110 protein-coding genes and 3 pseudogenes (2 of these 113 cut by a window edge) are annotated in these 112047 nt (G+C 72.0%); 47 read left to right on the top strand and 66 right to left on the bottom strand.

Annotation, left to right across the window (positions count from 1 at the left end; all coding sequences use genetic code 11):
• The 4 genes from GR130_RS16340 to GR130_RS16325 all read right to left on the bottom strand — a co-directional run.
• Positions 1–703: the 5' portion of a permease prefix domain 1-containing protein gene (locus GR130_RS16340; RefSeq protein ID WP_159505422.1), read on the bottom strand. Its footprint begins 278 nt before the window's first position; the window shows 703 of its 981 coding nt (coding positions 1–703); it begins with the start codon at positions 701–703; its stop codon lies beyond the left edge, outside the window.
• Complete coding sequence (locus GR130_RS16335; RefSeq protein WP_236573058.1) at positions 700–1062, bottom strand: PadR family transcriptional regulator; 363 nt, start codon at positions 1060–1062, stop codon at positions 700–702. The genes GR130_RS16340 and GR130_RS16335 overlap by 4 nt, the downstream gene beginning before the upstream one ends.
• Positions 1063–1311: 249 nt before the next feature.
• Positions 1312–1503 carry a hypothetical protein gene (locus GR130_RS16330; RefSeq protein ID WP_159505420.1) on the bottom strand — a complete coding sequence of 64 codons (192 nt, stop codon included), beginning with the start codon at positions 1501–1503 and terminating at the stop codon, positions 1312–1314.
• Between the two features lie 451 nt (positions 1504–1954).
• On the bottom strand, positions 1955–2674 hold the full coding sequence (locus GR130_RS16325; RefSeq protein ID WP_159505419.1) for a YqeB family protein: 720 nt from the start codon (positions 2672–2674) through the stop codon (positions 1955–1957).
• Positions 2675–2789: 115 nt separating this feature from the next.
• Between GR130_RS16325 and GR130_RS16320 the strand changes: the two genes are divergently transcribed.
• Positions 2790–3416 carry a TetR/AcrR family transcriptional regulator gene (locus GR130_RS16320; RefSeq protein ID WP_159505418.1) on the top strand — a complete coding sequence of 209 codons (627 nt, stop codon included), beginning with the start codon at positions 2790–2792 and terminating at the stop codon, positions 3414–3416.
• Between the two features lie 35 nt (positions 3417–3451).
• Here GR130_RS16320 and GR130_RS16315 read toward each other — a convergent pair whose 3' ends face one another.
• A complete protein-coding gene (locus tag GR130_RS16315) occupies positions 3452–3922 on the bottom strand; it encodes a hypothetical protein (protein ID WP_159505417.1) in 471 nt (156 codons plus the stop codon).
• 391 nt (positions 3923–4313) lie between these two features.
• Here GR130_RS16315 and GR130_RS16310 point away from each other — a divergent pair, with 391 nt between their 5' ends.
• Positions 4314–4856: a HEAT repeat domain-containing protein gene (locus GR130_RS16310; RefSeq protein WP_159505416.1), complete on the top strand. Its 543-nt coding sequence runs from the start codon at positions 4314–4316 to the stop codon at positions 4854–4856.
• 160 nt (positions 4857–5016) lie between these two features.
• On the opposite strand, the gene GR130_RS16305 is transcribed toward GR130_RS16310, so the two are convergent.
• Together GR130_RS16305 and GR130_RS16300 are read right to left on the bottom strand one after the other, a co-directional pair.
• Positions 5017–5172, bottom strand: coding sequence for a DUF6131 family protein (locus GR130_RS16305; RefSeq protein WP_236573973.1), 156 nt, complete (start codon positions 5170–5172; stop codon positions 5017–5019).
• A gap of 311 nt (positions 5173–5483) precedes the next feature.
• Positions 5484–6266, bottom strand: a complete 783-nt coding sequence (locus GR130_RS16300) for a DsbA family protein (RefSeq protein ID WP_236573057.1) — start codon at positions 6264–6266, stop codon at positions 5484–5486.
• A gap of 1242 nt (positions 6267–7508) precedes the next feature.
• Here GR130_RS16300 and GR130_RS16290 point away from each other — a divergent pair.
• From GR130_RS16290 to GR130_RS16280, 3 genes are all read left to right on the top strand, one after another.
• Complete coding sequence (locus GR130_RS16290) at positions 7509–8582, top strand: YncE family protein (protein ID WP_159505413.1); 1074 nt, start codon at positions 7509–7511, stop codon at positions 8580–8582.
• A 427-nt stretch (positions 8583–9009) separates the two neighbouring features.
• Positions 9010–9375, top strand: a complete 366-nt coding sequence (locus GR130_RS16285) for a peptidase inhibitor family I36 protein (protein ID WP_159505412.1) — start codon at positions 9010–9012, stop codon at positions 9373–9375.
• Between the two features lie 338 nt (positions 9376–9713).
• Positions 9714–12704 (top strand): AfsR/SARP family transcriptional regulator, encoded by a 2991-nt coding sequence (locus GR130_RS16280; protein ID WP_159505411.1) that lies wholly within the window; start codon positions 9714–9716, stop codon positions 12702–12704.
• A gap of 174 nt (positions 12705–12878) precedes the next feature.
• Here GR130_RS16280 and GR130_RS16275 read toward each other — a convergent pair whose 3' ends face one another.
• From GR130_RS16275 to GR130_RS16260, 4 genes are all read right to left on the bottom strand, one after another.
• A complete protein-coding gene (locus tag GR130_RS16275) occupies positions 12879–13130 on the bottom strand; it encodes a hypothetical protein (protein ID WP_159505410.1) in 252 nt (83 codons plus the stop codon).
• On the bottom strand, positions 13127–13573 hold the full coding sequence (locus GR130_RS16270) for a hypothetical protein (protein ID WP_159505409.1): 447 nt from the start codon (positions 13571–13573) through the stop codon (positions 13127–13129). The genes GR130_RS16275 and GR130_RS16270 overlap by 4 nt, the downstream gene beginning before the upstream one ends.
• Before the next feature lie 240 nt (positions 13574–13813).
• Positions 13814–15310, bottom strand: coding sequence for a sensor histidine kinase (locus GR130_RS16265; protein WP_159505408.1), 1497 nt, complete (start codon positions 15308–15310; stop codon positions 13814–13816).
• The gene (locus GR130_RS16260) at positions 15307–16026 is read right to left on the bottom strand and encodes a response regulator transcription factor (RefSeq protein ID WP_159510016.1); all 720 of its coding nucleotides are present in this window, start codon (positions 16024–16026) and stop codon (positions 15307–15309) included. The genes GR130_RS16265 and GR130_RS16260 overlap by 4 nt, the downstream gene beginning before the upstream one ends.
• A gap of 594 nt (positions 16027–16620) precedes the next feature.
• Here GR130_RS16260 and GR130_RS16255 point away from each other — a divergent pair.
• From GR130_RS16255 to GR130_RS16245, 3 genes are read left to right on the top strand one after another with little or no spacing between them, the layout of a single operon-like run.
• Complete coding sequence (locus tag GR130_RS16255) at positions 16621–17328, top strand: CBS domain-containing protein (RefSeq protein ID WP_159505407.1); 708 nt, start codon at positions 16621–16623, stop codon at positions 17326–17328.
• Positions 17325–18194: a universal stress protein gene (locus GR130_RS16250; RefSeq protein ID WP_159505406.1), complete on the top strand. Its 870-nt coding sequence runs from the start codon at positions 17325–17327 to the stop codon at positions 18192–18194. The genes GR130_RS16255 and GR130_RS16250 overlap by 4 nt, the downstream gene beginning before the upstream one ends.
• 52 nt (positions 18195–18246) lie before the next feature.
• Positions 18247–18969, top strand: a complete 723-nt coding sequence (locus GR130_RS16245; protein WP_159505405.1) for a helix-turn-helix domain-containing protein — start codon at positions 18247–18249, stop codon at positions 18967–18969.
• Between the two features lie 89 nt (positions 18970–19058).
• On the opposite strand, the gene GR130_RS16240 is transcribed toward GR130_RS16245, so the two are convergent.
• On the bottom strand, positions 19059–19520 hold the full coding sequence (locus tag GR130_RS16240; protein WP_159505404.1) for a cyclic nucleotide-binding domain-containing protein: 462 nt from the start codon (positions 19518–19520) through the stop codon (positions 19059–19061).
• A gap of 478 nt (positions 19521–19998) precedes the next feature.
• Here GR130_RS16240 and GR130_RS16235 point away from each other — a divergent pair, with 478 nt between their 5' ends.
• The gene (locus GR130_RS16235; RefSeq protein WP_159505403.1) at positions 19999–20850 is read left to right on the top strand and encodes a universal stress protein; all 852 of its coding nucleotides are present in this window, start codon (positions 19999–20001) and stop codon (positions 20848–20850) included.
• Positions 20851–21035: 185 nt separating this feature from the next.
• Here the strand turns inward: GR130_RS16235 and GR130_RS16230 are convergent, their stop codons facing one another.
• The 5 genes from GR130_RS16230 to GR130_RS16210 all read right to left on the bottom strand — a co-directional run bounded on the left by GR130_RS16230 (position 21036) and on the right by GR130_RS16210 (position 27094).
• Positions 21036–21716 carry an HdeD family acid-resistance protein gene (locus tag GR130_RS16230; protein WP_159505402.1) on the bottom strand — a complete coding sequence of 227 codons (681 nt, stop codon included), beginning with the start codon at positions 21714–21716 and terminating at the stop codon, positions 21036–21038.
• 202 nt (positions 21717–21918) lie between these two features.
• Positions 21919–22566 (bottom strand): CBS domain-containing protein, encoded by a 648-nt coding sequence (locus tag GR130_RS16225; protein ID WP_159505401.1) that lies wholly within the window; start codon positions 22564–22566, stop codon positions 21919–21921.
• Between the two features lie 42 nt (positions 22567–22608).
• Entirely contained in the window at positions 22609–25308 is a 2700-nt protein-coding gene (locus GR130_RS16220; protein WP_159505400.1) for a bifunctional acetate--CoA ligase family protein/GNAT family N-acetyltransferase, read from the bottom strand.
• A 98-nt stretch (positions 25309–25406) separates the two neighbouring features.
• The gene (locus GR130_RS16215; protein WP_159505399.1) at positions 25407–26081 is read right to left on the bottom strand and encodes a CBS domain-containing protein; all 675 of its coding nucleotides are present in this window, start codon (positions 26079–26081) and stop codon (positions 25407–25409) included.
• A 320-nt stretch (positions 26082–26401) separates the two neighbouring features.
• Complete coding sequence (locus GR130_RS16210) at positions 26402–27094, bottom strand: CBS domain-containing protein (protein WP_159505398.1); 693 nt, start codon at positions 27092–27094, stop codon at positions 26402–26404.
• 221 nt (positions 27095–27315) lie between these two features.
• On the opposite strand from GR130_RS16210, the gene ppk2 reads away from it, so the two are divergent.
• Positions 27316–28143, top strand: coding sequence for a polyphosphate kinase 2 (gene ppk2, locus GR130_RS16205; RefSeq protein WP_159505397.1), 828 nt, complete (start codon positions 27316–27318; stop codon positions 28141–28143).
• Positions 28144–28251: 108 nt separating this feature from the next.
• On the top strand, positions 28252–28596 hold the full coding sequence (locus tag GR130_RS16200) for a VOC family protein (protein ID WP_159505396.1): 345 nt from the start codon (positions 28252–28254) through the stop codon (positions 28594–28596).
• A 136-nt stretch (positions 28597–28732) separates the two neighbouring features.
• Here the strand turns inward: GR130_RS16200 and GR130_RS16195 are convergent, their stop codons facing one another.
• Both GR130_RS16195 and GR130_RS16190 read right to left on the bottom strand, forming a co-directional pair.
• Positions 28733–30073, bottom strand: a complete 1341-nt coding sequence (locus GR130_RS16195; RefSeq protein ID WP_159505395.1) for a sensor histidine kinase — start codon at positions 30071–30073, stop codon at positions 28733–28735.
• The gene (locus GR130_RS16190) at positions 30070–30519 is read right to left on the bottom strand and encodes a hypothetical protein (RefSeq protein ID WP_236573056.1); all 450 of its coding nucleotides are present in this window, start codon (positions 30517–30519) and stop codon (positions 30070–30072) included. The genes GR130_RS16195 and GR130_RS16190 overlap by 4 nt, the downstream gene beginning before the upstream one ends.
• 517 nt (positions 30520–31036) lie before the next feature.
• On the opposite strand from GR130_RS16190, the gene GR130_RS16185 reads away from it, so the two are divergent.
• From GR130_RS16185 to GR130_RS16160, 6 genes are all read left to right on the top strand, one after another.
• Positions 31037–31480 (top strand): hypothetical protein, encoded by a 444-nt coding sequence (locus GR130_RS16185; RefSeq protein ID WP_159505394.1) that lies wholly within the window; start codon positions 31037–31039, stop codon positions 31478–31480.
• A 469-nt stretch (positions 31481–31949) separates the two neighbouring features.
• The gene (locus GR130_RS16180; protein WP_159505393.1) at positions 31950–32588 is read left to right on the top strand and encodes a hypothetical protein; all 639 of its coding nucleotides are present in this window, start codon (positions 31950–31952) and stop codon (positions 32586–32588) included.
• Between the two features lie 113 nt (positions 32589–32701).
• Entirely contained in the window at positions 32702–33439 is a 738-nt protein-coding gene (locus GR130_RS16175) for a YcnI family copper-binding membrane protein (protein ID WP_159505392.1), read from the top strand.
• Between the two features lie 641 nt (positions 33440–34080).
• Complete coding sequence (locus tag GR130_RS16170) at positions 34081–35268, top strand: PP2C family protein-serine/threonine phosphatase (RefSeq protein ID WP_443043763.1); 1188 nt, start codon at positions 34081–34083, stop codon at positions 35266–35268.
• 147 nt (positions 35269–35415) lie between these two features.
• On the top strand, positions 35416–36465 hold the full coding sequence (locus tag GR130_RS16165; protein ID WP_159505391.1) for an aldo/keto reductase: 1050 nt from the start codon (positions 35416–35418) through the stop codon (positions 36463–36465).
• Positions 36466–36643: 178 nt separating this feature from the next.
• Positions 36644–37015, top strand: a complete 372-nt coding sequence (locus tag GR130_RS16160; protein ID WP_159505390.1) for a hypothetical protein — start codon at positions 36644–36646, stop codon at positions 37013–37015.
• 104 nt (positions 37016–37119) lie between these two features.
• Here the strand turns inward: GR130_RS16160 and GR130_RS16155 are convergent, their stop codons facing one another.
• Entirely contained in the window at positions 37120–37983 is an 864-nt protein-coding gene (locus tag GR130_RS16155; RefSeq protein WP_159505389.1) for a dienelactone hydrolase family protein, read from the bottom strand.
• Positions 37984–38156: 173 nt separating this feature from the next.
• Positions 38157–39137 carry a helix-turn-helix domain-containing protein gene (locus tag GR130_RS16150; protein ID WP_159505388.1) on the bottom strand — a complete coding sequence of 327 codons (981 nt, stop codon included), beginning with the start codon at positions 39135–39137 and terminating at the stop codon, positions 38157–38159.
• A 97-nt stretch (positions 39138–39234) separates the two neighbouring features.
• On the opposite strand from GR130_RS16150, the gene GR130_RS16145 reads away from it, so the two are divergent.
• Positions 39235–40029 carry an NAD(P)H-dependent oxidoreductase gene (locus tag GR130_RS16145; protein WP_159505387.1) on the top strand — a complete coding sequence of 265 codons (795 nt, stop codon included), beginning with the start codon at positions 39235–39237 and terminating at the stop codon, positions 40027–40029.
• A 121-nt stretch (positions 40030–40150) separates the two neighbouring features.
• Here GR130_RS16145 and GR130_RS16140 read toward each other — a convergent pair whose 3' ends face one another.
• Together GR130_RS16140 and GR130_RS16135 are read right to left on the bottom strand one after the other, a co-directional pair.
• Complete coding sequence (locus tag GR130_RS16140) at positions 40151–40489, bottom strand: nuclear transport factor 2 family protein (protein ID WP_159505386.1); 339 nt, start codon at positions 40487–40489, stop codon at positions 40151–40153.
• 343 nt (positions 40490–40832) lie between these two features.
• Positions 40833–41477 carry a TetR/AcrR family transcriptional regulator gene (locus GR130_RS16135; RefSeq protein ID WP_159505385.1) on the bottom strand — a complete coding sequence of 215 codons (645 nt, stop codon included), beginning with the start codon at positions 41475–41477 and terminating at the stop codon, positions 40833–40835.
• A gap of 138 nt (positions 41478–41615) precedes the next feature.
• Between GR130_RS16135 and GR130_RS16130 the strand changes: the two genes are divergently transcribed.
• The gene (locus tag GR130_RS16130; protein WP_236573055.1) at positions 41616–42533 is read left to right on the top strand and encodes an alpha/beta fold hydrolase; all 918 of its coding nucleotides are present in this window, start codon (positions 41616–41618) and stop codon (positions 42531–42533) included.
• 126 nt (positions 42534–42659) lie between these two features.
• Here GR130_RS16130 and GR130_RS16125 read toward each other — a convergent pair whose 3' ends face one another.
• Positions 42660–42971: a hypothetical protein gene (locus tag GR130_RS16125; protein WP_236573054.1), complete on the bottom strand. Its 312-nt coding sequence runs from the start codon at positions 42969–42971 to the stop codon at positions 42660–42662.
• 234 nt (positions 42972–43205) lie between these two features.
• Between GR130_RS16125 and GR130_RS40505 the strand changes: the two are divergent.
• Positions 43206–43313, top strand: a pseudogene (locus GR130_RS40505) (NADH:flavin oxidoreductase/NADH oxidase); the annotation flags it as partial.
• 169 nt (positions 43314–43482) lie between these two features.
• Here GR130_RS40505 and GR130_RS16120 read toward each other — a convergent pair.
• Together GR130_RS16120 and GR130_RS16115 are read right to left on the bottom strand one after the other, a co-directional pair.
• Positions 43483–44463 (bottom strand): SDR family NAD(P)-dependent oxidoreductase, encoded by a 981-nt coding sequence (locus GR130_RS16120; protein WP_236573053.1) that lies wholly within the window; start codon positions 44461–44463, stop codon positions 43483–43485.
• Between the two features lie 193 nt (positions 44464–44656).
• The gene (locus tag GR130_RS16115) at positions 44657–45940 is read right to left on the bottom strand and encodes an aminotransferase class I/II-fold pyridoxal phosphate-dependent enzyme (RefSeq protein ID WP_159505383.1); all 1284 of its coding nucleotides are present in this window, start codon (positions 45938–45940) and stop codon (positions 44657–44659) included.
• 184 nt (positions 45941–46124) lie between these two features.
• Between GR130_RS16115 and GR130_RS16110 the strand changes: the two genes are divergently transcribed.
• The 3 genes from GR130_RS16110 to GR130_RS16100 all read left to right on the top strand — a co-directional run bounded on the left by GR130_RS16110 (position 46125) and on the right by GR130_RS16100 (position 48791).
• A complete protein-coding gene (locus GR130_RS16110) occupies positions 46125–47033 on the top strand; it encodes an alpha/beta fold hydrolase (RefSeq protein WP_159505382.1) in 909 nt (302 codons plus the stop codon).
• A gap of 127 nt (positions 47034–47160) precedes the next feature.
• A complete protein-coding gene (locus GR130_RS16105; protein WP_159505381.1) occupies positions 47161–47628 on the top strand; it encodes a DUF4334 domain-containing protein in 468 nt (155 codons plus the stop codon).
• A gap of 65 nt (positions 47629–47693) precedes the next feature.
• Positions 47694–48791, top strand: a complete 1098-nt coding sequence (locus GR130_RS16100; RefSeq protein ID WP_159505380.1) for an NAD(P)-dependent alcohol dehydrogenase — start codon at positions 47694–47696, stop codon at positions 48789–48791.
• 22 nt (positions 48792–48813) lie between these two features.
• On the opposite strand, the gene GR130_RS16095 is transcribed toward GR130_RS16100, so the two are convergent.
• From GR130_RS16095 to GR130_RS16085, 3 genes are all read right to left on the bottom strand, one after another.
• Positions 48814–49512, bottom strand: coding sequence for a hypothetical protein (locus tag GR130_RS16095; protein WP_201304897.1), 699 nt, complete (start codon positions 49510–49512; stop codon positions 48814–48816).
• Positions 49513–49647: 135 nt separating this feature from the next.
• The gene (locus GR130_RS16090) at positions 49648–50019 is read right to left on the bottom strand and encodes a hypothetical protein (RefSeq protein ID WP_159505379.1); all 372 of its coding nucleotides are present in this window, start codon (positions 50017–50019) and stop codon (positions 49648–49650) included.
• A 25-nt stretch (positions 50020–50044) separates the two neighbouring features.
• Positions 50045–51502 carry a zinc ribbon domain-containing protein gene (locus GR130_RS16085; RefSeq protein ID WP_236573052.1) on the bottom strand — a complete coding sequence of 486 codons (1458 nt, stop codon included), beginning with the start codon at positions 51500–51502 and terminating at the stop codon, positions 50045–50047.
• Positions 51503–52087: 585 nt separating this feature from the next.
• Between GR130_RS16085 and GR130_RS16080 the strand changes: the two genes are divergently transcribed.
• On the top strand, positions 52088–52528 hold the full coding sequence (locus GR130_RS16080; RefSeq protein WP_159505378.1) for a tautomerase family protein: 441 nt from the start codon (positions 52088–52090) through the stop codon (positions 52526–52528).
• Positions 52529–53015: 487 nt separating this feature from the next.
• On the opposite strand, the gene GR130_RS40500 is transcribed toward GR130_RS16080, so the two are convergent.
• Positions 53016–53270, bottom strand: coding sequence for a hypothetical protein (locus tag GR130_RS40500; protein ID WP_236573051.1), 255 nt, complete (start codon positions 53268–53270; stop codon positions 53016–53018).
• 105 nt (positions 53271–53375) lie between these two features.
• Between GR130_RS40500 and GR130_RS16070 the strand changes: the two genes are divergently transcribed.
• Positions 53376–53750 carry a DoxX family protein gene (locus tag GR130_RS16070; protein ID WP_159505377.1) on the top strand — a complete coding sequence of 125 codons (375 nt, stop codon included), beginning with the start codon at positions 53376–53378 and terminating at the stop codon, positions 53748–53750.
• Between the two features lie 261 nt (positions 53751–54011).
• On the opposite strand, the gene GR130_RS16065 is transcribed toward GR130_RS16070, so the two are convergent.
• On the bottom strand, positions 54012–55448 hold the full coding sequence (locus tag GR130_RS16065) for an FAD-dependent monooxygenase (RefSeq protein ID WP_159505376.1): 1437 nt from the start codon (positions 55446–55448) through the stop codon (positions 54012–54014).
• A 115-nt stretch (positions 55449–55563) separates the two neighbouring features.
• Here GR130_RS16065 and GR130_RS16060 point away from each other — a divergent pair, with 115 nt between their 5' ends.
• From GR130_RS16060 to lanM, 3 genes are all read left to right on the top strand, one after another.
• Complete coding sequence (locus GR130_RS16060) at positions 55564–56529, top strand: Lrp/AsnC family transcriptional regulator (protein ID WP_159505375.1); 966 nt, start codon at positions 55564–55566, stop codon at positions 56527–56529.
• 383 nt (positions 56530–56912) lie between these two features.
• Entirely contained in the window at positions 56913–57041 is a 129-nt protein-coding gene (locus tag GR130_RS41340) for a hypothetical protein (RefSeq protein ID WP_268254004.1), read from the top strand.
• Between the two features lie 251 nt (positions 57042–57292).
• The gene (lanM, locus tag GR130_RS16055) at positions 57293–60034 is read left to right on the top strand and encodes a type 2 lanthipeptide synthetase LanM (RefSeq protein ID WP_159505374.1); all 2742 of its coding nucleotides are present in this window, start codon (positions 57293–57295) and stop codon (positions 60032–60034) included.
• 312 nt (positions 60035–60346) lie between these two features.
• On the opposite strand, the gene GR130_RS16050 is transcribed toward lanM, so the two are convergent.
• Complete coding sequence (locus GR130_RS16050) at positions 60347–60649, bottom strand: DUF1330 domain-containing protein (protein WP_159505373.1); 303 nt, start codon at positions 60647–60649, stop codon at positions 60347–60349.
• Between the two features lie 389 nt (positions 60650–61038).
• Between GR130_RS16050 and GR130_RS16045 the strand changes: the two genes are divergently transcribed.
• Positions 61039–61893 carry a LysR family transcriptional regulator gene (locus GR130_RS16045; RefSeq protein WP_159505372.1) on the top strand — a complete coding sequence of 285 codons (855 nt, stop codon included), beginning with the start codon at positions 61039–61041 and terminating at the stop codon, positions 61891–61893.
• A gap of 274 nt (positions 61894–62167) precedes the next feature.
• Positions 62168–63277, top strand: a complete 1110-nt coding sequence (locus tag GR130_RS16040; RefSeq protein WP_159505371.1) for an MFS transporter — start codon at positions 62168–62170, stop codon at positions 63275–63277.
• 97 nt (positions 63278–63374) lie between these two features.
• On the opposite strand, the gene GR130_RS16035 is transcribed toward GR130_RS16040, so the two are convergent.
• Positions 63375–63701: a histone-like nucleoid-structuring protein Lsr2 gene (locus tag GR130_RS16035; protein WP_159505370.1), complete on the bottom strand. Its 327-nt coding sequence runs from the start codon at positions 63699–63701 to the stop codon at positions 63375–63377.
• 564 nt (positions 63702–64265) lie between these two features.
• Here GR130_RS16035 and GR130_RS16030 point away from each other — a divergent pair.
• The 3 genes from GR130_RS16030 to GR130_RS16020 all read left to right on the top strand — a co-directional run bounded on the left by GR130_RS16030 (position 64266) and on the right by GR130_RS16020 (position 70045).
• Entirely contained in the window at positions 64266–65960 is a 1695-nt protein-coding gene (locus GR130_RS16030) for a mycolysin (RefSeq protein WP_236573050.1), read from the top strand.
• 528 nt (positions 65961–66488) lie between these two features.
• The gene (gene abc-f / locus GR130_RS16025) at positions 66489–68174 is read left to right on the top strand and encodes a ribosomal protection-like ABC-F family protein (RefSeq protein WP_159505368.1); all 1686 of its coding nucleotides are present in this window, start codon (positions 66489–66491) and stop codon (positions 68172–68174) included.
• 608 nt (positions 68175–68782) lie between these two features.
• Positions 68783–70045, top strand: a complete 1263-nt coding sequence (locus GR130_RS16020) for a pyroglutamyl-peptidase I family protein (protein ID WP_159505367.1) — start codon at positions 68783–68785, stop codon at positions 70043–70045.
• On the opposite strand, the pseudogene GR130_RS40495 reads toward GR130_RS16020, so the two are convergent.
• From GR130_RS40495 to GR130_RS16010, 3 genes and pseudogenes are all read right to left on the bottom strand, one after another.
• Positions 70001–70201: pseudogene (locus GR130_RS40495) on the bottom strand (hypothetical protein); the annotation flags it as partial. The gene GR130_RS16020 and the pseudogene GR130_RS40495 overlap by 45 nt on opposite strands.
• 288 nt (positions 70202–70489) lie before the next feature.
• Complete coding sequence (locus GR130_RS16015; RefSeq protein WP_236573049.1) at positions 70490–71977, bottom strand: HAMP domain-containing sensor histidine kinase; 1488 nt, start codon at positions 71975–71977, stop codon at positions 70490–70492.
• Positions 71970–72647 carry a response regulator transcription factor gene (locus GR130_RS16010; RefSeq protein ID WP_159505366.1) on the bottom strand — a complete coding sequence of 226 codons (678 nt, stop codon included), beginning with the start codon at positions 72645–72647 and terminating at the stop codon, positions 71970–71972. The genes GR130_RS16015 and GR130_RS16010 overlap by 8 nt, the downstream gene beginning before the upstream one ends.
• Before the next feature lie 136 nt (positions 72648–72783).
• Between GR130_RS16010 and GR130_RS16005 the strand changes: the two genes are divergently transcribed.
• The 6 genes and pseudogenes from GR130_RS16005 (at position 72784) to GR130_RS15985 (ending at position 76175) form a co-directional block, all read left to right on the top strand.
• Positions 72784–73317, top strand: coding sequence for a hypothetical protein (locus GR130_RS16005; RefSeq protein ID WP_159505365.1), 534 nt, complete (start codon positions 72784–72786; stop codon positions 73315–73317).
• Between the two features lie 24 nt (positions 73318–73341).
• Positions 73342–73545, top strand: coding sequence for a hypothetical protein (locus GR130_RS16000; RefSeq protein WP_159505364.1), 204 nt, complete (start codon positions 73342–73344; stop codon positions 73543–73545).
• 23 nt (positions 73546–73568) lie between these two features.
• On the top strand, positions 73569–73991 hold the full coding sequence (locus tag GR130_RS41570) for a hypothetical protein (RefSeq protein ID WP_328707594.1): 423 nt from the start codon (positions 73569–73571) through the stop codon (positions 73989–73991).
• A 295-nt stretch (positions 73992–74286) separates the two neighbouring features.
• Complete coding sequence (locus GR130_RS15995) at positions 74287–75132, top strand: LLM class flavin-dependent oxidoreductase (protein ID WP_159505363.1); 846 nt, start codon at positions 74287–74289, stop codon at positions 75130–75132.
• A gap of 73 nt (positions 75133–75205) precedes the next feature.
• A pseudogene (locus GR130_RS15990) lies at positions 75206–75433 on the top strand (transposase); the annotation flags it as partial.
• 103 nt (positions 75434–75536) lie between these two features.
• Complete coding sequence (locus GR130_RS15985; RefSeq protein WP_159505362.1) at positions 75537–76175, top strand: carbonic anhydrase; 639 nt, start codon at positions 75537–75539, stop codon at positions 76173–76175.
• Between the two features lie 25 nt (positions 76176–76200).
• On the opposite strand, the gene GR130_RS15980 is transcribed toward GR130_RS15985, so the two are convergent.
• The 5 genes from GR130_RS15980 to GR130_RS15960 all read right to left on the bottom strand — a co-directional run bounded on the left by GR130_RS15980 (position 76201) and on the right by GR130_RS15960 (position 78993).
• Positions 76201–76437, bottom strand: coding sequence for a DUF2180 family protein (locus tag GR130_RS15980; protein WP_159505361.1), 237 nt, complete (start codon positions 76435–76437; stop codon positions 76201–76203).
• 75 nt (positions 76438–76512) lie between these two features.
• The gene (locus tag GR130_RS15975; RefSeq protein ID WP_159505360.1) at positions 76513–76869 is read right to left on the bottom strand and encodes a DUF3040 domain-containing protein; all 357 of its coding nucleotides are present in this window, start codon (positions 76867–76869) and stop codon (positions 76513–76515) included.
• Between the two features lie 46 nt (positions 76870–76915).
• Entirely contained in the window at positions 76916–77374 is a 459-nt protein-coding gene (locus tag GR130_RS15970; RefSeq protein ID WP_159505359.1) for an SPW repeat protein, read from the bottom strand.
• An 88-nt stretch (positions 77375–77462) separates the two neighbouring features.
• The gene (locus tag GR130_RS15965; protein WP_159505358.1) at positions 77463–78008 is read right to left on the bottom strand and encodes a DoxX family protein; all 546 of its coding nucleotides are present in this window, start codon (positions 78006–78008) and stop codon (positions 77463–77465) included.
• Between the two features lie 229 nt (positions 78009–78237).
• The gene (locus GR130_RS15960) at positions 78238–78993 is read right to left on the bottom strand and encodes a helix-turn-helix transcriptional regulator (protein ID WP_159505357.1); all 756 of its coding nucleotides are present in this window, start codon (positions 78991–78993) and stop codon (positions 78238–78240) included.
• A 308-nt stretch (positions 78994–79301) separates the two neighbouring features.
• Here GR130_RS15960 and GR130_RS39800 point away from each other — a divergent pair, with 308 nt between their 5' ends.
• Complete coding sequence (locus GR130_RS39800; protein ID WP_201304896.1) at positions 79302–79580, top strand: hypothetical protein; 279 nt, start codon at positions 79302–79304, stop codon at positions 79578–79580.
• Positions 79581–79684: 104 nt separating this feature from the next.
• Here the strand turns inward: GR130_RS39800 and GR130_RS15950 are convergent, their stop codons facing one another.
• From GR130_RS15950 to GR130_RS15940, 3 genes are all read right to left on the bottom strand, one after another.
• Positions 79685–80911 (bottom strand): acyltransferase family protein, encoded by a 1227-nt coding sequence (locus GR130_RS15950; RefSeq protein WP_159505355.1) that lies wholly within the window; start codon positions 80909–80911, stop codon positions 79685–79687.
• Positions 80912–80939: 28 nt separating this feature from the next.
• Entirely contained in the window at positions 80940–81614 is a 675-nt protein-coding gene (locus GR130_RS15945; RefSeq protein ID WP_159505354.1) for a TetR/AcrR family transcriptional regulator, read from the bottom strand.
• A gap of 158 nt (positions 81615–81772) precedes the next feature.
• Entirely contained in the window at positions 81773–82264 is a 492-nt protein-coding gene (locus tag GR130_RS15940; protein ID WP_236573048.1) for a hypothetical protein, read from the bottom strand.
• Between the two features lie 167 nt (positions 82265–82431).
• Between GR130_RS15940 and GR130_RS15935 the strand changes: the two genes are divergently transcribed.
• Positions 82432–83181, top strand: a complete 750-nt coding sequence (locus GR130_RS15935) for a DUF4118 domain-containing protein (protein ID WP_328707556.1) — start codon at positions 82432–82434, stop codon at positions 83179–83181.
• 90 nt (positions 83182–83271) lie between these two features.
• On the opposite strand, the gene GR130_RS15930 is transcribed toward GR130_RS15935, so the two are convergent.
• The 3 genes from GR130_RS15930 to GR130_RS15920 all read right to left on the bottom strand — a co-directional run bounded on the left by GR130_RS15930 (position 83272) and on the right by GR130_RS15920 (position 88047).
• The gene (locus GR130_RS15930) at positions 83272–85158 is read right to left on the bottom strand and encodes an NRAMP family divalent metal transporter (RefSeq protein ID WP_236573047.1); all 1887 of its coding nucleotides are present in this window, start codon (positions 85156–85158) and stop codon (positions 83272–83274) included.
• Complete coding sequence (locus GR130_RS15925; RefSeq protein ID WP_236573046.1) at positions 85155–86438, bottom strand: magnesium transporter MgtE N-terminal domain-containing protein; 1284 nt, start codon at positions 86436–86438, stop codon at positions 85155–85157. Before GR130_RS15925 ends, GR130_RS15930 begins: the two co-directional genes overlap by 4 nt.
• Positions 86439–86703: 265 nt before the next feature.
• Positions 86704–88047, bottom strand: coding sequence for an erythromycin esterase family protein (locus GR130_RS15920; RefSeq protein WP_159505351.1), 1344 nt, complete (start codon positions 88045–88047; stop codon positions 86704–86706).
• A 251-nt stretch (positions 88048–88298) separates the two neighbouring features.
• Between GR130_RS15920 and GR130_RS15915 the strand changes: the two genes are divergently transcribed.
• Both GR130_RS15915 and GR130_RS15910 read left to right on the top strand, forming a co-directional pair.
• The gene (locus GR130_RS15915) at positions 88299–88460 is read left to right on the top strand and encodes a hypothetical protein (protein ID WP_159505350.1); all 162 of its coding nucleotides are present in this window, start codon (positions 88299–88301) and stop codon (positions 88458–88460) included.
• Positions 88461–88793: 333 nt separating this feature from the next.
• The gene (locus tag GR130_RS15910; RefSeq protein ID WP_159510008.1) at positions 88794–91070 is read left to right on the top strand and encodes a HelD family protein; all 2277 of its coding nucleotides are present in this window, start codon (positions 88794–88796) and stop codon (positions 91068–91070) included.
• 102 nt (positions 91071–91172) lie between these two features.
• Here the strand turns inward: GR130_RS15910 and GR130_RS15905 are convergent, their stop codons facing one another.
• The 5 genes from GR130_RS15905 to GR130_RS15885 all read right to left on the bottom strand — a co-directional run bounded on the left by GR130_RS15905 (position 91173) and on the right by GR130_RS15885 (position 94238).
• Positions 91173–92150 carry an ALF repeat-containing protein gene (locus GR130_RS15905; RefSeq protein ID WP_159505349.1) on the bottom strand — a complete coding sequence of 326 codons (978 nt, stop codon included), beginning with the start codon at positions 92148–92150 and terminating at the stop codon, positions 91173–91175.
• A 174-nt stretch (positions 92151–92324) separates the two neighbouring features.
• Positions 92325–92633, bottom strand: a complete 309-nt coding sequence (locus GR130_RS15900; protein WP_159505348.1) for an SHOCT domain-containing protein — start codon at positions 92631–92633, stop codon at positions 92325–92327.
• A 233-nt stretch (positions 92634–92866) separates the two neighbouring features.
• Positions 92867–93349: an Hsp20/alpha crystallin family protein gene (locus tag GR130_RS15895; RefSeq protein WP_159505347.1), complete on the bottom strand. Its 483-nt coding sequence runs from the start codon at positions 93347–93349 to the stop codon at positions 92867–92869.
• A gap of 97 nt (positions 93350–93446) precedes the next feature.
• Complete coding sequence (locus tag GR130_RS15890) at positions 93447–93635, bottom strand: hypothetical protein (protein WP_159505346.1); 189 nt, start codon at positions 93633–93635, stop codon at positions 93447–93449.
• Between the two features lie 129 nt (positions 93636–93764).
• Positions 93765–94238 carry an Hsp20/alpha crystallin family protein gene (locus tag GR130_RS15885; protein ID WP_159505345.1) on the bottom strand — a complete coding sequence of 158 codons (474 nt, stop codon included), beginning with the start codon at positions 94236–94238 and terminating at the stop codon, positions 93765–93767.
• A 457-nt stretch (positions 94239–94695) separates the two neighbouring features.
• Between GR130_RS15885 and GR130_RS15880 the strand changes: the two genes are divergently transcribed.
• Both GR130_RS15880 and GR130_RS15875 read left to right on the top strand, forming a co-directional pair.
• Positions 94696–96045, top strand: a complete 1350-nt coding sequence (locus tag GR130_RS15880; protein WP_159505344.1) for a hypothetical protein — start codon at positions 94696–94698, stop codon at positions 96043–96045.
• A 79-nt stretch (positions 96046–96124) separates the two neighbouring features.
• Positions 96125–96544: an SHOCT domain-containing protein gene (locus GR130_RS15875; protein WP_159505343.1), complete on the top strand. Its 420-nt coding sequence runs from the start codon at positions 96125–96127 to the stop codon at positions 96542–96544.
• Between the two features lie 51 nt (positions 96545–96595).
• On the opposite strand, the gene GR130_RS15870 is transcribed toward GR130_RS15875, so the two are convergent.
• Both GR130_RS15870 and GR130_RS15865 read right to left on the bottom strand, forming a co-directional pair.
• The gene (locus GR130_RS15870; RefSeq protein ID WP_159505342.1) at positions 96596–97096 is read right to left on the bottom strand and encodes a pyridoxamine 5'-phosphate oxidase family protein; all 501 of its coding nucleotides are present in this window, start codon (positions 97094–97096) and stop codon (positions 96596–96598) included.
• On the bottom strand, positions 97093–98433 hold the full coding sequence (locus GR130_RS15865) for a globin domain-containing protein (RefSeq protein ID WP_159505341.1): 1341 nt from the start codon (positions 98431–98433) through the stop codon (positions 97093–97095). Before GR130_RS15865 ends, GR130_RS15870 begins: the two co-directional genes overlap by 4 nt.
• 291 nt (positions 98434–98724) lie before the next feature.
• On the opposite strand from GR130_RS15865, the gene GR130_RS15860 reads away from it, so the two are divergent.
• Positions 98725–99432, top strand: a complete 708-nt coding sequence (locus GR130_RS15860) for a response regulator (RefSeq protein ID WP_159505340.1) — start codon at positions 98725–98727, stop codon at positions 99430–99432.
• Positions 99433–99450: 18 nt separating this feature from the next.
• On the opposite strand, the gene GR130_RS15855 is transcribed toward GR130_RS15860, so the two are convergent.
• On the bottom strand, positions 99451–101058 hold the full coding sequence (locus GR130_RS15855) for a GAF domain-containing sensor histidine kinase (RefSeq protein WP_159510007.1): 1608 nt from the start codon (positions 101056–101058) through the stop codon (positions 99451–99453).
• 296 nt (positions 101059–101354) lie between these two features.
• Here GR130_RS15855 and GR130_RS15850 point away from each other — a divergent pair, with 296 nt between their 5' ends.
• A complete protein-coding gene (locus GR130_RS15850; RefSeq protein ID WP_159505339.1) occupies positions 101355–101678 on the top strand; it encodes a putative quinol monooxygenase in 324 nt (107 codons plus the stop codon).
• Positions 101679–101725: 47 nt separating this feature from the next.
• Here the strand turns inward: GR130_RS15850 and GR130_RS15845 are convergent, their stop codons facing one another.
• The 11 genes from GR130_RS15845 to GR130_RS15795 form a co-directional block, all read right to left on the bottom strand.
• A complete protein-coding gene (locus GR130_RS15845) occupies positions 101726–102295 on the bottom strand; it encodes a hypothetical protein (RefSeq protein ID WP_236573045.1) in 570 nt (189 codons plus the stop codon).
• A 151-nt stretch (positions 102296–102446) separates the two neighbouring features.
• Positions 102447–103067: an L-threonylcarbamoyladenylate synthase gene (locus tag GR130_RS15840; RefSeq protein ID WP_159505338.1), complete on the bottom strand. Its 621-nt coding sequence runs from the start codon at positions 103065–103067 to the stop codon at positions 102447–102449.
• Positions 103068–103245: 178 nt separating this feature from the next.
• Positions 103246–104091 carry an NAD(P)H-binding protein gene (locus GR130_RS15835; RefSeq protein ID WP_159505337.1) on the bottom strand — a complete coding sequence of 282 codons (846 nt, stop codon included), beginning with the start codon at positions 104089–104091 and terminating at the stop codon, positions 103246–103248.
• Positions 104092–104521: 430 nt separating this feature from the next.
• Entirely contained in the window at positions 104522–105232 is a 711-nt protein-coding gene (locus GR130_RS15830) for an SDR family NAD(P)-dependent oxidoreductase (protein WP_159505336.1), read from the bottom strand.
• Between the two features lie 138 nt (positions 105233–105370).
• Positions 105371–106624 (bottom strand): SUKH-4 family immunity protein, encoded by a 1254-nt coding sequence (locus GR130_RS15825; protein WP_159505335.1) that lies wholly within the window; start codon positions 106622–106624, stop codon positions 105371–105373.
• 366 nt (positions 106625–106990) lie between these two features.
• Complete coding sequence (locus tag GR130_RS15820; RefSeq protein WP_159505334.1) at positions 106991–108334, bottom strand: beta-ketoacyl-[acyl-carrier-protein] synthase family protein; 1344 nt, start codon at positions 108332–108334, stop codon at positions 106991–106993.
• The gene (locus tag GR130_RS15815) at positions 108331–108585 is read right to left on the bottom strand and encodes an acyl carrier protein (RefSeq protein WP_159505333.1); all 255 of its coding nucleotides are present in this window, start codon (positions 108583–108585) and stop codon (positions 108331–108333) included. Before GR130_RS15815 ends, GR130_RS15820 begins: the two co-directional genes overlap by 4 nt.
• Positions 108558–109685, bottom strand: a complete 1128-nt coding sequence (locus tag GR130_RS15810) for a beta-ketoacyl-ACP synthase III (protein ID WP_159505332.1) — start codon at positions 109683–109685, stop codon at positions 108558–108560. The genes GR130_RS15815 and GR130_RS15810 overlap by 28 nt, the downstream gene beginning before the upstream one ends.
• Positions 109686–109688: 3 nt before the next feature.
• Positions 109689–110531, bottom strand: a complete 843-nt coding sequence (locus tag GR130_RS15805) for an SDR family NAD(P)-dependent oxidoreductase (RefSeq protein ID WP_159505331.1) — start codon at positions 110529–110531, stop codon at positions 109689–109691.
• The gene (locus GR130_RS15800) at positions 110518–111591 is read right to left on the bottom strand and encodes a 3-oxoacyl-ACP synthase III family protein (RefSeq protein ID WP_443043762.1); all 1074 of its coding nucleotides are present in this window, start codon (positions 111589–111591) and stop codon (positions 110518–110520) included. Before GR130_RS15800 ends, GR130_RS15805 begins: the two co-directional genes overlap by 14 nt.
• 2 nt (positions 111592–111593) lie before the next feature.
• Positions 111594–112047: the final stretch of an acyl-CoA dehydrogenase family protein gene (locus GR130_RS15795; protein ID WP_159505330.1), read on the bottom strand. Its footprint extends 1418 nt past the window's final position; 454 of the gene's 1872 nt are visible here — the last part of the coding sequence; its start codon lies off the right edge, out of view; its stop codon occupies positions 111594–111596.

Here is a 112047-nt window from a genome sequence, read left to right as displayed (position 1 = left end):
TCGCGACGGTGAGGGCGAGCACGGTGAGGAAGTAGGGGATCCAGAAGTGCCAGAGGGCCGGATTGACGATCGGCACATGCGCGCCGCCGGCGGAGGTGACCGGTGAGACCACCCGTTGGGCGAACAGTGCCGCCATCAGGGCGGCTCCCTTGACGATCGTGCCCACCAGGTCGCGGGTGGTGGCCGGGCGCGGCTCGTCGGCGGCGGGCAGCCGGTCCGGGGTCCAGGGGCCCGCGGTGCGGTCCGCCTCCGGACGGGCGCGGCGCACGCGGTCGGCGATCACGAACGGGATGGTCACGCAGACGGCGAGGTACATCGCCGCGTTCACGGTGCCGCCCAACGGGCGGAGCAGCGCGGCCCACGCGTTCTCCCCGTGGGCCCGGTGGACGAGGGCGAGCACGACGTAGACCGTCGGCAGCACGCTCCAGGCTGCGCTCCGCAGCGCGTGGCGGTAGCCGGGGTAGGTGTCGGGGCCTATGAGCCCGACACCGTGGTGGGCGTAGCGGCCGGCCAGCAGCCGGGGATCACCGAGCGCGGTGAGCGCGGCGCGCTCCGCCTCGTCCGGCCCCTCGCCCTGCTGGACACGGGCGTCGATGTCGTCGGCGATGACGGCGCGCAGTTCGCGTTCGATCTCGCGCCGCTGCCTGTCGGGCACCCGCCGTACGGTGGCGGCGACGTACCGGTCGGTCAAGGTGGCGGTCACAGGCTCTGTCCTTCCGAAGTGGCGGCCGAGGCGGGGTCCAAGCCGGTCAGCGCCGTGTCGATCGCCCGCCACTCGCGCAGCAGTGCCTGGGCGAGGCGGGCGCCGTCGCGGCTGGTCCGGTACACCTTGCGTGGGCGTGCCTGGGTGGTGTCCCACTCGCTGGTCAGCAGCCCTTGGCTCTCCAGCCGGCGCAGCAGCGGGTAGAGCGTGTTGCCGGCGACCGGCATGCCTGCGCTTTCCAGCTCGTTCAGCAAGCCGTAGCCGTATCCGGGCGTCCGCAGCGCGAGCAGGCTCGCCAGTACCACCGAGCCGCGGCGCAGCTCCTGCCGGTGGGCGTCAAGGAGTTCAGCATCGTCCACACGTGACACCATAGTGTGTGTCACACACTATTGGCCAGTGACATCACTGTACGAGGGGCGGGGTACGGCGGGCGGGCCACGGCTCCGACGGCGCTCGGTCGCAGACGCCGACCGGTCGGGCGGGCCTGGCGAGCCGAGTAGCCGGGGCGCGCCCCGGCTCGCTGTTTCCCCCCCCCGGGACGGGACTTCGCCGACGAGACGGGCGGCCGGCTGCTGCCGGCCGCCCGCTCGTTGCCCGTCGTCCCGGGGTCAGGCAGCCCGCGGCGACATCGCGTGAGGCATCTCGCGGGGAAAGGGGTGGAACTCCAGCCCGAGTCCGTCGTCGACGGCCTTGCTGGTGCGGGCGATCTCCTTGGCGTCATTGCGCATCCGCGCCAGGCGCCGGGCGCTCTCCTCCGGGCTCCGCCCCTCGACACGCATCTCGCACCGCGTGCGGTCCATGTCACCGATCAAATCCTGGTAGCACATGCGGACTTCACGTGCCTCCTCCCGCCGCCGCGCGGTATCCCGACGGACGTGGCAGGCCACTGTCTCGGGACTCGTGCAGGGGCCCGTGCCGGGCGGTGCCCGCGGAAGGGGCGACGATCACGGACCGGCCGCAGGTGGGGGTGGGGCAGTGCCATCCAGGGCAGCGGCCACCGCGGGCGTCATGGTCGGTGCGGTCGTGAGCGGAGTTGCCACGGTGGACGCGCCCAGGGCGGCGCGCCGGGACAGCCGGGCCGCGAGGGAAGGTGGGGAAGGCAGGGAAGGTGAGGACATGGCGCCAGTCTTGGGACGCGCGGCCCCCATCGGGCGCACTGCACGCGAAGTTCACACCGACGGGGCGGGTTTCCACGGAACCCCCGGATCAGGGTTGACGTGGCGTGCGACGTCAACTTCCCCGCCGGCGTGCTCAGTCCGCGGCCGGACCCGCACCCCGGATCGTCCGCCAGTACTGGCGTCGCCTCACGTCCTTCACGACGACGCCGAGACGGGCCAGCTCGTCACGGAGTTCGCGGACGTCGTCGCCCGAAGGGCCCTTCTTCTTCAGCACTTCCTGACGGGCCGTGAGAAGGGCGTTGGCGCCCTCCGGAAGTCCGGGAGCCGCCGGGACCCAGCGGCGGAAGTCGTCCCGGTGCGGATCGGCGTCCACCCACACATAGCCGTACTCGGTGAAGGCGTCGGCGAGTCGGCGGACGTCCATATCGCATTCCTGCCGGGCGAGTTCGCCGCCGTCGTGGCCCAGCAGGACGAGTTCCCCGCCGTCCCGGAAGGACGTGGCGACGGCGTCGCGTGAGAACTCCCGCTCCCGGCCCTTCCGGGTGAGCGTGACCCGGTCGGCCGTCAGCCGGATCACCAACTCCTCGTGCTGGGCGACGAGTCCCAGCACCAGCCCGGCCACCGTACCCACGACGGGCAGCCAGGGCTCGGGGATCGACGTCAGCAGCCGGGCCGGCCCCTGCATCGGCGCCCAGGGCAGGGTCACCAGCCAGCCGGCCAGGACGCCGACGAGCCAGCCGGCGCCCGCCCCCACCACGGCGAGGACGAGGTAGCTGCAGACCGTGCTCCACATCGCCCGGCCGAGCACCGTGGGCCCGTCCGCCGCCGGGTCCCGCTGGTCCCTCTTACCCATGCCCATGTCCGGGTGCCCCCTCGTCCTACCGTCCCCCGCAATATTAGACCGGGCACTCGGTCTACTATTCGCGACCGACAGCGGAGAGACCGCAACCGACCAGAAGGAGGCCACGATGCGGACGGTCGACCCGGCCAAACACCGGGCCCGACGCCGACACATCGTCGACGTCGCGGCCGAACTCTTCGCCGCCAAAGGCTTCGAGCGCACCACCACGGCAGAGATCTGCAGGACCGCCGGCATGAGCGCGGGCAACCTCTTCCACTACTTCCCCAACAAACGGGCCATCTTCCACGCCGTCTTCGAGGACGAGGAGCACGACGGCGCCACCAAGGCCGAGCGGCTCGCCGCCGCCCTCGCCGCCGACGACCCGTGGACCGCCCTCCTCGACACCGTGGACCTGCTCGCGGCCCCCGCCCTGGAGCCGCTCACCCCTGCCCTCGTCGTGGAGGCCATGGTCCAGGCTTGCCGCGACCCGGAACTCGCGGCGCTGCTGAGCCGAGACGACGAAGAGGAGCGGGCGGCCATCGCCACGCTGCTGCGGAAGACCGCCGCGGCAGGACGGACCGACCCGTCCCTCGACCCGGACGACACCGCGGCGTGGGTGCTGGCGCTCATCGCCGCCCTCCACACCAGCGCCGCCACCGATCCGTCCTTCAGCCCGGCCGCCCAACTGCCCATGCTGCGCCTGATGCTGCGCCGCTTCCTGCGGCCCGGGGCCGGCGCGGATCCGGAGCGCTGAGCAGCCGCGCCGCCACACGGAACCACGCGTGCCCGTCAGTGCCGGCGGACCTTGACGCCGCCGATCAGGGAGTACGCGCGCACCTTCACCACCGGCCCCTCGGAATCACCGGCGACGCCGGGGTGCCGGCCTCCGATGAGCGAGAAGCCCCCGACCTCGACCGCGGTGCCCTCCGGGACCTTGAGGTCGACGCCGCCGAACACGGAGAACGCGTCGACCTCGGCGGACGCGCCGTCGGGGTAGGTGAGGTCGGCGCCGCCGACCAGGGACGCCTTGATCAAACGGGTCCGCGCTGCCGGGAGTTCGGCGTCGGAGTGGTCGAGCTTGGCCCCGCCGACCGCGGCGACATGCACGGTACGCTCCCGCGCGGCAAAGGCACCCTGCTGCTTGAGCCCGCCGAGCAGGGACAGGCTCCACTTCGTACGGGGACGGGGCGAGGGCGCCGCGGTGGTCCGGAGGGAGGTCGTGCCGTTGGCGTCCTGCACGGTCTTCGCGCTGTTGTTCATGTCCCCGACTCTACGAAGCCGACTGAGACAGCGTCAGTGACGATGTCCACCGGTCCCGCATGACAGATGTCATGAGCAGCCGAAACGTCCCGCGCCTCACCCGCCCTCGCCCACCCTCGCCCGTCTGTTCCACCACCGGGCGAGGTCCGCGGTGAGCGCGTGGTGCTCGGTGCTCGGGACGCCGACCACCGCGACGTAGGAGCCCGGGGTCGGAACGGGCAGGAAGCCGAGCGGGGCTCCCGCCCCAACACCGCCGCGCCGTAAGGGAGTCGGCGGGCTCGGCGGGTCACCACGGCCGCGGACGGCACCCGCCGGCGAACGGCACCCGGACCGGTACGGGCCCCGCGAAAATCCGTTGCCGAACGCCACTGCCCGGCGCGAGTCTGAGGCCATGCTGGGATTCGTCAGTACCGACAACGAAGCCCTCGTCTCGTGCTTGGGCGACCCGCACCGCGCAGCGGCGGCCTACCGTGGGCTGCTGCGGCGCGGTGCGGGCGCCCTGGACGCCGTACGCGCCGGCCTGCACGACGAGGATCCAGCCGTCCGCGAGGGCTGCTGCCGTCTTCTCGACCACCTGGTCGACACCGATTCCATGGACCAACTCATCGCCATGGCCGATGATCCCGACCCCCGGGTCAGGATCGCCGCGTTCCACGCACTGGCCTGCGACCGCTGCAAGGGCGACACCTGCGCCCCGGGCGCGGACCGGGTCCTCGCCCCTGCACTACGGCACCTCTCCGCCGACCCCGATGCGCATGTCCGGGCGATGGCAGTCGAGTTGGCCGGCAAGTTCGCCCATACCGACACCGATGCCCTCGCCGCCTTGCGGACGTCCCACGCGCAGGACCCGAGTCCCGCCGTCCGCAAGAAGGCGGGCTGGTACCTCCCCGGCGGGACCATCTACGAGCGGACCGTCCCCCGCGCGCTCGGGTAGCGAGCACGGGCACCGTGGGCCGGGAGGGGCGGGTGGGTGTCCGTCTGCCGGCACCCTCCCAGTGGGCCGGCCGGGCGCGGAGTGCGATGTGCTGCCGCCCGGCCGCCACGACGCCCCCGGCCTGTCCCGGACTTCCTCTCACCGCAGGGTGTGCGCTGCACTACCAGTAGTGACGGCGACCGCCGACGGCGCGCCCCGCAGCCCCCAGAAGCCACAGAACCGCCCCGACGACCAGCAACACCACGCCGATGGTCCAGAGCACGGCGATTCCCGTGACGAAGCCGATGACGAGGAGAAGAACACCAAGAATGATCATGGATTTCACCTGCCGACTACAGGCTGACCTCTGACCGGTCATTTCCGTCCGTGAAGACATGCCGCCGAACGGACGGCTTCTCCAGAATTATCTCACGATGCGGCGGGCCCGGGGCGGCGCGCGCAACGGCCCGCCACGGAATCCAGACGATCGGGCCGGTCCCCCGTACCCCACCCTCGGCCCGCCCGCCGACTTCCGGAGAGCAGCGGCCACCGCGTACGTCATCCCGCGTCACGGCGACCCCTGCTCGACGAACGGCCCAGCGTCCGGCCGTTCGGCTATGCGGCTAGCGGCTAGCGGCTATGCGTTACTCAACCCTGCGGAGTGGCAGGGACGGAGGCCATGACCTTCTGCACCTCTTTGTTCACCAGGCTGGTCAGCTTGCTCGGCGTCAGGGCGGCGGCGCCACCCGGAATCGTGCGGTCGTTGATCTGCACGACGGGAAGCTCGCCCAAGCCCGCGGCCGCGTAGTCGGCCTGCGACTCCTTCACCCACCCCATGCGCTCGGTTCGATCGACACACAGCGAGAAGTCGTCGTGGTTGATCTTTCCGGCCTTCTTGGCCAGCGCGATGAGCAGTTTGCGGTTCTTGAGTGCGTCGTTCGTCGGGGCCGGCTGGTTCTTCCAGATCTGGTCCATGTACGCGGTGAGCCGCCCCTGGTCCTGGGCGCAGGCCGCGGCGGCCGCGGCTTCGGACGCCCCGCTGCCGCCGTACCGCTTGTCGCTCTGCGTGACCAGACGGTAGTTGATCTGGACCTGCCCGGATGCCAGCAGCTGGTCGAGCGTGGGAGCGAAGCGCTGGGCGAAGTCCCGCGAGTGCGGATTGCGCGGGTCTTCGAAGATGGTGAGCGTGACGGGAATGGTGGGCTTCACCGGAAGCGCCAGCTTCGTCGTGCCCGCTCCGGACGCCACGGCGCTCGTCGGGGCTTCCACGGTGGTCGGCCTGGACGCGCGCACGCTGTGCCCCAGGAGGGCCGCGGCTCCGTACACGACGGCGATGCCACCCGCTATCACCACATAGTTACGCCACTTGCCCTGGCTGCTGCGCGACGCCTGTTCAGGAGACTCTTCCTTGCGCGCCTTGTCCTTCGCCAACGCAGCCATGCGCACCCTTTCGCCAATTACCGGTTAGCCGGTTATGTCCAAATTTCCTGCGGCAGCGCACGTTCCTGCCGCCACCCCTCCGACAGGGTGCGACAGCGTCGACCGATCCCGCTTCGGCGCACCCGCTCCGGGGGCCGCCTGCTCCGTACCGGGTCGAGTGTAGAGCTGTAAACCTGTGAACCGACCGCCTGGGGCGCGGCGCTCCACACATATCGTTGACAGAGCCCGGGGCGAGGGGGCCGCCGGTGACTGCGAGAGCACTCCATATCGCGACAATTCCCCGCGTATCGCGCGGAAATGGATCTTCATCGAACGACGACAATTGATTCCCATCAAGGGAGAAGTGCGGATATTTCGTCGCCGATGCCACCGACACGGTCGCGGAAGGTGATCGAGTACCTCGCTCGCGAGGTCTACACGCCGCGGGCGCTCACACGGAACCGCGCCGCGGAGATCACCGGACCGGCCCGCACCTTCGCTCAAGAGGATCGGGATCGCGCCCGGGACTTCCGCCTGTGCGAGTCAGCGAGGTGAAGTGGAGCAGCAGAGTCACGGAAGCCGTAGGCGAAGTCACAGGCGAGGAAGGTTAGTTGGCTCCTCATCGACAATTCTCCGGTCGCTTTCGCCTCGCGTGAGCAACCATCGCAGCGCTCTACCGCAACGGCTGTACCGCGCCCCGGACTTCTCGTTTGTGACGTCGTCGGCACCTCGCGGTATCCGCCCTCGCGGTATCCGCCCTCGCGCTACCTCGGCCGGTTCTCCGTCGACTCGGTCGTCTTCGGCGAGCGGGCGCTGCCACCGCTGGTCGACACGCTGGAGGCGGACCGGCTGATGGTCGGCAGCGGCTCCCCGTCTCCGCTGGGCGAGCGCCCGGCCGGCGCGGTGGTCCGCAGGAGCGAGTTCCTGGACGACATCGGCCGGCGGCTGATCACCGACGGCAACGCCGAGCGCTTCCTCGGCCTCCCCCGGCGGTCGCCTCCCAGGGCCCGTCCGACGGGACAGTCGTCGACGCGACAGCCAGGCGGCGACGCCGCTCCGGCACCCGGACGGCGGAACGGCACTGCGCCGTTGCGGCGGGCGGCCCGCCGCAACGGCACCGGCCGTATCCGGCGCCGGGAGTGGTTCACTCGCCCGGGTCACGGACGAGGGCTGGCTGGCCGGTGGCACCCCTGCGCGATCCCGAGATGCCTGATCTTGTGGACCCGTAATGATCACTACTGATCCAGGAGTGCCATGCAGCGTTCTCCCCTGGCCAGCGCGCCGCTCGGTAGCGCACCGGGCCAAAAACGTCGGAGCGCACCGCTCCTGTCCCGCCACGGTCGCCGCCTCTGCTGGGGCTCGGCCGGCGCCCTGCTGCTGCCGTGCGTACTGGTCGCGGCCGGCGCACCGCCGGCCCCCGCGACCCGGCACGTGGCGCGCTATCCCGTGCGCGTCAGCGCCTACGTCGCCAACAGCGGCTCGGCGACCGTCTCGGTTTTCGACACCCGTTTAGAGCGCAGGGTCGGCAACGTCCAAGTGGGCCACGGCCCGACCGGCGTGGGAGCGGCTCCGGACGGTGAAGCGGTCTACGTCGCCAACGGCCGTACCGACTCGGCTTCCTTCATCGCCACCGGTCCCCGGCTGACCACGGCCATGGTGCGGGTGCGGCGCCGGCCCTTCGCGGCGATGCCGACCCGCGACGGCCGCTATGTGCTGGTGGCCGACTTCGGCTCGGACGCCGTCTCGATCATCAGCGTCCGGGCTCGCCAGGTGGTCGCCACCCTGCCGGTGGGGCCGCTGCCGCACAGCATCACCACGGTCCCGGACGGGCGTGCCTACGTGACCGACAACGGCGGTGGCTCGGTGACCGTGCTCGGCAGGGGCCTGCGTGCCACCCGGGACATCCGGGTGGGAGACTTCCCCAGCGGGATCAGTTCGCCGCCCTCCGGCCGCCGGGTGTACGTCTCCAACACCGGTTCCGGCACCGTGTCGGTCATCGACACCGACACCGAGTCCGTGGTGGCCACCCTGCCCGGGGGCCAGGCACCGCTGGGCAATGCCGTCAGCCCGGACGGCCGCCGCCTCTACGTCGCCGACTCGGCCCGGAACTGCCTGCTGATCATCGACATCCCCGCCCGCCGCGTCATCGGCCACGTCCCCGTCGGCGTCGATCCGCAGGGTGTCGCCGTCACCCCCGACGGCCGACGGGTGTGGGTGACGAACGAGCAGTCCGACACCGTATCGGTCATCGACCCCTTCACCCAGCGGGTCCGCGCCACCCTGCCGACGGGACACGAACCCGAAGGCATCGCCATCACGCCGCGCTGAGCGTGCCGGGATTCCCGCGCGCCGCGGCCTGGTCCCGCCTCGTGACAGTGGGTCGGCTATGGGGGGTTGCCATCGGCCCGGGACTCCAGGCAGCCGCGGAAGGCGACACGACCGCACCGATGCCTCCGGTGTGAGCACACATCGACCGACGGGCGTACGGGTCCGTCCGTCCACCACGGCGCCTCGCACAGTCCGAACGACAGTTCGCTCCAGGCGGCCGGACACTCGCACAACGCTGCCCGGAAGCGTGACGGTGCCACGAACGCCGTACGTTGCCCGCGGCTGGTGCAGCAGACTCGCCCCAGGGCCTGGTCTGGTCAGGTATGTCCTCGGCGGACAGGCGATCCGGCCGGGACGGCCCGTATGTCTGGCGCATGCCCCGGTAGGCGACCCAGGCGTCATGTTCGACTGTCAGGGGGGAGATCCCATGCGCATCCACCATGTCACCGCGGCAATCGGTTCCCTGGCCGCCGCGGCGGCCCTCGCTCTGGCCACCACCGCCCCCGCGCAGGCCCGGACCGGCGCGGTGCCGGACGCCCCGGCCCGTGCCGCGACCGCCTGTCCGCAGGGTTCCGTCTGCTTCTGGCCGGAGCCCGACTTCGGCGGGGAGATGAGGGCCGCGCAGAGTGCGCAACACGACTGCCAGGCCACGCCGGTCCAGCCCGCGCGATCGGTCTACAACCACGGCTCCGACTCCCTGACCTTCTTCTCACGATCGAACTGCTCGGTACGCGTCGGCGCACTGGAGCCGGGCGGCTCCGCACGGTCCGTCGACATCTCCAGCTGGCAGTGAACGACGCCGTGCGCAACGGGCCTTGCGGAGGCGGGCAGGCCACCGTGGTGCACCGGCCGCGAGGGAGCGGACACCGCCTGGCCGGCGGCGCCCGGGGGCCGGCCATCCCGGCCCCGCCGTCCTCCAGGCACCGGATCAGTGCCTGCCCGGACCGGCTCGGCGTGTCGAGCGGGGCATCGGCCACTTTCCTCCAACTCGCCGCTGAAGATGGGAGGTTGGCGCTCCGTGCCGCGCGCCCTTGAGGGGGGAACGTGAGCGAGAGCTTCACCTGACGCACACCTTGTGCAGCCTCGTGGAGACGCACCAAACGGCCGTCGGCAGCGCCCTATACTCCCTGCGTGTCTTCCACGGGGGCGGTATCGACGGGTTTACGGCGGCTCCGCCTGGCGGTACTGGGGCCGCTTCAGGGATGGCGCGGTGAGGCACTGCTGGAACTCGGTCCGGTGCGTCAACAGGCGCTGCTGACCGCGTTGTTGCTGCGGCCGGGTGTGACGGTCAGCAGGCAGCAGCTCCTCGACGGCGTCTGGGGTGCGGAGCAGCCGGGCACCGGCGCCAAGGTGATTCCGGTCTATGTGCACCGCGTGCGCAGATGTCTGGCCGGTCCGGGGGGCGGCTCGTCGGACGCGGTGTCGGATGCGGTGTCGGATGCCGTGATCGTCACCGACCGCGGGGGTTATCGCTTCGTCCCGCGGAATGTGTGGGTGGACGTGGCGCACATGGAGGCGATGGCCGCCGAGGCGAAGGCGGCGCAGGGCCGCGGCGAGCTGGACGCCGCGGCGGGTGCGTGGTCCCGGGCGCTGGAGCTGTTCCGGGGCGAGCCGCTGGCCGGAGTTCCCGGGCCGTTCGCCGAGGGGGAACGGCTGCGGCTGGCGGAGCGCCGGCTCGCGCTGGTGCAGGACAAGCTGGACTGCGAACTCCGGCTGGGCCGGTCGGTGGCGGCGGTCGGTGAACTGTTCGCCCTGACGGAGACGCACCCGTACCACGAGGCGCTGACCGCCCTGCTGATGCGTGCCCTCTACGGGAGCGATCGGCGGGCCGACGCGCTGGCCGTGTTCGCCAAGGTGCGCCGCCGCCTGGTGCGGGACCAGGGGGCGGAGCCGGGTGCCGAACTGCGACGGGTGCACGAGGCGGTGCTGCGGGGCGACGACGCGTCTCTGCTCGGCGGACCCGTACGGCACGAGCACCGCCTTGCGGAGCCGTCGCCGCAGGCACCGCCGGGACAGAAGCGCCGGGTGCGCAATGAACTGCCGGTCGGCGCGGGGGACTTCACCGGGCGGGTCCGGGAACTCGCACTCCTTGCGGCACCGGCCGACGCGCGCGGTGTGACGGTCCGCGCGGTGGACGGCATGGCCGGGGTCGGCAAGACGGCGCTGGTGGTGCATGCGGCGCGTACGGTGCGGGAGCGGTACCCGGACGGCTGCCTGTTCGTCGATCTGCACGGGCATCGCGAGGATCGCGGGGCCACCGGGCCGCAACGCGTGTTGCGCCGCCTGCTGCGGGTGGTCGGCGCCGATGAGGGGGAGGATTCCGACGACCTCGACGAGTTGGCCGCGTCGTGGCGGGCGGCGACCGCCGCGCTGCGGCTGCTGCTGGTTCTCGATGACGCCTCCGGGGCGGAGCAGGTGCGTCCGCTGCTGCCCGCAGGTACGGGCACCATGCTGCTGGTGACGAGTCGTCAGCGGCTGACCGGGCTGGACGCGGACCGCAGGATCTCGCTGACGCCGCTGGCCGTCGACGAGGCGGCGGGGCTGCTGAGCCGCATCGTGGGCGACTCGGGGTCGGACCGCGAGCGGGATGCGATACGCCGGCTCGCCGGTCTGTGCGATCGGCTGCCGCTGGCGCTGCGCATCGCCGGGGCACGGCTGCAGAACCGCCCCTCGTGGGCGCTGGAGTCCCTGGCGGTCCGGCTGGCCGACGACGAGTGCCGGCTCGGCGAGCTGTCGGTGGCGGACCGGAGCGTGGAGGCCGCGTTCCAGCTGTCCTACGACCAGTTGCCGGCCGCCGAGCAGCGCGCGTTCCGCGCCGTGGGTCTGTCGCCCACCGTGGAACTCGACCGGCTGACACTTGCGGCCATGCTCGACTGGGCGCCGGCGGATGCCGAGCACGCCCTGGAGAGCCTGGTCGACGCGAGCCTCGTCCAGCAGGTGGCCGCCGATCGCTACCGGTTGCACGACCTGGTGGCGGTCTACGCGCGGCGTGTCGCGGCCGGGTACCCCGCGGAGGTCGCGGCGGCCCGGGACGGCGTGTTCCGGCTGTATGTGGCCGCCGCCCGCCGTGCGAGCGACTGGGGCCCCTCCGCCTTTCCGACCGGTCCGGAGCCGGGGGCCGCGCCGTTCGCCGACTGGGAGGAGGCGACGAACTGGCTGGATGCGGCGGGCGGTGAGCTGGTCGACGTGGTCGGGCACGCGGTGGACGTGGGCAACCTGGACGATGCCTGCTGGATCACCGAGGGCCTGGTCGACTACCTGACCCGGCAGGGCCGCTTCCACGAGTGCCGTACGACCCTGGAGATGCTGCTGCCGCTGGTCGAGCGGGCCACCGACCGGCGGATGGTCTCCGAACTGCGGACGTGCATGGGCGTGATGTACGGCTTCCAGGGCCGTCACGAACAGGCCCGGACCTGGCTGACGGAGGCCCTCCGGATCAGCCGCCGGGCCGGTGACCTGCATGAGCAGGCCAGAGCCGCGGGGGCTCTCGGGATGTTCGCCAACCTGGCGGGGCAGATCGCGGACTCGATGGTCCACTTCCGGGAAGTGGCGGAGCTGGCCGTGAAGTTGGACGACGACTGGCTCACGAGCGTGGTCACCTGCACGGTCGGCGAAATGCACCACCAGCTCGGCGAGCACGACCGGGCGTACGAGTGCTACACGGAGGCGATCGTGCTTGCCGAGAAGGTCGGCAGCCCCCGGCAGTCCGGGAGGACGCTGCTCCGCCTCGGGTGTCTGCAACTGGATCTCGGCCGGCCCCGGGACGCCGCCGACACGCTGGGGAAGGCCGGGGAACTGGCCCGGCGTCTGCGGGACATCCCCCTGTACGCGGCCGTCCTCGGACGGTTGAGCGCCGCCGAAACGTGCCTGGGCCATGGGGACGCCGCCGCCGAACTCCGCCGCCGGGTGCTCGCGGTGCTGAGCGAGCGGACCGTCACCGAACGCGAGATGATCCACCGGCGGCTGGTGTGGGGCGACGTCCCGGCGGAGGACCTCGCCGGCGCACGGGACTTCTTCGAGCGGGCCGTGGCCCTCCCCGACGCCGAGATCCCCCGCGCGCAGATCTCCCGCGCCCTCGGCGAACTGCACCTCCACCGGCAGTCGAACGCCGGTGGTCGCTGACCGGGCGGGAGGCCGCGGCGGTCCGGCCGCCACATCGTCGACCGGGCCGCTAGCCACGGCCGTTGACATCGCGATGACAGGGCAATGACTCCGCTGGTGGCGGGGGGGGGCCGGCAGGCGCGGACGCCTCCGCCGGGCGTGCTGCGGCCCGGCGGAGGCGTACGGAGTCCGGTGTCAGTTCCCGGAGTTGTCGGCGTTGCCGTTGGCGTCCGCCGCGTCGACGGCGCGCTGGGCGTCGTCGGCCTTCTTCTGCATCTGCGCGAGCTGGTCCGGCGCGGCGGAGGAATCGCCGCTCGCGGCGGAACCGCTGCTCGCGGAGGGTGCCGCCGTGCCGGGCGTGGCGGAGGACGAGCACGCGGTGGTGGCCAGCAGCGGCACCGCGAGCGCGGCCGTCAGCAGGACGGACACCCGTCGTCGGCGGTTCATGACGTGGCGCCCGCCGGGTGCTTCTCGCCGAGCTTGTTCGCCGCACACCAGGTGGCGACGCCCTTCAGGTCGGTCTGCTCCTTCTTGAGGGTCGCCAGGAACCCCTTGCGGGCGGTCAGCCGGTCGCCGAGGAACTTGGCGACGGCCGCGTGGTTGGCCTTCTGGGCGAGGTCGATGCGCTGCTCCAGGTACTTGATGGAGCCGGGCGTGCCGACCGGGCCCTCGATGCGCTTGATCCGCTTCTCGATGCGCTTCTCCAGCCGGGGCACGCGGACGCACAGGCCCTTCGCCCCGTCGCTCCGGGGGCCCTTGGCGTGCCGGGCCGCGGAGACGGACGTGGTCGGGCTCTTGCTCTCCGCCGCGTAGGAGGGTGCCGCTACTGCCGCCGTGGTGAGGACGATGCCCGCGAGAGCCGCGGCCGTCGTCGCCGTGCGACGCTGCATGAGGTGTCTCCCATCTCTGTACTGCATGTCTGAACTGCTGCACTGCCTGCGGTGCCGGGCCGCAATCGCGGCGCCCGGTGCACCGTGCCGGTGGGGCACGGTCCGGACCGCGCGGCCGGGCACCGCCCGCCACCCGTCCTGCGGTTTCCCGCGGCGGACTGCGTAACCGCGAAGGTAGGAACGGTTCTTGTGGTTTCTTTGTGAGTGCGCGGGACCCGCTGCTGTGCCGGCTCGGGTGGGTCAGCGGCGTGCGGCGGGGATCTCGTGTCCCTGGGAGGCGGTGTCCGACAGCCAGGACCGGTGCCGCGGCACCGGGGCGCCGCGCCCGTCGGGGCGCGCGAGGGGGAAGGTGACCTCGAAGCGCGCGCCGTGTCCCCCGGGGCCGTCCAGGACGCGCAGCCGGGCCCGGTGCAGATCGGCCTGCTGGGCGACCAGCGTCAGGCCCAGGCCCGACCCCGGGCTGTCGGAGCGGCGGTGGAAACGCCGGAAGATCGCCTCCCGTTGGTCCGCGACCACCCCGGGTCCCCGGTCGTCCACGGTGAGCACGGCCGCCGGGGCGCCGTCGTCCTCGGCCGCCCGCAGCCCCACGGCGATCCGGGCCCGGCCGTCCGCGGAGCGGCCGTGCGCCAGGGAGTTGGCGAGCAGGTTGTCCAGCAGCGAGCGCAGCCCCGGCTGCCATCCGTGCACGGTCAGGCCCGGCGCGCTGTCGAGGGTCACCTCGGCACCGGGATGGGTGCGGCGCAGGTCGGAGACGGCGGCGTCGGCGAGGTCGGCCAGGTCGACGGGCGCGAACGCGTCCGCCTCGACCAGGTCTCCTTGGGCCAGCGCCCGCAGCATCACCAGCAGCCCCAGCAACCGGGCGTGCCCGCGGCGCAGTTCGTCGACGGTCTCGGCACGGTCGGCGGGGTCGAGGTCCTGGAACGAGTCGAGGATGTCCAGGTTGGTCTGCATGCTCGTCAGCGGCGTGCGCAGTTCGTGGGAGGCGGCGGCGGAGAACGAACGGGCCGTGGCCAGCGCCTCGGCGGTGCGGGCGGCCTGTTCGTCGTAGCGCGCGAGGAACGTCTGGAGGGTGTGCGCGAGTTCGTCGACCTCGGTGATCCGGGTCGGGGTGTGCTCCAGGCGGGCGGAGCTGGTGCGCGGGTCGAGGCCGCTGGTGCGCTGCTGGAGGCGCCGCAGCGGCCGGGCCGCGCCGGCCGCCAGCAGCCAGGCGGTGGCCGCCGAGGCGGGCGCGGCGAGCAGCGCGACGGTGAGCACCCGGTTGCGTACGAGCTGGATCTGCGCCTGGCTCGCGGCCTCCGGGGAGAACATCCAGAGCGTCCCGTGTACCCCGGGCTGCCCGGTGGTCACCGCCACGCTCAGGGCGCGCCAGGTCTTTCCGGGCCCTCCGACCGTGACCGGGTGTGCGGCACGGGCCGGCAGGTGGACGGCCGGGCCGGGCTGCGGGCCGTCCGTGACCGTGGCGGTGCCGGCCGGGCCGATCAGGCGGATGCCGATGTCCAACGCCGCGGTGGCCAGCTTGCGCCGGTGCGCGTGCTCGCCCCGCGGCCGGCCCCGGGACTCGGCGAGCAGCACGCCGCGCGCCGCCGTCGCGACGCTGCGGGCCCGTGCGTCGAGCCGCTGATCGGCCTGTGCCAGCAGATCCCTGCCGACCAGGCCCACCAGCACCCAGCCCGAGGCTGCCACCAGCAGGGGCACCACAGCCCCGACCACGATCGCGATACGGGTGGAGAGTCTCATGCGCGGCGCTCCCCCTCGGTGCTGTGGTCGTCGCGCAGGACGAAGCCGACGCCGCGCACCGTGTGCACGATCCTGGGCCGTCCGCCGGCTTCCAGCTTGCGGCGCAGATAGCTGACGAAGGTGTCGACCGCGTCGGTGCGGACCTCGAAGTCGTAGCCCCACACCCGGTCCAGCAACTGGTCACGGCTCAGGACAAGTCCGGCATTGCGGCCAAGTACGTCGAGCAGTTCGAATTCCCGCCGGGTCAGCTCCACGGGCCGGCCGTCGAGACGGGCGGTGCGCGCCGCCGCGTCGATCACCAGCCCGCCGACCCGTACCGCGTCGGTGGCGGCCGCCGGGCGTCGGCGCAGCAGCGCGTGCAGTCGCAGCACCAGTTCGTCCAGGGCGAAGGGCTTGACGAGGTAGTCGTCTCCCCCGGCCTGGAGGCCGGCCACCCGGTCGGCCACTTCGTCCAGGGCGGACAGCATCAGGACCGGTATGTCGTTTCCGTCCGTCCGGAAGTGCCGGCAGACCGCGATGCCGTCGAGATCGGGCATCGAGACGTCCAGCACCACGACGTCCGGCTCCGTGTCCGCCACCTTGGCCAGGGCGGTGCGCCCCCCGTCCGCCAGGTCGACGGTGAAGCCGTTCAACCGCAGCCCGCGCCCCAGCGACCGCCGGATCGCGGCGTCGTCGTCCACCAGCAGCACCCGCCCACAGCCGCCCGTCACACCCATGCCCACCTCACCTGGCCCTTCCACGAAGACCGAAATCATGCACCAGCACCCTGTTACCCGAGCCCGGGCCGTCGCGCCGCGTCACCTTTCGGCGCGCTGCGGCATCCGGAGCGCCCGGCGTCCGGAGCCGGCGTCCCGGGCAGCCCGGGGAGGGACCGTCCGGCACCGGCGCGGTGGCGGACGCCATGGTGACGTGGACGCCATACAAGCCGGATACGGGTCCACGGGCTCGGCACCCGGGGCACCGTCAAGCGGGCGGGCTGCTGCCGCTGCCCGAGCAACTCGACGATCTCCGGGCGTCCTTGTACGAGCCGCACACGGTCCTGCGGCGCCCTTCCAGCCAGAAGGAGGAGAGCTGTTTCTCGCTGTCCGCATGACGCCCACGGGGGCCGGCAACCGGTTGGCCGTGCCCGTCCCCCGCCCCCCCACGACGTGATCAGGACCCCGCCGGCGAGCCCCGGACCGGACCGGTCGGCCTGCCAGGGACGGCCGGCTGGGGGGTGGGGCCGACCGGCTCATGCCGGAACGTGCACCGCCCCGGCCACGCTTGAGGTATGGCCGCACCACCGGCCGCCGCGGCGGAAGGAGCCGGAGATGGAGCACCGCACGATAGGTGAGCTGATGACCCGCAAGGTCGTGAGCGTGCGCCTCGACACTCCGTTCAAGGAGATCGCGCAGACCCTCGCCGACAACGCGGTGAGCGCCGTACCGGTGCTCGACAGCCTCGGCAGGCCGGCCGGCGTCGTCTCGGAGGCCGATCTGCTGCGCAAGGCCGCCGACCGGTCCGATCTGTCCGGCAGGACCCCGCTGCCGCACCTGGAGGCCTGGGAGCGGGCGCGGGCGGAGGGCCGCACCGCCGGTGAGCTGATGTCCGCACCGGCGGTGTGCGCCCATCCCGACTGGACGGTGGTCGAGGCGGCACGACTGATGGAGGTACAGCAGGTCAAACGGCTCCCCGTGGTCGACGAGACGGACATCCTGCTGGGCATCGTCAGCCGCGGCGACCTGCTGCGCGTCTTCCTGCGCAAGGACGACGCGATCCGCGAGGAGATCACCCGCGAGGTCATCGGACGCACGGCACGCCTGGGTGCCGCGGGCATGACCGCCGAGGTCAATCGGGGACAGGTCGCCCTGCACGGCACGGTGACGGATCCGCTGCTCATCCCCGTGCTGGTACGGATGTGCGCGAGCATCGACGGCGTGGTGTCGGTGTCCGAGGACCTGAAGCAGGCACCGGCCACCGGCGACACGTCGGGCGGGACAGACCAAGGACAAGCAGCGGAAAGCCGGTCGCCCTCGTGAAGAATCTCGTCACCGTCGGTGTGGACGGTACGCCCCAGGCCCTGGCGGCCGCGCGGTGGGCGGCGCACGAGGCACGGCTGCGACAGGCCCGGCTGCACCTCCTGACCGCCTGGCAACCTCTCGCGGAACGGCACCGTGGGGTGCCGTGGCGCACGGAGCTGCCACACTGGCCGGACCGCATCCTCGACGAGGCCAGGTCCGCGGTCGAGGCGGCGGAGCCCGGGCTGCCGGTCGACGCCGGTTCGGTGCGCGCGCCGCCCCTGGACGCCCTGGCCGAGGCGGCCGAGCGGGCGGACCTGCTGGTCCTGGGGTCGCGAGGGCTGGGCCCCGCGGCGCGCTTCGCACTGGGGGCAACCGGCCTCGACCTCGTACCACGCCTCGCGGTCCCCCTCGTCCTGGTGCGGGCCCCGCAGGACGGCCCCGCGACCGAGGACGGCGACAGCGTCGCGGTCGGCGTCAGCCTGCACGCGCCATGCGAGGGGCTACTGACCTTCGCCTTCGAGACCGCCGCCCACCGAGCCGTCCCGCTCCGCGCCGTACACGGCAGAAACCTCCCCCCGTTCGCCTACGACTACGACCGGGACGGCGGCGTTGAACGCGCCACCGCGCAGGAAGCGGAACGGCAGGCACGCGACGAGCTGTCCGAGGCGCTGCGCCCCTGGCGGGAGAAGTTCCGGGACGTGCGGGTCGAGGAACAGATAGTGATGGAAAGCCCGGCACCCGCCCTCCTGCACGGCGCCGCGGGAGCGCAGCTGCTGATCGTCGGCCGCCGGCACATCGGCCACGCGGTCCCCCGCATCGGCCACGTCGTCCATGCGGCCGTCCACCACGCCCCCTGCCCCGTCGCGATCGTGCCGCACGACTGACACCCCTCCGCACGGACGGGGCCATATCGCTCAGCGAAAGGATGTGTGCGCGATGACGACCGACCAGGCACCCGGACCCGGCGCCGCGCCGGGTCGGCCCGGCAGCGATCTGGGCCGGCGCGCCGCACTGCGCCGGCAGCAACTGGGGCTGACCCGCGAGGAGGTCGCGACCCGGGCCGCCGCCTCACCGGGGTATGTGCAGTACGTCGAGGAGCACACCGCCGAACCGGACATCGGGTTCCTGCTGCGCCTCGCCCACGCCCTCGACACCACCGTCGCAGACCTCACAGGCGGAACCGCCGACCTCCCGGAGGGCCTCGGCAAGGCCGCGGCGCACCCCGAGGTGCTGGTGCTCGGCCCCGCCGAATGCCGCGAACTGCTCTCCACGCACGGCATCGGCAGAGTGGCCGTCACCATCGGCGACACCCCCGCCGTCTTCCCCGTCAACTACACCGTCGTCGACGACGTGATCGCCTACCGCACCCACGCGGACTCCGGCCCGGCCACAGCAGCCGGCCACGAGGCCGCGCTGGAGGTGGACCACATCGACGACGCCTTCAGCCAGGGATGGAGCGTCCTGGCCGTCGGGCCCGCCGAAGTCGTCACCGGCTTCTACGAGTCCCGCAGGTTCGAAGAGCAGGCGTACACCGCCCCCTGGGTAGGCGGCGGCCGGTACCAGTGGATCGCCATCCGGCCGACCCGCCTCAGCGGGCGCCGCATCCGCGTTCCCGGGGCGCCGACACCCCCGACCGGGAGCACCGAAGCGGACGCGTGAACGGCCCGTCATGTCCCAGGCCACGAGCAGCGATCGGCGTGCGGACCGGGTGCCCGGTCGAGGCCGCACGCCGCCGCCGGCGGGATCGTTCACGCCGGTGTCGGCGGGGTGCTCGCGCTCACGGCGCCGAGATCGACCAGACGGCGCCGGGTGGCCAGGAGCCGGCGGGCGACGACGTCGAGGACCCGGCGGGTCACCACCAGCCCCAGGACCGGGTCCGCCTCGCACAGCGCGCGTACCCGGGTCGCGTTGAATTCGTGGGCCCGCACGAGCGTGAACGCCTCCGCCCCCATTCGCCAGCGGTACGGCGGCACCAGCCACGACCAGCCCAGCAGGTCGCCCGGGCCGAGGACGTCGACGACCGCCGGCCGTCGGGTCGGCATCCGGATGTCGAGATTGACCGAGCCGGTGCGGATGATCCAGAAGCGGTCGGCGGCACCGCCCTCCTCGAAGATGCGGGTGCCTTCGGCAAAGGACACCTCGTGGGCGAACGCCAGGAGTCGGTCCCTTCCGTTGGGCGGGAGATGTTGCAGCAACGGGGTGGTGGTCATGGCGGCTCTCCTGGATACCGGCCGTGCCGCGTCAGGAGCGCCGCGGCCCAAGTCGTCGGGATGCGGCGTCCGTTCGCCTGCCTGCGGGCCATGAACGGGCCCGCCCGGAGAGGCGGGCCGGCATCCGACGGCAAGGAGGACCACCCACTTCTCGCGGGTCCTGATGGCGCGGTGCGCGGTCTCGCTCCGCTCCTCCGCGTCTGCCGTCCTCCCTGTCGCTTTCAGTGAACCGCGCGCGGGCGCCGCACACGAGTTCCGTTCGGTCCCGCCCCATGGGCCGGACGGCCTTCTCTCCGGGCGGCTCGCCCCTATCGCGCACGGCGGCCCCTGTGGCACGTTCGGCACAAGGCGCCGGTGCGTCCGGACGCGGCGCCGGCCATGACGGCACACGCCGGCGATCAGCGCGTGGTCCGGAGCCCGACCGCCGGCGCCACCCGCCGGGGCCGGAAGATCGTCGGACTCCACTACGAGGTGTGACATGGGCGGCTCGGTCCTCGTAGGACTGGACGGAACCGGGAACAGTGTGCCCGCGGTGCGCTGGGGCGCCGAGGAGGCGGCGGTACGGAACCTCCCTCTTCACCTCCTGCATTCCTGGGTCTCTCAACCCTGGCCGGCCTCCCCCACCTGGGATGAAGCCGAAAAACGCCGGTACGGAGCCGAGGTGCTCAGCCGGGCCGAAGCCCTGGTCCGCCAGGTGCATCCGGGAATCGCGGTGACGGCCGAGCAGGTCTCCGAGGATGCGGCGGACGCGCTGGCGGAACGCAGCGAGGCGACCACCCTCCTGGTGCTCGGATCGCGCGGGCACGACACGATCTCCGGATTCCTCCTGGGCTCGGTGAGCCTGCGGGTGCTCGGGCGCGCGCAGTGCCCCGTGGTCACGGTCCGCGAGGAGGAGCAGTCCATCGGCCCCGGCCCCGAAGTCGTCGTCGGCGTGCAGGAGTTGGGTGCCGAAGGCGACGCCGTGCTGGACTACGCGTTCACCACCGCCGCGGCCCATCACGCGGAGCTGCGCGCCGTACGGGCCCGGCCGCCCGACACCCCCCGCGGCGCCCCCGCCACCTCGCCGGACGCGACGGCCCCCACGGCGAGCGGCGACGAGGAATTGCTCTCCGCGAGCCTGGCTCTTTGGCGGGAGAAGTTCCCCGACGTGCGGGTGATCGAGGAAGTCACCGACGGCAGGGCCGTGCCCGTGCTGTTGGGAGCCTGCTCACGGGCCGGACTGCTGGTCGTCGGACGCCGGCCGCAACGCGCTCCCATGCCCCTCGGCCCGGCCGTACTCGCCCTGCTGCACCACTCCCGCTGCCCGGTGGCGGTGGTCCCGCGCGTGTGATCGTGCTCCTGGACCTGCCCGTCCCGCAGGCCGTACGGCGAGACCGGCTCGCCCGGTTGACAGCGCACACCGCCGTGCGGCGGCGGCGCGCGGACGTCACCCCGCGCGGGCCGACCCGTCACGCAGGGGCCGGCTCGTCGCGCCTGCGCGAGTCCGGCCCTTCGTGATCTGCCCGGAGCGGGCGGTCAGTGCTGCGGGTGAGGCATGTGGAACAGGGACCGCCGCTGCTTGGGGGCGGTGCCCTTGGTGAGGCGGCCGGCGTCGACACGCAGCTGGAACGCGTGGAACACCTCCACCATGCCCAGCACGATGGCCATGATGCCCGTTACCAGGGTGAGCACGGCGATCGAGCCGAACGGCGCGACGATCAGCACGATGCCTGCGAGCATCGTGATGATTCCCAGGAACATCTGCCAACCACGCGCGGGCATACCGGGGGACGAACCCGCGGCGGCCGTCATCATGACGCCGCGCAGCAGCCAGCCGAAGCCGATCCACAGGGCGAGCAGCAGGATCGACTGGAAAGTGCCCCGGAAACTGACGAGCCCGAGCAGCATGAAGAGCGCACCCGTGATGAAGTGCAGTGCCCGCAGATGCCCGGGAACGTGTGCGCCGAAGGCCGCGGCCAGCTGGAAGACACCGCTGACCAGCAGGTAGACGCCGAAGGCCACGCCGACGACACGCAGCGTTTCCCCCGGCCACGACAGGACGACCACACCCAGTGCGATCGCTGCCAGGCCGACGGTGACCAGGGCCTGCCAGCCGAGGTTCGCCAGGGCGCCCAGGGCTTCGCCCCCAGGGGAGGCTCCCTCGGGCCGGGTTTCACGTGGCGGGACGTTGCCAGCGGATTCGGAGGGGAAGGGCATGCCGCCCACCTCTTTCATGGAACAGCACGGTCGAATCAGGACACTTCCATCGTCACCCATTCGTCCCAGTCCTGCTCGCGATGGGCGCTGTCTCCCCCTTGGCCTCCTTCGGGCCGTCCTTCTCGTGATCTCCCTCGGCACGTGGCCGGAAGCGCCGGCCGTGATCGGCACCACCGTCCGTGGCCGTACCCCGCCCCGGTGGTCAGGGCCCCGGGCCGCCCCGGTCCACAGCCGCATCCGGCCCCGGGTACGCCTCCTCTCGACGATGGGTGAGCCGGCCGACCACCGCGACGACGCCGTCGACCTGCCGCACCATCCGCACCAGCACGTCGGCCTGGCCACTGCTGTCCAGGCACCCGCCGAGTGTCACCGTCCCGTCGCGGACGACGACGTCGATGCTCCCCGGGTTCAGCCACATCGTCCGCACCACGATCTCGTCGATGACCTCGTCGCGGATCTCGTCGTCGGAGCGGGCGAAGAGCCCGAGCACGTCGCGCCGGGTGAGCATGCCGACGAGGCGGGCCTCCTCGTCCACGACGGGGAGCCGCTCGACGCGGTGCGCGGACATCAGCCGGGCCGCCCGGACGACCGAGTCGTCGGCCCGGACGGTATGGGCCGGGGCTGACATCAGGTCCCGCGCCGATCGGCCCCGGTAGCCGTCGGCCGCACGCCGCGCACGGTCCAGGTCCGTCGCCGAGACCATCCCGATCACCCGGTCGTCGGCGTCCACCACGGGCACGCCGTTGATGCCGAACTCCGCCATCCACCGCGCCAGTTCACCGGCCGGCGTCCCGCCGCGCGCGCGGACGACGTCCCCGCTCATGACGGCCCCGACACGTCGGTGCTTCATCTCGGCCCTTCCTCCGCTCGTGGGTTCCGTCCGCTTCCGGCCTCACGGAAGCCGGCGCAGATAGGGATCGGCCGCCCGGCGCGGCAGCAGCCGGACCCGGCTGCCCACGACGGTGCTGCCGTCCGGCCGGACGACGACCGGGTTGCACTCGGCCTCGGCGAGTTCCGGAAGGTCGTCGGCCATCCGGGACAGTCGCGCCAGGAGGTCCTTGAGAGAGCGGAGATCCGCCGGTGCGGCGCCTCGGTAGCCGAACAGCAGCGGCGCGCAGCGGGGCGCGGTGAGCAGTTCGTGGACATCCGTGTCGGTGAGCGGGGCGAGTCGCGCGGCGTGGTCGGCCGGCAGCTCGCTGGTGGTGCCGCCGAGGCCGAAGACGACCAGCGCGCCGAAGACCTCGTCCTGGACCACCCCGGCCAGCAGTTCCGTCCCCCGCCCCGCCATCGGCTGGACCAGCGCCCCGGCCATCGCCGTGCCGAGCCGGGCCGCCAGATCGCGGTAGGCGGTCCGTACGGCGCGCTCGCCGTGGAGGTCGAGGAGTACGCCGCCCCGCTCTGTGCGGTGGACCAGGCCGGGACCCTGTGCCTTGAGGGCCACCGCTCCGGAACGGTCCGCAAGGCGCGCGGCGGCCTCGGCCGCCTCGTGCTCGGTGGTGACGTACGCCTGCGGGAGCCGGGGGATGCCGTAGCAGTCCAGGAGCCGGGCGGCCTGCCGCGCGTCCAGCCAACCGCCGGCGGGATCCCGGGTGAGGAACTCCGCGACCAGCGCACGGGCTTGAGCGGAATCGATGCCAGCCGGCTCCACGGGGCTTCCCTGCGGCCTGGCCAGCCAACGGGCGCGCTCCGCGGCATGTTTCAGGGCCCGCGCCGCGGACTGCGGCTCGCCGTACGCGGGGACCGCCGGTCCGCCGGCCGTACGGAGCAGCCGGACCCGTTCGGGCTGGTCGAGCAGGACCGCGACGACCGGGCAGTGCGCGTGGGCGGGGTGTCGCGAGGACGTCAGCGCGGTGACCAGGTCGCTGCCCACCGCGCCGGTCAGGGCGGTCGGCACCAGGGCGACCAGGATCGCGTCCACCGCTCCGGAGGCCGCGATCCGGTCCACGCACGCGCTCAGTGCGGGCGCGGTGACCGCCGGCGTGCTGTCGACCGGGTTGCCGGCACCGGCGCCGGCCGGAAGCTCGGCGAGCAGCTCCGCCCGCAGGGCCGGGGGCAGTTGGGGGACGTGGAGTTCCGCGTCCGCGCAGGCGTCCGCGGCCAGGACGCCGGCCCCACCGGCGTTGGAGATCACGGCGACCCGCTCGCCCGCGGGCAGCGGCTGGGAGTGCAGTAGCGCCGCGGTGTCCAGGAGTTCCCCGAGGGTGTGGGCGGCGGTGATACCGGCCTGGGTGAACAGCGCCCTACGGGTCGTGGTGGGCGTGGGCGCGGCGGCGGTGTACGAGGCGGCGGCCCGGCGGCCGGCCGCCGACCGTCCGGCGTCGACGGTGAGCACCGGCATGCGCCGGGTGACGCGCCGGGCCGTACGGGAGAAGGCCCGGGGGTTCCCGAACGACTCCAGATGCAGCAGGGCCAGTTCGGTGCGCTCGTCGCACTCCCACCACTGGAGGAGGTCGTTGCCGCTGACATCGCGCTTGTCACCGAGCGAGACGAAGCTGGAGACGCCGATGCCGAGGCGGGAGAGCCCGTCGAGGAGCGCGATGCCGACGCCCCCGGACTGCACGGCGACACCGGCGGTGCCGGGCAGCGGCCGGCCGACGGCGAAGGTCGCGTCGAGCCGGACGCCCGGTTCCGTGTTGGCGATGCCCAGGCAGTTGGGTCCGACCATCCGCATGCCCCAGCGGCGGCAGGCCGCCGTCAACTCCGCGGTCCGGTCCGCGTCCAGGCCGGCGGTCACCACCACCAGCGTCTTCACCCCGGCCCGGCCGCACTGCGCCGCGACGCCGGGGACGCCCGCCGCCGGTACGGCGATGACGGCGAGGTCGGGCGGCGCCGGCAGGTCGCCGACGGACGAGAACGCGGGGACGTGCAGGACCGCGTGGGCATGCGGGTTGACCGCGTGGAGGAGCCCGCGGAAGTGGCCGCCGCGCAGGTTGCGCAGGACCGCCCGCCCCACCGACCCGGGTCGGGTCCCGGCTCCGACGACCGCGACCGAGCGGGGCCGCAGCAACGGGCGCAGGCTCGCGGTGTCGGCGGTGCGCCCCCGCAGATCCACGGCGGACAGATACCTCTCGTCGGGTTCGAGGCGGATGACACCGTGCACCGTGGTGCCCTCGTACCGCCGGGTGACGCGCAGCCCGAGATCGGCCAGGACGCGGTGGATGGGGTGGTTGTCCGCGAGCAGGTCGGCGGTGAAGGCGGTGACGCCGTTCTCGCGGGCGGTGTGCACGAGGTGCTCCAGCAGCAGGGTGCCCACGCCGCGACGGTGGCAGTCGTCGGCGACCGCCAGGGCGATATCGGCGGTGGTCGGGGCGTCGCCGGTCTCGTACTCGGCGACACCGACCAGCCGGTCGCCCTGGAAGGCGGCCAAAGTGCGGTGTCCGGGGGTGTCGGGCACGCAGAGCCGGTCGGCCGCCCGTTCACCGGAGCGGCGGCTCACCACGAAGAACCGGCGGCGCAGGCTGTCCGCCGACATCTCGCCGTAGAAGCGCAGCACCTGCGCGCGGTCCTCCGGGCACGCGGGACGCAGCCGGACCGTACTCCCGTCGGCGAGCAGTGCGCACACCTCGTTGCGAGCGAACGTCGTTTCCGTCATCCCACCCTGTCCTTTTCGGGCATCGTCCTGCCTCCGCGACCGACGGGCGCCGCACGTTCCACCATCCACCCGGCGGAACACGCACCCGCTTCCTCCCCTCAGCCGGCCACCGTGCGCTTCTCCGTCGTCGGAGCCGTGCGGACGTCGAACGTCACGTCCACCACGCCCTCGACCGCCCGCACCAGGCGGGACAGGACTGGCAGCAGGGCACTGTCGGGGAGCGGGCCGTGCAGTGCCACCACGCCGTCCTCGACGGTCACCTCGACAGTCGTCGGTGCACCGGGGAACAGCCGGTCGACGATCTCCGTGCGCACCTCCGCCGCCAGGTCCTCGTCGGAGCGCAGGAAGACCTTCAGCAGGTCAGCGCGGCTGACGATGCCCTGCAGCAACCCGTGGGCGTCGACGACGGGCAGCCGCTTGACCGACTTGCGCGCCATCGTGCGTGCCGCCTGGGCGATGGTCTCGTCCGCGCGCACCGTCAGCGCCGGGGTGCTCATCAGCTCACCGGCCGTCAGGCCGCCGGCCTTGCGCAGGTCTTCGAGCCGCTGCCGCTGCTCCATCCGGTCCGGTGCCGCGTCCCGGAACTCCTCCTTGGGCAGCAGGTCGGCTTCCGACACCACGCCGATCACCCGTCCCTCCCCCGCGAGCACCGGCAGGGCACTGACCTGCCACTGCTCCATGGTCTCGACGATCTCCTTGAAGCGGGCCTCCTGACCGACGGCGACCACCGTCTGGGTCATCACGTCGCTGACAGTGTGCGGGCCGTGTGCCATGACGCCTCCTCCCTCCGGCCGCTCTCGCCTCGGAGCCGCGACACCTTCAGAGTGCTGTCGTCCCCCCGCACCGTGCAGGGGCCGTCCGGCCCCACCTCCCGCCGCCCGGCCCCGTCGGTGCGACCGGACCACCCACAGGCCCGGCAGCCTCTCCTCCGAACCGTGCGCACCGCGCGGCGTGCGGAACACACCGTGCGCGTCCCTTCCTGGGAAGTGCCCGTGACCCGCCCCATCCGGCGGCGGTCGGACCCGTGGGCGTACCGTCCCCGTGGGCGTACCGTCAGGGCAGCGGCGTCACGCCCCGGACGTCGCCGCAGCGGTCACCGCGGCGAATCCCCGCCCCCCGGCCCGGCCTGCACCGGCGCGAGGACCGTCACGTCGAACTCCACGTCCACCACCCCCTCGATGCCGCGCACCAGACGCGCGACGACCGGCACCAGCGACCGATCACGGAAGTGCCCGCTGAGCGTGACCACTCCGTCGGCGACCGCGACCTGCAAGTCCTTGGCCGGCGCGGCGAAAAGCTGCCCGAGCACCCCCCGCACCTCCCGCGCAAGGTCCTCGTCGGACCGCAGGAACACCTTCAGCAGGTCGGCACGGCTCACGATTCCCACCAGCAGCCCGTCCCCGTCCACCACAGGCAGTCGTTTGACCGATGCCCGTGCCATCGTGCGCGCCGCCTGAGCCAGGGTGGCATCGGCATGCACCGTCACGGCGGGACTGGACATCAGCTCCCCGGCGGTCACCGCCTCCGCCCGGCGTACGTCGTCGAACAGCCGCAGGCGCTCCAGCCGATCCGGGTCCGCCTCCCGGAAGCCTTCCTTGGGCAGCAGATCGGCCTCGGACACCACACCGACCACCCGCCGCTCGGCCGAGACCACCGGCAGGGCACTGACCTGCCACCGCTGAAGGGTCTCGACGATCTCCTTGAAGCGGGCCCGGCGGTCGACAGCGGCCACGGGCTGGGTCATCACGTCGCTGACGGTGTGCGGTGTGTGTGGCGTGTCCGGCATGGTGGTGGCGCCTCCTCGGAAGCAGCTGTGCACCGCGCGGTCGTCATGCCGCCGTCCAACGAGCACGGTCCGGCATCACTCCCCAGCCTGCGACGCATCCCACCGCCCCGAAAGGGCCGTCCGGCCCCTGCCCTCGTCGTGGCACCACCCCAACACCTGCCCTCCCCCCATTCGGCCCCCGCCCCCGCTCGCCCCGCCGCGAACCCTCTTACCGTCGTCGCATGGCGGAGGAGCAGGAAGGCAAGCACCCGGCACCCGGGAAACTGTCGAAGGCGCGGTACGAGCGGGAGCTGTACCGGCTGCAGACGGAACTGGTGAAACTCCAGGAATGGGTGCGCTCCGAGGGGACGCGGCTCGTCGTGGTCTTCGAAGGGCGCGACGCGGCCGGAAAGGGCAGCACCATCAAGCGCGTCACGGCCTATCTCAACCCCCGCGTGGCCCGCATCGTCGCGCTGCCCCAGCCCACCGAGCGCGAACGCACCCAGTGGTACTTCCAGCGCTATACCGAGCACCTTCCCGCGGCCGGCGAGATCGTGCTGTTCGACCGCAGCTGGTACAACCGGGCCGGCGTCGAGCAGGTCATGGGCTTCTGCACACCCGCCGAGTACCAGCGCTTCCTGCGCCAGTGCCCGGTGTTCGAGCGCATGCTGGTCGAGGACGGAATCCTGCTGCGCAAATACTGGTTCTCGGTCAGCGACGAGGTGCAGGAACAGCGCTTCCGGCAGCGCCTGGACGATCCGACGCGACGCTGGAAACTCTCCCGGGTCGATCTGGAATCGCTGACCCGCTGGGAGGAGTACTCACGGGCCAAGGACGACATGTTCGTGCACACCGACGTCCCGGAGGCACCGTGGTACGTCGTCGAGAGCGACGACAAACGCCGCGCCCGGCTGAACATGATCGCCCATCTGCTGTCGACGGTGCCCTACCACGAAGTCCCGCCGCCGGTACTGGAACTACCGCCCCGCCCACCGGGCACCGGCTACCGGCGACCACCACGCGATCTGCAGACCTACGTTCCCGATCACGCCGCCGACCTGGAGAAGTGACACCCGGCACGCGGAGGTTCAACCGCCGTGCCGCACGGGCACGAGGGACGGGCTTTCCCCAGGGCCTGTCCGATGGGTCAGGGCCGGAAAAGCCCTAGGCTCTCGCCCATGCGCGCGCACCTGCATCAGATCGTCGTGGACTGCCATGAGCCGAAGGCACTGGTCCGGTTCTGGGCCCGTCTGCTGGGTGGGGACCCGGTCGACCGAGCCCGCGACTGGTCGCACGTCGACCTGCCCGGGTCGGCACGGCTCGCCTTCCAACCGGTGCCCGAGAGCAAGGCCGTGAAGAACCGGCTCCACCTCGATATCGCCGTCGACGACATCGAGACCGCCGCCGCCACAGCAGTGGGCCTGGGTGCCGTTCGGGTCGGCGGGGCGGTCACCGACGACCAGGGGTCCTTCCAGGCCATGCGCGATCCGGAAGGCAACGAGTTCTGCTTTGTCAGCGGCTGACCGGCCCGGTTGCCGACGTCTCGCCTACCGAGTCGGCACGGCATCGCCTGATGCACTGTGAGGCGTCGTCACGCCACCGGCGGATGATGGCCTGATGGGCCGGAGCCCCTCACGGAGGAGGGCGTGTGAGGCTCTGTCAGTCGTCCCCTGACCCGTGCTCTTCCTTCTTGGGGGATGTCGTCTCGGGCCGCTCGTCCGGGCCCGCCGGCAGGCGTAGTTCGGCGATGGCCCCGCCGTCGGGGGCGTTGGAGAAGTGGAGAGTGGCGCCGAGGACGTGGGCCTGTCCGGTCGCGATCGTCAGGCCCAGGCCGTGTCCGGTCCGCTTGCCGGCTTCCGCACCGCCGGACTGGCTACGGAACCGCTGCGGCCCCTGGTCTAGGAGGTAGGAGGGGTAGCCGTCACCGTGGTCCCGCACGGTGATGACGTGGTCGTCGACGGTGACCGTCACGGGCGCGCGTCCGTGCTTGTGGGCATTGGCGACAAGGTTGCCCAGCACCCGCTCCAGCCTGCGCCGGTCGGTCTCCACACAGACGTCCCGCACGACGCGGACCTCAGTCGTCGTTCCGGTGGCCCGCACCGCACGTTCGGCCAGTGGCCCCAGTGGGTGGACGTCCAGGTCGGCCCGCTCCGCCTGCGCGTCGAGCCGGGAGATCTCCAACAGGTCCTCGGTGAGCTGGCGCAGGGCCTGGACGCGGTTGCGCACCATGTCGGTGGGGCGGCCCGGTGGCAGCAGTTCGGCCGCGGCGTGGAGTCCCGCGAGAGGCGTCCGCAGCTCGTGGGAGACATCGGCGGTGAAACGCTGTTCGCCGTGGAGTTTGGTCTGCAGGCTGGCGGCCATCGCGTCCAGCGCGGCGGCCACCGCGGCGGCTTCGTCGTTGGCGCGGTCCGGATTCAGGGCGCGGGGGTCGTTCACGCGGGCGTCGAGATCGCCGGTGCTGATGCGCCGGGCCACCTGCGCGGTGCGGTGCAGGCGACGGGTGATACGGGAGACCGAGATCAGTCCGGCGCCCAGGGTGATGCCGATGGCGGCGGCGGAGGAGCCCGTGATGGCCTGGTCCAGGCCACGGAGGGCGGCTGCCTGGTTGCTGTAGTCCAGACCTACCGCCAGCACCTTGCCGCCGGCGACGGGGGCGGTGGCCCACATCGTGGGATGGCCGTCGTGATCGGCGAGCTGGGTCCCACGCTCTTCCCGCTTCACGGTCATCTCGCGCAGGGCGGCGGGGAGGTCCGGCGGGTCGACCGCGGCATCGCGGCCCAGGGGTTCCCCGGCGCCGTATGCGGTCACGGTGCGGTCCAGTTCCGCCAGGGCCGTACTGCGCGCCCGAGCCTGGGTCTGCCGGTCGACGAGGACGTGCACCAGGATCGCGAGCACCACCGCGAGCAGGCAGCACATGAGGGTGATGAAGACGGCGGACTTCCAGTAGAGCGTCGCCGTCCAGGCAGGCAGCAGTCGCGGCTGTGACCGGGGCGTTCTCATGGCTTCCGCTCCGGGGAGGCGGTGGCGACCGGGGACTGCCAGTCGTACTCGGTGGCCTGCATCTCCATGACCTGGCTGTGGGGGTCCCACCCGAAGACGGTGCGGATCTCGTACCCGGGAGTCTGTGTGGGTTCACGCATGATCAGCTTGCCTTCGGTCACGTCCACGGCCAGGGGAGTCCCCGCGGTGTTCAGGATCCGGTCCACCACTCCGCCCTTGAGTCTGTAGACCCAGATGGCCATGGAGTGGTCCGCGCCCTCGATGCCGACGATCAGTTCGGCCTTGCCGTCACCGGTCAGATCCTGGTACTGGGGAGCCAGCACGGGGCAGGACTTCGGCCGCTGGGCGCAGGCGCGGATCTCGTCCTCGGTCTGCTTGTCGAAGGCCGGCGCCCGGCGGCTGTCGTCCGCATCGAGCTGCGCCCGCACGACGGCGGACACGGACACCTTCCGAATGTCCCCGGACGTCACCCGGGGCACCGCAGGCAGGGGCATCGGCGTGCTGTCCGCTCCCGGTTCCGGGGAAGGCCGCGGCGCGGGCGTGCGCTGCGGCCACAGCCGCACGGGGCCGGAGACGGGAGAAGCGCGCCCCGCGGGCTTGGGTCTCCCCACATCCGCACACCCGCTCATCGACACCGCTGCGCCCACCATCACGGTCACCAGCGCCGCCACACGTACGGCACGGGACGGGCGCGGGCTGTCGGCCAGAGGCACGGCGCTGCTCTCGCAGCGCGCGGGACGGGGACGGAAGGCACCAAACATGTTCTCGCTTTACGGCGATCGGAAGGCCCCGCAACCGTAACCCATACCCACCGATCCATCACCGAATGTTCGCCCACGGACCCGGAGAAAGCCGCGCCCACGTCCTCTTATGCCCGATCGGCCCGCGGCCAGGGGCCATCCGGCCCCGGCAATACCCATCGTCGCGGCCCAAAATGACCACAAGGCCGAAGACCGCTCTCTCATGACCTTGGGGGATGTCGGCATGCTTGCGAAGAAATCCGGAATGTGGCCGGTGATCGCCGCTGTGTCGGTGGCACCCGTCCTGGCCATAGCGGCCGGCACCGGTGCGGTGAACGCGGTCGATCGCTCCTCGCCCACCTTGTCCGCGACGGTGCAATCGGCCGCCTTCCTGGCGCCCACCTGCACGCAACCTCCCTGCCCGTCGGGCATCGAACCGCCCCAGCCCGGCGAGGGCCAGTACAACTCTCGCGGTGGCCAGGGCACGTACGGGGGCAGTGCCGTCCACCACCGCCACTCGTGGAGCGGTGAAGAGCACAATTCCGATTCGGAACACCCTCGTTTCAACCGCCACAGGAATTACAACGTCAACCCCGCACCGGATGAGCCCCTGAGCAACCTCAACAGGAATGTCAACATCAACAGGAATATCAACATCAACCCCTGACCGGAGGCGGCCCTGAGCAATCTCCACCGGCTCGGGCATCGCACGGGGGGCATGAACAACAACACGGGAGTAGTACGAGGCTTCCGTTGACGCCCGAAAGGTAGAACCCGTCGGGCATCGCGGTCCCGGCGGACGAAGACGAGGCCCGTTCGGCCTGGCGGTGGGTCGCGTAGTCCGCCCCGTGGTCACACTCGTGTCCGCTCCGGACTGAGACGCCTTGCGCAACTCCGGTTCGGGAGCGGTTCTGTGCTGGGTGCGGCCCGCTCCGTAGGGCGAGGAACCGGCACCCGTCTTCGGCCGGGTCCGCAAACGGGGGGTCTACCGTGACCGCGTCGTAGCCGCAAGTCCTGGGCGTGGCGCACGGATTCGGAGCGGAGCGCAAGGGGATCGCGGTGCGCTCTGGCGTTGCTGTGACGTGGGCCTCATTCTGGGACGGTTGCGCCCGACCGGTTGAGAGGAACCTCGTCGCGTGAGTGCATCCCTGGTGTTCCGGAGCCTGCGGGCTGCCGTGTTCGCCGCGGTGTGCGTCACCCTGGGTGCGGCCGGGCACAGCCTCGCGTGCCATCAGACGCCCGCCTTGTGGGCCGAGGGGGCCGGGCTTGCGGTGGTCTTCGGTCTGGGGTGCCTGCTGGGCGGCCGGGAGCGGTCACTGGCGGGCATCTGCGGTGTCATGGCCGTGGTGCAGGTCGGTCTCCATGTCCTCTTCGATGCCGCGCCCATGGGTGTGAGGACCGGGGCGTCGGTATCGCATCTGCCGGGTACGGCGATGGCCGGCATGCCAGGCATGCACCATCCGGTGATGGCGATGGCGGCGCAGCACGGCGAGAGTCGTCAGGCGGTGGCCGCACACGCCGTGGCCTCGCTGGTGGCGTCATGGTGGCTGCGGCGCGGCGAGGCGTCCGTCTGGTCCCTGCTGCGTCAGATGGCGGCGCTGGTACCGGGACTTGCGGCCTGGTGGCGCGCCGTCGTGGCACCGGCGCCACCGTCGCTCGGGCGGGCACGACGGAGCGCTGCGGAGGGTCGGTGGACGCGGCAACTTCGGCTGCGGCACGCGGTGGTGCGGCGCGGGCCGCCGGCGGTGGGGCCCGCTGCGGTCCGGTACGAGTGAGCCGTCGTCGCACGGTTCTGTACGCCGCCCGCTGATCCGGTGTGCGGCGGTCCCCCCTCACCGCTTCACCGGCGGCTGTCGCGCCCGCCGGTCGACCTGTACGGAGTCATCGCATGTCTGCGAACCCCCTGGTTTCTTCCTCCCGGCGCGGGCTGCACCGCGCCGCCGTGGTCGGCGCCTTGGCCGCTGCCGGTGTGCTGGCCGGTGCCGGTGCCGCGTGCGCCCATGTCACCGTCCACCCCGACAGCTACCCGCAGGGCGCCTCGGACGGCACCCTGACCTTCCGGGTGCCGGACGAGGAGGACAACGCGAGCACCACCAAGGTGGACATCACGCTTCCCACGGACCATCCGATCCCGTCCGTCCTGGTCACGCCCGTCGGCGGCTGGACGGCACAGGTCAAGACCACCAAGCTCAAGACCCCGATCAAGACCGACGACGGCAACATCACCGACGCCGTCTCGGAGATCACCTGGACCGGCGGCAAGATCGGCCCCGGCAACTACCAGGACTTCACCGTCGCCTTCGGGCAACTTCCCACCGGAACCGACCAGTTGGTCTTCAAGGCCCTCCAGACCTACTCCGACGGCAAGATCACCCGCTGGATCGAGGCGAAGCACCCCGGCCGGCCCGACCCGGAAAACCCCGCCCCCACCCTGAAGTTGACCGCCGCGGCCTCCCCCGACGCACCGAGCGCGGCGCCGAAGGACTCCCCGACCGCCTCGGCGAAGGCGAGCGACCCGGCCGCCCGCAGCCTCGGCATCGCCGGCCTCGTGGCCGGCGTACTCGGCCTGGCCGCGGGCGGCCTCGGCCTGGCCCGCAGCCGCTCCGGCAAGCAGCACGAGCAGTAGCCCCAGGCCGCCTCCCTCCCCCACCCCGCCCCGGTGGGCGCCGGTATCTCCAGACGCGCACCGGGGCGTCGACCGCCCCGTTCCCCCACCGGATCGCGCAGTGGGCAGCAGCAGAGCGAGGCGGCCACAGACCACCACGTACAGGGATGTGGCGAGGAGCGTGGCGGGCCCCTTTCCTCGATGCCTACCGGCTCGTTCGACCGTGCGGTGCGCGGTCGCCTCAAGCAGAGGGCGGAGCAGGCGAGTTGGCGGAGGTCCTGGTGGAGGCCGGCGGGTATCTCGTAGGCGCGGTCGTCCACCTCGGCGGGACCGGCCCGGCGCGATGCGACGCGCAGGGCCTCGTGGCGGCGGAGCCGCACACCGGCCTCGGCCGGCCCCGTCCCGCAACCGCCGCCGACGGGTGCCCCCGCTGCATCCGCTCCGATGCGCTGCGCGGGCGCTTCTCCCCAGGTCGGCCGAGGCACCCGCGACGGCGCAGGTGGCCTGGAACGTCCAGTGGGACGCCGGCACCCACCGGCGCCCGGGGAGGAGCCGATCCCCTCGCGGACGCCGCGGTGGAGGACGTCGGTGGACAGCCTGGCGCAGGTACTCCGGACGCGGTCGCTGGTGAGCCGCGCGGGGACGGTGCAGGATGGAAAGTGTTGGTTCCCCAGCCGCACCGTGCCGGTCCGCGGCAGCCTCGGCCACTGAGCCGTACGCTGCTGGGGCTGTCGGTTCTGCTCATCGCGGTGATCATGGTGGTGGACCTGCGCAGTTCCCCGGACATCCACCTGGGACCGGCGCTGGTCATCGCCCCGGCGATCACCGCGGGGTTCGCCGGTCCCTATCTGACCGGGTTCATCGGAGCACTGGCGCTGACCGCCCAGGTGATCATCGCGGTGTTCCACGACGGGCTGACCACCGCGAACCACCTGATGCAGATCGCCACCCTCGCGGTGCTCACGGGCCTGCTGGTGGCCCTGTCCGCCGTGCGCGAGCAGCGCACCACCCAGCTGGCCCAGGTCCGGTCGGTGGCCGAGGCCGCGCAGCACGTCCTGTTGTGGCCGCTGCCGGAGCAGATCGGGCCGCTGAAGATCGCCTGCCTGTATCTGGCCGCGGAGGACGAGGCCCAGATCGGCGGCGACCTGTATGCGGCCACCCGTACCGACAGCGGCGTGCGGGTGATGATCGGCGACGTACGGGGCAAGGGCCTCGGCGCCATCGGTGAGGCCGCTCTGCTGCTCGGCGCCTTCCGCGAGGCCGCCCACCAGCACACCTCGCTGCCCGCGCTCGCCACCGCCCTGGAGACGAGCGTGACCCGCTACCTGGCCGACTTCGAACCGGTCGAGGAGATCGGGGAGCGCTTCGCCACCGCCCTGCTGCTGGAGATCCCCGACGGCGACCCGATCTCCCGGATGACCAGTTGCGGGCATCCCCCGCCGCTGCTGCTCAGTCCCGGCCACATCGTCACGGTTCCGAGCCTGCACCCCGCACCGCCGCTGGGGGTCGGCGGCCTGGGGATCGAGAACTACACACTCGACGTGTTCTCCCTCGAACCCGGCGACACCCTCCTGCTCTACACCGACGGCGTCATCGAAGCGCGCAACGCCGACGGGGGCTTCTACCCGGTCGAGCAACGGGTCTCCCAGTGGACCGAGGCCAGCCCCGCCTCCCTGCTGCAGCACATCCGCAGCGACCTGCTGGCCCACGCCGGCGGACGTCTCGACGACGACGCCGCCCTCATCGCGCTCCGCCGCACCCCGACCGCCCATCGCAGCCGCCGCCACGAACGGGTCGTCCATGCCGACGGGTTCCGTCACCACCCGGCAACCGAGCCGCCGGACTCGTGATCGCATCTCCGCGGTCTGTCCGCCGGAGCCGTCGAACACGTCGCACGCGATGGTCTGCGAAAGGGGTCCGCGGTCGGTGCTTGCCCTAGAACGGACTCCAGGTCGTAAGGTCGAGACACCCAACGTGACGACGTCCAAGGAGAGTTCATGCGCCACCGCGTTCTCGGCGGAACCGGCATCGAGGTCAGCCCCTACTGCCTCGGCACCATGATGTTCGGCTTCGTCGGCAATGCCGACCACGGCGAGTGCGTCCGGATCATCCACGCCGCGCTGGACGAGGGGATCAACTTCGTCGACACCGCCGACATGTACTCGGCCGGCGAGTCGGAGACGATCGTCGGCAAGGCGCTGAAGGGCCGTCGCGACGACGTGGTACTCGCCAGCAAGGTCCACTTCCCCATGGGGGACGGCCCCAACCGGGGCGGCAACTCGCGGCGCTGGATCGTCCGGGAGGTGGAGGACAGCCTGCGTCGGCTGGGAACGGACTGGATCGACCTGTACCAAGTGCACCGGCCGGACCACACGACGGACATCGAGGAGACGCTCTCCGCCCTGACCGATCTCGTACGCCAGGGCAAGATCAGAGCGTTCGGGTGCTCCACGTTCCCTGCGGACGAGATCGTCGAGGCGTACCACGTGGCCGACCGCCGCGGGCTCCAGCGGTTCCGCACCGAGCAGCCGCCCTACTCGCTGCTGGCCCGCGGCGTCGAGAGGCATGTGCTGCCGGTGGCGCAGCGCCTGGGAATGGGCGTGCTGACCTGGAGCCCGCTGGGTTCGGGGTTCCTGACCGGGCGCTACCGCAAGGGCCGGGCTCTCGATCTGAGCAGCGGACGCCCCACTCTGCACCCGAACCGCTTCGATCCGTCGGCGCCGCTCACCGCCGCGAAGCTGGAGGTCGTCGAGCAGCTCGTGGCGGTGGCCGAGGAAGTGGGATGCTCGCTGCCGGAGTTGGCCATCGCCTTCCCCCTCGTGCATCCGGCCGTCACGTCGGTGATCATCGGCCCGCGCACGATGGAGCAACTGCGCAGCACGCTCAAGGGCACTTCCGTGGTGCTGGACGACGACGTCCTCGACCGGATCGACGGCATCGTGCCGCCCGGAACCGACGTCTATCCCCCGGACGGCGTCTGGGCCCCGCCGTCGCTCACCACACCGGCGCTCCGGCGGCGCACGGCCGACTCCAGGTCCGCCGTCTGAAGCAGGCCCCCGGCAGGCGCCGGGCCGCGGCCGCCCCACGCTGTTCCGTTCTGCGACGTTCATGATCGCAAGGCCGATATCGGTGCCTTTATGACGGGAATTACGCAGCGGAACGGTTTCGTCCCCTCCTACGATGCCTGCGGCTGGCGACGCCAGTCATCCGGGGAGGGAGACATCCATGCGCAAGACGATCCGCAGCGCCGCCGCGATCGCGATCGCGGGCCTGACGCTGACCGCGGTGGCGGCGGGCACGGCCAACGCGACCGCGGCCGGCGACCCGTGGGCCGGCTGCCCCTATGGTGCGGTCTGCATCTATCCGCAGGGCCAGGACCCCGCCGCCACTCCGACCGACGTCTTCTGGAGCTACGGGGCGCACGATCTGTCCAACAAGTACGGCTGGCACTGGGTCCTGAACAACCAGTCGGAGGGCGCCCATGCGCACCTGTGCACGGGGTACGGCGGCGCCGGCTGCAACTACGACATGGCGGCGCAGAACGGCGTCTGGGCCGACCTGACACCTGTCAACTCGGTCACCCTCGACCGGCCCTGAGGCGAAGCCGCGCGACTGAGCCCCAAGATGCCTTCAGCCGCCCGGTGTTGCCGGGCGGCTGAAGGTCCGCGACGGGTCGGAGAACGGCGGGGCGGGCCGCCGTTTCAAGCCCCGCCGGGGGTGGCCGGTGCGTCCGCGGCCGTGTCGCGGGGCTGCCCGAGCAGGCGGGTGCGGAAGAGGTCGAGCACACCGTCCAACGCCGCGCGGGTCGGCTGGCCGGGTTCGTCGACGAGGTGCTCGGTCAGAACGGCGTGCGGGGGCGCCGCGGCGGCGGTGTTCGCGGTGGCGTCGTCCAGTTCGACGGCGAGGAAGGCATCACCGAGTTCGCGGCGCAGGAACGCGAACCGGTCGCCCGGGACGAACCAGTCCCCGCGGAACCGCAGTCCCATCACCTGGAGCCCGTCGCGCTCGCAGCGGCCCCGCACGACGGCGAGGTCCTCGGTGGAGATGTCGATGCGACCGGCGCGGCTCCTGGTGACGGGCAGCGGCAGGGACGGCTGGGACAGGACGGGGGCCAGAAGCCGGTCATCGGTCGCCATGGCCAGGGCGAAGCCACCGGTGAAACACATGCCGACGGCGCCGACGCCGGGGCCGCCGCACCGCTCGTGCTCGTCCGCGGCCAGGGCCCGCAGCCAGGTCACCACGGGCGAGGTCTTCCCGATGGCCAGCGCGGTGAACTCCCGGCTCACGCACACCTTCCGCATCGAGGCGGCGACATAACGCCCGCTCTTCAGCCAGCCGTTGGCAGGGTCGGCATCGCGGCCGGGCACGCCGAAGAGCACCGGGAGCACGGCCGTGCAGCCGATCGCGGCCACCCGCTCCGCGAACGCCAGCACCTTGGGCGTGATGCCGGGGATCTCCGCCAGCACGATCACCGCGGGCCCCGTGCCGCGCCGCAGAATCCGGCGGGTGACGCCGTCGTGCGTGAAGTGCTCGCGGTCGAAGCCGCTCAGGTCGTGATCTGCCATGGGATACCGCCGTCCTGGTCAGTTGCCGCAAAGGGGCTGATCGGCAGGTGCGTACCGGTCCGGGGCACCTCCCCCGGACCGGGGCACAGCACCACGAGGCTACCCGCCGGTTGCCCTGCGTCCGCGACCAGTTCGCGCACAGAAGATCGGACCGGTCGAGCGGGGCCTCGCCGTCAGCCCGGCCGCGGCGACTCGACCGGCCGCGGCGACTCGACCGGCCGTGCCGCCGTCGCGAGGCGGGTGAGGGCGGCGGCTGCCTCGCTGCCCTCCTCGGCACTGAAGACATGCACCACCAGGCCCGTCTCACCAGGTGCGGCCGGTACGTGCAGGGTCTCGTAGTCGAGGGTGAGCGGTCCGGCCACCGGGTGCCGCAGCCGTTTGCGGCCCGCCGCGCACATCACGACCTCGCCCGAGGCCCAGACCCGCCGGAACTCCCCGCTGTGTGCGGAGAGTTCGGTGATGAGGGCGGCCAGTTCCGCGTCGTCCGGGTAGCGTCCCGCGGCGACGCGCAGCTGACCCACCGCCTCGGCCGCCCGGTCCTCCCATTCGGGGTGGACGTCCCGGGAGGCGGGGTCGAGGAAGAGGAACCGGGCGTTGTTCCGGTCGCGGCGGACCGGATCGTCCAGGCCGCCGATCAGTTCGGCGCCCGCGCGGTTCCAGGCCACCACGTCGAGGCGGTGGTCCGTGGCGAACGCCGGGAAGGCGGCCAGGCCCTCCAGCATCCGCCGGAGCAGGGGGCTGACCCGGGTGGTGGGCACGGGGCCGCGCCGGGTGCCGGCCAGGGTGGCCAGGTGCCCGCGCTCCGCCGCGTCGAGGCCGAGCGCCCGGGCCAGTGCGTCCAGCACCTCGGGGGACGGCTGGGTGGCCCGGCCCTGTTCGAGGCGTACGTAGTAGTCGACGCTGATGCCGGCGAGCTGTGCCAACTCCTCGCGGCGCAGCCCGCGCACCCGCCGCCGGCGGCCGCCGGCGATCCCGACGTGCTCCGGTGCGACGCGCCCCCGTCGGGCACGCAGAAAGCCGCCGAGCGCCCGGTGGGTGTCGCCCGCCCCGTCGATCCGGTCGAGTCGGCCGCTGCCGTCGATCCGGCCGGTGTCCGCCGGGCGGTTGCCGACGCCGTCGGGGTGCTCACTGCGGTCCGCGTCCACGCTGTCCATCGGTCCAGTATGGGTGGCCCTCGCAGTACCAGGATTCCGGTTCCGCGGGTCGAAGAGGGTACTGGCTGCCGCGTCGCGCCCGGGAGAACGTAGCGGCATGACCGAGGCAACACCGCAGCAGCGGAAGAAGATCCTGATTGTCACCGCCCACCCGGAGCCCGATTCGCTCAATGCCGCGCTGACCGGTTTCGCGGTCGGCGAACTGCGCGCGGCAGGGCACGAGGTGCGGGTGTCCGACCTCTACGCGATGAAGTGGAAGGCTGGGGTGGACGCCGACGACTTCCCGGACCACGCCGTGGACCGGCGGCTGGATGTGCTGGCCGTCTCGGGGCAGGCCACGCTGGCGGGGCGGCTCGCGCCGGACATCGCGGCGGAGCAGGAGAAGGTGCGCTGGTCGGACGCGGTGATCCTGCAGTTCCCGATGTGGTGGTTCTCGGTGCCCGCGCTCCTGAAGGGCTGGATCGACCGGGTGTTCACCTTCGAGTTCGCGCACGGCCCGTCGGTTCCCCCGCCCTACAGCGAGGGCGCGCTGGCGGGGCGGCGCGCGCTGCTGTCGGTGACGATCGGTGCCCGCGAGTCGGCGTTCCGCGAACGGGGCATCCACGGCGCGCTGCCGGACGTCCTCTTCCCGCTCCAGCACGGCCTGTTGTGGTTCACCGGCATGGCGCCGCTGGAACCGTTCACGGTGTACGAGGCGATCGACGTACCGGAGGAGCGGTTCGCGGCGGCGAAGCGGGAGTACGGGCGGCGGCTCGCCGGGCTGTTCACGGACGAGCCGGTCCCGTTCCGGTCGCTGGTCGGCGGCGACTACGGGCGCGACATGCGGCTGCGACCGGGCATGGAGGCGCCGGGCACGAGCGGCCTGGAGGTCCACCTCCGTCCGCGCGGCTGAGCGCTCGGGGCCGGGCCCGTGACATGGGCGCGGCTCCGTGGCCACCGGTCGGACCGGGTGTCACGGGGCCGCGTCGTCGCTCCGGTCCGGCCGTCGGCCGGGTACCGGTGAGAGGGCCGGGTCAGACCGCGAACCACACCCGTTCGATGCGTTCCTCGCCGACTTCGTAGAGGGCCACGGCGGCGCGGGCCTCGCCTCCCATGAAGCCGGTGACCTTCTCCTGGTCGATGACGATGCGGCCGTGGACGACGCGCGAGACGAGTTCGGCGTGCAGGTCCGGGCTGGCGGCGAAGAGGGCGCGGTAGCGCTCCCGGAAGGCCGGGCCCGAGCGGTCGGTGAGGACGTCGCCCGAGGGGAAGGCGTGGACCGGTACGTCGTCGACGTAGTAGGTCAGGAACTTTTCGAGGTCACCCGCGTTGTAGGCGGCGAGCTGGCCGTCGACGATCTCTTCCGGAGACATGACTCCCTTTCTCGGCCGGCCGGCACGAGCGTGCGGGTGCGGGTGCGGGAGATCATACCGGCTCGGATCCGGCCGATTCGGGCGGTCGGCGCGCAGCGGCCACTTCGGCCGCACGTCGGGCACGAAGACGTGCACCTGCCAACTCGTCCGGCACCGGCGGCGGTTGACGACAGCGGCAGCAAACACCCCACGAGCAGCGGGCGTTGCCTGGATGTCGATCCTTCTGCACACCGATATGGCAGCCAACCCGGAATACCGGGACATTCGCTTTCCGGGAACCGTTCGATGACGAAGAGTCCGCGCGGGAAGACGGCCCCACGCGATGGCCCACGCGAACCGCGGGTCAGCCGGTTCCGCCCTCGGCGACGGCATCTGACCGAATATCGCCGTCGCGGAAAATCCGGTCCAGATGGTGCCGCAGCACCGCGACCGCGGACTCCGGGCTGCGCTGGCCGACCAGGATGCCGGTGCCCAACCCGGCCGAGAGGGCGAGCAGGCCGATCGCCTCCGTACGCGTGTCGATGTCGGACGCGATGAGCCGGGCCTCCTGCGCCTGCCGGAGGAGGCCGGCCAGGGCGTCCTCGGCGGCATCGGGGTTCGCGATGAAGGGCTGGGCGGCGAGCGCCTCGTCCGTGACGGACAGCACCGCGTACGAGGTGTAGACGAGGTGGAAGGTCCGGCTCTCCTCGTCGGTGGGCAGCGACTCCAGCAGCAGCGCCTCGATCACCGCACGCGGGCCGGGATCGTCCCCGGCGGCCCGGACCCGGGCGGCGGTGCGGGCTCCGAACCCGGCGGCCAGATGCTCCAGTCCGTACAGGAGCAGCTTCTCCTTGGTTTGGAAGTAGTACTGCACCAGCCGGAGGGAGACGCCCGCCTCGGCGGCCACGTCGCGCATCCCGACACCGTGCAGCCCGCGTCGCCCGGCGACCCGGACGAGCGCCTCGGCGATCTCGGTACGTCGTTCCTCATGGTCCACACGCTTCGGCATCAGCCGCGTCTCCACCCTTGTTCTTCCGGCCAGTCGGCCCGTCGGCCCGGCGATACCCGCACGTCTTCATGATACGCCGGTACCACCATCATGGTACGGTCGTATCACAAAGACGGAATCTCCCCGGAGGTGTCACGCGTGCCCGAGACGATGACCCGCGAGCGCGGCCCGGCCGACGTCGGCCGCTATGTGAACGAGACCCTGCGCGACCAGTACTTCAGCGCCTGCGACGCGGTCTACGCACTCGGTCCCGCTCCGCGCGCGGAGCGGGACGTGGAAACCCGCTTCGGGACCACGCACGTCTACGAGTACGGCCCCACCGAGCCCGGAAACGCCTCCCGGACCCCGGTGGTGCTCATCCACGGCGCGGGCTCCAACTCGTCGATGTGGTACCCGAATGTCGCCGCCCTCAGCGCACGGCGCACGGTCTACGCGCTCGACACCCCCGGCGATGCCGGGCGCAGCGTTCAACGCGAGCCGATACACCGCCCCGAACTCGCCGCGCAGTGGATGGACGAGGCACTCGCCGCCCTCGGGCTCGACCGGGTCCACCTCATCGGGTCCTCCTACGGCGGCTGGCTCACCCTGAACCAGGCGCACCGACGCCCCGGCAGACTGGCCTCGGCGACCCTGCTCGACCCCGGCGGCCTGGAGAAGGTGGGACTCCGGTTCTTCGTCTGGATCTTCGTCAGCCTGTTCGCGACCTTCGCCCCGAAGCCGCTGCGCCGGCACCTGGCCGTCTGGCTGGACCAACCGGTCCTCGTCGTACCGGAGTTGCGCAGGATGATCCGGCTCGGCGTCCGCGCGTTCCGCATCCGCCGGCCGGCGCCGCTCCCGCTGACCGACGACGAGATGCGCACCATCCGCACCCCGCTCTACCTGCTGATGGGCAAGCGGAGCCTGCTCGTCCACCCGAAGCGGCAGTTGGCACGCGTACCGTCCCTGGTGCCCGGCGCCCGCGCCGAGATCCTCTCCGGCACCGGCCACGGGCCGCAGATCGACCACGCCGACATGGCCAACGACCGGATGCTGGACTTCCTGGAATCCGTCGACTGAACGCGGGCGGGGACCGTGCCGCGTCGTCGGCGCCACCGCACACGACGCGGCGCCACCGCGCCCACCCCTCCCCAGACGGTCCGCTGCACTCTCACGGCCGCGAGCGGCGGACCCGCCGCCGGCCCCTCAGGAGCGCGGAGACTCCGCGCCGTCCTCGGCGCCGCCCCTGCGGCGGACGCGCCCCCGGCCGTCGCCCGTGGCGAACGCCGCCACCAGGTCCGCACCGCGGGCTGCCAGCAGGCGCCGCCGCTCCCAGCGCGACCGCGGCCGGACGCTTGCCGGCGTGCCCCGCTGTGCGAGTGCCAGAGCGGTCAGACGCCGGCCGGCCTGGGCGAGGTCGGCCAGGATGCGCTCTCGGTGACGCTCGTTGCGCGCACCGCGCAACGCCGCGCACAGGCCCTCGATCTCCGCCACGGCCGCCCCGACACGCAGGTTCATGCTTCCTGTCGCCGTCATCCCGCCCCGCGCCACCTACAGCCTCCTATGTATGGACAGTCACCCAGCGCACAACACTTGCCCACATGCGCAACCCCGCAACCCTACTGGCCGGCATTCCGCGAGGCGTCCGCGGCCGGGCGGCTCCGGGCGCATGTCCGGGGTCGCGGGGGCGCCTTGCCGGAGAGGTGGAATGCCGCGCCCGCCGGGGCGGTTGCTCCTGCGCCGGCCACGAGACGGCCGGAACGCGACGCGTTCGACCTGGTCGCCGTCGGCCGCGCCCTCCTCCAAGACCGCCACCGGGCAGCCAGGCTCCTGGAGAACCGCTTCTCGGAACGGAAACCGCGTCCCGGAACCTCAGCCGTACGACGCCGCGGTCCTCAAGACCCCGAGCTGGGCGGCTCCGTCGGGATCACCGGCCGCCCGGCCCGGACGACGTGACCGGCGCGACCGGCGCGACCCGTCGTACCGCCCGTCCGCCGCGGTTCGCCGGGCAACGGGGACACGGTCGCGGTCATGGCGCACCGCGGCCCCGCGCCCGCCCCTCGGCCCGCGGGACGTCCGGCCCCCCGGACACGCCGCACAACTCGGCCGCGGTGCGCCAGAGTTCTTCCTCCCGGTCCTCGTCGTAGGACTCCGCGGAGGACCGGTCCACGGAATGGCGGTCGATGTAGGCGCCGGTGGGACCCGGGCGGGGGCCGGCCGCGACCTCGGCGAGCAGGCGGCCGGCACGGGCGGGGCTCAGGGCGAGCGGGGTGGCGGTCAGCGCGTGCAGAACGGTGCGGGAGAGGAGCTGGACGGCGGGGCCGGCGTCGCGGACCAGGCCGGTGCCGGGGACGTAGCCCGGGTTGAAGGTGTAGGCGTCGATGCCTTCGGGCAGTCGGCGGGCCAGTGCGTGGACGAGGTAGAGCACGGCGAGTTTGCTGGTGGAGTAGGCGGTGCGGCCTTCGGAGGCGGTGTGCGCTCGCTTGTCGTGGTGGGGTGCGGCGAGGGCCTGGACGCTTTCCCAGCGGGGTGCGGGGACCATGCCCATGTTGTGGCGCAGGTCCCCGAAGTGCGTGTCGCTGCCGACCACGACGATGCGGCTGGGGGCGGTGAAGTGCTCCCACAGCAGGCGGATGAGGAGCCAGTTGGCGAGGACGTTGACCGAGAAGGTCAGCTCGACACCGTCGGCGTCGGTGCGGGTCCGGGTGGTCAGCTGGAGGCCGGCGTTGCCCACGAAGCCGCACAGCGGCGGCAGGTCGCCCGCGGCCAGGCGGCCGGCGATCTCGTCGGCGGCCGCCCGGATGCATTCCCGCGCCGCCAGATTGCAGCAGACCGCGGACACGTGGGGATTGCCGGTGGCCTCGGCCAGCTCGGCGGCGAGCCGGTTGCCGCTGGTTCCCCGGGACGTCACGAGCAGATGGAGGTCCGGGTTCGCCCGCAGCAGATGCTCGGCGGCTGTTCTGCCCAGTCCGCGGCTCGCCCCGGTCATCAGCAAAGTGCGCATTGCCATGGTGTCTCCGGTACGTCAATCCATCGGGGGCACTGCGTACCGTAAGGGATCGCATCGTTCCGGTCGACGGCTCTTTCGCGTTGTTGTGAGGGGGGTGCCAACGCGTTCCGGCCGCCGCCGTCCCGTGACGGGACCGCCGCGGCCGGGCCCCTGTCCCGCAGGTGGGGCAGCACAAGGGCCCGGCCCGCGCCGCTTACGCCTCTTGCCCGGCCCCCAGCAGGCGTTCCACCGCGGCCAGTTCCACACACAGGGCGAGCCCTTCCAGCGCGTCACCGAGTTCCGCCGGGCCGGGGTGGCTCGGGGCGAGGCGGATGTTGCGGTCCCGCGGGTCCTTTCCGTACGGGAAGGTGGCGCCGGCGGGCGTGAGCGCGATACCCGCGGCACCGGCCAGCTCCACCGCTCGGGCCGCGCAGCCGTCCAGCACGTCCAGGCTCACGAAGTAGCCCCCCGGCGGACGTGTCCAGGACGCGACGCCGGTTCCCCCGAGCCGCTTCTCCAGCACCGCGTCGATCAGCTCGAACTTGGGCCGCAGCAGTGCGGCGTGGCGCGCCATGTGGGCCCGTACGGCCGCGGCGTCGGGCAGGAAGCGGGCGTGCCGCAGCTGGTTGGTCTTGTCCGGGCCGATCGTCCGCTTCGAGAGGTGGCCGAGCAGCCAGGAGACGTTGGCGGGCGAGGATCCGAAGAAGGCCACACCGCCGCCGGCCAAGGTGATCTTCGAGGTCGAGCCGAAGACGAACACCCGGTCGGGGTGGCCCAGCTCGGCGCTCAGGCTCAGGATGTCGGCGAGGGGTGCGTCCGCGCCGACCTGGTGCACGGCGTACGCGTTGTCCCAGAAGACGCGGAAGTCCGGGGCGGCCGTCTCCATGGCGGCCAGCCGCCGTACCGTCTCGGGCGGGTAGCAGGCCCCGGTCGGGTTGCTGTACTTCGGAACGCACCAGATGCCCTTGACCCGTTCGTCGGCGACGAGCCGTTCCACCTCGTCCATGTCCGGGCCGTCCGCCGTCATCGGCACCGGGATCATGTCGATGCCGAGCTTCTCGCAGAGCGCGAAGTGCCGGTCGTAGCCGGGCACCGGGCAGAGCATGGCCGTCCGCCCCTCGCGCGGCCAGGGTGCCGGAGCACCGGGCAGGCCGAACAGGACGGCATCCACCACGCATTCGTACATCAGCTCCAGGCTGGAGTTGCCGAACGCGACCAGCTGGTCCACCGGCACCTGCAACGGACCGGAGAACGCCGCGCGCAGTTCGGGCAGTCCCTGGAGTCCGCCGTAGTTGCGGACGTCGGTACCGTCCTGCGCGGTGTGGTCGCCGGGACCCGGCAGGTTCAGCAGCGGCCGCGACAGCTCCAGTTGCTCGGCGGAGGGCTTGCCACGAGTCAGGTTCAGACGCAGGCCCCGGCTCGTGAGGCGGCCGTGCTCGTCGTGGAGGGCGGCGAGGCGTGCGGACAGTTCGGTGCGCGCAAGTGTCGTCAGGTCCATGACCGCCATCGTTGTTCAGGCGCGCGATCGGCGCGCCAGGATTTCTGCGCGGGGCAACAGCGGCTGACCGGTCCGGATGCCGATGCGGGAAGGGCGGTGCGGGGATGCCGGTGCGGGAGTTCCGGTTGCGGGTGGCGGAAAATCCGGGTGTCTCGGGGTGCCGCCGGCTGCCATGATGTTGATCATGAGCGGTTACGTTGCCGACCCTGCCCGACTCGGTGAGACCCGGCTGTCCGACGGCCGATGGCTCGGGTGGGCGGAGTGGGGGCCGAAGGACGGCGTGCCCGTACTGCTGTGCCCGGGTGCGGCGACGAGCCGATGGCTGGGCTTCGGCGCCGACGTCGTCGAGCAGCAGGGCGTACGCCTCGTCTCGGTGGACCGCCCGGGACTCGGGGCTTCCACGCCGCACCCGGGGCGGACGTTCGCCGACTTCGCCGGTGACATCCGCCAACTCCTCGCGCTGCGCGGGCTGGGACGCGTTCCGGTGGTCGGCGGTTCGCAGGGGGCACCGTTCGCGCTGGCCTGCGCCACGGCGGGGATCGCGTCCGCGCTGGCCGTCGTCTCGGGCGCGGACGAGATCGCCGCACCCGAGTTCGCCGCCGCGCTGCCGGCGGAGCTGCGCGGCCTGGTCGAGCGGACGGCGGCCGACCCCGCGGGCGCCGAGGAGTTCTTCGCCGGGTTCACCGCGGAGGCCATGTGGAACATGGTCATGGACCGGAGCCCGGACTGCGACCTGGCCGTCTACCGCGAACCGCGGTTCGCGGACGCCTACCGCCGCGCCCTGGACGAAGCCTTCGCCGGTGGAGCGGCGGCCGGTTACGCCCGGGACACGGTGCTGGCCATGGGGCGCTGGCCGTTCCGCCTGTCGGAGATCACCGTCCCCGTCGACATCTGGTACGGCGAACGCGACACCGGCCACTCCCCCGACAACGGCGCGTTCCTGGCCACCCGCATTCCCGGCGCCGAGCGCCGTCTGGTTCCGGATGCCGGCGGCTCCCTCCTGTGGACACATGCCGATGCCGTCCTCGCCTCGCTGCTCCGGAGAGCCGGGGTGGCCGGGGTGGCCGGGGTGACGTCCGGCGAGACGGCGTGAAGGCGCCGTCCCGGCCGTAGGAGATCGCCTGGCGCGATCGCGCGGTCACGCCGTACCGGACCGCCCGGTGAACGCTAACGTCAGGCCACCGGACAAGAACGAGCACACGCCGAAGGAGAGCAGCCCCATGGACGCCGAACAGGCCCGTGCCCGTATCGCCGCCATCCGCGCGGCCGGCGGAAAGGTGACCGCCGAGGAACTGGACGATCTGTGGGCCGCTCTGGAGCCGGTACGGCCCGAGGACATCCTCGGCCCCTGGAAGGGCAGCGCATTCGTCACCGGGCACCGTGTCGAGGGCCTGCTGAAAGCCGCCAACTGGCATGGCAAGGACTTCCGTTCCCTCTCCGACGTACGGCCGCTGATCTGCCGCGGCCCGGACGGGGAGCTGTTCTCCCACGTCGAGGCGGGCAAGGGCGAGGCCAGCTTGTGGATGGTCGAATTCCGCGGGGAGTCGACCGCCTCGATGGTGTACGACGGCCAGCCCGTCATCGACCACTTCAAGCGCCTCGACGACACCACCCTCCTGGGCGTCATGAACGGCAAGGACGTCCTCGACGACGGCCGGTACTTCTACTTCCTCCTCGACCGCGACTGACCGGGACGCGGCACCGCGGCCCCCCACCCCCCGCCCGACCCCGGCGACCAACACCCAAGGACCCCATGCGTATTCAGGCAGCCCTCGTCGAGTCCCCCGGCGGGCCGTTCACCGTCCACGACGACCTCGTCATCGCCGCGCCGCGGCCGGACGAGATCCTGGTCAGGATGACGGCCGCGGGCATCTGCCACACCGACCTCAGCGCCCGGCGGAGCTGGCCCGCGGAGCGCAGCCCGATGGTCTTCGGGCACGAGGGCGCGGGCGTCGTCGAGGCCGTGGGCGAGGAGGTCGACACCGTCCGGCCCGGCGACAGTGTCGCCCTGAGCTACCGCAGCTGCACCACCTGCGGCCAGTGCAGCGCCCGCCACCCCGCCTACTGCGAGACCGGCATCTTCGCCCTCAACGCCAGCGGCGCGCGCCCCGACGGCACGACTCCCCTCAGCCGGGCCAACGGCGACACCGTCTTCGGCAACTTCTTCGGCCAGTCCGCGTTCGCCAGCCACGCAATCGCGCACCGCAGCAACGTCGTCAAGGTGCCCGCCGACCTGCCGCCCGCGATCGCCGCGCCGCTCGGCTGCGGCGTGCAGACCGGCGTCGGCACGGTCCTCAACGTGCTGCGCCCGCCGAAGGGTTCGTCCGTGGCGGTCTTCGGCACCGGGAGCGTCGGCCTCAGCTCCGTCATGGCCGCGGTCGCCGAGGGCTGTGACGTCATCGCCGTCGACCCGCTTCCCGCCCGCCGCGCCAAGGCCCTGGAATTCGGTGCCACCGCGGCCGTCGACCCCACCACCGACGACGTCGCCGAGGCCGTCCGCGACCTCACCGGCGGCGGGCCCCATCACGCCATCGACACCACCGGACAGGCCGAGGTGATCTCCCAGGCCGTCACCGCGCTGCGCAGGCAAGGCACCCTGGCACTGGTCGGCATCGGCGGTCAGGCCACGTTCGACATCATGACCGTGATGACCAAGGGCCTCCGGATCCGCGGGGTGATCGAGGGTGACGCCCGGCCCGCCGAGTTCATCCCGCACCTCGTCGCGCTCCACCGCGAGGGCACACTTCCCCTCCACGACATCATCACCGAGTTCCCGTTCGCCGAGATCGAGCGCGCCGCCCAGGCCGCCTCCGCCGGTCAGGTCATCAAGCCCGTGCTCCGCTTCGGCTGAGCACGCGCCCGGCGGCGGGCGGTCACCGCTGGGTGATGTCCGCGCTGACGATCGCGCCGCCGGACACCGTGTACGTTCCGCGGAACACCTTCGTCGAGCCGTCCGTCTGGGTCGCGTTGATCACCGCGGTGACCTGCCCGGCGCCCTCGGTGTCCACCACGCCGACCTCGATGTGCGCCGTCGTGGCGTAGCCCGCCTGCCAGTCCTGGTACGAGGCGCCGCCGATGTTCCGGCCGCCGAGCTTCCAGGCCGCCGCGAAGTCGTGGTCGTTGATGTCCCGATAGAACTGCTCCACCACCGCGCCCGCGTCGTCGGGGGGCGAGGCGGCGCTCGGTACCAGGGCGTCGGGTGGGGTGTACGGGACGGTGGGGGTGTACGGGACGGTGGGGGTGTCGCCGTAGCCGGGTGTCACGGGGGCGGCGCCGGGGGCCGGGGGCGGGGTGGTCCACGGGGTGGCGTCGACCGTCCGGGGCGAGGGGTCCGAGGGCGAGTGGAGCAGCAGGTACGTCGCCGCCCCGCCCCCGACGAGTACGGCCGCCAGCAGCCACGGCATCCAGCGCGGGAGGATGGTGGGGCCGACGCGGACGTAGTCGTCGTCGGCTGCGGCGCGGGGCTGGTAGGTGCCGTGCCATGTGCCGTCCCGGCAGGGCGTTCCGCACCGCGGGCAGCGGGTCGCTGCGGTGCCGCCGAGGTCCGCACCGCAGCGTAAGCAGGATGGCATGGTCGTCTCCCCCGGCGTCCTGATGTCCAGCGTCCTGGGGTTCCGGTGCGCTTCGCGTGCGTCCCGGCGTCCCCGGGCCCCGGCCCGCGACTTGTGACGTGTGGCTTGTGGCTTGTGGCTTGTGGCTTGTGGCTTCTACAGCCCGCGGATCGCCTCTTCGATCGTCACCGCCAGGGAGGCGAGGGCCGTGAATCCCGGTACGGCCTCCACGAGGCCCTTGGCGAACAGCTTCAGCTTGCCCTTGCGCGGTGCCTCCGCGGTGACCTCCTCGCGCGCGTCCTCGGCGGCCTCGATCAGGTCGCCGCGGTCGGGGTGATCGGACCGGCCGAGTTCGTCGATCAGCCGGGACAGCAGGTCGCCGATCTCCTGGGCCGACGGCTGCCGCCCGCCGTCACCTTGGGACAGCCCGCTGTTCTGCACCTCGGCCCGCGCGCCCCGGCCGCTCGCCACGGCGTTGCCGACGACGTTCGAGCCGCCGGTCGCGATGATCCCGTCGTTCCTCCGCATCGCTCTTCCTCGTCCCCTTCCGTTGTCAGTCCAGTCGCACCAGGGGGATCTTGTTGAGAATGTTCATCGAGACCCGGGACTTCTCACCGGTCGCGACCGAGCTGGATTCCACCTTCGCGCCCTGGGTCGCGATGATGCCGTTGTTGATGATGATTTCCTGACGCTGCACCAGTTCACTCACGTCGATACCCCTCGCCTCGGCGAATTCCACGAGGGCGTCCAGAACCCGCTTTTCGACGGTCTTGAGGACCATGCCGCAGTCGGCCTTCTGGAAATAGCGGCGGTGCCTGCCGTCCGCCGCCTTCTGCCGCACGCTCTGCCGCGCCCCGTAGTCGAAGTTCCGGAGCTGGGTGATGAGTTTGTACTGCCGGCGCAGCCGCCAGAACATCCAGTAGTCCGGGGAGAATCCGGCGACCGCGCGCACGGGCGAGGCGAACAGCACGAACACGGTGCTGACCAGCGTCTGCGCGAGCAGTTCGAGGACATCACGCACCGGCGGGCGGGGCATGAGGGTGTCGATGACCCGGTAGCGGTCGAGCAACGGGCACAACACCGTCTGAACCGCCTCGACATAGAGATTGGAGTCCGACCGGAAGAAACGCAGGAAGAGCGACGTGACCAACTCGCCGCCCCAGCCGGTGGAATGCACCACCAGATAGGGGCGGGCCCCCTCCTCGGGCGCCCGCTTCAGCTCGTCCATCCGGTCCTGCGGAATCGAGGCGACGGGCCGCCCGAGCGGGTCCGGCAGGAAGCGCCGGTCGCCCAGGAGGGTCGCGCCGTCCACGAAGAGCCGCTCTTCGATCTCCAGGCAGGGCAGGGACAACGCGCCGACGCGCTGGGCGATATGGGCATAGAGATCCTTCACGTCGAAGTCCCGCGCCGTCACCCCCGCCCCGCTCGACGTGGTGACGTCGAACGTCAGGGACCACGATTCGAGTTCGTTCCCGTACCCGATGAACGGTGAATAGCCGCTGTACGCCGTGACGTTCCCCTGAGCGTAATCGCCGATCTGACGCAGGCCGGCGGCGATCTCGGGATTGAGCGGTGGGGGCGCGGCGGCGGGGTCGAAGCGCCCCGGGCGGAGGCCCTGGAGGTGGCGCCCGTATTTCGTGGAGAGTTCGAAGGAGAACACCGTGACCCAGGCGAAGAGCAGCATCAGCAGGGTGGCTTGCGGCCTGCCGGCCCAGAAGGTGAACACGACGGCCAGCACGAACAGGGCGGCGAGCAGCAGATCCCGGCTGTGTCGGCGGGCGTTGGCCCGGTAGGCGTGCCGGAGCACGACGGGCACGTCGCACGCCGGGGCCATCGCCACCCCCAGATGGGGTTCGGCCGCGATCTCCCTGATGAGCGACCTGGCGTACTCGCGATGGAGATAGGCCGCGGCGCACAGATACCGGGTCAGGTCCCGACCACCGCCCCAGCGAGGCGCGTTGGCGGAGCGGCCGGCCGTGGCGCGCGTGAACGTGGATCCGTTGGACGGCACGGCGGCGGTGCCACCGCCCGTGGCGGGCGCGAAGGTCGATCCCGCGGCCGACGCCGCGGCGGAGCGGCTGCCGGCCGCGGGCGCGAAGGTGGACCCTTTGGACAGGTTCGCCGGGAGCGGTGCAGCGCCGGCCGACGGCGCCGCAGGGGTCCCGCCGGTCGCCAGGGCCCCGCCGCACTTGCCGCAGAACGTGGCACCCGGAGCCGATCCCCAGCCGCAGCGAGGGCACGAAGCAGAAAAGGCGGAAGGCGTCATCACTCCCCCGTGAAGGAGACAAACCCACGTTTCCCCAGTGCACCACAGGCGCTCTCCGGGGCGCCACCAGTGTGCACTTTGAGGCTGGACCGTTACAGATCGCCGACACAGCACGGGAGTTGCGCCAGGGAACCCGGGGACGGCAGCCCCCTCCCCATTTCTGTAACTACTAGTATGTACAATCTCCTCATGGGTACCAGGGAACGACTCATCCAGAGCACCCGCGAGCTGCTGTGGGAGCGCGGCGACGACGCCCCCGGTCCGCTCACCGCCCACTTCCACCGCCGCTGATCCGCGGACGTCCGCACCACCCGAGAGGAAGCCACCGCCATGCCACTCGTCCGCATCGACGCGCTGCGCGCCGACAGCAACCGACTCGGCGCACTCGGCCGCGCCGTGCACGACGCCCTCATCGAGACGATCGGCATCCCGCCCGACGACCACTTCCAGATCCTGGTCAGCCACGACGGCACCAACAGCACACTGCACTACGGCGGTTACTTCGACATCGACCGCGACGACGACATCGTGTACGTCGCGATCACCCTGCGCTCCGGACGCACATCCGAGCAGAAGCAGGCGCTGTACCGCCGGATCGCCGACCTGGCCCACGCCTACGCGGGAACCGCACCACGCAACGTCTTCGTCACTCTGACCGAGAACGCGTCGATCGACTGGTCGCTCGGCAACGGGGAAGCCCAGTACGTCACTTCCCCCCCTGCGGCCGACGGCACACCGTCACCAGCCGCCGGGACCGCGACCAGGACGTGACCACGGACGCGGCGGTGGCACCCTCCTGCACTCGGCGGGGCACCAGGCGCCGTGGTGACTCAGCTTGTTCCCGAGCTGATACCCCGGGCTCGGAGCGTCTCGTGCTTGCGCGTTCGCCGTGCCCGCCGCCCTGGAGCGTCTGCCGTGCCGAGGGCCCGGAGGGCGTCGACGCGGCGGTGTGAGGACCGGTCAGGGCGATGCCGAGGTGTGATGCCGAATATCCCGCCGGCCGGGACGGGCACCGCTCGATCGCGGGTCAGTGGCGGTCCGGCCAGGCAAGGTCGGGGTCCATCCCATGGAGGATCTGCAGGGAGATCAGGCGTAGTTGTTCGATCTGCTCGGGTTCCAGCGGGTCCAGGACGAGTGACCGCACGTGCTGGACGTGGCCGGGTGCGCTGTCGGCCAGCTTCCGGTAACCCTCCTCGGTGAGGAGGGCGTTGGTGTAGCGGCCGTCGTCGGGGCAGGGCTCCCGGCGTACGTAGCCGTGTCACTCCAGTCGCTTGACGACGTGCGACAGGCGGGAGAGCGAGCCGTTGGCGAGGACGGCGAGCTCGCTCATCCGCAGCGTGCGCTCCGGCGCGTCGGAGAGGGCGGCCAGCACGAGGTACTCGAACTGGTTCAGGCCGGCGTCGCTCCGAAGCTGGGCGTCCAGGGCCGCGGGCAGCTTGATGAGCATCGCGCTGAACGCCTTCCAGGCGTCCAGCTCGGATGCGCTCAGCCAGCGCGGCTCGTCCTTGCTCATGCCCACGACCCTACCCGATCACTTGACGCTTCAAGCGATCGGGGTTATTTTAGTTGAAGCTTCAATTTAGTCGCTGTCCCGCGTGCCCTTCACGATCGGAATCACATGAACACCCTCCTCTGGGTCCTCACCGGACTCCTCGCCGTCCTGTTCCTCGCCGCCGGTGCAGCCAAGCTGCTCCAGCCCAAAGAGAAGGTCGTCGCGACCTCGGGCGCCTGGGCGGCGGACTACTCACCCGGCGCGATCAAGGCGATCGGCCTGCTGGAGATCCTCGGCGCCCTGGGCACCGTCCTGCCCGCCGCCGTCGATACCGCCGTCGGCCTGGTGCCCGCCGCGGCCACCGGACTCGGACTCCTCATGATCGGCGCCGGCGCCGTGCACGCCAGGCGCGGCGAAGGCCGAAACGTCGCGGTGAACGCCCTCCTGCTGGCCATGGCGGCCGTGGTGGCGTGGGGACGATTCGGACCGTACGCCTTCTGACGGCGAGCCTGCAGAACCGCCGAGGTCTGCGCGGTCCCCACGCTCAGAGGCGAGTTCCCGCGTCGAGCCCAGGCGCATCGCCACCAGGCGCCCGAACGCCGATGGCCCGCACCGACCTCGACCGGCACCGGACACACCTGAGCGGTCGACCACCGCCCCGAGGAAACCCAGTCGAGCACATCACGACGTGCCGCCGGACCGTCCAGGCGGGGCGGGTTCGCGTCAGACCTCCCAACAGAGGCCGGCTTCCTGGACGTCGGCTCAGCGGGGCTCGCCGAACCAGCGGGCGAGCGCCGGTTCCAGGTCATCCGCGCCTGCCCAGCACACGTAGCCGTCCGGCCGTATGAGCATCGGCTCGGTGTCGGCGCCCTGACCCGCCCGGTCCACCCGGTCCGACCAGGGGCCGGCGACCCCGGCGAACGTGTCGGCCGGGTCCAGCAGGACGCCGCGCCCGGACCGCAGCAGTTCGTGCACCCGGGCCGGGCCGAGGCCCAGGTCCGGTGCGGGCCGGCCGACGAGCGGATGGGTTTCGGTGCCCGGCATCGGGTAGCGGATGGCCATCCCGGACATCAGGTCGGCGAGATGGTGCTGGACGTCCGGCAGTTGGGCCATGGCCGTGAAGACCTCCCGGGCGGCCAGCACGTCCGGATCGCGCGTGCCGGCCCAGTCCATCAGCAGGCTCTGTGCCCGGACGTTGCGCAATACGGCGGCCCCGGCCGGGTGCCGTTCCGCGTGATACGTGTCGAGCAGGTTCTCTGGTGCCCAGCCGTGCACGGCGGCGCCGAGCTTCCAACCGAGGTTGAGTGCGTCCTGCATCCCGGTGTTCATGCCCTGCGCACCGAGCGGAAGGTGCACATGGGCGGCATCGCCCGCCAGGAACACCCGCCCGTGCCGGTACCGCTCGACCTGCCGTGACGCGTTGGTGATACGGCGGGCGTAGCGCAGTTCGTGCAGGTGCACCCGCGTTCCGAACACGGTGTTCAGGCCGTGGCGGATTTCGTCCTCGGTGACCGGGACCTCCCTCGGCAGTGACCGGCCCGGCCCGCCGAGGACCAGTCGGCGCAGCTGCCTGCCCTGTGGATCGGTGCCGAGCGGGAACACTGCCGCCCAGTGCCCGTCCTCGTTCCAGGTGTGCGACGTGGACGGATCGACGCCGCCCAGCCGCACGTCGGCTGCGGTGATCGTCAACGTACCGGGCTGACCGGGGAAGGCGGCCCCCAGCAGCGACCGTACGGTGCTGTGGGCTCCGTCGGCGGCGACGAGGTGACGGGAGCGGAGGGTGGCGCCGTTGGCGAAGGTCGCGGTGACCCCGTTGTCGTCCTGGGCGAGGCCGACCAGTTCGTGGTCCCTCCGGGCGTGGAGGCCGTGCGCGGCGAGGTGCCGCTCGAAGAATCCCTCGATCACCACCTGCGGCACGGACCGCCATGGCAGACGGTGCCGGTTGGAGTGGAGCGGGAGTGGGATACCGGCGAAGTGGCCGGTGGTGACGGGGTGGTCTCCGGTGGCCAGCAAGGGCTCCAGCAGCCCTCGTTGGTCGAGCGCCTCCAGTGTGCGGGACTGCACGCCGCCTGCCTTGGACAGGTCGCTGCGCTGCGACAGCCTGTCGACGAGCACGGTCGACACCCCCGCCATCAGCAGCTCGTTGGCCAGCGTCATTCCGGTCGGGCCGGCGCCGACGATGAGCACGTCGGTGTCCATGGGCTCTCCTCTGGTTGTGTCGATCGGGACAGAAGCAACGCTCCGTCGTCCGAGCCGCCCGAGCCAGAAACCGAGGCGGTTGCGTTGGTATCTGACGCTGTCTAACCTCGGCTCGGTGGAATCCGACTACGACGAGCTGGATCGTCGACTCGTGCACGCCCTGCAGATCGACGGCCGTGCCCCGTTCAGCACCCTTGCCGAGGTTCTCGGCGTGTCGGATCGCACCGTCGCCCGCCGGTACGCCCGGTTGCGGTCGGCCGGGGCGGTACGGGTCCTGGGCGGGGTCGACCCCACCGCGCTGGGCGCCATCCTGTGGTTCCTGCGGGTGCGATGTGCGCCCGCCGCGTCGCTCCCGGTCGCCGAGGCGCTGGCCAGACGCCCCGACACGTCCTGGGTGAGCCTCAGCTCCGGCGGCACCGAGATCACCTGCGTGGTCCGTACCGAGAGCGAGGCGGACAGCGAGGCACTGTTGCTGGCCAAACTCCCCCGCACCCCACGCGTGGAGGGCGTGACCGCGCACTCCGTGCTGCACGCCTTCTACGGCGGCCCGGACAACCTGGTCGGAAAACTCGGGTCGTTGGAGGCGGAGGCGATCGAGCGACTGCGCCCGCCTCCGGTGCCGCATCGACGAGGACCGGTGCGGCTCGACGACGGTGACCGCAGACTCCTCGCCCTGCTCGCCACCGACGGCCGGGCCGGGTTCGAGCAGTTGGCCTCGGCGACCGGCTGGTCGCCGACGACGGTCCGGCGCCGGATGACGGAGCTGCGCGAACACGGCCTGCTCTATCTCGACATCGACGTCGACTGGCGCATGTTCGGCGTGAACGCCCGAACCCTGCTCTGGCTCTCGGTCGCCCCCGCACACCTGGAGGAGGCCGGTCAGGCACTGGCCGGGCATCCGGAGATCGCGTTCGCCGCCGCCACGACCGGCCCGACCAACCTGTACGCGAGCGTGGTGTGCACGAACCAACAGGAGCTGTACCGGTACCTGACCACGCGGGTCGCCGCACTCCCGGCCATCACACACGTCGAAACGGCACCGGTGATCAGGACCGTCAAGCAGGCAGGGAACCAGACATAGCAGCCGACCAGCCCCCTGCCGTTTCGATCGCGCACAGCACACTGCTGGTACCGGACACTGCTTGTGCCGGGTCGGCGCATCTCGTGCGTTTCGCGGTCGGGTGGCAGGTCCTCGGTCCGGCCGTCGGGGTCGTATCGGCCCCAGCGGCCCCTCAAAGACGCGCCCCGCCCGGGAGCGGCCGACGGTGGAGTCGTGCCGGCACAACAGCGTGGCGTCGGCGCCGCGGGGCCATGACGATCCTGCCGGCCGGTGCGCAGCTCTCATGGGGCACGCCGCCGATGAAGCCCGAGATGTGGCGCACTATCGAGATTTCATCGACATTTCACCGCCCCCTGTCAAGGTCACAGAGTAAGCACCTACCACACAAAGGGAGATGAACTGCCATGAGCGATGATCTTCTGGGTACGTACGACGAGACTCAGCTCATCGAGATGAGCCAGGAGCCGGAGCAGGAGTCGGCCCCCAATGCCAGCCAGATCGGGTGCAGCTTCAGCTTCTGTTTCCGCGACTGAGCAATGACATCGTTGCCCAGATAGCTGCGGCATGACCGCCCGGCGGGGTGAGGGTCGGATCGTGACCCTCACCCCGCCGGGTCGGATCGCATTGTCTCGTATCTGCACGCAATGGGGTACCGCATTGCGACTTCTCCACGGATTCTCCGCCCGGAAATCCGGCACGGTCCCCACCGGAAACTGGTCGACAACCGGGCGCGTCACCGTGTTCCGAAGGCGGGCGCCGGTTCTCCTCTGATTGGCGAGCGAGCATGAGCAATCCGACTCTGGGTGTGCAGGCGTTCCTTCCCTTCTATCAGTACGTCCTTCCGCTGGAGACGTTCACGGAGAACCTGGCGCCGCAACTCGCCGCGACCGTGGCCGAGGAGGACCGTGAGAAGGTCACCGCCAAGTTGTGGCAGGTGGCGTTGCATGTCGTGGAGGACCATAGCTACCGCACGTTGATAGAGCGCTTCCACCACTTCCGTGCAGGGCGCGGCCTCCCCCTGGATCCCGACAGCAGCATCGGCATCGACGCGTTCCGCCTCGCCCTGCGTCATCCGGACACCTGCGAGGCGATCTTGGATGCGTATCCGGTGTTGCGGCGCCGCCTGGCGAGGATCACGGAAAACCTGCGAAAGGCGTACGCGAGGATGCTCGCCGCTTTCCGCGACGACCGTGCGCAATTGACCGACATCGCCGGAATCGGGGCGCAGGAGACGATCCGGGAAGTGAGTCTGTCGAACTCCGACCCGCACAACGGCAATCAGCGGGTCGTTTTCGTCACCACCACCTCGGGCGCGCAGCTGGTCTACAAGCCGAGGCCGCTGGCCGGGGACGCGTTCGCCCATGCCGTGTTCGAGGCCGCCGAGCCGTATGTGCAACACAGCCTCTCCGGTTGCGTTCCCGCGTCGATCTCGCCGGGCGGACACGGCTGGCAGGCGATGTTGGCCGGTAAGCCCATGACCTCCGACGCGCAGGCGGGGCGCTATTTCTACCGTCTCGGGGCTCTGATCTGCTTGTTCGGCGCTCTCGGCGCCACCGACCTGCACGACGAAAACCTGCTCGCCTGCGGCGAGTTCCCCTGCGTGGTCGATACCGAGACCCTGCTGCGCGCCCACTTCGGCGCCGCCATGAAGGACACGCTCACCGACACGCTGGTGGAGCAGACGAGGCTCTCGCCGGCGTCCACGCTGCTGCTGCCGGTCAATAACCCGCACTCCGTGATCGACGTGATGCTTGCCGGTGTCGGCGTGCTCGGTGAGCAGAGGTCGTCGCTGAAGAACCCGACGGTCGTGGACCCCGAGAGCGACGGCATTCGGGTCGAATGGCGGACGTTCACCCACCGGCATTCCGACAACGTCCCGTCTCTGAAGGGCGAACAGCTCGCCATCGGCGACTACTTCGTCGACGTGATGAGCGGCTATCGGGATGCCCTGGAATGCGTGCGGTCCGGCGCGATCGACGCGGTACTGGACCGCTTCGCGGACATGCCGGTGCGGTGCCTCATACGGGCGACGGAGGTCTACGCCCGCTACCTGGACGCCTCCACCCACCCGACGTATCTGCGCGACGAGAACGAAACCCGCCGGTTGTTCGGTCTGCTCCGGCGGTTCCACAAGACGCTGACGCCGGAACAGAACGATGCGCTGGCCGCCGCCGAGCACGCGGCCCTGGACGCCGGTGACATCCCGTACTTCACCACACTCGCCGGCGACACCGACGTCTGTGCGTACGGTGGCGAGCCGTGGCCGTTGTTCCACCGCTCTCCCCTCGCCACGGCCCGCCGGGGACTTGCCATGGCACGAGAGCGCCACGACAGGTTCCACCGGTTCCTGATCGAGGAGTGCCTCGGCCACATCGCCCCCGATGCCGGCGGATTGTGGCGGCATTCGGTCTTCGGCCCCACCCTCGTACCGGCCGGTCCCGGCACCTGGGGCGGGCGGATCGCCGAGGTGATCGGCGATCTGGCGGTCACCAGTGGCAACGAGCCCGAGCACGGCGCCGGTGCCGGTGCCGGATGGATCGGCAGTATCGGCCCGGACCGCCATACGCCCACCATCAATCCGGGCAACCACGTGGCCTTCCACGACATGGGAGGTATTCGACGCGCGGTGGCATCGGCCGGGCGCCACAGCACGGCGCATGCCGCCGAGGTCGGCCTCCGTGAACTCACCGACACGTACGGCGAGCAGTTGGACGCCCTCCCGGAATCAGTGTTCTCCGGATTCGCGTCACAACTGCTGTCGATGCCCGATGCGATCGACGACGCCTGGCTGGACACCCTGCTCGAAAAGATCGCCAAGCGGGGCGAGGACCGCGAGGGCGATCTGTCCAACGGGCCGGCCGGCCCCCTGATGCTGCTGCTGTCCCGCATGGAGAGCGGTATCCCGGTGCGTGCCGCGTCTCTGGACGCTCTGGCGCGCACGGCCTTCGATCCGCACGGGCCCCGGCCCAAGGGCGCCGGTTGGGAAGTCGCGCACGGACAGCTCGGCGTGATGTGGGCCAAAGCCCGGGCCGGGCGACTGATGTCCCATGGGCAGTGGCGGCGGGAGGCCGCCGAGTGGCTGGAACGCCACCTGCCGGACTGTCGGCCGACGCTCGCGGGCTGGTGCAACGGCGCCGCCGGTCTCCTCCTCGCGGCCGGCGAGATCGGCCGTCGCACCGGGCTCGACGACCTCGTGCGTGCGCATGCGGAACGCCTGGCGCAGGCCGCTGTCGCGTTGCCCGACGACCGGCCGGTGGACCTGTCGGTGTGCCACGGAACCGCCGGGGTGATCCAGTGCCTGCTCGCCGCCTCCCGCCATCTGGACGACCCGACGCTGATCGACCTGGCACGGTCCTACCAGCACCGGGTACTGGCGCAGGCCCGGCAGACCGGCTTCTACGTCGGAGCGCCGGGGCACACCTCGCTCGTCGGCTACATGCTCGGTTGGGCGGGTGTCGCGGACAGCGACTTGATGCTCAACACCCCTGAGCTGCCCAACGGGGCCCCGACCGCCTTCCTCTGCTAGGTCGTGCCCGCGAAGTCCCGTCGTTCGCCCGGAGTGCGTGCCGGGCGCCGAACGGCAGACGGGACTTTGCGGACACGGCGGCACGAGCCGATCCGGGGCAACTGGCCTGCTGCCTTGTGGAGCAGGCAGCCATGCCGCTCTGCCGAAGCGGTCGATGTACTCGCAGCAACACGCCGACCAGGACGGGCGGAGTGAGGATGGGGATGGGGATGGGAACTCGACGCGTCGCCTTGACCGTTCGGCGATTCAGGGGATGGATCTCGTGCAGGGTCCCCGCCGTTGCCGGCGGGGACCACACGGGTGTCGGGGCGCTCAGTCAAGCCCCTCCACGACCCGTACATCGCGGTCGGCACCATCGTCCAGCACCGCGACGGCCTGCTGGTAGTCCTCGCTTAAGTAGGCCGCGACCGCGGCATCGTAGCTGGGGAACTCGACCAGGACCGTGCGCTCGGGCAGGCCCGACTCGAACGCGGTCACCCGGCCGCCCCGGGCCATAATCCGTCCGCCGGCCGCCTCCAGCGCGGGCTTGGCCAACTCCCCGTACGCGGCGAGCTTTTCCGGGTCGCGCACCGATCGGTAGGTGCCGACCAGATATCCTTTACATCCCTTGGCCATGCTGCTTACTCCTCGTTCTCTTCGGTCCCCGGGAACTTCGACCCGAGCCGGACACCTTTCGGTGCGGTCAGGAAGGGGGCCGGACCCCGCCCCCCGACCCCGCGGTTGCCGCCTCTGCATCGTGCCGGTGGTGCGTGTCGGCAGCCGCCCGCGCGCGAAGCCCGGACCGGACATGGATCGGCGCCAGACTCGCGGGCAGACGAACCGGCCCACCCCCAGACTCACCGCCGACGCACACGCACCTCGCCCGAAACCTGGTGTGCTGTACGGCATCGACCGGGTGGGCGTTGCTGCGTTCACTGATCTGCCCCAGCCGCCCGCACCCCGAACGTAGCCAGTCCGTTCGAACATGAGAAATGCCTTGTGCGCTCGGGCTATGCTCCATAGTCATGGATGTCGAGCTGCGTCATCTGCGCGCGTTCGTCGCGGTGGCGCGACAGCAGTCATTCACCCGTGCCGCCGAGAAACTGACCATCACCCAGCCGGCATTGACCCGCACCGTTCAGCAGTTGGAGACCGCGTTGCGGGTGCGGTTGTTCAACCGAAGCTCCCGGCACGTGGAACTCACCAACGTGGGCAACTCCTTCCTCGCACAGGTGGAACGGGTGCTCAACGAGCTGGACCGGGCGATGAACGCGTTGAGTGAACAGGTCAGCATCCGGCTGGGATTCAGCTGGTTGATGCCTGACCCGTGGGCTCAGCGCACCATCAGCGAGTTCGAGCGAACCTCGGGGAGCACGGTGAACCTCATGCGCACCGACGATCCGATTCAGGCACTGCAACGTCATGTGATCGATGTCGCGCTGGTGCGCGGTGGCGTGCGTTCGTCCGCGCCGGTCAAGACGGTGCACCTGTTCGACGAACCGCGGGCGGCGGTCGCCTGCGCCGCCAAGTCCGAGGTGAGCCGACTCGACGAGGTCCACTGGGGAGACGTTCCCCGGTGGCCGCTGGTGGAGAACGTGGTCAGCGGCGCGACCGGCCACTGGTCCTGGGCTCCCGGCAAGGGGCCGCGAGACGTGATCGAGACGACCAACTACGACGAGTGGGTCGAGTCGGTGGCCGCCAACCGAGGCATCGGGGTGGCCCCGACAGTGGGGGTGCGCCGGATCAACCACCCCGGGGTGACCTTCGTTCCGCTGGTCAACGCGCCTCCGGTCCCGGTCGAACTCGCCTACCTGCCGCACATGCAGGAGCTCCTGCTGCGCCGTTTCATCGATGTGGCGATCGCCGCAGTACACCGCTGACGCGGTCCGCTCACGTCGCACTATGCCTGCCGGATATCGGTGTTCCATGACAGGCATTACCCAGACACGACGCGGAGAACCTAGCGTCGCTCACGGGCCAATCCGCTCTACGTGGAAAGAGACCGTGATGACTGACGACCACGCGCCGCGTGGCGCCGTGGGAAACACCGAGCTGGGCACACCGGTCGACCCGCCGGGTCCAACCCGGTCCGCAGCGCGTGCGCAGGCCCGGCCCGGGAGCAGCGGACCGGGCCGGAGGTTACGCGTTTTCGCGGTGTATGCCGGCGCTGCGCTCGGGCCGCTGGGCGGCGGCGTGGTGGCACCGATGCTGCCGCAGATCGCCGACTCGCTCAACGCCTCGACGAGCGCCACCACGCTGACGGTCACCGCCTACTTCGTCCCGTTCGCCCTGGTGCAACTGGTGTCCGGGACCGTGGGCGAGCGGTGGGGCCGCCGACGCACCGTGCTGCTTGCCTACCTGGTCTACCTGATCGCCTCGCTGCTCGGCGCCATCGCACCGAACATCGCGCTGCTGCTGGTGGTACGGGCGGTGATGGGCACCGCCAACGCGTTCGTCTCGCCGCTGCTGCTGTCCGGGCTGGCCGACATGGTTCCAGCGCACCGACTGAGCCGGTCCGTGGGACTGCTGGCCAGTTGCCAGGCCGCCGGCCAGTCGCTCTCGCCACTGCTCGGCGGTGTGGCCGCGGCGGCGAACTGGCGCTGGGCGTTCGTCGGTGTCGCCGCCGCGGCCGGGCTCCTCGCGCTGGCACCCCCACCCGGCGGCGCCCGGCCGGGTGCGCAGGCCCCGCGCCTGCGCCCCCTGGTGAACGCACGCATGGGGCTGCTGTCGGTGGCCGCGTTCGTCAGCTACTTCGGCGCGGCCGGGCTGCCGTTCATGGTCTCCCTGCACGCCGAAGAGCACCTCGGCATCCGCCCAGACCTCACCGGGGTCGCGCTGCTGGGCTTCGGCTTGACCGGGTTGCTGCTGGGGGCGAGTTGGGGTTCGCTCGGTGACCGCTTCGGCGCGCGCCGCTGCGGTGGGATCGCCGCCGCGCTGGGGGCGGTGCTGGTCGCGCTGACCGGATCGACGCACAGCCTGCCGGCGCTGGTGCTGTGCTGGACGGGCGCGGGCATCGCCTACTCGATGCTCAACGTGTGCCTGCAGAACCTCACCGTCCGCGAGGTGCCCGACAACCGGGGCGGCGCGCTCTCAGCGGTCTCCGCCTTCCGCTTCGGCGGCGCGGCGATGGCCCCCATCGCCCTGCTGCCGCTGTACCACGCGGACCCCCCGCTGTCCTTCGTCATCGGCGGCGGTTCACTGCTACTCGCGTCTGCCGGCCTCGCCACGCTGCGGTCGCCGCAAACCGGTAACTCGGCCTGCTAAGTACCGGATCCGCCCAATGCGCTGCGTGTGCATGTCGTCCGTTCAAACCCGGAAGCCCCTCACCGAACTGTGAGGGGCTTCCCGCTGTAGGAGGAGGTCAGTGGGTCTTGTCGTACGCTTCGCGCGCCTCGGCCGGTACCCTGCCGTGGTTGCTGACCTCATAGCCCGCTCCCTTGGACCATGCGCGGATGGCGGCGCCGTCGTCAGGGCCGGCGGCGGTGGCCTTGAGGGACTCGCGGGTCCTGCCGGTCTTTCGCCCTGCCTTGGTGAAGGGGGCCATCGCCTCAAGCAGCAGGTCGTAGCCGTCGGGAGCCACATCAATCTGGTACTGCACACCGTTGAGGCTGAAGGTGTGGGTGGTGACCTTCGAGGTTGCTTCACCCGTGCGGTCATCCGTGTAGAGGGTGACGACTTTCCGGGCCATGGCGCGATGGTAAGAGCGCATAGTGCAGCCACTTCCTGCCGCGACGGCATATCGAGAGGGGAAGGTCAGGGCACGGGCCATGATGAGTGAGGTTCTGTGGCAGCCCCTATGCCGCTGAAGTCTTCCTCTCAGGGACTGGGTCAGCGATCCGCCGAAAGGCAGAGCCGCGGCGCCTCGCTGTTGGCGACGCCAACAGGCCGTGCTGCAACGGCAGATCGCCTCAGCTCGCCGGCATCGACGCGCAGTAGTTCTCTGTACGTCGCGCCGCCGTCAGATGAGTCCGGTGACAACCGAGCATCCGCCAACCCCTCTCTTCCTGTGCCTCGTTCTCTTCTCCCACGGCAGTGACATGTGCAAGCGGTGAGGTATATCGTTCCGGCCACCGTTACCTAAGGTGCAGCTATGGCCAACGATTGATGGCTGTAGTGCCCCTGAGTCGGTGCCTTACCCCCCTCACGCTTTGTCGGCGTGCACCGAAGTCGGCTGTGCACGCCCGTAGGAAGGCATGCCATGTCCCGAATACGGTCCCGGAAACGGGTTCCCAGATCTGCCGCTCTGACCGCGATGGCAGGCGCAGGCGTCTGCCTGGCAGCCGCCGTAGTGCCGTCCGCGTTCGCGGGCAACTCCCCTCAGGCCCACGCCCCCACACCGGCCGGCACCTGCACGATCCGCCCTGCGGAGAAGAACTCCGAGGCACCGCTGAGCTGTCTCGGCGTCACCGCTTCCCTCGACCACCTCCCTGCCGTCGGCGAGCAGGCCACCCTCACGGTGAACGTCAAGGCCCAGACCGACGTCAAGCGCGCCGGCCTGTCCCTCCAACTGCCGCCCGCACTCCGGATATCCGACGGCGAAGGCTCCGGCCTCACCGCGCCCGCCACGGACACCTTCGGCCAGCGCACCAGCCGCATCCTTGCCCTCACCCCCGGCACCCGGACCGTCAGTCTCAAGGTCAAGGCGGTCGCCGCCGGACCCGCCCAGATCCAGGCGGACATCAGCGACGTCGACCACCCCGACCCGCGCCGCGCCGGACACGACTCGGTCGAACTCACCGTCAGCAAGACCAACGGCTCCTCCGACAAGGGCATATCGGTCACCAAGGCCCACCCGGCCCCGGTCCATCACCCCACGCCCGGCGCTCGCAAGGAACGGCCGGTCACCCCCGAGGCACCCGCCCCGGACCGCGCCTCAGCCGCCTCCGCCCCGGCCGCCCCGCGCACAGGCGGCCGGGCCGGGGACTCCTCGCAGGTCTGTATCAGCGGCACCTTCCGCAACCGCTTCCAGTCCGCCGAGGGCGGTAGTTGGAACAGCAAGGCAAACCGGGACGAGCCGGTCCACAACGCCAACGTCACCCTGTGGGGCCAGCCCACCGCCAACAGCGGTACGCAGAAGCTCGCCACGGGAATGACCGGCAACAAAGACGGCAGCTTCAACCTCTGCTACACCCCCACCACCTCCGTCACCTCCAAGGTCTGGGTGGAGTTCCGGACCCAGGCAGGCCAGTCGTGGTCCGTGGTCGACGGCAACGGCCGCCTCTACACCACTGCCACCTACTCGCAGGACAACGTCTCGGGCAGCACCCGCCTGGGCAACGTGTACGCCAACGAAGGGCAGAGCCGCGCCTGGCACGCCCTCGACACCCTCAACAAGCTGTGGTGGAACCGCGGTTCCACCACCAACTGCTGGGCCAGCAGTCAGCAGGACGGCCACTGCACCCCGATCACCGTCCAGTGGTACCCCGGCTCCACCGACGGCACCTACTGGTCGACCAACGAGGACAAGATCCACCTCGCGGACAACGACCCCGACTCCGAGCACACCGTCGTCCACGAATCGGGCCACGCCCTCATGGGCAAGCTCTACAAGGGCTGGTGGCCGAACGTGACCAACTGCTCGCCCCACTACGTCAGCCGCACCTCCTCCACCAGTTGCGGCTGGACCGAGGGCTTCGCCAACGCGGTGGCGTTCCACACGTTCAACGACACCACCTACTACTGGGGCAACGGCAGCTCCCAGAATCTCGCCAACGACCGCTCCACGACCGGCATCGACCCTGGCGACGCCTGCGAGGCCCGCGTCGCCACCGCGCTGGTCGACCTGTGGTCCCAGGTCGACGGCGGCTGGTCCAAGAGCAACACCATGATGACCAAGACCCAGCAGTCCAGTTTCCGCGAGTACTTCGTCACCGACCGGCCCGACTACGGCCTGGACACCGGCGCCAAGGCCCGAAACATCCTCTACAACCACACCATCCAGTACTGATCAACCAGCACCTGCATGGCCCGGGCCGGTCGACGCCCCGGGCCATGCGCATACACAGCCAGTCCACAGCCATGAAGTGCACCAGGCCCCGGTTCCTAGACGCGACCCGGGCGGACGCCGCCCGCCGCCGTGTGGGCCGAGAACCTCTACGGCCCACCACCAAGCCGTCGCCCTCCTGCACGCCCCGTACAAGCGGGACCTGCTCGACGGTATCGAGCACCTGCGCACCCAGCAGGGCATCGCGGCCTGCGCGGTGCAGGCTCGGGTCCACGAGGCGCCAGCCTCGGACGTGCCGGGATGGGCCACGGGTTCGTCGTGCAGGTCGGTGGCCCCATTGGTCGCCTCTAGGGGCGGCAGGCTCGGGCGGGTGGTGCGGATCACGGGCTTCGCGACATACACGAGAAGCGACGAGACGCATCGTCTTGCTATGGTGGGGGCATGGCTTTCTTCTACTTTCTCTGAGTCCGGGCACGGCCGACGCCGCCGTTTCTGCCGCCCGTTGACCCTTCGCATTCCCAGGGAAAGTCCATGCGCGAACGCGCCCATACCGCCGTGCCCGCTGCCGTTGCGCAGCTGTCCGTCAAGGACGTCACCAAGTCCTACGACACCCGGACCGTCCTCGACCAGGTCTCCTTCACCGTCCGCCCGGGCGAGAAGGCCGCCGTCATCGGCGAGAACGGCTCCGGCAAGTCCACCCTGCTGCGGCTGCTCGCCGCGGCCGAGCTGCCGGACGTCGGGGAGATCACCGTCAGCATCCCCGGCGGCACCGGCCACCTCGCCCAGACCCTCGACCTCGCCCCTCACCGCACCGTGCAGGACACCGTCGACCTCGCCCTGGCCGAACTGCGCGCCATGGAGCGCCGGCTGCGCACGGCGGAACAGCGCCTCGGCGAGGCGTCGAAGGACGAACTCGCCGCGTACGGTGAGCTGCTGATCGCGTACGAAGAACGCGGCGGATACGAGGCGGACGCCCGCGTCGAGGCCGCGATGCACGGGCTCGGGCTCGCCGGGATCACCCGCGACCGCGTGCTCGGCTCGCTCTCCGGCGGTGAGCAGTCGCGGCTGGCGCTCGCCTGCGTGCTGGCCGCCGCCCCCGAGCTGCTGCTCCTGGACGAGCCGACGAACCACCTCGACGACGCGGCCGTGCGCTGGCTTGAGGAGCATCTGCGCGCGCACCGCGGCACCGTCGTCGCCGTCACCCACGACCGCGGCTTCCTTCAGCGCATCGCCACCACCATCCTCGAGGTCGACCGGGAGGCGCGCACGGTGCGCCGTTACGGCGACGGCTGGGCCGGCTACCGCGCCGCGAAGGCCACCGCCCGACGCCGCGCGGAACAGGGATACGCGGACTGGCTTCAGGAGATGGCCCGTACCGAGGAGCTGCTCGAAGCCGCCGGGAAGCGGCTGGCCGGCACCGGCAAGGACCCGCGGCAGGGCTTCGGCAAGCACCGCCGCTCTCACGAGGCCAAGCTCGGCGGGCAGGTGCGGGCAGCCCGGGAGCGACTGGCCCATCTGCAGCGCAATCCGGTGGCGGCGCCGCCACAACCGCTGCGGTTCACCGCCGCGCTGCCCGCGGCGGGCGGCGAGCCTCCTGCCGACCGCCCTTCCCCAAGCTCCGGGCTTCGCTCGGGCCACGGATGCCCCCTTGCCGAGCTCGACGGCGTGGCGGTCGGCGAACGGCTGCGCCTGGACGGGCTGCTGGCGATCGCGCCCGGGCAGCGGCTGCTGGTCACCGGCGGGAACGGGGCGGGCAAGACCACTCTGCTGCGCCTCCTGGCCGGCGAACTGGAACCGGACGCCGGCGCGGTACGCCGCCCCGCCCGGATCGGGTACCTGGCGCAGGAGCTGCCCGCGCGCTCCACACGGCTCCCGCTGCTCGCCGCCTTCGCGGCCAGGCGTCCCGGACTGCCGGAGGAGCACGCCGAACAACTGCTGGCGCTGGGCCTGTTCCGCCAGGAGGACCTGCACATCCCGGTCGCGGACCTGTCCGCAGGGCAGCAGCGGCGGCTGCAGATCGCGCGCCTGGTGACCCGGCCCGCGGACCTCCTCGTCCTCGACGAGCCGACGAACCACCTCGCGCTCGACCTGGTCGAGGACCTGGAGGCGGCGCTCGCGGCATACCCGGGAGCGGTGGTCGCCGTCTCACACGACCGCGGCTTCCGCGAACGCTTCCCGGGCCAGCGGCTGGAATTGCACCGGGGCCGCAGGTGCTGACTCCCGCCCGTCTCCGGTGCGCCGGCTCGTCGTCGCCTGCGGTCGCCGACCGCAGGGCCGCGGCATCGATGGCGGTCGACGCGGTTGGACGAGCCGACCGGTGGTGCGGTCCACGGGGTCGGCGGCGCTGACCACCGCGCTCCGGAGTCCGCCCGCGCACTGTGACCGGAGCCGGGCGGCGACCGCGGTCAGCGCCTCGGCGGCCCTGTCCGCTCCTGGGGGCCGTCCGGGTTCGGCGTGGGCCTGCCCGATGACCTGCCCGTGGGCGTTGACCACCTCGGCCGTCACTCCGCGCGGCCGGGCGGGGCGCGGGCAGCACGACCGGAGCCACGGCCACCGGCACGGCCGGGACGTCGTCCTCGTGCCGCGCGACCGCGGCCTCGGCACGAGCCGCCTCGCCGCTGGAGCGCCGACGTTCAAGGGCGGAACTCACCGTCGAGGTGCCGGTGATGGTGATGGTGATGGTGAAGGCGGGCCATCTCTGCTGGTTGCCGTATGAGTTCGAGGCCCCTGAGCCACACCCATGGCGTAGACCACTTCCGTCACGCGATACTGCAGCGGTCCGGCAGTACGCGCGCCCCCACAGCGACGGAAGGACCCCAAGCCCCTTGAATTCCCTACGTGTTCGGATCGGCATCCTCGGTATGGCCCTGCTGGCGGGGCTGGTGGCACCCGCGACCACGGCGGCGGCTCGGGCCGCTCAGGGCGCCCCGGCCCCGACCGTCGAGGAGCAGCGCCTCGACAAGGCGGCACCGCAGGAGATACTGCGACGCTCCGGTTTCGACTCCGTGGCCCCGGACTTCGTCCGCGACCTGACCCGGACGCACTCCTTTGAGCAGGCCCGCGGCATCGTCGTTCGGGACGGTACGGCGCTGTGGCGGCGCGCCGTCGACCGGGCGCACGGACGGGGCCCCGCGGGCGGCGACCTCAGCCGGGACGACGACCGGCCGCTGTACTGGGCGCGGCTCGGGATGACGCGGGACGTGCGCACGTGGGAGCCGCGTTTCGGGCTCAGTGACGCGCAACGTTCGGCCCTGCTCGACCAGTTGGAGCGGACCTCGCGCGGCCAGACCGACATCCGCTACCCGTCGCGCGCCACGGGCGTCAAGCGCATTCTCGTCACCGGCTTCGACCCGTTCACACTGGACCAGGACATCAGGATCTCCAACCCGTCCGGGGCCGTCGCGCTCGCTCTCGACGGGACGGTGATCCAGACCGACTCCGGTCCGGCCCGCATCGAGGCCGTCACGTTCCCGGTGCGCTGGCAGGACTTCGCGGCGGGGACGGTGGAGCGGACGCTGGCGCCGTACCTGCCGAAGGTCGACCTGTACACGACGGTGAGCCAGGGCCGGGTGGGCCGCTTCGACGTCGAGCGGACGAACGGGGCCTGGCGCGGCGGCTACCCCGACAACGACAACACCAGCAGCACTGGGACGGTCCCGGTCGCCGCCCCGGCCACACAGCCGCAGTGGACGACGACCACCCTCCCCTCCAAAGCGATCGTGACCGCGCACACCGGCCGGTTCCCGGGCTACGACCACACCGAGGTCACCGAGATCCCGGCAGGGAGCACCGAACCCGTCGTCCGCCCCGACGGCCCCACCCCGGGCTCAACGGCCCGTGAGGGCGGCGGCGGCAACTACCTCTCCAATGAGATCGCCTACCGCGCGACCCTGCTGCGCGACCGGCTGGGCCTCCACGACACGCTGCCAGGCGGGCACGTGCACACACCGGTGCTCCGGTTCGGCGCGGGCAACACCGATCCGGCGACCGGAAAGATCACGGATCCTCAGTTCGTGCGGAACCGGCTGGACATCATTGCGCAGCTACGGTCGATCCTGACGGTGGCGGCGAATACGGCGCTGAAGTGACGTCGCCCCCGCCCGCGTTCCCGTGGCCGTCCTGACCCCGGTCCTCGTCCAGACGTTTCCGCCCAGATTGGCGTGCAGCGTCTTCTCCTTGGTGCCGAAGGCGTCGAACAGGTCCAGGGCCCGCTGCCGGGGGTTCCCTTCGCCATCCCCCTGCATACCCCGGACCCGCCTTACGCGCCGAGAGCGCCTGGCACTCGCTCGCGCTGTTGTGGCGGCGCTGCTGACCGGAGCCGCGCGGGCCGGCTGGCCACGGCGGCGGAAGAGGAAGCTGTTGCGCTGGTGCGGTAACGCCCGCTTGGCCTTGAACTACGCGTTTGCCGCGGAGAAGGATGGCTCACGAGCAGTGGCGGGCCAGGGTCGACGAGCTGGTCGTCGGCGGGATGCCGGTTTGCAGGTGACGGCTGCGGCTTGCGTCCGCACTGGGGCTGTGGGGATGTGCCGGCGTCACCGACGACCGGCCTGTGCGTCTTGGGGCGGTTCGGGCGGGATGGGCAGTCGGGTACGGAACGTGGTCGCTCCCGGGGTGTCGAGGACGGTGAGGGTGCCTTTGTGGATGGCCGCGATGTCGCGGGCGATCGGGAGGCCGAGGCCGGTGCCGCCGTCGTCGCGGCTGCGGGCGTCGTCGAGGCGGGCGAACCGTTCGAAGATCTTCTCGCGGTCGGCGGGCTCGATCGGCGGGCCGTCGTTGGTCACCTCCAGGACGGCGTCTCCGGAGGCCCGGTCGGTGGTGAGGCGGACGGTGATGTAACTGCGGGCGTGGCGCTGGGCGTTGTCGAGCAGGTTTGTCAGCAGCCGTCGCAGCCACAGGGGGTTGCCGGGGACGGTGATCGCCGCCGGGGCGTGGACGGCGACCGGGTGGGGTTCGACGCCGCGCGCCGCGACTGTGGTGTGTACCAGGTCGGCGAGGTCGACGGGTTCGTAGGGCCAGTCGTGGTCGGTGGTGTCCAGGCGGGCGAGCAGCAGGAGGTCGGTGGCGAGTGCTTGCAGGCGTTCGGTGTCCTCCAGGGCGCCGGCCACCAGGTCCGTGTGCACATCGGGGTCGGAGTGGGTGAGGGCGACTTCGAGCTGGGTGCGCAGGACGGTCAGGGGGCTGCGCAGTTCGTGGGAGGCGTCCGCGATGAAGCGGCGCTGCCGTGTGCCTGCGGCTTCGAGGCGCTGGAGCATGGCGTTCATGGTGTCGGCGAGACGGGCGATCTCGTCGTCGCTGCGGGGCTCGGGAACGCGGCGGTTCAGGTCACGGTCTCCGATGGCGGCGACCTCGGCGCGGATGGCCTCGACCGGCCGCAGGGCACGGCCGGTCGCGCGCCAGGTGAGGGCGCCGACGGTGAACAGCAGGAGCGTGCTCAGTACGGCGAGGGCGGCGGTGGTGAGGTCTTCGGCGGCGTCGGCGGTGCGCAGGGACGCGCCGACGTAGATGGTGACGGGGCCGGTGGGGGTGGTGGTGGCGACGCTGGTGACGCGCTTGTGGTGTGCGTGGCCCGGGGCGTCGAGGTTGAAGGTTCTGTGGCCGTTGGGGTGGCCGGCGGGGGCGAGTGGGGGGTGGCCGGTGAGGTTCTGGCTGGCACTGACCACCGTGCCGTTCGCGTCGACGACCTGGATGAAGTCGGTGCCGTGGTCGAGGGGAAGCGGGCTGGTGAGGTGACCGTCGGTGGCGAGGCGGGCGACCGCCTGGGCCTGCTCGCGGGCATCGGCCTCGACGGTGCGTTCCAGATTGACGCGCAGCAGGAGGACGACGGCGGTCGAGGCGATGGAGAGGACGACGGCGACGCTGGCGCAGGCGGCAAGGGTGGTGCGGGCGCGGACCGAGCGTGGTGTCAGGCGGTCGACGAGGGCTGCGGCGCGGGGGTGGCGGGCCAGGTGGCGGTGCGCGGTCGCGCGCAGTCGGCGGTGTGCGGCGCCGGCGGGTGCACCGGTGGGGGTCTGGTCAGCCACCGTCGGCCGCCAGCCGGTAGCCGGCACCGCGGACGGTCTGGACCGCGGCTCGCCCGAAGGGGGTGTCGATCTTGCGCCGTAGGGCGCTGACGTGGACCTCTACGGTGTTGGGGTCGCTGTCGAGGGCGTTGTCCCAGATGGCGTCGAGGATCTCCCGCTTGGAGACGGCCTCGCCGGCCCGGCGGGCGAGGTGGTCGAGGATGGCGAATTCGCGGGGGGTGAGGGGGATCGTGGTGCCGGCACGCGTACAGGTGCGGGCGGCGGAGTCGACCACGAGGTCGCCCAGGACGGTGCGCCGGGGCGCGCGGCTGCCGATCCGGCGGGCCAGCGCCTTGAGGCGGGCGACGAGTACGACGAAGGAGAACGGTTTGGACAGGTAGTCGTCGGCGCCGGTGTCGAGCGCCTCGGCTTCGTCCCATTCGCCGTCCTTGGCGGTGAGCATCAGGATGCCGACATCGCTGCCGCAGGCCCGCAGGCGTGAGCACACCCGGTAGCCGTTGAGACCGGGCAGCATGACGTCGAGCACGACCACGTCGTAGGCGTGGTCCATGGCCTGGGCCAGGCCGGAGGGGCCGTCGTGGGCGACGTCGACTCTGAATCCCTGGGCCGTCAGCCCGTGCCGCAGGGCCAGGGCCAGCCGGCGTTCGTCCTCCACCACCAGTACTCGCATGCCCACCAGGGTCGCAGGTCGCCCCACCAGGTAGCTGAAGGAGTCTGCAGGTCTTCAGCCGATCTTCAGCAACGCACGGACATCCTGGCGGTGTTGCCCGGGGACGGCCCGGGCCTGCCGAGGATCGGGGTGTGCCATGAGCGAGCCCATGGGAACGGGTGAAACGTTGCCGCAGGAAGAGCCGAAGGCCGCGGGCGCGGGCAGGACGCGTACGGCTGCGGGCCGTGCCGGCCGGTGGGTGCGCGGCCGGTCGGCGCGCTGGGTCGCGGCCGGGGCGGCCGTGCTGGTGATCGGCGGTGGCGCGGCAGCGGCGGTGGCCCACCACCACGGGGGCGAGGAGGGCCACGGCCACGACCGTAGGACGGCTGCGGGTGATCGAGGATGGCACGACGGCCGGGGCGGCCGGGGCGGCCGTGAGGACCGCCAGGAGAGCGGGCGGGCCGATCACGCGGCGCCGGCACCGTTGCCGTCGACCAACGCGGCCGACGCGGTGGCCAAGGCCTCGTCGGCGGTGCCCGGCGGCAAGGTGGAGTCGCTGAGCCCGGTCGCCGAGCAGGGAGGTGGCCGGGCCTGGCGGGTCGTGGTCCTGGGCGCCGACGGCGTGCGGCACGCGGTGACCATCGACGGGGCCGGCGACACGATCACCGGCAACACCGTCCTGGGCGGCTGACCCACCGACCGGGCGCGGCCGGTCATGAGCAAGGTCCCGCAGGTGACAGCGGTGTTCTGGGTCGTCAAGATCCTCACCACCGGCATGGGCGAGACCACCTCCGACTGCCCCGCCCGGACGCTCGGGCCCATCCCGGCGGTTGGCCCGGCCGCCCTGCTGCCGGCCACCACGCTGCTCGCGCAGGCCGGACCCGCCACTACGTCCCGGCCCTGTACCGGACAACGGTGATCACGGTGAGCGTGTTCGGCACCATGGCCGCCGACGTCGCGCACGTCGCCCTCGGCGTGGCCCACGCCGCCTCCGCGATGGCGTTCGCCGTGCCCCTCGCCCTGGTGCTCATCCTCTGGCGCCGGGCGGAGGGGACGCTCCAACCGGTGGGGGATGCAGGTGCACGGCCTGCCGGACGCTCCGCGCAAGTTCCCTTCCTCATACGAGGAAGGGAACTTTGTCGTTGCCGGCCGCACCTTCATACCTGTTCCCCTACGATTCGTCCTTCGTCGTCACCGCGCCCTCTCAGACAGCTCAGGATTCGCGAACGGCCAGACACTGCATCTGCGTTGTGCGGCCGTCGCCAGGGGCGTGAGGCGGTCGGTCCTCGTCCGACAGCAAGCGCGTCAAGGTCCCGCAGACGGCGAGCTACGCGTCCGTCACGAGGGTGCGCGCCCGGCGGATGAGGCCAGGGGCGGTGATGCCTCGTGCGTCGCGTTCGGCGTAGACCGGCCGGTATGCGTAGCCCATCCAGGATCAGCGTCGGCTACTCGGACGGCGGGCCAAGCCCTGCCCGTGACTGTGGGAAGTCAGGGGCTGTCCCAAATGGCTTGTCCCGCCAAACCGGCTCGCCCTACAGTGAGATCACTTCGATGAGACGTCCCCCAGGAGTACGCCGCAGAGCGGGAACGTCCCACCTTGCCGAGGTGCCGGAGGGGCGGCAACAGTCTTTGTCGACCCTTCCCTTCGGAGGTCTCCTTCATGAACGTCGGTATTGGCCTGCCCATCGGCGCCCCGACCACCCTGCTCACCTGGGCCCAGCGCGCCGACGCCGGGCCCTTCAGCACACTGGGCCTGCTCGACCGGCTCGTCTATGACAATCCCGAGCCCCTGGTCACCCTCGCCTTCCTCGCGGGTGCCACCTCCCGCATCCGCATCCAGACCGAGGTACTGCTCGCCCCGCTACGCGACACTGCCCTCCTTGCCAAGCAGGCCGCCACCCTGGACCGGATGACCGGTGGTCGCCTGGTCCTCGGCCTGGGCATCGGCGGCCGGGACGACGACCATCAGGTCACGGGTATCGACAAGGGCACCCGAGGTCGACGCCTGGATGAGCAGATGGCGGTGATGCGCCGCCTGTGGTCCGGTGAGCCCTACGGCGATGGTGTCGGTCCGATCGGTCCCGCGCCCGCCCGCTCCGGTGGCCCGGAGGTGCTCTTCGGTGGCTTCAAGCCCGCCGCGCTCGAACGGGTCGCGCGCTGGGGCGACGGCTTCCTGGCCGCTGCGGCGCCGTCCTGGGCCGGCAGCCTGTTCGACACCGTCCGCGGGTTCTGGAAGGAGTACGGCCGCGACGGCGAGCCCCGCTTCGTCGCGCAGGTCAACGTCGCGCTCGGCCCGCAGAGCGTGATCGACGACGCCCGTGCCGCCATGCACGCCTACTACACCTTCACCGGCATGGCGGATCGCATGGCCGCTGGCATGCTCACCACGCCCAACGAGATCCGCGGTGCGATCGCCCGCTTCGCCGATCTCGGTGCCGACGAGGTCATGCTCTACTGCTACGGCGCCGATCCGGACCAGGTTGACCGCCTCGCCGACGCCCTGTGACGGCTTGGGACTCCTCACGAAATGATCTTCAAGACGGTTGGATCAGTCCGGGACTGACGATCCGGGGTGCTGGGTGGCGCGGCCGAAACCAGGGGAAGTCGACCATCATGAGCTGTGGGCGGTGGTCGCGCCACTGCTGCCCCACGTCGAGTGTCGGGCCCGCCACCCCGGGCGCAAGCGGCATCCGGATCGGCTGGTGTTCCAGTGCATCCTGTTCGTCCGTCAGACGGGGATCGCGTGGGAACTCCTGCCGCAGGAACCCGGATTCGGCTTGGGCACGACCTGCTGGCGTCGGCTGGCCGTGGTTCAACGCCACCAGTCATACGCGGCGTTCACGCCTCCGTCTCCTTTCCGTTCCGCCCGTCGTGCGAGCAGGGCCCCTCTCGCGGCCGTAAGGTGCGGCCATGGCTCAGACGATGTCCCCCACTCCCCACGAAGCCTTCACGCGACTCCTCGAAGGCAACCAGCGCTTCGTCGCCGGTACGGCAGAGCACCCCAACCAGGACGCCACCCGGCGCGCCGAGGTCGCACTGGCCCAGCGCCCCTTCGTCGTCCTGTTCGGGTGCTCCGACTCACGGCTGGCCGCCGAGATCATCTTCGATCGCGGTCTGGGCGACCTGTTCGTGGTCCGCACCGCCGGCCACGTCGTGGGCGCCGAGGTGCTGGGCAGCATCGAATACGGGGTCGAGATGCTGGACTGTCCGCTGATCGTGGTCCTCGGCCATGACTCGTGCGGTGCGGTCGGTGCCGCCTGTGCCGCGCTGGAGGACGGTACGACGCCGGCCGGCTACATCCGGGACGTCGTCGAGCGCGTCACCTCCAGCGTGCTCGCGGCACGGTCGGCCGGACGTGTGCAGGCCGAGGAGATCGTCGCCGAACACATGCGGCACACCGTCGACTTGCTCCTGGACCGCTCCCGGGTGCTGGCGCAGCGGGTGGCGGCAGGGCAGGCCGCCGTGGTCGGCCTGTGCTACCGGCTGGCCGACGGCAGCGCGCAACTCGTGGTGTCCCGTGGCCTCGACGCCCCCGCGGGCCCGGCGTGATCCCCGCGCCGCACCGCCCGCCGCGTTATCGCGCGCTTCCCTTCGCCTCGGCCGAGTACGCGGGGGTCATGGCGAAGTGGCAGGTGAGACAGGTGAGTTCGCGGGCCGGCCGGGACAGCGTCGACTGGCCGACGCCGGCCAGATGATGGCCGGGTTCCAGGGCGACATGGCAATGCCGCATGCAGACGCCGACACCGCAGTGGTGGCACACCCCCACGGCGTCGACGATCTCCTCGGCCCACGCGCAGTCGAAGCACTTCATGGGACTCACCCGCCTCCCGTGCACCTGCACGGACCCTTCTCTTGTCGTGGAACTGTTGCGTGAGGCGACGGTTGCTCACACAGGGGGCACGTCCTGCCGCCGACCGGCCGCGCCGACGTGCCGTCCGCCGCGCCCGGTGCGGCGCCGCGCCATGAGCCACGGCGCTCCCCAGGCGATCGCCATGGCCCCGGCCGCCCACAGCGCGGCCGTGCTCTGGGCCAGGCGGCCGACGGTGAACAGCACCGCGCTGACCGCCACCGCCGTGCAGGCCAGCACCGCGGCGGCCCGGCGACGCAGCGCGAGAGCGAGCCGCCGACGTCTGCGGAGGGTGTCGCCGAAGGTACCGAGCAGCAGGGCGAGGTCGGAGTCCTCCGCCATGAAGCCCTGCTCGATCTCGGCGAGGACCCGTCGGTCATGCATGGGCAGCGTCATGGTCGCCTCCTCCCGGAGCCCGCGTCGCCTTCCGGCCGGGCAGCCCCTAGGCGCCCGGCCTCTGCTCGCGCCCCGCACCCATCGCCAGGCGCGTGGCCGCCAGCCCGAGTGCCAAGGTCACGGCCCCGATCACGACGTTGTTCCAGATCGGTCCCGCGCTCGCACGGTGCCCGGCGGTCACGACCCAGGGGGAGATGACCAGCCAGACGCCGATCACCGCGCAGGTCCAGGTCAGCTGGTACATCCGCTCCGGTGCCCGGGTCAGCCCGAGGCCGATCGCGGTCAGCACCAGGCCGATGACGAGGTTGTTCACCGTCAGTTCGGAGCTCGTGGCGTGGAAGTGCACCACCCACGGCGAGATCGCCGCGTACATTCCGGTGAGGAGCACGATCCCGTCGAGGGCGGCGGCTCGGCGTCCGGAGACCAGCCGTGCGTAGCGCTCCCGCATCTCGGCAACGTCGGGATGGCTGGTGATGTCCGTGGTGTGGTGAGAGAGGTCCGACATTCGAATCGCTTCCCCTCGTATGCCTCGATTGACCTCACCCCCAGAATATCATTGCACTCTGCAATGATGCAGGTGTGCGAGGCCGCGGTCACAGGCTCAGGACGATGGCTGAGCCGACGCCGCCGAGGACGAGGGCCAGGGCCCCCGCACGCCAGCCGCCGTCGCGCCACGGGAAGAACCGGTCGAGGGAGAGGGCGCCGGGCCCGATGAGGGCCACGCCGAGCACGACCAGGGTGATGACTATGGGGTATTCGATGCCGTCTTCGGTCGACCACAGGCCGTGGGGTGCGGTGACCACCATCGCATTGATCATTACGCCGATGACCGCGGCGGCGGCCAAGGGCGTCAGGAGCCCCATGGCCACCCCCAGGCCGCCCAGGAACTCGGAGGCGCCGGCGACGCCGGCGAAGAGGGTGCCAGGGTGGTACCCCAGTGCCGCGAAGTCCCTGCCGGTGGCCTGGATCCCGTGGCCGCCGAACAAGCCGAACAGCTTCTGGGCGCCGTGGCCGGCCATCAGCAGGCCGACGGACAGTCGCATCAGCAGTACGCCCACGTCCGCGGGGCGCACGGCCGGCGGTGAGGGGCCTGTCGCTGCGCCGGCCTGGCGTGCGGTGGGGGTGGTTGCTCGTTCCATGGCGGGTTCACCTGTACTTCGGTGACGCCCGTGGGCGAACGTCGCGATCGAACGGGCGCCGGTGAGAGATGGGGCACGCAACGGATGATGCGTACGCGGCGGGGATCAGACGGGCCCGCGGTCCTGTGAAGTGGTCCGGCCTCCGGCCCGGTCCCCCACACCTCCGATACTTCTCCTTCTGGCGGGCGAGGTCCAGGGGTAGCGGAAAATGCCGCTGGCGTTTTTCGGGCTACTGCTGGTTTTCGAGTCGGCGGTCACAGGCCGCTTCGGAGCCGTCTCCTCCGGTGGCCGATGCGCGGGCGCGCAGCTCGACGCAGCACCGGCCGGGGTGTGGGGCGAGCACGGCGTCGGTGGCGTCGCTGCCCAGGCCCTGGAGGTAGCCGGCCAGGAAAGCCTGGTTGATGTCGCAGACCAGCTCGGGAGTCTTGGCGGCCAGCGGGTGGAACGGGCAGTTGCGCAGCAGAACCAGGGTGGGGGTGCTGCGTTCGGGCTCGAACCCGAGCCCGTCGAGCGACTCGATGGCGAGGCTGAGGCCGCGCTCGGCACCCAGCCGGCCGGGACGCGCGCGGACGCGTTCGGCGGCGCCGATGTTCCTGCCCCGTTCACCGGCCACGCGCACCGCCGCGTCGTGCGCCGACTCACCGGGGGCCTCGCTGAGCACGGCCTCGGCGAGCAGGTCGGCCAGCAGCTGGAAGCGGCGTTCGGGGACGCTGACCTCGATCGCTTCGGCGGCGGGTTCGTAGAGCTTCGGGTGCCGGCCGACCTTGCGGATGCCGGACGGTGAGGCGTAGTGGGACCGCAGCAGTCCGGCCGCGACGAGTTTGTCGAGGTGGAACGCCGCCAGCTTGCGGGAGATGCCCACGCGCGCGGCCACCTCCTCGCGAGTCAGCGGGCGGTGCTCGCGCCGTATGACGTCGAACATCCGCCGCCTCAGCTCGTCTCCCAGGACGGCCAGTGAGGTCAGCGAAGCGTCATCGAGTCCCACACAGGAACGCTATCGCACAGCTGCGTGGGCGTAACTACTTCCCGGGTGGGTACTGCAGGTTCCCTTGACCTCCTCAGGCAATACCACCAACAATCTTTGGTGAAATAGCTCAGGGAGGCAGCCATGGCTGCGACGCTCACCGACGGACAGCGACAGGCGAAACGGCCGGTCAGCGCGCCGCTGACCGGCCCGTACGGGCACCCCTTCCGCCCCATCCTGGTCACGGTGCCGATCGGCGCATGGGTGGCGAGCCCGGTCTTCGACACCCTGGACGGCCTTCGGTTGCTCGTCCCCGTGGACCACCTCACGTGTGGCATCAGGAAGTCGTCGCACCCGACCACGTCGAGGGCTACGACGGCGTGGTCAACGACTACTTCCTCGTATGCACCGCCCACTTCGCACCTCGCGGCGTCCTGTCCGACGACGCACTCGCAGCCGAGCACATCAGCGGGCTGAAGTGGTGGCGGCACCGGGACATCGCCGACCATCGGGGTCCCGATCTGTTCTCCCCGCGCGAACTCGGCACTCGCCTGGGCGCGTTGGCGACCTCGGCGATCCCGGCCGAACCGCTGTCGATCGGCCTGTGAGGAGCACGGCCCGGCCCGGGTCTGCGCACACGCGATACGGCCTGCCGGGGTCCGGGCCCCGGCCCGGCAGGCCGTTCCGCTCCGCCGTCCCCCGCCGGCCGGCCCTACAGCACCCGGTCGGCGCGCGGTAGGCGGCGGACCACGTAGGCGACCGCCCAGCATGCCGGCAGCGCGAGGGCGGCGACGAGCGCGAACTTGGCGACGGCCGGGGCGTGCAGCCAGTGGAAGGCGTGCCCGAGCGCGACGAGCACCGGCGCGTGCAGGACGTAGACCGCGAAGGCGTGCCGGGCGAGGAACGCGGCGGTACGGCCCTGGCGGTTGAGGCGTTCGCGGAAGAGCACCGTCAGACCTATGACGATGCCGACCGCGAACGTCGACTCCCATGCCGCGGCGACAAGTGACTGCCAGGTCCCGTACCCGTCCGTCGCGCCTGCCTTCACCACGGCGACGAACGGGAGGTAGGCGAGGGTCGCAGCCGTCGCGGCGGCGAATCCCAGGTAGCCCGTGCGGCGGGAGAGGGACTGCGGCCAGCCGCGGCGGTAGGCGAGGACCCCGAGAACGAAGAAGCTCGCATACTGCATCAGATAGGCGGAGGACGGCAGTCCGAGGAACGGGACATAGGTGCCGCTCGGCACGAGGATGCGCCAGAGGTAGGTGGCGAGGGCGAGGGCGGCGGTGAAGAGGACGATGGCGCGCGGCTTCGGCGCAGTCGCCGTGGACCCCGGCGGCTGCGTCCGGATCGGCGTCGGCTCGTCGGCCGTCCCACCGGGCGTGGCCGGGAGGCGGTGGGCACGGCGGCGGCGTACGAGGACGTAGAGCAGGGCGAACAACAGGAGCACTTCGGCGAACCAGAGCGGGCCCGCGTCCCAACTCGCCAGGTAGTAGAGCCAGTACGGGAGGGCGTCACCGCGCGCGGCGAAGACGGACCGCAGATGGAGGTACCCACCGAGGTCCGTGAGAGGCCGGATCAGCAGCAGGAAGGCGAGGAGTGGGATACCGAGGCGCTTCAGGCGGTCCCGGAGGAAGCGGCGCGAGCCCTTCCGGTCATAGGACGCCGGGGTGAAGTATCCGGCGATCATGAAGAAGAACCCCATGAAGAACGCCTGGTTGAAGACGACGAAGACGTCCAGGAGCCGTCCGGAGCCGTCCTTGGCGGGCTCGGTGTAGTACCAGGCGGGGATGTTGCCGTAGGTGACGGCCGTGTGGTGCAGCACCACCAGAGCCGTCAGGCCGATGCGCAGGTTGTCGATGTAGTGCAGGCGTAAGCCCACGGGTCCCACGGATCCCGCGGTGCCGGCGGGCGCGGCCGCGCGCCCGGTGTCGTGTGCCATCGAAATTCCCCCGTTCGATGTGTGTTTCTCAGGGTTCGCCCCGGCTGTCCGCTCGGGTCGCGTGCCAGAAGAGGTCGATGAGTTCGCGAGCGTGGGCCGTCAGGTCGTGGTCGGGATGCGTGGCCCAGTAGCCGAACATGTCGTCGATGCCGGCCTGCAGGCTGACGGCCATGACGCGGGTGTCGAACGGCCGTAGCTCGCCCCGCAGTTGCCCCTCACGGAAGACCTCTTCCACGCGGGTGTAGATCGGCTCGCTGGAAGCGATGCCGTACCGCAGATCGCCGTCGTCGGTGCGGAAGTGGGTGAAGATCTCACCCAGCGCGGCGAGTTGGGTCCGGTGGCCGGACATGTACTCGGCCACCGAACCGACATAGACGCGCAGCCAGGCGGCCGTTCCGGTCTGCCCTTCGAGCCGGGCCGCCACGAAAGCGCCCAGACCTTCGTAGACCTGCTCGACGGTCCGCTCGATCAACTCGCTCTTGCCGGCGAAGTGATACGAGATCACGCCCTTGCTGATGCCGGCCCGCTCGGCGATCTGCGCCATTGACGCCTTCGCGAACCCCCGTGCCGCAATGACGTCAATGGCAGCGTCGATGATCTGGGCACGGCGCACCCTCTCGATGAGAGAGCGCTCCGAGTCCGGTGTCGCCGTCCCGCTCTCCCCGTTGCCGGACTGGCCACTTGGATCATTTTCTGACCGCATGGCCAGAAATTTAGCCGATCGGCCAGACGATGTCGAGTGGTTATCCGACGGGGACGGGGACCGGCCCCCGCGGCGCGGGAGACGAGGATGCGCCGGCCGTCGTGGGAGGGGTGCCGGACTCGGCGGTTCCAGCTGACGAGCCGCTGGTCGCGCGGGCATCACTGCCGCTGCTGCGCGGCGTCGACGAGGAGGCGGACGGCGGCAGGGGGAAGGTTCAGGTGGTGGGAGATCCAGGGCGCGTCGTGGCCGTGACGGACGAGGACCCATGCCGTGTACAGCTGGTTCAGGTCGGGGGCGTCGGGGGTCTGCAGCAGGGGGCGGAGCTCTTCCATGGGGAAGCCTTCAAGCGCGTCCACGCCGAACCATCCGTCGGGTCCGGCCTCCGGAAGCGCGGGGTGGTGGACCTCCCTGGCCGGTGTGTGCCGGCGGTGCCACAGGACGGCGAAGAGCACGAGGGCCGCCAGGGCGCCGCCGAGGAGTCCGGCGCTGATGACCGGACGCCGGTCGGGCGGCGCGAGGCGCAGCACCGCCATCTCGGCGGCACCCACGGCGATGACCACCAGCGTCGCGGCGATCTCGGGGCTCCAGCGGCGCGGTGCACCATCCCTGCCCGGTACGTCGCGGCCGCGTGCGGTCCGCATCGGAGACATGGGGACCTCCCTTTCCCCCTCCCCGCTCTCTCCTCCATGGTGGACCGGCGGCACGGAGGCGGCGTCCGGTGGCGGGCGGGCATCGGGGCCGGAGCACGTCCCCCGCTTTATGACATTCAGGAATTTCCTGTGCATACCGTGGTAAAGCAGATATGGGAGGTGTCCGAGTGACCGGATTTCCGCTTCGTGACCGCATCGCGGTGGGTGCTGCCGTGGTCGTCCCCCTGCTGCTCGCACTGGTGCTGGTGCCGTTCCGCGGCACCGTGTCGGGAACGAACACGGCGCTGATCTTCGTCGTGGCCGTGGTGGCGATCGCGGCCAATGGGAGCCGGGTGGCGGGTGCGGTGTCGGCGCTGTCCGCGGCGGCGTGGTTCGACTTCTTCCTCACCCCGCCGTACGAAAGCTTCGGCATCAGCCGTGGCGAAGACGTCACGACCGCGATCCTGCTGATGCTGGTGGGGCTGGCGGTCTCCCAGCTGGCCGCCCGGGCCCGGCGGCTTCAGGTGGTCGCCGTCACCGACGCCGCGCAGCTGCGCCGGATCCACGAGACCACCGAGCTGGCGCAGTCGGCGCCGTCGGCCGAGGCGGTGGTCGACCACGTCCGTCAGGAGCTGGTCGAGCTGCTGGGGCTGCGGGCCTGCCGCTTCGAGTACGGGACGCTGCTCGGCCACCCGCCCCGGCTGGAACAGGACGGCAGCGTGACCGCGGGCCGCAGGCGATGGGACGTCGGCGAGCACGGCTGGCCGCCGGAGGAGATCGAGCTGCGGGCGATCGGCAACGGCCGTTACCAGGGCAGGTTCATGCTTCAGCCCTCCCCCGACGCCCGGCCGACGCTGCAGGCCCGGCTCGTCGCGGTCACCCTCGCCGACCAGGCCGGCGCCGCCCTGAACACCGCCGGCCGCGGCACCCGCGAGTGACGACGTGCCGGGCGCTCCGGCGCGGACTTCGGCCGCCCGCCCCGCCCGCCGTGCACACCGGCAGCCGGCTGCACCGCGCCGTCGGGCCGCTCACCCCACTCCCCCGAGCTGGACGGCCTTGACCAGCAGGAGCAGGGCGGCGATCAGCAGATAGCCGCGGAGCAGGCCCATGCCGAGCTTCAGGCCGGGCGACCAGACGACCGGTTCGAGGAGGGTGAGCGGCGGCATGCGCCAGCTCTCCCGTTCGGCGCGCGGGATCCGCGGGGTGCCTCTGGTGACGGCGGCGCGGCGCCCCTGGACGTTGTGCAGCCAGCCGCCGGCCGCGAGGAGCCCCGCGACGAGGAGGACGCTGAGCCACAGGGCGACCCGGGCGGTGTCCAGGGACGGGAAGAGCGTGGTGGCGACCAGGATCCCGGAGAGCGTGAGCAGCACCGCGATGATCACGGACGCCAGCACGTTGAGCCAGCGCGGATTGGTCCACGGGCCCAGCACGGCCCGGTCGTTGCACAGCAGCAGCAGGAAGACGCTCGCGGACGGCAGCAGCAGTCCGGCCAGGGCCTGGACGCCCGTGGTGATCAGGCCCAGCGGGGCGCCGGGGATCAGCACCACGGCGGCGGCGACCAGGACCATGCCGGTGTAGCTGGTGTAGAACGCCTTGGCCTCGCCGAAGCTCCGGTGCAGGGAGTGGCGCAGGTTGAACACGTCGCCGAAGGCGTAGCTGGTGGCCAGGGTGACCGCGGCGGCCCCGATGATCGAGGCGTCCAGCAGGACGACGGCGAACAGTGCCCCCAGGACGCGGCTGTGGTCGGCGAGCGCGGTGGCGATGCCCAGTGCGTCCGTGAAGTGGCCGGCCGCGGCGGTGCCGCGGACCGCGTAGTCGGCGACGATGACGATCGCGATCGCGCCGCCGACCACGACGAAGGAGCCCAGCACGGTGTCCGCGCGCTCATGGCCGATGAAGCGCGGGGTGATCCGCTTGTCGATGATGTTGGACTGCTGGAAGAACAGCTGCCAGGGGGCGACCGTGGTGCCGACGATCGCGATGATCAGCAGCACCGCGTTCGACGAGACGCCGCCCTGCACGCCGGGCACGAACAGGTGGTAGGCGGCGGATCCGTAGCGCGGATGGGACAGCAGGGCCAGGGGCACGAGCAGCAGGCTGGCGGCGATGAACCCGAGCATCGCCCGCTCCCAGCGGCGGAAGCTCCCGCTGGCGGTGATCGCCACCAGCAGGAGCGCGGCCACCGGCACGGCGATGTACTTGCTGACCCCGAAGTAGCTCAGGGCGAGCGAGACACCGATGAACTCGGTGACGATGGTGAGGAAGTTGAGCACGAACAGATCCGCGACGCTGAACCAGCCCCAGAATCTGCCGAACCGCTCCAGGATCAGCCGGGCGTGCCCGACTCCGGTGACGGCGCCGAGCCTGACCACCATCTCCTGGTTGACGATCAGGACCGGAACGAGCAGCAGCAGCACCCACAGCAGGCTGTAGCCGTGGTTCTGGCCGGCCTGGGCGTACGTGGAGACGCCCCCGGCGTCGTTGTCCCCGACCATGACGACCAGGCCGGGGCCGACGATCGCCAGGAAGGTGAGCAGCCGGCGTTTGAGGCCGCGGCCGGCGTCCGCCTCGTCGAGCCGGACGCGTCCCAGGGCCCCTTCGATGGCTCCCTCGGGGGCGGCGGCCGGGGGGATCGGCGGCGGCCGGTGGCGGGCCGGCGTGGTTTTCGGGGGGCCTGCGGGCTCGGCCGGCGGCCCCGCCGCGCGGCCGGGCGGCGGGGTCCCGGGGCGCTGCGGCGGCTTCGGCGGGGGCGGGTTCGGCGGGGGCGCCGACGCCGGAGGCTGGGGCCGCTCCGGCCGGGCGGCCGGTGCGGGGGGCCGCGGCTGCCCCGGCCGCGGGGTCGGCTCGGGCGTCCGCGGCGGCCGGTCGGACGGCCGGTCGGACGGCCGGTCGGACGGCCGGTGCTGGTCGCTCATGGCGACCGTTCCTGGTGCCGGGGTGCGCTCGCGGCCCGGTGGGCGTCGGGCGGCGGGGCGACCTCCCGGCGCCGCCAGTCCTCCGGCAGCATCGCTTCGAGGACGTCGTCGACGGTGATGAGGCCGAGCAGCACCCCGTCCTCGTCCACGACGGGCAGGGTGATCAGGTTGTAGTCCGTCATCAGCAGCGCGACATCCACCAGGTCGGTGTCGGGTCCCACCCGTACCGGGTCCGGTTCGCTCACCTCGTTCAGCCGGGCGTCCGGGGCGGCCTGGAGCAGCGCCACCAGCCGGGCCGACGCGGTCAGCCGCCCCTCCTCGTCCATCGTGTACGCGCTGGTCAGGGCCTCGGGTTGCAGCCGGCGGGAGTCCCGTACCGCCGCCAGGACCTCGGCGACGCGGGTCGTACCCGGCACCGCCAGGAAGTCCATGCCCATCAGCCCGCCCGCGCTGTCGGCGTTGAAGCCCATCAGCGTCAGCACCTTGGCGCGCTGCCCGGCCGGCAGCCGCTCCAGCACCAGGCGGCGGCGCCCCTGGGGCAGGTCGCCGATCGCGTCGGCCGCGTCATCGGCTCCCATCCGGCCGAGCACCGCGGCGATCTCCTCGTCGGTGCGGGCGCCGAGGAGCCGGGTGGCCAGGTCCTCCTCCAGTTCCTCGAAGACGTCGGCCTCCAGTTCCGGGTCCTGGTGGACGTGCCCGAGGATCTCGCTCTCCTCGTCCTTCGACGCCTCTTCGAGCAGGTCGGCGATCTCCGCCGGCCGCAGCCCGCGGATCCGCACCGTCGGGCGCCGCACCAGCGCGCTGCGGCGATGCCCGATCAGCGGCTCGAAGCTCTTCCAGTCCCGGCACCGGTGCTCGTGCGCATGCTCCCCGAAGACCCACAGGAGCCGGCGCGGCCGGTGGGTGTCGACGCAGAACAGCAGCCACTGCCCGTTGCGGTACGCCAGTTCCACGTCCGTGGCGCGCACCAGCCGGGCCTCCGCCACGTCGATCAGCCGGTGGCCGAGCACATCGGCACGGAGCAGCACCTCCCCCTCGCGCCGTACGAACGGCCGCAGATCCACCTTGGCGCTCACCAACCGGACGAGTCCGCCCCCGTCGAAGGAGTCCACCTGCTCGACGGGAACGAACAGCTCGCGCCCGCCGACGCCGGCCACCAGCCCCGTCACGATCGGGTAGTCCGCGCCGCGCAGCCGCACGATCACATCGGCCAGCCGCCCCAGCACCCGGCCGGCCCGGTCCGCCACCGGCCGCTTGACCAGCGCGGACAGGTGCAGCACCGGCGTCTGCTCCTCCGGTGCCGGGGGTCTCGACGAAGACGGACTGACGGCCATCGCTCTGCCCTACCGAGGTGTACGGGATCGTTCGTGTCGGCGCCGCCGCCGTTGCCGACGGCTGCCGGACGACCGCTGCCCTTTCTCACGCCAACTGCCGCATTCCCTGAGAAATGCCACATGGACAACGTATCTCCCGGGGGGCGCCTCCCGGGGGCGGCGGGGCTCAGGTGCGGCGTGCAGGTCGTGGGCTCCGGTCACGGCGCCGGATTCACGCCGTCGACATCCAGCTGGCGAACGGCTCCCGTACGTCGCGGGGCGCTTCGGCCAGGGCGGCGGGGTCGGGTTCGGCGGCGGTGACGTGGGGGAGGTGGACGACGACGTCGAAGGCCGCCAGCGGGCTCTGGTCGGCGTAGTACGTGCCGTAGCGCTGCTGTGAGACGCTCCGCACGGCGGCCGTGTCGGCTGCGGACAGCCGGCGCAGGTCGACGGCGAAGGGGCCTCGGTGGCCGGTGTTCATGAGCGCGTCGAGGCTACCGGACCGGGGCGTCTCCTCCAGGTCGGCGAAGAGGGTGCCGGTGTAGAAGTCGGGCGCCGTGTTGAGGGTCTGCCCGGTCCCCGTCGTGGTGCCGATGACCACGTAGTCCGAGCCCAGCCGGTCGGCCAGGTGCGCGCCCGCCATCGGCATGACGGGCATACCGGGCATGGTGTGCGGGGCGCGCTGCACATGTCCGTTGTGGGCGGCGAGGACGATCCGGTCCTCGCGCTCCAGCACCCACTCGACGGTGTCCGCGATCCTGGCGTCGCGGATGAGGGACATCGCGTCCCGGTTCCCGCGGGCGATCTCGCGGAGCATCGCGTCGAGGGTGACCGTGACGCGCAGCGCGTGCAGCGCCCGCGCGAAGGCGTCGGCGGAGGTGCGCCGGACGTAGGTCAGGCGCCGGCTCGTCAGGTGCGCCGTGAGGTCGGCGAGGCCGGCGGTCAGCGCGTTCCGGCGTTCCGTCGCGAGGTCCCCGTAGGCGGCGATGGCCGCGGGCGCGGCGAACGCGGAGGGCGCCGCGAAGGCGGCGGCGGTCTCCCGGAGGGCCGGGTCGACCGGGAACTCGGGGTCGACCAGCGCGAGATAGGCGGTCACGGCGTCGAGGCCGGGCAGCAGGGACACCATCGAGCCGGGCATGTCGACCCCGTAGAAGCCGACCGGGTGCGCGGCCGAGTGGTTGTGCCGCCGCATCCACTCCAGGTGGGCCCGCATCGGCGCCCAGGCTCCCATCAGCGACGTCATGCCGTTCGCCATGACGTGGCCGAGCCGTTCGGCGCCGGCGTCGCCTTCGCCGCGGACCCAGTTGTCGACCAACTCCCCTTCGACGAACCCGGTTTCCATCGCATACGCGCTGAACCCGTGCCGCTCGGCCAGGTAGCGCAGCAGCCGGTGGCGAAGCCGGAAGAACTCCCGGTTGTAGTGCGCGCTCTCACCGATCGCCACCACGCGGGCGTCGCCGACCGCCTGGTCCAGCCATTCCAGATCGTCCAGCGGCGCCGCCGGGTCCAGCGTGCGCAGCGGCAACGCCGCCGCGTCGCTCAACCGGTCTGACACCACAGGGGTGTTGGTGGTCATGTCGAGCCTCTCTCCGTGATGCAGTCCCAACTTTGGGAACGGTACCAAATATGGGATCACCAGGGGATGGGGCACGCTGGATCCCGCTCCGCACCCGGTACGGCGTCGCACGGCGCCGTGGCGCGTGGCGGTCCGGCCCGTCAACTCGGCGCGCACTGCGGGGAGAACGGGATGCGGTGGAGCCTCGACGGTGGTTGGGTACCGGCGGTATGGATGCCGCGCCGTCAGGCCGATGCGCGAGGACGCCCCCCATGGCGGAACGGGTGTCGGCGGTGACGTTCCTTGAGGCCGATCGCGCCACCCGCAGGGTCGGCGATCCGCAGCCGGAGACCGCGCAGCGACTGCCGCGGGAAGCACTCACCGCCGCTCGCGGCAGGACTCCGGTCAACTGCGTCACCGCACCCAACGAGTAGGCGATCGATGTCGGGCTCGCCGCCCGTCTCGACATCGGGCAGGAGGGCCGTCTCGCCGTACGCGGCATGGCGGTTCCCGCCAACTACCTGGCCGGCGGGCACTTTCTCCGCAGCGGACCCCTCCGCTCGGCACCTCCCGCCCGAACTCCGGTCCGCTCCCGCCGGAGAAACAGAAAAACCCCGACCAATTCGCGGTCGAGGTTTGACAGATGGGGCTTTTCCCTGCATATATTGAGCGTTTCCGTATCTCAAGAGAAACGCATGCCGAAGAACCCCATATTCACTTACTGCAGCACAGAATATTCGAGCGGAGCCGAATTGTCAAACGAGGAATTGCGGAAGGAGCAGGAATTCGTGGACCTGCTCCACGAACGCCTCGACGCCCTGCGGTCCGGGGCGCGGACGGCCATGACCGAGGCCCTGCCGCAGGGCGGCGGTACGTTCCAGGCGCGCCTGGAACGCGATGTGATGGTCGCCGAACAGGCCGAGTTGCTGGCGGGTTTCGAGGCCGGGGAACACGGGCTGTGCTTCGGGCGGCTGGCATTCCGGGACGGTCGCGACCACCACATCGGCCGGATCGGCATCCGGCGGGACGACGCCGACCGCACTCCGCTGGTCATCGACTGGCGGGCCGATGTGGCCCGGCCGTTCTACCTCGCCACCGGGCACACCCCCATGGGGCTGCGGCGCCGGCGCCATCTGACCACGCAGGGCCGGCGGGTGACCGCGCTGCACGACGAGATCCTGGACCTCGCCGACGCCCAACGCACCGGCCACGAAGGCGCGGACGCCGACGCCGTCCTGCTCGCGTCGCTGGACGCGGCGCGCACCGGCCGGATGCACGACATCGTGCAGACCATCCAGGCCGACCAGGACCGCATCATCCGCGCCCCGCACCACGGCGTCCTCGTGGTGGAGGGCGGCCCCGGAACCGGCAAGACCGTCGTGGCGCTGCACCGGGCCGCGTATCTGCTGTACGCGCACCGTGCGCAACTCGCCCGCCGCGCCGTGCTGATCGTCGGGCCCAACCCGGCGTTCCTCGGCTATATCGGCCAGGTGCTGCCCTCGCTCGGCGAGACGGGCGTGCTGCTCGCGACGCCCGGTGAACTGTTCCCCGGCGTGACCGCGACCGGCACCGACACCCCCCGCGCCGCCGAGGTCAAGGGCGGTGCGGCGATGGCGGACGCCCTGGCGCGCTTCGTCGCCGACCGGCAGACGCTGCCCGAGCCCACCCTCGTCATCGACCACGAGGACGGCGAACTGCACCTCGACGCGGCGCTCGTGGACGAGGCCCGGCGGCGCGCGCGGGCGACCCTGCTGCCGCACAACCTCGCGCGCCCGCACTTCGCGTTCCATGTCATCGACGCGCTCACCGCGCAGCTCACCGAGCGGATCGGCGCCGACCCCTACGGTGGCCCGAACCTCCTGGGCCCGGACGACATCGCCCAGCTCGGCAAGGCCGTCGCCACCAGCGGCGAGGTCCACCGCGCCATCGAGGAGCTGTGGCCGGCCCTCACCCCGCAGCAGTTGGTCGCCGACTTCCTCACCGAGCCCGTGCACCTACCCGACGCCGACGCGGACGCGATCCGGCGTTCCGGCGGGGTGTGGACCCCGGCGGACGTTCCGCTGCTGGACGAGGCGGCGGAACTCCTCGGCGAGGACGACTCGGCAGCGCGGGCCGCCGCCGAGGCCGAACGCCAGGAGCTGACCACCTATGCGCAGGGCGTGCTCGACCTCTCGTACGGGTCGCGCACCCAGGAGTTCGAGGACCGGGACGACGAGGATTCCGAAGTGCTGGCCGCGCACGACCTGATCGACGCGGACCGGCTCGCCGAGCGGCAGGAGGAGGCCGACCACCGCACCGCCGCGGAACGCGCCGCCGCCGACCGCACCTGGGCCTTCGGCCACATCATCGTCGACGAGGCGCAGGAGTTGTCCGCCATGATGTGGCGGCTGCTGATGCGCCGTTGCCCGACGCGTTCGATGACGCTGGTGGGCGACCCCGCGCAGACCTCGGAGCCGGGCGGCTGCGGCACCTGGGAAGCCATCCTCGGGCCCTACGTCGGCGACCGCTGGCAGCACGTCAGGCTCGCCGTCAACTACCGCACGCCGAGCGAGATCATGGAGACCGCGGCACGGGTCCCGCGGGCCGCGGACCCGTCGTTCACACCGCCGCGGTCGATCCGCGCCACCGGTGTCCGCCCGTGGGCGCACCGCACGCAGGACCTGCCGCGGGCGGTAGCGGAGGCGGTGGCCCGCGAGACCGGGCACGGCGCCGGGCAGGGGCGGCTCGCCGTGATCGCGCCGCGGGAGCGGTGTGCGGCGCTGGCCGCCACCCTGCCGGCGGCGGCCGCCGGCACCGCCCCGGACCTGACCCGCCCGGTGGTGGTCCTCGACCCGCGGCAGGCCAAGGGGCTGGAGTTCGACACCGTACTGGTCGCGGAGCCGGGCGAGTTCGGGGCGAGCGATCTGTATGTGGCGCTCACCCGGGCGACGCAGCGGCTGGGCGTGCTGCACACGGGGGCGCTGCCGCAGAGCCTGGCCGGACTGGCGGAACCGGACGGCACGGCCGAGCCGGACGCGGAGTCGGTCGCCGGGGCGGCCGGCTGAGCGGAGCGGGGCGCGGTGACGCGAAGCGGGCTTTCGCGGTACGAGCGGTGCGGCGGCAGCCCGCGCCCGGCATCCCTCAGCGGGGGGCGAGTGGTTGTCGCGTCAGCGCTCGTCCGCCGCACGGCGGCGGGCCGCGACGATCAGTCCGGCACCGGCGGTGAGGGCGACGGCCGCGCCGCCGACCGCCCACGAGGTGGCGGATCCGACGCCGGTGGCGGCGAGTTGGCCTTCGGCGGCCGTGGGTGCGGTGGCGGTGCTCCGCGACGAGGCGACCGCGGGCTCTGCGACGGCAGCCTTCCCGGCGCCCGTCTCACCGCCACCCCCCTTACCGCCCTCAACGTTCTCGCCGTTCTCGCCGTCCTTGCCATTCTCGCCGTGCCCCGCGGACCCGGTGTCGGGCTTCGGGGTGGGCTTGTTCTTGGCCGCCTCCCGTTCGGCGTCGGCCTCGTCCTTGGCACGTGCCTCGTACTGGCCGACCTCCAGGAAGTGCCGGACGTCCTCGGCCGTGCCGTCCAGCGCCTTGTTGGCGGCCGCCTTCACCGCGGGGCCGCCGACGCTCAGGATCTGCGAGGTGCGTACCCGATCGTCGTCTTCCTGGGCCGCGCGCCGTCCTGATTCCAGGAAGCGCACACGGTCCTCAGGGGTGCCGTCCATCGCCCGTTCCGCCGCTTCTCGCACTCCCGGGCCGGTGTTCTGGTCCCCGAGGATCTTCAGGATGGCAAAGCGGTTGTCCTCGTCGCGTGCGGCGTACTGGCCGACCTCCAGGAAGTGACGCATGGCCTCCGGGCCACCGTCGAGCGCTCGCGTCGCCTCTCGTTCCAGCCCTCTGCCGATGCCCTTGTCGGCCAGCATCCGGAGGATGGCCATCCGGTCCTGCTCGGCGGTCTTCGCGTCACCGCCCGGCGTCGTCTTCCCCGGTGCCGTCTCCCCCGGCTTCGCCTCCGGTTCGCCCGCCGGCTTGTCCGGGACGGAGGTGGCGGGCGACGACCCGCTGTCGGCGGCGACGGCCGGCGAGGAGAACAGAACGGCCGGCGCTATCGCAGCGGCGGCGACAACCGCCGGAATACGGGCCAACTTCACACAGAACACCCACTCATCCAAGAAACGTCAAAAACTATCCATGACAGGGTAAAGGATGCGTGAAGTGGTCTGAACCGGCGGTGGTCGCCGCGCCGGAACCGCGGGACGGGCCTGAGGAGTTCGTCCGCCACGCGTACCGGATGCCCGATGCGCACGGGTCGGGCCCGTACGCGGTCAGGGGGGTGCCGGGCCCTGCCGCGACGAGCGCAGTATGGCCAGGCGCCGCTGGTACTCCTCGTCCTCGATCTCACCCCGTGCGTAGCGCTCGGCGAGGATCTGCTCCGCCGTGGGACCGGCGGGCGGCGGCGGGCCGGTGTGCCAGCCGGCGCGCCAGCCGGTCTGCTCGCCGCCGTACTTGCCGGGGCGGGCGAGGGCGCGGAAGACCAGGATGCCGACCGTGACGACCAGCGCCCAGAACAGGATCATGCCGATGGTGGCGGCGATCCAGCCCCAGCCGCCTCCGCCGTGGTGGTACCAGTACATCGAACGTCACTTCCCAGCTCAGGAAGGCAGGGCACCCCTCACGGGTGCCCGCACCGCGATTCTCGTTCACCGTCGGGGCCGCGGGGAGGTCCGGTCGGCCCTAGGTGTCCGCCCCGCCCGGACCTGTTGCCGCCGCTCCGGCGGATCGACGATGGCAGGCACGCGGACGGTCCTCCGCGACCGCGGCGGGCGCCGTCAGGCGCCCGCCCCGGTACGACGGGCACCGTCCGGTGTCATGTCGTGATGTCGATGTGCCGCGGTGTCGCGGCCCGGGCCTTGGGGATGGTCACCGTCAGCACCCCGTCGTTGAGGTTCGCCTTGACGTCGTCGGCCTTCACGTCGACCGGGAGCGTCGAGCGGTACTCGAACCGGCCGGTGCGGCGAGTGCTCCGGCGCAGCACGCCCTCGCGCCCGCACTCCTTGTACTCGCCGCTGATGCGCAGTTCCCGGTTGGTGATCTCGACGTCGATGCCGTCCCGCTCCACCCCGGGCAGTTCCGCCTCGACGACATAGGCGTCATCGGTCTCGTGCAGGTCCGCGAGCGGCGCCCAGTGGGTCCGTTCGCCCAGCGCGGGGACACCGCCCGCGGTCTCCAGCAGATGGCTCATCCGCTCGTACAGGTCGTCGAACTCCGCGGCTATCGGCTCGCGCCACTGCAGGGAGGGCAGAGCTCTTTCCAGCAGGCTGCCGGTCCGGCGTCGCACGGGCATGTTCATCGCGGTCACCTCCGCGAAACGACTGCATGGGTACGGTTCCATGCTGCGCGCCCCGGCCCCTCCCGGCGACTTCGAACTCCCGTCGGCCAACACCGCGTCAGCCGAAGAGCCGGCGTACCCGGATGGTGTGGACGGGCCGCTTGGCACCGTGGTGCAGGGGCAGCCGCGCCCCCGGGCAGCCGTCGTCCCCCTCGGCCGGGTCCGCGTACTTCTCCCGCACGGCCGGCGTCCGTGGGTGGTACCGCCGCGCCGGCTTCCTGCGTCGCGCCGTCTTCTTGCGTCCCATCGGGTTCCGTCCCCTCGTGCCCCTGGCCGGCTCGCGCTCCCGTATCCGGTGGGTGTACGGGAGCCGGGTCAACGGGCGGACGCGGCACGGCGGGATCCGGGGCGCACCCGCCGTCCGCCGCCGGGTGGTTCAGTCCTGAATCCTGATGTGCCGCGGCTTGGCGGGCTGCGCCTTCGGGATCGTGACGGTGAGGACGCCGTCGGTGAGCGAGGCGGTGACGTCTTCGGATTTCACGTCCACCGGCAGCAGCGCCCGGTACTCGAACTTGCCGGTGGGGCGGCCACGGTGCCGCGGTACGCCTTCCCGTCCGCACTCCTTCAGCTCTCCCGAGATGGAGACCTCGTGCTCGCCGACCGTGACGTCGACGCCCTCGCGCCGTATGCCGGGCAGTTCGCATTCGACCAGGTACGCCTCGTCGGTCTCGTGCAGGTCGGCCGGCGGGGCCCAGGCGACCGGCTCGGTCAGGGGCGATGTGAGGGAGGCCGACTGGAGGAACCGGCTCATCCGGTCAAACAGTTCCTCGAACTCGGCCGCCACCGGCTCGGGCCAGCGGAGCCCGTGCTCCAGCAGGCTCCCCGGCCGGTGTCGTATGGGCAGATTCATCGCGCTGCACCTCCTCGGACGGGCCGCAGAACGGCGTTGCCGCCTGCCGCTCCCTCCTTGTCGCTTCTTTCTCTGGCCGTGCTGCTTCTTCCATGCTGGCCATCCCCGGCACACCCGGCGACTCGGACCGGCGCCGACCCCGGGGCGGGACACCAAGTGGCCTGACAGGGCGTCAGATCGCGCTCGGGGTCCGGGGCCGCGTCGCGCGGCGGTACGGGACCGCGGCACGGCGATGGGCCTGGGCCGGATCACGCACCGCGGCAGGCAGGTCACTTGCGGTGGTACCGGGTCACCTGCCGTGGCAGCGGGTGACCCGTCGTAGTGCCGGCCGGCGGGCCCGGCTCCCGCGTGGCGGCCGTGGGCCGCCCCTGCCACGCTGGAACGGAGGGGTCTGGGGCGGCGTACCCCTGGGCGGGAGTCCGGCGCCTAGGCCCGGTCCTCGTACGAGGGAGGAAGGATGGCTGCGTCCGCCGGCCCCGGTGACCACGGCGCCCCGCGCGACGACCGCCCCCTGAACGCCGCCGAACGCGAGGAGTACGACCGGCTGCGCGGCGCCGCGGCACTGCACCACCGGAGGTTGCGCTACGCGAGCGCCTCGGTACTCCTGATCCTGGCCTTCCTGCTCGCACCGCTGGCGGTGGTGGCGGCGTGGGTGAACAACGAGGTGACGGACACCGGCCGATACGTTCAGACGGTCGCGCCGCTCGCCTCCGACCCGGCCGTGCAGAACGCGCTGACCGACCGCCTCACCAACAGGGTGGTCGACGCCGTCGACGTACCCGCCCTCACCGCCTCGCTCGCCAGGGCCCTCGACCGCGCCGGCGCCCCGCCCCTGGTGGTCGACCACTCCCAGGCGCTGGCCGAGCCGCTCAAGAACGCCCTGACCGGCGCCGTCCGCACCGTCGTGGCCAAGGTGGTGAAGAGCGGCGAGTTCCGAGACGTGTGGCGAAGTGCCAACCGCGTCGCCCACGAGAACGTCGTGAACGTCCTCACCGGCGAGGGCAACCGCGCCGTGCAGGCCAAGGGCGACACCATCGTCCTGAACATCGGCACCGTCGTGGACCACGTCAAACAGCGGCTGGTCGACCACGGCTACCGGGCGGCGGCGAAGATCCCCGACGTCGACAAGACGATCCCGCTGCTCCAGGTCGACAAGCTCAACAAGGCGCAGAGCGCCATGCGGCTGCTGGACATCGTCGGCAACTGGCTGCCCGTCACGGCGGTCGGCCTCGCCGCCCTCGCGGTCTGGGCCGCGCCCGCTCACCGCGTCGCCCTGATGACGGCGGCGATCGGCGTCGGCGTCATGATGGTCGCGCTGCTCATCGGCCTCGCCGTGGCGCGCCAGGTCTACCTGGACTCCGTACCGCCCACCACGCTCCCGCGGAACGCCGCCGCCGCGATCTACGACACCCTGGTGCGCTTCCTGCGCCTGAGCACCCGCACCGTTCTCGTCATCGCGGTGATCACGGCGCTGGCCGGCTACCTCTACGGCCCGGGGCGCGGCGCCCGGCTCCTGCGCGCGGCGAGCGCCCGCGGCACCGGCGCCGCCGGCCGCGCCCTGGCCCGCGCCGGGTTGGACACCGGAGCGTTCGGCCGCCGGCTGGCCGCCCGCCGCCGCTGGACCACGGGCGTGGTCATCGCCGCCGGTGCGCTGGCCCTGTTCCTGTGGAACTTCCCCACCCCGGGGGTGGTGGCACTGGTCCTGGGCCTGGTCGTGCTCGTCCTGATCCTCCTCGGCATCCTCGCCGCCGCCGGAACACGCGCCCCGCCCGCCGCCGCACCACCCCCGTCAGGCGGTGCCCGATGAGGCGCCCGGCGCCGCGCGGGAGAGGGCGGCAGCACACCCGCCCCGTCACCACACTCACGGTACGAACAGGAGAGGAACAATGGTCGGTTACGTGAATCTGGCCTACGACTACCCGGTCCTCGGGGCCTTCTGGACAGCGATGTGGGTCTTCCTGTGGGTGATGTGGGTCATCCTGCTCTTCCGCATCATCGCCGACATCTTCCGCGACGACACCATGAGCGGCTGGGCCAAGACCGGGTGGCTGCTCCTCGTGCTGGTGCTGCCCTTCCTCGGCGTCTTCATCTACGTCTGCGCCCGGGGCCACGGCATGGGCAGACGCGAGCGGCAGCAGGTGCAGGAACAGCGCGACGAGTTCGAGCGGTACATCCGCGAGACGGCGGGCGGCGGGGCCACCGGCGTCAGCGAAGTGGACCAGCTCGCCAAGCTGTCCGACATCCGTGCCCGGGGCGACATCTCCGACGAGGAGTTCAGCCGCGCCAAGGAGAAGATCCTGCACTGACCGCCGACCGCACCCGACGCGGACGAACCGCCCCGCCCGGACGCCGCATGGTCATACGGCTCCCCCGGTCCCCGCTCTCCGGGAGAGCCGCAGGCCGGTGACCAGGTCCGGGCGGATGCGCAGTGCGTATTCCATCCGGTGGTCCGTCCAGGGGTGGAGCAGTGCCTGATAGTGCGCCAGGTCGTCGGGGTCCGTCACGAGATGGCAGTAGCCGGTGACCACGACGCTCCAACCGCAGTGCGTGGCGGGGTCGATGGCGTCGGCCTCATAGGCGACGACGATGCCCCCGCCGTCCGGCCGCCCGGTCAGCGCCGTCGCCAAAGCCGCGCCCTCATGGGTGCGGATGACGACCTCGCCGTGGTGCAGGAGGTGGTTCACCGGGCGGATGGCCGGGAGCGCGTCCTGGGTGAAGACGATCCTGCCCAGCGACACGCTGCCCAGCAGCCGCAGCGCCTCCTCGCGGTCCAGTTCGGTGCTGCGGCGCGACGCCTCGGCGTCCGCCCAGGCCGCTCGCCGGTCCTCGGTGGTGTGCCGGTCGGCCGGGTCCGTCATCGTGTGCTCCTGGTCGCGCCGCCGGCCGGTGTCACCGAGAGCGCCGCCGTACGGTCGTCCGCCGGGGCGAAGACCTCGGGCACCGGGTCGTGGCGGATCCGCCCGGCCGGCACACCGGCCGCGGTCAGCCGCGCCACCGTGGCCCCCACCATGGCGGCCGGACCGCTGACGAAGGCGCGGTGGCCGGTCCACGGGCCACCGCGGGCCACCGCCTCGGCCAGTGGCCCGTACGCGCTCGGTACCCGGTCCTCGTCGAGGACCCGGACCACCCGCAGCCACCGGTGCCGCACCGGCAGCCGGGAGAGCAACCCGGCGTCGTACAACTCGGCCCGGCTGCGGGCGCCGACGAAGAGGTGTACCCGGCCGGCGGGTTGCCCGGGGCCGCCGGCGCCCGCGCGGCGGCCGGCCCGCTCCTCCAGGAGCGCCTTGACGGGGGCCCATCCCGTACCGCCGGCCACCATCAGCAGGTCGCCCGAGAAGTCCGCGTCGTCAAGCGTCATCGTGCCGTGCGCGGGGCCCAGCCGGAGCAGGTCACCGACCCGGGTGCCGGACACCAGGGCCTCGCTCACCCCACCGCGGGCGGTCTGCCGGACGTGGAACTCCACCTCGTGATCGGGCCGCGGCGCGCAGGCGAGGGAGTACTGCCGCCACGCCTGGGGCATCAGCGGCGACTCGACCGCCGCGTACTGCCCGGCCCGGTACGGGTAGGGCTCGTGCATCCGCACCCGGACCACGGCGAGGTCCGGGCGACGTAACTGATGTTCCGTCACCGTGCCCTGCCAGCACGGCGGTTCGGCGAGGGCGGCATCGGCCCCCTCGACCATCGACGCGACGGCGAAGCGCAGCATCCGCACCCATGCCTGCTCCACGGCCTCGGCCCAGCGCGGTCCTGCGGTGCGCCGCAGCGCCGCGCACAGCGCGGCCTCGAACGCCTCGTAGTGCACCGGCCGCACCCCGAGCTTGCGGTGGTCGTGGCCGAGTTGGCGGAAGTAGGCGGCCACCTCGTCCGGCCGGTGCAGATTCTCGATCAGGTACCAGAAGGCCCGCGCCAGGTGCGCGCGCTGGAAGTCCATCGACGCCGGGAACAGCGACCGCAGGTAGGGCCAGCGGGCGAACATCTCCTCGTAGAGGTGGCCTATGAGGTCCCCGAAGGGCGTCACCAGGTCCAGATACTGCGTGATCAGGCGCTGATCGGCGGCGCCGTCGTAGGAGGCCGCGGCCGACCGGGGCCGCGGGACCCGCCCGGGTGCGAGGATCCGCCGCCGCAGCCGCATCGCGTCGTGCCGGGCGAGCAGGGCGTGGTACTCGTCGCCGACGGTGGCCGGGAACGATTGCATGGAGCGGACCTCCTGACAGGACGGCGGGCGCCCGGTGCGCTACCGCAGCGGTGCGGCCCCTCCGAGGAACGGGGTGGTCAGTATGGCAATGCACCGTTGTGCCCGAAGGGCCCTGCTCCCCAGGGCCGTTCGGCCCTTTCGCCGGCCCCCGCCCGGTAGGAGCCTCGTCGCGGGGCCCGGCCCGCTCCGGGCGTGGCATCGACCTCGGCGATACTGATGTTCCGTCAGGGGCCCGGCCCAAATGCCCCGGCGTCGCAGAAGCCCAGCCAAGGAACCGAAGAGCGAGCAGCGATGAACCAGCCCCCCGCACCCCCCGCCCCGAGCACGCCGCTGCGCGTCTTCATCCTCGACGATCACGAAGTGGTGCGCCGCGGCGTACGGGACCTCCTCGAAGCGGAGGGGGACATCGAGGTCGTGGGCGAGGCGGGCGACGGCCGGCAGGCCCTCGCCCGGGTGCCGGCCGTCCGGCCGCAGGTGGCGGTCCTCGACGTACGGCTCGGCGGCACCGGTGGGCCCGACAGCGACCACGAAGGCATCGAGGTCTGCCGGGAGTTACGGGCCCGGATGCCGGAACTGGCCTGCCTGATGCTGACGTCCTTCGACGACGACGAGGCGCTGTTCGACGCCATCATGGCGGGGGCGGCCGGGTATGTCCTCAAGCAGATCGACGGCTCGGCGCTGGTGCAGGCGGTACGCACCCTCGCGGCGGGCGGCTCGACACTGGATCCGCGCACCGCGACACGGGCGATGGCGCGGCTGCGCGGCCCGAGCCGGGCGCCCGAGGCGCCGCCGTCCGAACTCGACCGGCTCTCGGCACGCGAACGCGAGGTACTGGACCTGATCGCCGAAGGACTGACTAACCGTCAGATCGCCGACCGGCTGTTCCTCGCCGAGAAGACCGTCAAGAACCGGGTCTCGTCCATCCTGTCCAAACTGGGGGTGGGCCGCCGGGTGCAGGCCGCGATGGTCGCCGAACGCCTCCGGGAAACCCGCGACTGACCACCCGGTCCCGGCCGGTCAGGTGGGCAGCGGTACGCACCACACGATCCGGGTGCCGCCGCCGGCGGGCGACTCCACCGCCAGCCGGCCGCCGTGCATCTCGGCGCGGGCCCGCATGTTGGCCAGACCGCCGGTATGCGGTGCGGGCCCCACCCCCACCCCGTCGTCCGTCACCGTCAGCGTCACCTCGTCCGCCGCGGTCAGCGCCACGTCGAGGCGCCGGGCGCGGGCGTGCCGGGCGGCGTTGCTGAGGGCTTCCGCGGCGACCGCCACGACATGCTGCGCCAGCTCGTCCGGGACGGCGCTGTCCACCGGTCCGTCGATCCGCAACGCGGGGGCGAAGCCGAGCGGTTGGGCGGCTCGTTGCACGGTATCGGTGAGATCCCGGCGCAGGCTCCGGCCCGCCCTGCCCTCTCCGGTGGTGCGCAGTCCGAAGATGGTGGACCGGATGATCTTGATCGTGGTGTCCAGGTCGTTGACCGCCCGGCCGACCCGTTCGGCCGCCTCGGGCCGCTCGATCAGCCGGGTCGCGCTCTGCAGCGTGATACCGGTGGCGAACAGCCGCTGAATGGCCAGATCGTGCAGGTCCCGGGCTATCCGGTCGCGGTCGTGGAGTACCGCCAGCTCCTCCGACTCGGCGCGCCTGCGGGCGAGTTCGAGGGCGATCACGGCCTGGTCCGCGAAGCCCGACAGCAGCCGGACCTCGGTGTCGTCGAACGCGGGCCGGCCCGCCAGCCGGCTCAGCCGCAGCGCCCCGCACCCGGTGTCGACCTGTAACGGGACGGCGATGGCGGGCCCGTACTCCTCCTCGGTCTCCGTGTCCGGGCCGAGCGGGTGGGCGCGCGGGTCGGTGCGCAGATCGGCGGTGACCACGGGCCGGCCAGTGCGCGCGGCCATACCGGGCAGCGAGCCGTCGGCCGGCACCCGCAGCCCGGCGATCCGGCTCGCGCCGGCGCCCCGGGCCACCGCGACCGCCAGATCGTCCGCGGACGACTCCACCGGCAGCAGCACGGCAGCGGAGTCGGCACCGGCGAACTCCAGGGCCCGCTCGGCGATCAGGTGCAGCACCTCGTCCGCCCCGGTGCCGGAGAGCAAGCTGCGGGTGATCTCGCCGAGCGCCTCCAGCCACCGCTCCCGGCGCCGACTCTCGTGGTACATACGGGCGTTGTCGATCGCCACCCCCGCCGCGATCGAGAGGGTGGTCAGCACCGCCTCGTCGTCCGCGTCGAACGAGCCGCCGCCCCGCTTCTCGGTGAGGTAGAGGTTGCCGAACACCTCGTCACGGACCCGGACCGGCACCCCCAGGAAGGTGCGCATCGGCGGATGGCGGTCCGGAAAGCCGTAACTGCGCGGGTGCGTGGTCAGATCGTCGAGCCGCAGCGGTACGGGGTGGCGGATCAGCTCGCCGAGGATGCCCCGGCCGCACGGTGTCCGGCCGATCTGCCCGATGAGTTCGTCCGACATGCCCACGGGCAGGAACCGCGACAGCTGCCCGTCGTCGACGACGCCGAGCGCCCCGTACTCCGCGTCGGCGAGGGTGACCGCCGCCTCCACGATCCCGCGGAGCACCTGCGGAAGTTCGAGCCCCCGCCCCAGGCTCATCACCGCGTCGAGCAGGCTGTGCATCCGGTCCGGCTCGCGAAGGTGCGGCCCTCGCGCGGCCGGCGCGTGCTGCGGCGATGCGGACATGACCGTACTGCTCCCCAGGTACCCGGTGACCGACCTGCGCAGCGTACGTGATCATGACGGCCGCCCCGCCGGGCGACGGCGCGGACCGGCCACCCCCGGCGGCCGCCCCGCAGTGGCGCCGGCCGGTCGACCGCGACGGAACCCGAGCAGCGCCTCGTCACCTGCAAGGGCATGGCCCTCCGCACCTCAGGGGCGAAATGCACGAGAAACGGCAAATCGTTTACAGTACCCGGATGATCTTTATCGTTGTGAAGTTTCCCGTGAAGCCCGAATACGCCGAGGAGTGGCCGGCAAAGGTCGGCGCTTTCACCCAGGCCACCCGTGACGAACCGGGCAACCTGTGGTTCGAGTGGTCCCGCAGCATCGAGGACCCCAACACCTATGTGCTGGTCGAGGCGTTCAAGGACGATGCGGCCGAGGCGCATGTGAACTCCGACCACTTCCGCGCGGGCCTGGAGCGGATGCGTCCGCTGCTGCGCCGTACGCCCGAGATCGTGAGCACCACCATCGAGGGCGCGACCGGCTGGAGCGCGATGGGCGAGCTGGTGATCGACTGACCGCCGCGTCGACCGACGGCGAACGGGCCCCTTCGGGGCCCGTTCCCTCATACGACCGTCTGGTCCCCGTCGGGCACGTCCTGGACCGTCACCTTCGCCGGCGGCTCCCCGAGCCCCTCCGCCACCGCCCTCGCCAGACCCCCGGGATCGGGCTCGGCCGGTACGGGCACCTGCTCACCCTCCGGGTAACTCTCGATCGCCCTGGTGAAGTAGCCGGGGTCCCACGCCCCGACGGCGCCCCGTACCTCCACGGCGCGCACCGCTCGCGACCCGATCCGCTGCCGGACGGCGGCCAGGATCCGGTCCGACCGGTACTCCCCCGGCACCTGGAACAGGCTGGCGTGCGCACCGACCTTCGCACCGTCCTGGAGGCGGACGGTCACCGTCAGACAGCTGGTCACCGCGGGGTAGACGATGCTGCCTCCGGGGCCGACCTCGCCCACCCGCCCCTCGGTGATCCGCACGCTCGCGGCCGGCGACGTCACCGGAGCCGGGACGCGCGCGCTCGCGGCGGCCGGCTGCGCCATGACGAGGAGACCGGCGGCACCGAGGTGCAGGGCCAGCAGGAAGGCCGCGGTGGACGGGCGGACGCCGCCGACGACCCGCCCCTCCCCCAAAACCCCTCCCCGCTCTACCGGTTGAGCCTGCCGAAGCCCCCGTCGCCGCTGTCGTGCGCACCCCCGAACCGCCATGCTCCGCCCGCTCCCCACCGCACTGCCATCCCGTTCTCGTCCCGCCTCCGCGCCGTGTGGCGCAACCGTCCGCACGCTACTCGAACCGCGCGGTGTCCCCCGCCCCGCGGCGTACGATCTCGGCCTCGCCGCCCGAGAAGTCGATGACCGTGGTCGGCTCGGTGCCGCAGTCGCCGGAGTCGAGCACCGCGTCGATCACATGGTCGAGCCGCTCCTTGATCTCCCAGCCCTGCGTCAGCGGCTCCTCCTCGTCCGGGAGGAGGAGGGTGCTGGAGAGCAACGGCTCACCGAGTTCGGCGAGCAGCGCCTGGACGACGGCATGGTCCGGGATCCGGACGCCGACCGTCTTCTTCTTCGCGTGCAGCAGCTGGCGCGGCACTTCCTTCGTGGCGGGCAGAATGAAGGTGTAGCGACCGGGCGTCGCCGCCTTGATCGCGCGGAACACATCGTTGTCGATGTGCACGAACTGGCCCAGCTGCGCGAAGTTCTGGCAGACGAGAGTGAAGTGGTGCCGGTCGTCCAGGTTCCGGACCGACCGGATCCGGTCGATGCCGTCGCGGCTGCCCAGCTGGCATCCCAGAGCGAAACAGGAGTCCGTCGGATACGCGACGAGGGCGCCGGAGCGGATGCTCTCGGCCACCGTGCTGATGGTGCGCCGCTGCGGGTTCTCGGGGTGGACGTCGAAGTACTTCGCCATCCGCCGAGTCTAGGTGATCGGCAGGCCCCGGACGGTGGGCGCCGGGCCGCCGCTCATCCGTCCAGCCGGGACAGGCCGGCGGACGGCCGGCCGCCGCGCCTTCGCCCTCCGGCGCCCCTCCCCCGCGCTTCCCTTGGTCCGCTCCCCACTGTCCGCTCTCCACTGCCCGTGGCCGGTCCTACCGGAAGGCGGCGATGTGGCGACGGGCCCAGTCGGCGAAGGTGCGGGGAGCGCGGCCGAGGACCCGCTCGATGTCAGGGCTGATCCGCTGTTCGGCAGAGGTGGGCCTGCCGAGGATGTCGAGGGTGGTCTCGGCCACCGGTCCGGGCAGGAACCGCAGCATCTGCGCCCGCGCCTCGTCCCGCGTCTGCTCGACGAAGCGCACCGGTTCACCGAGCGCCTCGCCGAGCGATGCGGCCTGCTGCCGCGGCGTGACGAGTTCCGGTCCGGTCAACTCGTAGGCGCGTCCGGCGTGCCCGTCGTCGCGCAGCGCCACGGCGGCGACCTCGGCGATGTCGGCCGGGTCGACAGTGGGCAGGCCGACATCGCCGAACGGGGCGGCCACGGTACGCCGGGCACGGACCGACTCGGCCCAGGCGTAGGCGTTCGAGTCGAAGCCACCGGGCCGAAGGATCGTCCATTCCGCGCCCGACCGCCGGACGGCGTCCTCCCTGGAGCCGCCGATGTCCCCGTGGGAGGCGGACTCCGGCCGGGTGACGACGCCCTGGGAGGACAGCAGCACGACGCGCCCCACTCCGCAGGCCCGTACGACATCGAGGAGGTCCCGCGGGCTGAACGGCCGGGCGCTGCCGCCGCCGTCGTGGAGAAAGAACGCATCGGCACCGTCGAGGACGGGCCGCAGGCTCTCCGGGTCGGTCAGATCCGCCCGCCGGTGCCGGACGCCGTCGGGCACGGCCGCGCCGGAGACCCCGCGGGACACCGCCGTCACCTTCTCCCCCGCCACGGCGAGTGCCTGCACCAGCGAACGCCCCACATTGCCGGTCGCTCCGGTCACTACGATCACGACTAACTCCCCTGTAATGCCTGGTAATCGATGCCGATCGGGTCAGGTCGCAGGCGGTGGGGCGGGACCCGCACCGCCGCGACGCACGGACGCTAACACCGCCGGGGCAGTAGGTACCCAGGAGAAAGTGACTGAGCAGAGGGGAAGCGGTCCGACCGCGCGGGCGGGGTGCCGGCGGTCCGCCGGACGGGGTCGGACGGGTTCGGACCGGCAGCCTCAGGGTCGGCGGCGCGGCATCTCGTGACGGACGGTCACCAGCCCGGCATCGCATGCCGGATGCAGTGGTCCAGGCCGGCTGCGCGTCGTGGGGCCGGTGTCCGGGCGTTCGCGCGCGCATCGGGCGGCGGCGCGCAGGGGTTCTCCGGGTCCGCCGGTGGGGTGACGGCCGACCGTGTGGAGGGGGAAGCGGCACAAGCCGCAGGCCCTGGCCTCAGTGCCCCCAGGACCCTCCGCCGTCCACCTCCATGATGTGACCGGTTATGGACTTGGCATCGGGCGAGGTGAGGAAGTTCACGACCGCGGCGACCTCGGCGGTCTGGATCAGGCGCTTGGTGCGGGTCCGGGCGACGAGCTGCCGCTGGAACTCCTCCGGCAGGGAACGGTACATGGGCGTGTCGGTGGGTCCCGGGCAGATGACGTTCACGGTGACGCCGTACTCGGCGACCTCCTCGGCCAGCCCCCTGGCGAAGCCCAACTGGCCCGCCTTGGACGCCGCGTAGTTGGTCTGGGTGGCGCCGCCCGCCAGGGCCAGGGCGGACGACATCACGATGATGCGGCCGGCCCGCCGCTCCTTCATGCTCCGGCAGGCGCGCCGGGCGACCTTCATCGTGCCGGTCAGGTTGACGTCGATGACCCGGTCCCACTGCTCATCGGTCATCTCCTCAAGGAAGTTGTTGGCGATGACGCCGGCGTTGGCGACCAGGACATCCACCTCACCCAGCTCCCGCTCGACCCTCGTGAACGCGCGATCGACCTCATCGGTCCGGGTCACGTCGCACCGGATCGGCAGGAGACCGGGGACCTTCGGCGCTTCGGTGGTCAGATGGGTGATGGCGACCTTGTTGCCCAGGGACAGCTGGTGCTCGGCGATGGCCAGGCCGATGCCGCGGGACCCGCCGGTCACCAGAACTACTCGGGACATGGGTATGCGCTCCTTGCTCTCGGTAGAGGTGCTGTGGGTGAGTATCAGCCACCCGGAGGCATAACCGACAGCCGGGTATGGTTTCCGGTTGTCACGCGCTGTCCACGGCCTCTCCGGGCCTGGACCATCGGACAGGGCCTAGCAGAGGAGCCCGCCGGTGTAGTCGTCCTCCGCCAGTTGCCGCCACGAGTGCCGGGAGGTGGCGAACGCCTCCGGATCGACGTCCCGGACCATGTCGTCGACCACGTTCACCAGCAGGGACGCCGGGGTGAACACCGCCCATCCGCCGGGCTGTCCGCCGGCCCCCAGATCCCATCGGGCCCACTCCGCGTGCAACCGCCCGTAGATCCAGCAGGCGTACAGCAGGGCCGACACGTCCCGGTGGAGATACGCCGCGGGGTCGCCGTCGTCGTACCAGTCCGGGAGTTCGACGCGGCCGGTCGCGCCGTCCAGGGCTATCGCGAGGTCGTGCGGCCACCAGCCCAGGGCGAGGAAGCTCTGCTGGTAGTCGCGGCGCGGCGGAGCGTCGCCGTCGGTGCGGAGAGTGTCGTCGACCGGGTCGCCGTAGACGTCGGGATGGGCCTCGGCCATCGTGCGCAGCGGCCCGTCATGCGGGGTGAAGAGGTCGGTGTCGCAGGGCAGTCCGATCTCGGTGAGCAGACGGCGGGTCGGCTCGTGGGTGAGCTGGGGCGGCAGCTCGTCCGGAGTGAAGCGGCGGACCCGGCCGTCGTCACCGATCTCCGCGACGAGTTCGGGGCCGAGGGCGTAGGCCAGTTCACCGGCGGCTCCCGGCTTCGCGCCCCAGTGCAGGGTGCGGATCAGCAGCGCCGTCGGCCAGTGGGCGGGCGGGATCGGCCCGACGAACAGCTCGGGGTCGATCCGCCGCATCCGTTCCTCGGTGCGCTCGCGCACCTCGGCGATGACCGCCGGACCGCGGCGCCCTCCGTACGGATCGGGGTCGCCCGGCGGGGCCGAGACCGCCTCGATCTCCCGTGTCAGCCCGGCCAGTTCGGGCAGGCCGGACGCCAGGAGATCGCTGTGCCACCCGTCGTACTGCTCCGCCACGAGATACACCCTGCCGCTCGCGCCGTCGAGGGCGAGCTGCGCCTCCCCGTCATAGTCGTCCCCGAGCAGGAGGAGCGAGCGTGGGGCTGCGGTCGCGGCGCCGGTCTCGCCGGTGGCCCCGTCGCCCCGCAACGGCTTCAGCCGCCTGTCGCGCACCGCCGTGAAACGGAGACCGGCGGCCTCCTCGGGCAGCCCGTGCGCCACCAGGAACCGCCGGCTCGGCTCATGCGTCAGCCCCGGCGGCAACGTCGCCGCATCCCAACGACACCACCCGGCCCCTCCCGGCGTGCCCGGCCCCTGCCCGCTGCCGCCCCCGTAACCGCTCATGAACTGCCGTCCTCCCCGCCGATGTCGTGAGGTGTCGTTCGTCCGTCCCCTCACCGACGACACTACGCGGGACCACTGACACACCACCGGCCGCGGTGCGAGCGGCGCCGTCAGGCGATGCCCGCAGTGCCTAGGCCGCCCGGGTATCGCGGCTGCCCCTGGCGTTCGGGGGCCGCCGGGAGCGGTACACATCGGGCATGACCGATCCTGATCAGTACGCGCGGGTGATGACGTGTGAGGACGCCGCGTACCGGCCGATCGTGGCCGACCGCGGTGCAGATGACTGCCGGGTGCCGACGACCGGTGAGGGTGCGGTGGTGGAGGCGGTGGCGGGGGCCGTGAGGGCGGGTGCGGGTGCGGCCGGTGTCAGGGGGGCGGGGCCGGGTGAGGGCCGCGGCGGGTGGGCGGCGGTGAGCCCGCGGGCGGAGCGCCCAGGGGGCGCGGGGCGGGGGTGAAGGCGAGCGCGGTGTTGTGGCCGCCGAAGCCGCAGGAGACGCTCAGGGCGAGGTCGATGCGCTGGCTGCGGGCCGTGGGGGCGACCACGTCGAGGACGGCGGTATCGGCTGCGGGGATGCGGAAGTTGGCCGTGGGCGGGGCGAGTTGGTGCTGCACCGTCAGGACGGTCAGGGCCGCTTCGATGGCTCCGGCCGCGCCCATGGTGTGGCCGAGTACGCCCTTGGCCGAGGTGACGGACGGGCCGGTGGCGCCGAAGAGGCCGTGGAGGGCGGTCGCCTCGGTGCGGTCGTTGAGCGGGGTGCCGGTGCCGTGGGCGTTGATGTGGGCGACGTCGGCCGGAGCCGCGTCGGCATGAACGAGGGCTTGTCGTAGGGCTGCCAGCAGGCCGCGGCCGTCCGGGCGGGGGGCGACCGGGTGGTGGGCGTCGGTGGCCGAGCCGTGCCCGGTGAGCAGGGCCCGGGTGGGTGCGCGGCGCGCCGTCGCGTCCGCGGCGCGTTCCAGGACCAGTACGCCCGCGCCCTCCGCCAGGACGAAGCCGTCGCGGGTGGCGTCGAAGGGGCGGGAGGCCGTCGGGGGGTCGTCGAGGCGGTGGGAGAGCGCTCCGGCGCGGCCGAAGGCGGTCACGCACAGGGGGGTGATCATGGCGTCGCTGCCGCCCGCGATCGCGATGTCGCAGGCGCCGGCCGCCAGGAGCATGGCGGCCGTGGCCAGGGCGGTGGCGCCCGAGGCGCAGGCGGTGGCGGTGTGCAGGACCGGGCCGTGCACTCCCAGGTCGATGGCCAGTTGGCCGGCGGCCATGTTGGGGAGGAAGGCGGGCAGGGTGAGGGGGGAGACCGAGCGGTGCCCGCCGGCGAGCAGTTTGCGGTGCTGCCGCTCGTAGGTGCCCACGCCGCCCGCGGCCGACCCCAGCACGAGGGCCACGCGGGCGGCGGGCCAGTCCCGCGACGCGGGATCGAGGCCCGCGTCGCGGACGGCCTCCCGGGCCGCGGTCAACGCGAAGTGGGTGAAGCGGTCGTGGCGCCACGGCTGGACGCCGCCCACCTGCGTACGCGCGTCGAAGCCGGGGACGCGGCAGGAGATGGTGACCGGCAGTCCGGCGAGTTCGGGGTCGGCCGCGGCGGTCGGCCGGCCGGCGCAGACACCCTTCCAGGTGTCGTCCGTGCCGATCCCGGCCGGGGTGACGAGGCCGATCCCGGTGACCGCCAGGGGGGTTGGCGGGAGCACCGATGCCGGGTGGGGCGTGCCGGCCGTCATGGCGCGGGGGTTCCGGACTGTTCGCCCAGCAGGCCGCGTACGGTCCCGGCGAGGTCGTCGAGGGTGGCCTCGGCCGCGGCGTCGTCGTCCAGGTCGATGTGCCAGTGGTCCTGGAGGGTGACGGCGAACTCGACGACGGCGAGGGAGTCGAGGTCCAGGTCGGTGAGGGTGGAGTCGGCGCGGATGGCGTCGGCGGGGACGTCGAACTTCTCGGTGAGCACGGTCATGAGGTGCTGGAGGACATCGTCCATGGCTGCTTCCTCGGGTGCGGTGAGGCGGGGGACTGTTCGGAGGTGGGGCGGGGGTGCGGAGGGTGGTGCCGGGGAGTGGCCGACGGCCAGGTCAGGGCGATCGAACCCCAGGTGAGGCCGCCGCCGAAGGCGGTCAGGAGGGTGCGGGCGCCGGGCGATACGAGCCCTTGTGCGGCGGTGTCGGCGAGGGCCAGGGGGATCGAGGCGGCGGCGGTGTTGGCGACGTCCCGGATGTTGCCGAAGCGGTGCCGGGGGGCGATGTCGAGCCGGTCGGCGACCGAGTCGAGGATCCGCTGGTTGGCCTGGTGGCCGATGAAGGCCGCGACGGTACCGGGAGTCCAGCCGGCGCGGTGCAGTGCGGTGCGGGAGGACTCGGTCATGCGGCGTACGGCCTGTGCGTAGACGTCGCGGCCCCGCATCCGGAAGTAGCGGTCGTGGCGGGTGAGTTGCTGTGCGGCGAGGGGCATGCGGGAGCCGCCGCCGTTGATGGCGATCAGGTCGCAGCGGGAACCGTCGGAGCCGAGGTCGGTGGCGATGACGGCGCCCGGCTGCCGGGCGTCCGCGCCGCGCAGGACGACCGCGCCGGCGCCGTCGCCGAAGATGTAGGCGGTGTCGCGGTCGAGGGGGTCGATGATGCTGGAGTAGGTCTCGGCGGCGATGACCAGCGGCCGGGCGCAGGCCCCGCTGAGCAGCAGCGCGGTGGCGAGCGACACCCCGTAGACGAAGCCCGAGCAGACGGCTGCCAGGTCGAAGGCGGGGATGGTGGACAGGCCGAGGCGGTGGGCGACCTCCGGTGCCGTCGCCGGGCAGTGCCGGTCGGGTGTGGTGGTGGCGAGCAGGAGCAGGTCGGGGGGTGGTCCGCCGGCGGATTCGAGGGCGGCGCGGCCCGCGCCGGTGGCGAGGTCGCCGGTGGCGGTTCCGGGGGCGGCGCGGCGGCGGTTGACGATGCCGGTCCGGGAGCGGATCCAGGCGTCGGAGGTCTGCAGGGCCCCCTGGCGCGTCAGCTCCTCGTTGGAGACCACGCGCGGGGGCAGCGAGGAGCCGATGCCGCAGATGGCTGCGGTGCGGCGGGGGTGCGGGGCGGTGCGCTGTCCGGTCACGGGTCACACCCCGGCGAACGGGGAGGGCGGTTTGGGGATGCCGGCGAGGCCGCCGTCCGGCACCGACAGGCCGCCGTCCACCACGAGGGCCTGGCCGGTCAGATAGCCGGCGGCGGGCGCGGCCAGGTAGAGCGCGGCCCAGGCGGCCTCCTCCGGCTCCGCCCAGCGGCCGAGCGGCACATGGGCCGTCAGCCAGTCGGAGACCGGAGCGGAGCGTTGGGCGAAGGCCGTCATGTCGGTCCGGGTCCAGCCGGGGCACAGGGCGTTGACGCGTACGCCGTCGCGCGCCCAGCCGACCGCGAGGCTGCGGGCCAGCGACACCTGACCCGCCTTGGTGGCCGCGTACGCCTCCATCATGGGCGCCCCCATCACACCGGCAACGGAGGACATCAGCACCAGGCTGGCCCGCGGTGAGGCGGCCAGGTGGCGGTGGGCGTGCCGGCACAGGGCGGCGGTGGCGTCGAGGTTGACGGTGACGACGTGCTCCCAGTCGTCCTGGGCGGAGCGGGGCAGCGGGACGAGCAGCGGTGTGCCGTCCGGACGGGTGGGCAGCACACCGGCGTTGTGGACGACGACGTCGAGTCCGCCGAGGACATCGGCGGCGGCGTCCACGACCCGGCCGGCGGCGGCGGGTTCGGCGAAGTCCCCCGGCACCAGGTACGCGGCGCGACCCCGGTGCACGACCTCCGCGGCGGTGTCCTTGAGGGCCGCTTCGGTGCGGGCGGACAGGGCGAGGTCGGCTCCCGCGTCGGCCAGTGCCAGGGCGACGGCCCGGCCGATGCCGCGGGAGGCCCCGGTCACCAGGGCGCGGGCGCCGTCGAGGCGGAAGGCTTCAGTGGTGTGCATGGTGGAGCGTCCCTTCGTGTACTGCGGCCCGCTGCGGGGCGATGCGGATGGTGGGGGCGCCACTCCAGGTCAGCAGGGCGCTGCCCCAGGTCATGCCGGCGCCGAACGTGGCGGTCAGGATGCGGGACCGGGGGGTGAGCAGTCCGTTCGCGGCGGCAGTGGCCAGCGCGTACGGCGTGGAGGCGGCGCCGATGTTGCCGATCTCCTGGGCGACGATCGGGAGCCGGTCGACGGGGATGCCCAGGTCGTTGGCGACGGTGCGCAGCAGCTTGGGGTTGGGCTGGTGGGTGATGAAGGCGTCGATGTCCTGGAGGCGCAGGCGGTTGCGGGCCAGGCTGTCGCGCACCACCAGCGGGAACATGGTGGTGATGAAGTCGCGCACGGCGCGGCCGTCCATGTGGATGGTGTGGGCGCCGGTGCGGAGCGTGGTGGTGCTGGCGGGCCTTCTGCTGCCGCCGGCGGGGATGAGGACCCGGTCGGCGAGGGTGCCGTCCGAGCCCAGGTGGAAGTCGCCGAACCCCTGTCCCGGCGGGACCGGCCCGAGCACGGATGCCGCGGCGCCGTCGGCGAAGAGGACGGCGGTGGCGCGGTCGGCGGGGTCGAGGAACTTCGAGTACGCCTCGACGCCCACGACCGCGGCGTACCGTGCGCACGGGTCGGCGCGCAGCCAGTCGTGCGCCACCCTGGCCGCGAACAGCCAGCCCGAGCAGGCGGCGCTGACGTCGAGCGCGACGGCGTTGCGGGCCTTGGTGAGGGCCTGTACCCGGCAGGCGGTGGACGGCCCCAGTTCGTCGGGGGTGGAGGTGGCCAGCACGAGCAGGTCGATCTGGTCGATGTCGAGGCCGGCCGCGGCGACGGCGGCCCGTACCGCGCAGGCCGCCAGGTCGGAGGCCGCCTCGTGGGGCGCGGCGACATGGCGGTTGCGCACTCCGGTGCGCTGGGTGATCCAGTCGGCGGTGACGCCCGCGCCGGATGCGACTTCGTCGTTGGGGCGGCGCCGGGAGGGGAGGAAGGTGCCCATGCCGAGGACGCCGATGGGCCGGGTGGGGTGGTCGTTGATGCTCACGCGGGTGCTCCGGGGTGCCAGGTGAGGGTGCCGCCGAGCGCGGCGGCGTAGTCCGGGTCGGACAGCGGGGTGGGGAGGAGGTCGTCGGGGGTGCCGAGGGCTTCGGTCAGCGTCGTCAGGTGCGGCATGAGGCGCTCGCACTGGCGGTCCGCGGTGTCGTTGAGCGCGGCCGCCTGGGTGGGGCCGAGGAGTCCGGTCCATTGCAGGGGGCCCGCCAGCCGGAGGGCCTGGGTGGTGCCGTAGAGGGCGGCGAGGGTGCTCAACGGGCCGCTTACGGTGGGGTCGTGGACCGCGGCGAGGGTGTCGGCGACGCTCTGCGCGGCCAGTCGCCGGGTGTGGATCTCGCCGAGCTGCCGGGTGTGTTCGAGGACGGGGTTCCACAGCGCCATCCGGCTCAGGTGCGGGGTGCGGCGGGTGCGGACGGTCGTGTGCAGGTCGCCGGCCAGCCGC

The organism is Streptomyces sp. GS7, assembly GCF_009834125.1.
GTDB lineage: Bacteria > Actinomycetota > Actinomycetes > Streptomycetales > Streptomycetaceae > Streptomyces.
The sequence above is the reverse complement of the archived record's forward strand: the minus strand, read 5'-3'. Positions and strand labels throughout refer to the sequence as shown.

Coding starts and splice junctions, on each gene's coding strand:
- GR130_RS15945 (WP_159505354.1), bottom strand. CDS start 81,614: ATGCGGTCAGAAAATGATCCAAGTGGCCAGTCCGGCAACGGGGAGAGC.
- GR130_RS16290 (WP_159505413.1), top strand. CDS start 7,509: ATGCAGCGTTCTCCCCTGGCCAGCGCGCCGCTCGGTAGCGCACCGGGC.
- GR130_RS16305 (WP_236573973.1), bottom strand. CDS start 5,172: ATGATCATTCTTGGTGTTCTTCTCCTCGTCATCGGCTTCGTCACGGGA.
- GR130_RS15890 (WP_159505346.1), bottom strand. CDS start 93,635: ATGGGACGCAAGAAGACGGCGCGACGCAGGAAGCCGGCGCGGCGGTAC.
- GR130_RS16310 (WP_159505416.1), top strand. CDS start 4,314: ATGCTGGGATTCGTCAGTACCGACAACGAAGCCCTCGTCTCGTGCTTG.
- GR130_RS16215 (WP_159505399.1), bottom strand. CDS start 26,081: ATGGCACACGGCCCGCACACTGTCAGCGACGTGATGACCCAGACGGTG.
- lanM (WP_159505374.1), top strand. CDS start 57,293: ATGAGCAATCCGACTCTGGGTGTGCAGGCGTTCCTTCCCTTCTATCAG.
- GR130_RS15950 (WP_159505355.1), bottom strand. CDS start 80,911: ATGGCACACGACACCGGGCGCGCGGCCGCGCCCGCCGGCACCGCGGGA.
- GR130_RS16315 (WP_159505417.1), bottom strand. CDS start 3,922: ATGAACAACAGCGCGAAGACCGTGCAGGACGCCAACGGCACGACCTCC.
- GR130_RS16095 (WP_201304897.1), bottom strand. CDS start 49,512: ATGCCATCCTGCTTACGCTGCGGTGCGGACCTCGGCGGCACCGCAGCG.
- GR130_RS15895 (WP_159505347.1), bottom strand. CDS start 93,349: ATGAACATGCCCGTGCGACGCCGGACCGGCAGCCTGCTGGAAAGAGCT.
- GR130_RS16200 (WP_159505396.1), top strand. CDS start 28,252: ATGCGCGCGCACCTGCATCAGATCGTCGTGGACTGCCATGAGCCGAAG.
- GR130_RS15840 (WP_159505338.1), bottom strand. CDS start 103,067: ATGGCGAAGTACTTCGACGTCCACCCCGAGAACCCGCAGCGGCGCACC.
- GR130_RS16160 (WP_159505390.1), top strand. CDS start 36,644: ATGCGCAAGACGATCCGCAGCGCCGCCGCGATCGCGATCGCGGGCCTG.
- GR130_RS15885 (WP_159505345.1), bottom strand. CDS start 94,238: ATGAATCTGCCCATACGACACCGGCCGGGGAGCCTGCTGGAGCACGGG.
- GR130_RS41340 (WP_268254004.1), top strand. CDS start 56,913: ATGAGCGATGATCTTCTGGGTACGTACGACGAGACTCAGCTCATCGAG.
- GR130_RS15860 (WP_159505340.1), top strand. CDS start 98,725: ATGAACCAGCCCCCCGCACCCCCCGCCCCGAGCACGCCGCTGCGCGTC.
- GR130_RS16245 (WP_159505405.1), top strand. CDS start 18,247: ATGACGACCGACCAGGCACCCGGACCCGGCGCCGCGCCGGGTCGGCCC.
- GR130_RS16110 (WP_159505382.1), top strand. CDS start 46,125: ATGAGCGGTTACGTTGCCGACCCTGCCCGACTCGGTGAGACCCGGCTG.
- GR130_RS16285 (WP_159505412.1), top strand. CDS start 9,010: ATGCGCATCCACCATGTCACCGCGGCAATCGGTTCCCTGGCCGCCGCG.
- GR130_RS16235 (WP_159505403.1), top strand. CDS start 19,999: ATGGGCGGCTCGGTCCTCGTAGGACTGGACGGAACCGGGAACAGTGTG.
- GR130_RS15985 (WP_159505362.1), top strand. CDS start 75,537: ATGGCTCAGACGATGTCCCCCACTCCCCACGAAGCCTTCACGCGACTC.
- GR130_RS16185 (WP_159505394.1), top strand. CDS start 31,037: ATGACCTTGGGGGATGTCGGCATGCTTGCGAAGAAATCCGGAATGTGG.
- GR130_RS15975 (WP_159505360.1), bottom strand. CDS start 76,869: ATGACGCTGCCCATGCATGACCGACGGGTCCTCGCCGAGATCGAGCAG.
- GR130_RS16070 (WP_159505377.1), top strand. CDS start 53,376: ATGAACACCCTCCTCTGGGTCCTCACCGGACTCCTCGCCGTCCTGTTC.
- GR130_RS16240 (WP_159505404.1), bottom strand. CDS start 19,520: ATGACCACCACCCCGTTGCTGCAACATCTCCCGCCCAACGGAAGGGAC.
- GR130_RS16155 (WP_159505389.1), bottom strand. CDS start 37,983: ATGGCAGATCACGACCTGAGCGGCTTCGACCGCGAGCACTTCACGCAC.
- GR130_RS15870 (WP_159505342.1), bottom strand. CDS start 97,096: ATGACGGACCCGGCCGACCGGCACACCACCGAGGACCGGCGAGCGGCC.
- GR130_RS15995 (WP_159505363.1), top strand. CDS start 74,287: ATGAACGTCGGTATTGGCCTGCCCATCGGCGCCCCGACCACCCTGCTC.
- GR130_RS15920 (WP_159505351.1), bottom strand. CDS start 88,047: ATGACCACCAACACCCCTGTGGTGTCAGACCGGTTGAGCGACGCGGCG.
- GR130_RS16045 (WP_159505372.1), top strand. CDS start 61,039: ATGGATGTCGAGCTGCGTCATCTGCGCGCGTTCGTCGCGGTGGCGCGA.
- GR130_RS15880 (WP_159505344.1), top strand. CDS start 94,696: ATGGCTGCGTCCGCCGGCCCCGGTGACCACGGCGCCCCGCGCGACGAC.
- GR130_RS16330 (WP_159505420.1), bottom strand. CDS start 1,503: ATGGACCGCACGCGGTGCGAGATGCGTGTCGAGGGGCGGAGCCCGGAG.
- GR130_RS16000 (WP_159505364.1), top strand. CDS start 73,342: ATGAGCAAGGTCCCGCAGGTGACAGCGGTGTTCTGGGTCGTCAAGATC.
- GR130_RS16125 (WP_236573054.1), bottom strand. CDS start 42,971: ATGAACCTGCGTGTCGGGGCGGCCGTGGCGGAGATCGAGGGCCTGTGC.
- GR130_RS15980 (WP_159505361.1), bottom strand. CDS start 76,437: ATGAAGTGCTTCGACTGCGCGTGGGCCGAGGAGATCGTCGACGCCGTG.
- ppk2 (WP_159505397.1), top strand. CDS start 27,316: ATGGCGGAGGAGCAGGAAGGCAAGCACCCGGCACCCGGGAAACTGTCG.
- GR130_RS16135 (WP_159505385.1), bottom strand. CDS start 41,477: ATGCCGAAGCGTGTGGACCATGAGGAACGACGTACCGAGATCGCCGAG.
- GR130_RS15915 (WP_159505350.1), top strand. CDS start 88,299: ATGGCGGAACGGGTGTCGGCGGTGACGTTCCTTGAGGCCGATCGCGCC.
- GR130_RS16265 (WP_159505408.1), bottom strand. CDS start 15,310: ATGAGACTCTCCACCCGTATCGCGATCGTGGTCGGGGCTGTGGTGCCC.
- GR130_RS16220 (WP_159505400.1), bottom strand. CDS start 25,308: ATGACGGAAACGACGTTCGCTCGCAACGAGGTGTGCGCACTGCTCGCC.
- GR130_RS15965 (WP_159505358.1), bottom strand. CDS start 78,008: ATGGAACGAGCAACCACCCCCACCGCACGCCAGGCCGGCGCAGCGACA.
- GR130_RS16080 (WP_159505378.1), top strand. CDS start 52,088: ATGCCACTCGTCCGCATCGACGCGCTGCGCGCCGACAGCAACCGACTC.
- GR130_RS16030 (WP_236573050.1), top strand. CDS start 64,266: ATGGCAGGCGCAGGCGTCTGCCTGGCAGCCGCCGTAGTGCCGTCCGCG.
- GR130_RS16035 (WP_159505370.1), bottom strand. CDS start 63,701: ATGGCCCGGAAAGTCGTCACCCTCTACACGGATGACCGCACGGGTGAA.
- GR130_RS15805 (WP_159505331.1), bottom strand. CDS start 110,531: ATGCACACCACTGAAGCCTTCCGCCTCGACGGCGCCCGCGCCCTGGTG.
- GR130_RS16255 (WP_159505407.1), top strand. CDS start 16,621: ATGGAGCACCGCACGATAGGTGAGCTGATGACCCGCAAGGTCGTGAGC.
- GR130_RS16275 (WP_159505410.1), bottom strand. CDS start 13,130: ATGAACCGCCGACGACGGGTGTCCGTCCTGCTGACGGCCGCGCTCGCG.
- GR130_RS15970 (WP_159505359.1), bottom strand. CDS start 77,374: ATGTCGGACCTCTCTCACCACACCACGGACATCACCAGCCATCCCGAC.
- GR130_RS16115 (WP_159505383.1), bottom strand. CDS start 45,940: ATGGACCTGACGACACTTGCGCGCACCGAACTGTCCGCACGCCTCGCC.
- GR130_RS15825 (WP_159505335.1), bottom strand. CDS start 106,624: ATGAGCGGTTACGGGGGCGGCAGCGGGCAGGGGCCGGGCACGCCGGGA.
- GR130_RS16210 (WP_159505398.1), bottom strand. CDS start 27,094: ATGCCGGACACGCCACACACACCGCACACCGTCAGCGACGTGATGACC.
- GR130_RS15820 (WP_159505334.1), bottom strand. CDS start 108,334: ATGACGGCCGGCACGCCCCACCCGGCATCGGTGCTCCCGCCAACCCCC.
- GR130_RS16120 (WP_236573053.1), bottom strand. CDS start 44,463: ATGGCAATGCGCACTTTGCTGATGACCGGGGCGAGCCGCGGACTGGGC.
- GR130_RS16320 (WP_159505418.1), top strand. CDS start 2,790: ATGCGGACGGTCGACCCGGCCAAACACCGGGCCCGACGCCGACACATC.
- GR130_RS16100 (WP_159505380.1), top strand. CDS start 47,694: ATGCGTATTCAGGCAGCCCTCGTCGAGTCCCCCGGCGGGCCGTTCACC.
- GR130_RS15830 (WP_159505336.1), bottom strand. CDS start 105,232: ATGTCCCGAGTAGTTCTGGTGACCGGCGGGTCCCGCGGCATCGGCCTG.
- GR130_RS16150 (WP_159505388.1), bottom strand. CDS start 39,137: ATGGACAGCGTGGACGCGGACCGCAGTGAGCACCCCGACGGCGTCGGC.
- GR130_RS16230 (WP_159505402.1), bottom strand. CDS start 21,716: ATGCCCTTCCCCTCCGAATCCGCTGGCAACGTCCCGCCACGTGAAACC.
- GR130_RS16010 (WP_159505366.1), bottom strand. CDS start 72,647: ATGCGAGTACTGGTGGTGGAGGACGAACGCCGGCTGGCCCTGGCCCTG.
- GR130_RS16050 (WP_159505373.1), bottom strand. CDS start 60,649: ATGGCCAAGGGATGTAAAGGATATCTGGTCGGCACCTACCGATCGGTG.
- GR130_RS41570 (WP_328707594.1), top strand. CDS start 73,569: ATGGCCGCCGACGTCGCGCACGTCGCCCTCGGCGTGGCCCACGCCGCC.
- GR130_RS16145 (WP_159505387.1), top strand. CDS start 39,235: ATGACCGAGGCAACACCGCAGCAGCGGAAGAAGATCCTGATTGTCACC.
- GR130_RS15865 (WP_159505341.1), bottom strand. CDS start 98,433: ATGCAATCGTTCCCGGCCACCGTCGGCGACGAGTACCACGCCCTGCTC.
- GR130_RS16105 (WP_159505381.1), top strand. CDS start 47,161: ATGGACGCCGAACAGGCCCGTGCCCGTATCGCCGCCATCCGCGCGGCC.
- GR130_RS16090 (WP_159505379.1), bottom strand. CDS start 50,019: ATGCGGAGGAACGACGGGATCATCGCGACCGGCGGCTCGAACGTCGTC.
- GR130_RS15875 (WP_159505343.1), top strand. CDS start 96,125: ATGGTCGGTTACGTGAATCTGGCCTACGACTACCCGGTCCTCGGGGCC.
- GR130_RS16195 (WP_159505395.1), bottom strand. CDS start 30,073: ATGAGAACGCCCCGGTCACAGCCGCGACTGCTGCCTGCCTGGACGGCG.
- GR130_RS16175 (WP_159505392.1), top strand. CDS start 32,702: ATGTCTGCGAACCCCCTGGTTTCTTCCTCCCGGCGCGGGCTGCACCGC.
- GR130_RS16325 (WP_159505419.1), bottom strand. CDS start 2,674: ATGGGTAAGAGGGACCAGCGGGACCCGGCGGCGGACGGGCCCACGGTG.
- GR130_RS16225 (WP_159505401.1), bottom strand. CDS start 22,566: ATGAAGCACCGACGTGTCGGGGCCGTCATGAGCGGGGACGTCGTCCGC.
- GR130_RS15930 (WP_236573047.1), bottom strand. CDS start 85,158: ATGAGCGACCAGCACCGGCCGTCCGACCGGCCGTCCGACCGGCCGTCC.
- GR130_RS16260 (WP_159510016.1), bottom strand. CDS start 16,026: ATGGGTGTGACGGGCGGCTGTGGGCGGGTGCTGCTGGTGGACGACGAC.
- GR130_RS16005 (WP_159505365.1), top strand. CDS start 72,784: ATGAGCGAGCCCATGGGAACGGGTGAAACGTTGCCGCAGGAAGAGCCG.
- GR130_RS15940 (WP_236573048.1), bottom strand. CDS start 82,264: ATGTCTCCGATGCGGACCGCACGCGGCCGCGACGTACCGGGCAGGGAT.
- GR130_RS16065 (WP_159505376.1), bottom strand. CDS start 55,448: ATGGACACCGACGTGCTCATCGTCGGCGCCGGCCCGACCGGAATGACG.
- GR130_RS16140 (WP_159505386.1), bottom strand. CDS start 40,489: ATGTCTCCGGAAGAGATCGTCGACGGCCAGCTCGCCGCCTACAACGCG.
- abc-f (WP_159505368.1), top strand. CDS start 66,489: ATGCGCGAACGCGCCCATACCGCCGTGCCCGCTGCCGTTGCGCAGCTG.
- GR130_RS16270 (WP_159505409.1), bottom strand. CDS start 13,573: ATGCAGCGTCGCACGGCGACGACGGCCGCGGCTCTCGCGGGCATCGTC.
- GR130_RS15850 (WP_159505339.1), top strand. CDS start 101,355: ATGATCTTTATCGTTGTGAAGTTTCCCGTGAAGCCCGAATACGCCGAG.
- GR130_RS15815 (WP_159505333.1), bottom strand. CDS start 108,585: ATGGACGATGTCCTCCAGCACCTCATGACCGTGCTCACCGAGAAGTTC.
- GR130_RS15900 (WP_159505348.1), bottom strand. CDS start 92,633: ATGTACTGGTACCACCACGGCGGAGGCGGCTGGGGCTGGATCGCCGCC.
- GR130_RS16165 (WP_159505391.1), top strand. CDS start 35,416: ATGCGCCACCGCGTTCTCGGCGGAACCGGCATCGAGGTCAGCCCCTAC.
- GR130_RS40500 (WP_236573051.1), bottom strand. CDS start 53,270: ATGAGCAAGGACGAGCCGCGCTGGCTGAGCGCATCCGAGCTGGACGCC.
- GR130_RS15855 (WP_159510007.1), bottom strand. CDS start 101,058: ATGCACAGCCTGCTCGACGCGGTGATGAGCCTGGGGCGGGGGCTCGAA.